The sequence below is a fragment of the Streptomyces griseomycini genome (assembly GCF_014203535.1).
GTDB classification, from domain to species: Bacteria; Actinomycetota; Actinomycetes; order Streptomycetales; family Streptomycetaceae; genus Streptomyces; species Streptomyces griseomycini.
On the sequence record NZ_JACHJI010000003.1, the window covers coordinates 103707 to 219049 of the forward strand.

Annotated in this window: 99 protein-coding genes and 2 tRNA genes (1 of these 101 only partly in view); 58 read left to right on the top strand and 43 right to left on the bottom strand. The window is 70.8% G+C overall.

Features of this window, described 5'->3' with window-relative positions:
• Positions 1-1753, top strand: a 1753-nt coding sequence (locus tag FHS37_RS09375) for a response regulator (RefSeq protein ID WP_375372295.1), incomplete at its 5' end; no start/stop codon positions are given.
• An 85-nt stretch (positions 1754-1838) separates the two neighbouring features.
• On the opposite strand, the gene FHS37_RS09380 is transcribed toward FHS37_RS09375, so the two are convergent.
• From FHS37_RS09380 to FHS37_RS09390, 3 genes are all read right to left on the bottom strand, one after another.
• Positions 1839-3482 carry a long-chain fatty acid--CoA ligase gene (locus FHS37_RS09380; protein WP_184819966.1) on the bottom strand — a complete coding sequence of 548 codons (1644 nt, stop codon included), beginning with the start codon at positions 3480-3482 and terminating at the stop codon, positions 1839-1841.
• A 135-nt stretch (positions 3483-3617) separates the two neighbouring features.
• Positions 3618-4178 carry a SigE family RNA polymerase sigma factor gene (locus FHS37_RS09385; protein ID WP_184819021.1) on the bottom strand — a complete coding sequence of 187 codons (561 nt, stop codon included), beginning with the start codon at positions 4176-4178 and terminating at the stop codon, positions 3618-3620.
• A 309-nt stretch (positions 4179-4487) separates the two neighbouring features.
• Positions 4488-4823, bottom strand: coding sequence for a hypothetical protein (locus FHS37_RS09390; RefSeq protein ID WP_184819023.1), 336 nt, complete (start codon positions 4821-4823; stop codon positions 4488-4490).
• Between the two features lie 358 nt (positions 4824-5181).
• On the opposite strand from FHS37_RS09390, the gene FHS37_RS09395 reads away from it, so the two are divergent.
• The 4 genes from FHS37_RS09395 to FHS37_RS09410 all read left to right on the top strand — a co-directional run bounded on the left by FHS37_RS09395 (position 5182) and on the right by FHS37_RS09410 (position 8783).
• Positions 5182-6048, top strand: a complete 867-nt coding sequence (locus FHS37_RS09395; RefSeq protein WP_184819025.1) for a bifunctional DNA primase/polymerase — start codon at positions 5182-5184, stop codon at positions 6046-6048.
• Between the two features lie 71 nt (positions 6049-6119).
• On the top strand, positions 6120-6551 hold the full coding sequence (locus FHS37_RS09400; protein WP_184819027.1) for a hypothetical protein: 432 nt from the start codon (positions 6120-6122) through the stop codon (positions 6549-6551).
• Between the two features lie 34 nt (positions 6552-6585).
• On the top strand, positions 6586-7125 hold the full coding sequence (locus FHS37_RS09405; protein ID WP_184819029.1) for a DinB family protein: 540 nt from the start codon (positions 6586-6588) through the stop codon (positions 7123-7125).
• A 368-nt stretch (positions 7126-7493) separates the two neighbouring features.
• Positions 7494-8783: a hypothetical protein gene (locus FHS37_RS09410; RefSeq protein WP_184819031.1), complete on the top strand. Its 1290-nt coding sequence runs from the start codon at positions 7494-7496 to the stop codon at positions 8781-8783.
• Between the two features lie 601 nt (positions 8784-9384).
• Here FHS37_RS09410 and FHS37_RS09415 read toward each other — a convergent pair.
• Positions 9385-9471 (bottom strand) — tRNA-Ser (locus tag FHS37_RS09415).
• A 64-nt stretch (positions 9472-9535) separates the two neighbouring features.
• Positions 9536-11071 (bottom strand): S1C family serine protease, encoded by a 1536-nt coding sequence (locus tag FHS37_RS09420; RefSeq protein ID WP_184819033.1) that lies wholly within the window; start codon positions 11069-11071, stop codon positions 9536-9538.
• Between the two features lie 330 nt (positions 11072-11401).
• Between FHS37_RS09420 and FHS37_RS09425 the strand changes: the two genes are divergently transcribed.
• From FHS37_RS09425 to FHS37_RS09435, 3 genes are all read left to right on the top strand, one after another.
• On the top strand, positions 11402-12232 hold the full coding sequence (locus tag FHS37_RS09425) for a glycerophosphodiester phosphodiesterase (protein ID WP_184819035.1): 831 nt from the start codon (positions 11402-11404) through the stop codon (positions 12230-12232).
• 143 nt (positions 12233-12375) lie between these two features.
• Positions 12376-13014 (top strand): ATP-binding protein, encoded by a 639-nt coding sequence (locus FHS37_RS09430; RefSeq protein ID WP_184819037.1) that lies wholly within the window; start codon positions 12376-12378, stop codon positions 13012-13014.
• A 198-nt stretch (positions 13015-13212) separates the two neighbouring features.
• Complete coding sequence (locus tag FHS37_RS09435) at positions 13213-14178, top strand: DUF5926 family protein (protein WP_184819039.1); 966 nt, start codon at positions 13213-13215, stop codon at positions 14176-14178.
• 269 nt (positions 14179-14447) lie between these two features.
• Here FHS37_RS09435 and FHS37_RS09440 read toward each other — a convergent pair whose 3' ends face one another.
• A complete protein-coding gene (locus FHS37_RS09440; RefSeq protein WP_184819041.1) occupies positions 14448-15116 on the bottom strand; it encodes a bifunctional DNA primase/polymerase in 669 nt (222 codons plus the stop codon).
• Positions 15117-15622: 506 nt separating this feature from the next.
• Here FHS37_RS09440 and FHS37_RS09445 point away from each other — a divergent pair.
• Positions 15623-17134, top strand: a complete 1512-nt coding sequence (locus FHS37_RS09445; RefSeq protein WP_184819043.1) for a PP2C family protein-serine/threonine phosphatase — start codon at positions 15623-15625, stop codon at positions 17132-17134.
• A 159-nt stretch (positions 17135-17293) separates the two neighbouring features.
• Positions 17294-18751, top strand: coding sequence for an aminopeptidase P family protein (locus tag FHS37_RS09450; protein ID WP_184819045.1), 1458 nt, complete (start codon positions 17294-17296; stop codon positions 18749-18751).
• 82 nt (positions 18752-18833) lie between these two features.
• Here FHS37_RS09450 and FHS37_RS09455 read toward each other — a convergent pair whose 3' ends face one another.
• Positions 18834-19325 (bottom strand): ATP-binding protein, encoded by a 492-nt coding sequence (locus FHS37_RS09455; RefSeq protein ID WP_184819047.1) that lies wholly within the window; start codon positions 19323-19325, stop codon positions 18834-18836.
• Between the two features lie 220 nt (positions 19326-19545).
• Here FHS37_RS09455 and FHS37_RS09460 point away from each other — a divergent pair, with 220 nt between their 5' ends.
• The 9 genes from FHS37_RS09460 (at position 19546) to FHS37_RS09500 (ending at position 29817) form a co-directional block, all read left to right on the top strand.
• Positions 19546-20358: a hypothetical protein gene (locus FHS37_RS09460; RefSeq protein ID WP_184819049.1), complete on the top strand. Its 813-nt coding sequence runs from the start codon at positions 19546-19548 to the stop codon at positions 20356-20358.
• A gap of 225 nt (positions 20359-20583) precedes the next feature.
• Positions 20584-21333 carry a YcnI family copper-binding membrane protein gene (locus FHS37_RS09465; protein ID WP_184819052.1) on the top strand — a complete coding sequence of 250 codons (750 nt, stop codon included), beginning with the start codon at positions 20584-20586 and terminating at the stop codon, positions 21331-21333.
• 95 nt (positions 21334-21428) lie between these two features.
• Positions 21429-22085, top strand: coding sequence for an SCO family protein (locus FHS37_RS09470; RefSeq protein WP_184819053.1), 657 nt, complete (start codon positions 21429-21431; stop codon positions 22083-22085).
• Positions 22082-22606: a copper chaperone PCu(A)C gene (locus FHS37_RS09475; protein WP_184819055.1), complete on the top strand. Its 525-nt coding sequence runs from the start codon at positions 22082-22084 to the stop codon at positions 22604-22606. The genes FHS37_RS09470 and FHS37_RS09475 overlap by 4 nt, the downstream gene beginning before the upstream one ends.
• Before the next feature lie 13 nt (positions 22607-22619).
• The gene (locus FHS37_RS09480) at positions 22620-24818 is read left to right on the top strand and encodes a copper resistance CopC/CopD family protein (protein ID WP_184819057.1); all 2199 of its coding nucleotides are present in this window, start codon (positions 22620-22622) and stop codon (positions 24816-24818) included.
• Positions 24819-24824: 6 nt separating this feature from the next.
• Positions 24825-26123, top strand: a complete 1299-nt coding sequence (efeB, locus tag FHS37_RS09485; protein WP_184819059.1) for an iron uptake transporter deferrochelatase/peroxidase subunit — start codon at positions 24825-24827, stop codon at positions 26121-26123.
• Between the two features lie 81 nt (positions 26124-26204).
• Positions 26205-27137 carry a prephenate dehydratase gene (gene pheA / locus FHS37_RS09490; protein ID WP_184819061.1) on the top strand — a complete coding sequence of 311 codons (933 nt, stop codon included), beginning with the start codon at positions 26205-26207 and terminating at the stop codon, positions 27135-27137.
• A 593-nt stretch (positions 27138-27730) separates the two neighbouring features.
• The gene (serS, locus tag FHS37_RS09495; protein ID WP_184819063.1) at positions 27731-29008 is read left to right on the top strand and encodes a serine--tRNA ligase; all 1278 of its coding nucleotides are present in this window, start codon (positions 27731-27733) and stop codon (positions 29006-29008) included.
• On the top strand, positions 29005-29817 hold the full coding sequence (locus tag FHS37_RS09500) for an HAD family hydrolase (RefSeq protein WP_184819065.1): 813 nt from the start codon (positions 29005-29007) through the stop codon (positions 29815-29817). Before serS ends, FHS37_RS09500 begins: the two co-directional genes overlap by 4 nt.
• A gap of 14 nt (positions 29818-29831) precedes the next feature.
• Here FHS37_RS09500 and FHS37_RS09505 read toward each other — a convergent pair.
• From FHS37_RS09505 to FHS37_RS09525, 5 genes are all read right to left on the bottom strand, one after another.
• Positions 29832-29920, bottom strand: a tRNA-Ala gene (locus tag FHS37_RS09505).
• A 328-nt stretch (positions 29921-30248) separates the two neighbouring features.
• On the bottom strand, positions 30249-30968 hold the full coding sequence (locus FHS37_RS09510; RefSeq protein WP_184819067.1) for an ABC transporter permease subunit: 720 nt from the start codon (positions 30966-30968) through the stop codon (positions 30249-30251).
• Between the two features lie 10 nt (positions 30969-30978).
• Complete coding sequence (locus tag FHS37_RS09515; protein WP_184819069.1) at positions 30979-31890, bottom strand: ABC transporter ATP-binding protein; 912 nt, start codon at positions 31888-31890, stop codon at positions 30979-30981.
• The gene (locus tag FHS37_RS09520; protein ID WP_184819071.1) at positions 31887-32801 is read right to left on the bottom strand and encodes an ABC transporter permease subunit; all 915 of its coding nucleotides are present in this window, start codon (positions 32799-32801) and stop codon (positions 31887-31889) included. The genes FHS37_RS09515 and FHS37_RS09520 overlap by 4 nt, the downstream gene beginning before the upstream one ends.
• A complete protein-coding gene (locus FHS37_RS09525; RefSeq protein WP_184819968.1) occupies positions 32791-33807 on the bottom strand; it encodes an ABC transporter ATP-binding protein in 1017 nt (338 codons plus the stop codon). The genes FHS37_RS09520 and FHS37_RS09525 overlap by 11 nt, the downstream gene beginning before the upstream one ends.
• A 151-nt stretch (positions 33808-33958) precedes the next feature.
• Between FHS37_RS09525 and FHS37_RS09530 the strand changes: the two genes are divergently transcribed.
• The 5 genes from FHS37_RS09530 (at position 33959) to FHS37_RS09550 (ending at position 38827) form a co-directional block, all read left to right on the top strand.
• The gene (locus FHS37_RS09530) at positions 33959-35716 is read left to right on the top strand and encodes an SDR family oxidoreductase (RefSeq protein ID WP_184819073.1); all 1758 of its coding nucleotides are present in this window, start codon (positions 33959-33961) and stop codon (positions 35714-35716) included.
• 126 nt (positions 35717-35842) lie between these two features.
• On the top strand, positions 35843-36391 hold the full coding sequence (locus FHS37_RS09535) for an RNA 2'-phosphotransferase (RefSeq protein WP_184819075.1): 549 nt from the start codon (positions 35843-35845) through the stop codon (positions 36389-36391).
• A gap of 6 nt (positions 36392-36397) precedes the next feature.
• The gene (locus FHS37_RS09540) at positions 36398-36856 is read left to right on the top strand and encodes a hypothetical protein (RefSeq protein ID WP_184819077.1); all 459 of its coding nucleotides are present in this window, start codon (positions 36398-36400) and stop codon (positions 36854-36856) included.
• A 74-nt stretch (positions 36857-36930) separates the two neighbouring features.
• Positions 36931-37833: an LLM class flavin-dependent oxidoreductase gene (locus FHS37_RS09545; protein ID WP_184819079.1), complete on the top strand. Its 903-nt coding sequence runs from the start codon at positions 36931-36933 to the stop codon at positions 37831-37833.
• Positions 37834-37939: 106 nt separating this feature from the next.
• Positions 37940-38827, top strand: coding sequence for a Cof-type HAD-IIB family hydrolase (locus FHS37_RS09550; RefSeq protein WP_184819081.1), 888 nt, complete (start codon positions 37940-37942; stop codon positions 38825-38827).
• Positions 38828-38847: 20 nt separating this feature from the next.
• Here the strand turns inward: FHS37_RS09550 and FHS37_RS09555 are convergent, their stop codons facing one another.
• The 5 genes from FHS37_RS09555 to hisC form a co-directional block, all read right to left on the bottom strand.
• The gene (locus tag FHS37_RS09555) at positions 38848-39900 is read right to left on the bottom strand and encodes a M23 family metallopeptidase (RefSeq protein ID WP_184819083.1); all 1053 of its coding nucleotides are present in this window, start codon (positions 39898-39900) and stop codon (positions 38848-38850) included.
• 134 nt (positions 39901-40034) lie between these two features.
• Positions 40035-43613, bottom strand: a complete 3579-nt coding sequence (gene cydD, locus FHS37_RS09560) for a thiol reductant ABC exporter subunit CydD (RefSeq protein WP_184819085.1) — start codon at positions 43611-43613, stop codon at positions 40035-40037.
• A gap of 12 nt (positions 43614-43625) precedes the next feature.
• A complete protein-coding gene (gene cydB / locus FHS37_RS09565) occupies positions 43626-44630 on the bottom strand; it encodes a cytochrome d ubiquinol oxidase subunit II (protein ID WP_184819087.1) in 1005 nt (334 codons plus the stop codon).
• A 20-nt stretch (positions 44631-44650) separates the two neighbouring features.
• A complete protein-coding gene (locus FHS37_RS09570; RefSeq protein WP_184819089.1) occupies positions 44651-46156 on the bottom strand; it encodes a cytochrome ubiquinol oxidase subunit I in 1506 nt (501 codons plus the stop codon).
• Between the two features lie 237 nt (positions 46157-46393).
• A complete protein-coding gene (gene hisC, locus FHS37_RS09575; RefSeq protein ID WP_184819091.1) occupies positions 46394-47473 on the bottom strand; it encodes a histidinol-phosphate transaminase in 1080 nt (359 codons plus the stop codon).
• Between the two features lie 439 nt (positions 47474-47912).
• On the opposite strand from hisC, the gene FHS37_RS09580 reads away from it, so the two are divergent.
• The 3 genes from FHS37_RS09580 to FHS37_RS09590 all read left to right on the top strand — a co-directional run bounded on the left by FHS37_RS09580 (position 47913) and on the right by FHS37_RS09590 (position 51395).
• Entirely contained in the window at positions 47913-49025 is a 1113-nt protein-coding gene (locus tag FHS37_RS09580; RefSeq protein WP_184819093.1) for a LacI family DNA-binding transcriptional regulator, read from the top strand.
• A 225-nt stretch (positions 49026-49250) separates the two neighbouring features.
• Positions 49251-50342 carry a metallophosphoesterase gene (locus tag FHS37_RS09585; RefSeq protein WP_245005453.1) on the top strand — a complete coding sequence of 364 codons (1092 nt, stop codon included), beginning with the start codon at positions 49251-49253 and terminating at the stop codon, positions 50340-50342.
• Positions 50343-50525: 183 nt separating this feature from the next.
• Positions 50526-51395 (top strand): hypothetical protein, encoded by an 870-nt coding sequence (locus tag FHS37_RS09590; RefSeq protein ID WP_184819097.1) that lies wholly within the window; start codon positions 50526-50528, stop codon positions 51393-51395.
• A 202-nt stretch (positions 51396-51597) separates the two neighbouring features.
• Here FHS37_RS09590 and FHS37_RS09595 read toward each other — a convergent pair whose 3' ends face one another.
• The gene (locus FHS37_RS09595) at positions 51598-53043 is read right to left on the bottom strand and encodes a VWA domain-containing protein (protein WP_184819098.1); all 1446 of its coding nucleotides are present in this window, start codon (positions 53041-53043) and stop codon (positions 51598-51600) included.
• A gap of 122 nt (positions 53044-53165) precedes the next feature.
• Complete coding sequence (gene thiC / locus FHS37_RS09600) at positions 53166-54962, bottom strand: phosphomethylpyrimidine synthase ThiC (protein ID WP_221499579.1); 1797 nt, start codon at positions 54960-54962, stop codon at positions 53166-53168.
• A 255-nt stretch (positions 54963-55217) separates the two neighbouring features.
• Here thiC and FHS37_RS09605 point away from each other — a divergent pair, with 255 nt between their 5' ends.
• Positions 55218-56642, top strand: coding sequence for a YibE/F family protein (locus FHS37_RS09605; protein ID WP_184819100.1), 1425 nt, complete (start codon positions 55218-55220; stop codon positions 56640-56642).
• A gap of 121 nt (positions 56643-56763) precedes the next feature.
• Here FHS37_RS09605 and FHS37_RS09610 read toward each other — a convergent pair whose 3' ends face one another.
• The 4 genes from FHS37_RS09610 to FHS37_RS09625 all read right to left on the bottom strand — a co-directional run bounded on the left by FHS37_RS09610 (position 56764) and on the right by FHS37_RS09625 (position 59002).
• Entirely contained in the window at positions 56764-57198 is a 435-nt protein-coding gene (locus FHS37_RS09610) for an SsgA family sporulation/cell division regulator (protein WP_184819102.1), read from the bottom strand.
• 98 nt (positions 57199-57296) lie between these two features.
• Positions 57297-58022, bottom strand: coding sequence for an IclR family transcriptional regulator (locus FHS37_RS09615; RefSeq protein ID WP_308436705.1), 726 nt, complete (start codon positions 58020-58022; stop codon positions 57297-57299).
• A 299-nt stretch (positions 58023-58321) separates the two neighbouring features.
• Positions 58322-58534 (bottom strand): DUF5326 family protein, encoded by a 213-nt coding sequence (locus FHS37_RS09620; RefSeq protein WP_184819103.1) that lies wholly within the window; start codon positions 58532-58534, stop codon positions 58322-58324.
• Positions 58535-58684: 150 nt separating this feature from the next.
• Entirely contained in the window at positions 58685-59002 is a 318-nt protein-coding gene (locus FHS37_RS09625) for a cupin domain-containing protein (RefSeq protein ID WP_184819105.1), read from the bottom strand.
• Positions 59003-59063: 61 nt separating this feature from the next.
• On the opposite strand from FHS37_RS09625, the gene FHS37_RS09630 reads away from it, so the two are divergent.
• From FHS37_RS09630 to FHS37_RS09655, 6 genes are all read left to right on the top strand, one after another.
• Entirely contained in the window at positions 59064-59441 is a 378-nt protein-coding gene (locus tag FHS37_RS09630) for a phage holin family protein (RefSeq protein WP_184819107.1), read from the top strand.
• A 5-nt stretch (positions 59442-59446) separates the two neighbouring features.
• Positions 59447-59938 carry a low molecular weight protein-tyrosine-phosphatase gene (locus FHS37_RS09635; RefSeq protein ID WP_184819109.1) on the top strand — a complete coding sequence of 164 codons (492 nt, stop codon included), beginning with the start codon at positions 59447-59449 and terminating at the stop codon, positions 59936-59938.
• Complete coding sequence (locus FHS37_RS09640; RefSeq protein ID WP_184819111.1) at positions 59935-61176, top strand: cystathionine gamma-lyase; 1242 nt, start codon at positions 59935-59937, stop codon at positions 61174-61176. The genes FHS37_RS09635 and FHS37_RS09640 overlap by 4 nt, the downstream gene beginning before the upstream one ends.
• Before the next feature lie 229 nt (positions 61177-61405).
• Positions 61406-62311, top strand: coding sequence for a LysR family transcriptional regulator (locus FHS37_RS09645; protein ID WP_184819113.1), 906 nt, complete (start codon positions 61406-61408; stop codon positions 62309-62311).
• 87 nt (positions 62312-62398) lie between these two features.
• The gene (locus FHS37_RS09650; RefSeq protein ID WP_184819115.1) at positions 62399-62881 is read left to right on the top strand and encodes an NUDIX domain-containing protein; all 483 of its coding nucleotides are present in this window, start codon (positions 62399-62401) and stop codon (positions 62879-62881) included.
• A 110-nt stretch (positions 62882-62991) separates the two neighbouring features.
• Entirely contained in the window at positions 62992-63858 is an 867-nt protein-coding gene (locus FHS37_RS09655) for a GNAT family N-acetyltransferase (protein WP_184819117.1), read from the top strand.
• A 12-nt stretch (positions 63859-63870) separates the two neighbouring features.
• Here FHS37_RS09655 and FHS37_RS09660 read toward each other — a convergent pair whose 3' ends face one another.
• Both FHS37_RS09660 and FHS37_RS09665 read right to left on the bottom strand, forming a co-directional pair.
• Entirely contained in the window at positions 63871-64293 is a 423-nt protein-coding gene (locus FHS37_RS09660) for a GlcG/HbpS family heme-binding protein (RefSeq protein WP_184819119.1), read from the bottom strand.
• Between the two features lie 135 nt (positions 64294-64428).
• The gene (locus tag FHS37_RS09665; protein ID WP_184819121.1) at positions 64429-65637 is read right to left on the bottom strand and encodes an MFS transporter; all 1209 of its coding nucleotides are present in this window, start codon (positions 65635-65637) and stop codon (positions 64429-64431) included.
• A gap of 141 nt (positions 65638-65778) precedes the next feature.
• On the opposite strand from FHS37_RS09665, the gene FHS37_RS09670 reads away from it, so the two are divergent.
• Both FHS37_RS09670 and FHS37_RS09675 read left to right on the top strand, forming a co-directional pair.
• Positions 65779-66243, top strand: a complete 465-nt coding sequence (locus FHS37_RS09670) for a MarR family winged helix-turn-helix transcriptional regulator (protein WP_184819124.1) — start codon at positions 65779-65781, stop codon at positions 66241-66243.
• A 68-nt stretch (positions 66244-66311) separates the two neighbouring features.
• Positions 66312-66764 carry a GNAT family N-acetyltransferase gene (locus FHS37_RS09675; protein WP_184819126.1) on the top strand — a complete coding sequence of 151 codons (453 nt, stop codon included), beginning with the start codon at positions 66312-66314 and terminating at the stop codon, positions 66762-66764.
• A gap of 64 nt (positions 66765-66828) precedes the next feature.
• Here the strand turns inward: FHS37_RS09675 and FHS37_RS09680 are convergent, their stop codons facing one another.
• Positions 66829-68214, bottom strand: a complete 1386-nt coding sequence (locus FHS37_RS09680) for a serine hydrolase domain-containing protein (protein ID WP_184819128.1) — start codon at positions 68212-68214, stop codon at positions 66829-66831.
• A gap of 24 nt (positions 68215-68238) precedes the next feature.
• Positions 68239-69717, bottom strand: coding sequence for a replicative DNA helicase (dnaB, locus tag FHS37_RS09685; protein ID WP_184819130.1), 1479 nt, complete (start codon positions 69715-69717; stop codon positions 68239-68241).
• A gap of 459 nt (positions 69718-70176) precedes the next feature.
• Here dnaB and FHS37_RS09690 point away from each other — a divergent pair, with 459 nt between their 5' ends.
• Entirely contained in the window at positions 70177-71514 is a 1338-nt protein-coding gene (locus tag FHS37_RS09690) for an MATE family efflux transporter (RefSeq protein ID WP_184819132.1), read from the top strand.
• 166 nt (positions 71515-71680) lie between these two features.
• Here FHS37_RS09690 and rplI read toward each other — a convergent pair whose 3' ends face one another.
• The 4 genes from rplI to rpsF form a co-directional block, all read right to left on the bottom strand.
• Positions 71681-72127: a 50S ribosomal protein L9 gene (gene rplI, locus FHS37_RS09695; RefSeq protein WP_184819134.1), complete on the bottom strand. Its 447-nt coding sequence runs from the start codon at positions 72125-72127 to the stop codon at positions 71681-71683.
• Between the two features lie 18 nt (positions 72128-72145).
• Positions 72146-72382, bottom strand: a complete 237-nt coding sequence (rpsR, locus tag FHS37_RS09700) for a 30S ribosomal protein S18 (protein WP_003949403.1) — start codon at positions 72380-72382, stop codon at positions 72146-72148.
• A gap of 42 nt (positions 72383-72424) precedes the next feature.
• On the bottom strand, positions 72425-72991 hold the full coding sequence (locus FHS37_RS09705) for a single-stranded DNA-binding protein (RefSeq protein WP_184819136.1): 567 nt from the start codon (positions 72989-72991) through the stop codon (positions 72425-72427).
• Positions 72992-73068: 77 nt separating this feature from the next.
• On the bottom strand, positions 73069-73359 hold the full coding sequence (rpsF, locus tag FHS37_RS09710) for a 30S ribosomal protein S6 (RefSeq protein WP_004985983.1): 291 nt from the start codon (positions 73357-73359) through the stop codon (positions 73069-73071).
• Positions 73360-73678: 319 nt separating this feature from the next.
• Here rpsF and FHS37_RS09715 point away from each other — a divergent pair, with 319 nt between their 5' ends.
• The 3 genes from FHS37_RS09715 (at position 73679) to FHS37_RS09725 (ending at position 76396) form a co-directional block, all read left to right on the top strand.
• Positions 73679-73993 carry a hypothetical protein gene (locus FHS37_RS09715; RefSeq protein WP_184819138.1) on the top strand — a complete coding sequence of 105 codons (315 nt, stop codon included), beginning with the start codon at positions 73679-73681 and terminating at the stop codon, positions 73991-73993.
• Positions 73994-74159: 166 nt separating this feature from the next.
• Positions 74160-75281, top strand: coding sequence for a peptidoglycan bridge formation glycyltransferase FemX (femX, locus tag FHS37_RS09720; protein WP_184819140.1), 1122 nt, complete (start codon positions 74160-74162; stop codon positions 75279-75281).
• An 83-nt stretch (positions 75282-75364) separates the two neighbouring features.
• Positions 75365-76396, top strand: a complete 1032-nt coding sequence (locus FHS37_RS09725; protein WP_184819143.1) for an alanine racemase — start codon at positions 75365-75367, stop codon at positions 76394-76396.
• A 118-nt stretch (positions 76397-76514) separates the two neighbouring features.
• On the opposite strand, the gene FHS37_RS09730 is transcribed toward FHS37_RS09725, so the two are convergent.
• Together FHS37_RS09730 and FHS37_RS09735 are read right to left on the bottom strand one after the other, a co-directional pair.
• Entirely contained in the window at positions 76515-78023 is a 1509-nt protein-coding gene (locus FHS37_RS09730; RefSeq protein ID WP_184819974.1) for a glycosyltransferase family 87 protein, read from the bottom strand.
• Positions 78024-78122: 99 nt separating this feature from the next.
• Positions 78123-80852 (bottom strand): transglycosylase domain-containing protein, encoded by a 2730-nt coding sequence (locus FHS37_RS09735; protein ID WP_184819145.1) that lies wholly within the window; start codon positions 80850-80852, stop codon positions 78123-78125.
• A 407-nt stretch (positions 80853-81259) separates the two neighbouring features.
• Here FHS37_RS09735 and FHS37_RS09740 point away from each other — a divergent pair, with 407 nt between their 5' ends.
• The 4 genes from FHS37_RS09740 (at position 81260) to FHS37_RS09755 (ending at position 85008) form a co-directional block, all read left to right on the top strand.
• On the top strand, positions 81260-81943 hold the full coding sequence (locus FHS37_RS09740; protein WP_184819146.1) for a PadR family transcriptional regulator: 684 nt from the start codon (positions 81260-81262) through the stop codon (positions 81941-81943).
• A gap of 44 nt (positions 81944-81987) precedes the next feature.
• The gene (locus FHS37_RS09745) at positions 81988-83070 is read left to right on the top strand and encodes an inositol-3-phosphate synthase (protein WP_184819149.1); all 1083 of its coding nucleotides are present in this window, start codon (positions 81988-81990) and stop codon (positions 83068-83070) included.
• Between the two features lie 79 nt (positions 83071-83149).
• Positions 83150-84412 (top strand): MFS transporter, encoded by a 1263-nt coding sequence (locus tag FHS37_RS09750; RefSeq protein ID WP_184819151.1) that lies wholly within the window; start codon positions 83150-83152, stop codon positions 84410-84412.
• A 122-nt stretch (positions 84413-84534) separates the two neighbouring features.
• Complete coding sequence (locus FHS37_RS09755; RefSeq protein ID WP_184819153.1) at positions 84535-85008, top strand: LppU/SCO3897 family protein; 474 nt, start codon at positions 84535-84537, stop codon at positions 85006-85008.
• A 99-nt stretch (positions 85009-85107) separates the two neighbouring features.
• Here FHS37_RS09755 and FHS37_RS09760 read toward each other — a convergent pair whose 3' ends face one another.
• Entirely contained in the window at positions 85108-86550 is a 1443-nt protein-coding gene (locus tag FHS37_RS09760) for a CCA tRNA nucleotidyltransferase (RefSeq protein WP_184819155.1), read from the bottom strand.
• 254 nt (positions 86551-86804) lie between these two features.
• On the opposite strand from FHS37_RS09760, the gene FHS37_RS09765 reads away from it, so the two are divergent.
• The 7 genes from FHS37_RS09765 (at position 86805) to trxA (ending at position 96631) form a co-directional block, all read left to right on the top strand.
• A complete protein-coding gene (locus FHS37_RS09765) occupies positions 86805-89192 on the top strand; it encodes a DUF6049 family protein (protein WP_184819157.1) in 2388 nt (795 codons plus the stop codon).
• Between the two features lie 44 nt (positions 89193-89236).
• Positions 89237-91558 carry a murein biosynthesis integral membrane protein MurJ gene (murJ, locus tag FHS37_RS09770; RefSeq protein ID WP_184819159.1) on the top strand — a complete coding sequence of 774 codons (2322 nt, stop codon included), beginning with the start codon at positions 89237-89239 and terminating at the stop codon, positions 91556-91558.
• 141 nt (positions 91559-91699) lie between these two features.
• Entirely contained in the window at positions 91700-93421 is a 1722-nt protein-coding gene (locus FHS37_RS09775) for a protein kinase family protein (RefSeq protein ID WP_184819161.1), read from the top strand.
• A 26-nt stretch (positions 93422-93447) separates the two neighbouring features.
• A complete protein-coding gene (gene sigM / locus FHS37_RS09780) occupies positions 93448-94173 on the top strand; it encodes an RNA polymerase sigma factor SigM (protein ID WP_184819163.1) in 726 nt (241 codons plus the stop codon).
• Positions 94170-95090 carry an anti-sigma factor family protein gene (locus FHS37_RS09785; RefSeq protein WP_184819165.1) on the top strand — a complete coding sequence of 307 codons (921 nt, stop codon included), beginning with the start codon at positions 94170-94172 and terminating at the stop codon, positions 95088-95090. The genes sigM and FHS37_RS09785 overlap by 4 nt, the downstream gene beginning before the upstream one ends.
• 194 nt (positions 95091-95284) lie before the next feature.
• The gene (gene trxB, locus FHS37_RS09790) at positions 95285-96256 is read left to right on the top strand and encodes a thioredoxin-disulfide reductase (protein ID WP_184819167.1); all 972 of its coding nucleotides are present in this window, start codon (positions 95285-95287) and stop codon (positions 96254-96256) included.
• Positions 96257-96298: 42 nt separating this feature from the next.
• A complete protein-coding gene (gene trxA / locus FHS37_RS09795; RefSeq protein WP_010032728.1) occupies positions 96299-96631 on the top strand; it encodes a thioredoxin in 333 nt (110 codons plus the stop codon).
• Positions 96632-96732: 101 nt separating this feature from the next.
• Here the strand turns inward: trxA and FHS37_RS09800 are convergent, their stop codons facing one another.
• The 9 genes from FHS37_RS09800 to rpmH all read right to left on the bottom strand — a co-directional run bounded on the left by FHS37_RS09800 (position 96733) and on the right by rpmH (position 103740).
• Positions 96733-97350 (bottom strand): GNAT family N-acetyltransferase, encoded by a 618-nt coding sequence (locus FHS37_RS09800; protein WP_184819169.1) that lies wholly within the window; start codon positions 97348-97350, stop codon positions 96733-96735.
• Positions 97351-97668: 318 nt separating this feature from the next.
• On the bottom strand, positions 97669-98766 hold the full coding sequence (locus tag FHS37_RS09805; RefSeq protein WP_184819171.1) for a ParB/RepB/Spo0J family partition protein: 1098 nt from the start codon (positions 98764-98766) through the stop codon (positions 97669-97671).
• Positions 98763-99839, bottom strand: a complete 1077-nt coding sequence (locus FHS37_RS09810; RefSeq protein ID WP_184819976.1) for a ParA family protein — start codon at positions 99837-99839, stop codon at positions 98763-98765. The genes FHS37_RS09805 and FHS37_RS09810 overlap by 4 nt, the downstream gene beginning before the upstream one ends.
• Positions 99840-100191: 352 nt before the next feature.
• Complete coding sequence (gene rsmG, locus FHS37_RS09815) at positions 100192-100911, bottom strand: 16S rRNA (guanine(527)-N(7))-methyltransferase RsmG (RefSeq protein ID WP_184819173.1); 720 nt, start codon at positions 100909-100911, stop codon at positions 100192-100194.
• Positions 100912-101033: 122 nt separating this feature from the next.
• Positions 101034-101546: a Jag family protein gene (locus FHS37_RS09820; RefSeq protein ID WP_004985933.1), complete on the bottom strand. Its 513-nt coding sequence runs from the start codon at positions 101544-101546 to the stop codon at positions 101034-101036.
• A 14-nt stretch (positions 101547-101560) separates the two neighbouring features.
• Positions 101561-102835 (bottom strand): membrane protein insertase YidC, encoded by a 1275-nt coding sequence (gene yidC, locus FHS37_RS09825; RefSeq protein WP_184819175.1) that lies wholly within the window; start codon positions 102833-102835, stop codon positions 101561-101563.
• Positions 102836-102838: 3 nt separating this feature from the next.
• Positions 102839-103213 carry a membrane protein insertion efficiency factor YidD gene (gene yidD / locus FHS37_RS09830; protein ID WP_184819177.1) on the bottom strand — a complete coding sequence of 125 codons (375 nt, stop codon included), beginning with the start codon at positions 103211-103213 and terminating at the stop codon, positions 102839-102841.
• Positions 103210-103581, bottom strand: coding sequence for a ribonuclease P protein component (gene rnpA / locus FHS37_RS09835; protein ID WP_184819179.1), 372 nt, complete (start codon positions 103579-103581; stop codon positions 103210-103212). Before rnpA ends, yidD begins: the two co-directional genes overlap by 4 nt.
• 21 nt (positions 103582-103602) lie before the next feature.
• Complete coding sequence (rpmH, locus tag FHS37_RS09840) at positions 103603-103740, bottom strand: 50S ribosomal protein L34 (protein WP_003956500.1); 138 nt, start codon at positions 103738-103740, stop codon at positions 103603-103605.
• Positions 103741-104115: 375 nt separating this feature from the next.
• Here rpmH and dnaA point away from each other — a divergent pair, with 375 nt between their 5' ends.
• The 7 genes from dnaA to gyrA form a co-directional block, all read left to right on the top strand.
• Entirely contained in the window at positions 104116-106089 is a 1974-nt protein-coding gene (gene dnaA, locus FHS37_RS09845) for a chromosomal replication initiator protein DnaA (protein ID WP_184819181.1), read from the top strand.
• 915 nt (positions 106090-107004) lie between these two features.
• Positions 107005-108135, top strand: coding sequence for a DNA polymerase III subunit beta (gene dnaN, locus FHS37_RS09850; RefSeq protein ID WP_081236176.1), 1131 nt, complete (start codon positions 107005-107007; stop codon positions 108133-108135).
• Positions 108136-108367: 232 nt separating this feature from the next.
• The gene (gene gnd, locus FHS37_RS09855; RefSeq protein ID WP_184819183.1) at positions 108368-109243 is read left to right on the top strand and encodes a phosphogluconate dehydrogenase (NAD(+)-dependent, decarboxylating); all 876 of its coding nucleotides are present in this window, start codon (positions 108368-108370) and stop codon (positions 109241-109243) included.
• A gap of 37 nt (positions 109244-109280) precedes the next feature.
• Positions 109281-110402 (top strand): DNA replication/repair protein RecF, encoded by a 1122-nt coding sequence (recF, locus tag FHS37_RS09860; RefSeq protein WP_184819185.1) that lies wholly within the window; start codon positions 109281-109283, stop codon positions 110400-110402.
• Positions 110399-110953 (top strand): DciA family protein, encoded by a 555-nt coding sequence (locus FHS37_RS09865; protein WP_184819187.1) that lies wholly within the window; start codon positions 110399-110401, stop codon positions 110951-110953. Before recF ends, FHS37_RS09865 begins: the two co-directional genes overlap by 4 nt.
• Before the next feature lie 433 nt (positions 110954-111386).
• A complete protein-coding gene (gene gyrB / locus FHS37_RS09870) occupies positions 111387-113456 on the top strand; it encodes a DNA topoisomerase (ATP-hydrolyzing) subunit B (RefSeq protein ID WP_184819189.1) in 2070 nt (689 codons plus the stop codon).
• A gap of 42 nt (positions 113457-113498) precedes the next feature.
• Positions 113499-115343, top strand: partial view of a DNA gyrase subunit A gene (gene gyrA, locus FHS37_RS09875; protein ID WP_184819191.1) — the 5' portion only. It continues 753 nt past the right edge of the window; the window shows 1845 of its 2598 coding nt (coding positions 1-1845); the start codon lies at positions 113499-113501; its stop codon lies beyond the right edge, outside the window.

Here is a 115343-nt window from a genome sequence, read left to right on the forward strand (position 1 = left end):
GGGCACTCCCGTTCCGGCACCGGGCGCACCGGTGCCTCCGCAGAACCTCGCCGTCCCCCCGAACGGGACGACCGTCCCCCCGCAGGGCACTCCCGTTCCGGCACCGGGCGCACCGGTGCCTCCGCAGAACCTCGCCGTCCCCCCGAACGGGACGACCGTCCCCCCGCAGGGCACTCCCGTGTCCGGTCAGGCGCCGCAGGCGCAGGCCGTGCAGCCGCCCGCCCAGGCACAGGTGCCGGCGCAGGCCCCGGCACCTGCACCGACGCAGCCCCAGGCCGACACCGCCGCCGGGCAGTCGGCCGCCGCCCAGCCGCTCCCCGCCGAGGCGCCCCCGGTCCAGGCGACCCCGCCGGAAGGCACCCCCGCCCCGCAGCAGTGGCCCGCCGCCGGGGACACCTCCGGCGCCGGTGCCCCCGTACCCCCGGCCCCGGTTCCGGCCCCGCAGCAGCCGACGCCCTCCGCGGGCACGCCGCTGCCCCCGGAGGGCGCGCCGGCACCGGCGCGGCGGGCCGCCCAGCCGTTGCCCGCCGAGGCCGCGGCACCGGTGGATCCGAACTCCACCCAGGGGCGGGCGATCAGCGTGCGGACGCTGGGACAGGGTGTGCCGTTCAACCGGCAGCCCGCCCAGGTCCAGCAGCCGCTGCCGTCGGCCACGCCGCCCCCGCAGCAGCCGGGCGGCTCGGGCCGCCGCCGCAAGCTCGGTACGCGTCCCGACCCGGCCGCGGGCGCCGAGCAGGGCGCACGCCCGCATCCGCCGGCCGAGTCCGCCCCCGCCCGGACGCCGGAGCAGGTCCCGTCGCAGGCCCCGGCACCCGCGCCGGCGCAGGTGCCGGTCCAGCCGCAACCCCAGCACTCGCTCGCCGGTCAGACCCGGCTCGCGCCGGCCACCGAGGGCACCGGGCGTTCCTACGCCATAGGCGCGCCGGACGCGGACGCCGCCGAGGGGCCCGAGCCGCTGGACGGTCCGGGCGGTGCCGTCGAGGTGGCGGACACCCCGCGTCCGCAGCCGATGGACGACGAACTGCCGCCGGAGCCGCTGGACAACCCGCGCCGGCTGCTCGTGTGGCCCGCCCCGGACGTCTCCACGCAGCAGGCGCTGAGCGACCGCGGTTACCGGCCGGTGATCGTGCACTCGCGCGAGGAGGTCGACGCGCAGATCGCGGCGTTCCCCGCCGCACTGTTCGTGGACCCGCTGACCGGGCCGATCACCCGCACGGCCCTGCAGTCGCTGCGGCAGGCCGCGGTGGCCGCCGAGGTGCCGGTGCTCGTCACCGCCGGGCTCGGACAGGCCTCGCGCGACGCCGCGTACGGCGCCGACCCCGCCGTCCTGCTGAAGGCGCTCGCGCCGCGGGACAGCGAGCAGCATCCGCCGCGGGTGCTGCTGGTCGAGGAGCACGCGGAGATCGCGCTGGCGCTGACCGCGACGCTGGAGCGGCGCGGCATGCAGGTGGCGCGGGCCGCGAGCGACGCCGACGCGGTGGCGCTGGCGGGGCAGTTCCGGCCGAACCTGGTGGTGATGGACCTGATGCAGGTGGAGCGGCGCCAGGACGGGTCCGCCGGGATCGTCGACTGGCTGCGGGCGAACGGGCAGCTCAACCGCACCCCGCTCGTCGTCTACACCGCCGCCGTCGACCAGGCCGACCTGCCGCGGCTGGCGTCCGGCGAGACGGTGCTGTTCCTCGCCGAGCGGTCCACCAGCGGTGAGGTGCAGGCCAGGATCGTCGACCTGCTCGCACGGATCGGCACCAACTGACACCGGGCGGTGAGCGGGTCTCCCCGCTCACCGCCCGGCTCGTCCGGTACGGCTCGTTGTCAGGCCCGGTCGTCAGGCCCGGTCGTCAGATCCGGGTGACGTCCAGCGCGCCCTCGGCGTACTGCCTGCGCAGCACCTTCTTGTCGAACTTGCCCACGCTCGTCTTCGGCACCGACTCGATCACCGTCCAGCGCTCCGGGAGCTGCCACTTGGCGATCTTCCCCTCCTCCTGGAGGAAGGTCCGCAGGGTGGTGAAGTCGGCGGTGGCGCCCTCCTTGAGGACGACCGTGGCCAGCGGGCGCTCGCCCCACTTGTCGTCCGGGACGGCGACGACGGCGGCCTCGGCGACGTCCGGGTGGGACATCAGCGCGTTCTCCAGCTCGACCGAGGAGATCCACTCGCCGCCGGACTTGATGACGTCCTTGGCGCGGTCGGTCAGGGTCAGGAAGCCGTCGGGGCTGATGATGCCGACGTCGCCGGTCTTGAGCCAGCCGTCCTCGCTGAACTTGTCGGCGGGGCGCAGGGGGTCGGCGTCGGGGCCGTTGTAGTAGGCGCCCGCGATCCACGGGCCGCGCACCTCCAGCTCGCCCGCCGACTCGCCGTCCCAGGGGAGGCGTTCGCCGCCGGGGCCGGTGAGACGGGCCTCCACGCCGGCCGGGAAGCGGCCCTGGGTCAGGCGGTAGGCGAACTCCTCGTCGGTGCCGACGGCGTGGGCCGGCGGGCGGGCGATGGTGCCGAGCGGGGAGGTCTCCGTCATGCCCCAGGCGTGGCAGACCCGCATGCCCAGCTTGTCGAACGCCTCCATCAGGGAGGGCGGACAGGCCGAGCCGCCGATGGTGACCTGGGTGAGGGAGGAGACGTCCCGGGGCCTGGCGGTCAGCTCGGCGAGCAGGCCCTGCCAGATGGTGGGGACGGCGGCGGCGTGGCTCGGCTTCTCGCCCTCGATCATCTCGGCGAGCGGCGCGGGCTGCAGGAAGCGGTCGGGCATCAGCATGTTGACGCCGGTCATGAAGGTGGCGTGCGGCAGTCCCCAGGCGTTGACGTGGAACTGCGGGACCACGACCAGCGAGGTGTCCTGGTCGGTCAGACCCATCGACTGGGCCATGTTGACCTGCATGGAGTGCAGGTAGATCGAACGGTGGCTGTAGACCACGCCCTTGGGGTCACCGGTGGTGCCGGAGGTGTAGCACATGGCCGCGGCCGCGCGCTCGTCCAGCTCCGGCCAGTCGTACGCCGTCGGCTTCCCGGCGATCAGGTCCTCGTACTCGTGCACCTGCGCGGAGGCGTCCGCCAGCGCGGAGCGGTCGCCGGGGCCGGAGACGACCACGTGCTCGACGGTCTTCAGGTGCGGCAGCAGCGGGGCGAGCAGCGGGATCAGCGAACCGTTGACCAGGACCACGCGGTCGGCGGCGTGGTTGACGATCCAGCCGAGCTGCTCGGCCGGGAGGCGGAGGTTCAGGGTGTGCAGGACGGCGCCCATGGAGGGGATCGCGAAGTACGCCTCCACGTGCTCGGCGTTGTTCCACATCAGGGTGGCGACCCGGTCGTCGTCGGCGACCCCGAGGTCCTCGCGCAGGGCGTGGGCCAGCTGGGCCGCGCGGGCGCCGATCTCCGCGTAGGTGCGGCGGTGCGGTTCCTCCTCGCCGGTCCAGGTGGTCACCAGTGATGTCCCGTGGATCGTCGACCCGTGCGTCAGGATCCTCGAGATCAGCAGCGGTACGTCCTGCATGGTGCTCAGCACGGCGTCCTCCTGGGCGACATTGCCTACGCGGCGGTAAGGGTTGCGCTGATTCTGCGCACATACCGCGCGGTATGTCACTAGGGGAGCGGTGATCGACCTCGCAGCAGAACGGGACAATTTCGCTCAGGATCGAACAAGGCCCAGCTCGGAGTCCTCGCGCAGCTTGCCCAGCGCCCGCGACACGGCCGACTTCACCGTGCCCACCGACACTCCGAGCACCTCGGCCGTCTGCACCTCGCTCAGGTCCTCGTAGTACCGCAGGACGACCATCGCCCGCTGGCGCGCGGGCAGCCGCATGACCGCCCGCCACATCGCGTCGCGCAGCGCCTGCTGCTCGGCCGGATCGTCGCCGCCGGGCACCGGGTCCGGCTCGGGCAGCTCGTCGCAGGCGAACTCGTCCACCTTGCGCTTGCGCCACTGCGAGGTCCGCGTGTTCAGCAGGGCCCGGCGCACGTAGCCGTCGAGCGCGCGGTGGTCCTCGATGCGCTCCCAGGCGACGTACGTCTTGGTGAGCGCGGTCTGCAGCAGGTCCTCCGCGTCGCTCGGGTTCCCGGTCAGCGACCGGGCGGTCCGCAGCAGCGCCGGCTGACGGGCCCTCATGTACGACGAGAACGACGGGTACGGGAGGGTCTGCGCCGCGGGAGCGGCGGCGTTCGAAGCGCTGGTGCAGACGGGTGTGGTCATGACTCAACGCTATGAGCGGGGCGTGTCCGGCGGATCGGCCGCAGGTCCCGAAGCGGAGTCCCCCTCAGGTTGTAGGGGCGGGGTCCGCCGCACCTCCTGAAGGTGGAGGGGGAGGGGAGGGGCACTGCGGGTTCACCCCTGGGGGGACGGCCCCGCAGGAGGAGACGGGCGCGCGGCACGGCGGCCGGAACGGTGCCGCCCGGCACCCGGAAACGCCTGCGCGGCGGCGCCGAAGCACCGCCGCGCAGACGTCCTGCACCCCACGAAGCACACCCACACGCCGTCAGAGGGCCGGCAGCCCCCTCTCCGTCACCACAGCGGGCTGAAGCTGATGGCCACGTTGCCGTCGCCCTGGTTGAGGGACGTGGCCACGGATCCGTTGACCTGGGCGGTGTTGCTCTGGTTCGAGGCACCGGAGCCGGTGGCCTGCTGCTGCGTGGTGGCCGCGTTGCCGAAGTTGTCGCCGCCGACGCCGCTGCCGAGGACACCCGCTTCGGTCTCGGTCTCGGTGTGGACGGCCGTCGCGATCGATCCGTCGTCCGCGAGGGCGCCGCTGTCCGCCGCCGCGACACCGGTGAGGAGCACGGCCGCGAGCGGAAGGGCGGAGACGGCGGCGATGACACGGGCGGTACGGATGCTTGCCATGTTGTGTTCCCTCCAGAACAAAGGACGCACCGGCTCGTGGCCGTTCGTGCGTGAAGTACGGCTGTCACCCGGGGAGCCGGCCGACCCGCCCCGGCGCTGTGCACGACGTCGCGGGATCAGGGTTGCCCACCGCATCCGGACGAACCACCCCGGAAGCCGCTCTTCGCACGTAAGCGTGAGGACGAGCCGATAAACCCCTTCGCGTCACTTGAGCCGCGTCAAGGCCGTACCGGGACGGCCCACCCCAAGCCCCACAAGAGGTGAAGCGTTCCGGCACCCTTCCCGCCGACTGCACCACCCCGGCGCGCCGCGCCCGCTTCCCCTTTCCTTTTTCGAACGTACGTACGAACATAGAGGTATGGCCACCACCGACCGGCAGGCCACGACGCTGGCCCTCGCGCACGCCCTGTCAGCCGCCGAACGCGGCCTGGCCGTCATCCCCCTGTCCCGGACGAAGCTCCCGGCCCTGCGCTCCCCGCACCGCGACGACCCCGACCCCACGCCCTGCCACGGCGAGTGCGGCCGCTTCGGTCACGGTGTCCACGACGCCTCCACCGACCCCGCCCGCATCCGCGAGCTGTTCGCCGCCGCGCCCCGCGCCACCGGTTACGGCATCGCCTGCGGACTGCCCCCGCACCACCTCATCGGCATCGACCTGGACACGAAGACCGGCACGGACTCCTCCGCCGCCCTGCGCGAACTGGCGCTGCGCCACCTGTTCACGGTCCCCGCCACGGTGGTCGTCCTGACCCCGAGCGGTGGCCGCCACCTGTGGCTGAGCGGCCCGCCGGACGTCGTCGTCCCCAACTCCGCGAGCCGCCTCGCCCCCGGCATCGACGTCCGGGGCGCCGGCGGTTACCTCGTCGGCCCCGGCTCCCGCACCGACCACGGCACGTACACCACCGCCCCGGGCACCGCGCACCTTCCCCCCGCGGCCTGCCCGCCCGCCCTCCTGCGCCTGCTCCTCCCCCCGCCCCGTCCGCACCGCCCGACGCCCCCGTCGGCCGGCGGACACGGCCGGGGGCTGGTCCAGTTCGTCCTCGCGGCGCACGAGGGGCAGCGCAACACCCGGCTGTTCTGGGCGGCTTGCCGCGCCTACGAGGACGGCATCGGGCCCGCCCTGGTGGAGTCCCTGGTCGACGCGGCCGTCGGCACCGGCCTGTCCGCGCGCGAGGCCCGCGCCACGATCGCGTCGGCGGCACGGATGACGGGACACCACCCCTGACCGCTCCCCTCCCCCCTCTCCCGTCCGAAAACCGAAAGACCCCGATGCGCCACCGCCCTAGAGTGCCGACCATGGCACTCGCCCGCGTCGTCCTCACCTCCGGCCGCTCGGTCGACCTCTCCGAGCTGCGGATGTCGTCGACGTACGACGGGCTGCTCGAGGGGTACCCCTGCAAGCCCCTCAACGACCGCAGGATCGACCGGCTGGTCCGGTCCGCCGAGCGCGCCTCCGCCGGAGCTCCCGTCCACCTGGTCCCGCCCCCTCGCGAGTACCCCGACCAGTACGCGGGTGCCTTCGGCCCCGTGGAGGTGCTGCCCGCCGTGACCTGCGTGGGCAGCTTCCACTCCGAGGCGCTCGATCCGGCCCACGACCGTGCGCTGTACCGCTCCCGCCTCACCGTCGTCTGGTTCCAGCCCGCTCCGCGCGTACCGTCGGGCTGCGACGCGGAACCCGCGCTGCGGGACGTGCCCTGGGAACGGCTGGCCGAGGACGAAGAGCTCTGACCACCCTCACCTCACCGCAACAGAAGGCCACCGCATGAGCACCCCTGCCCCCGATCCCGCCACCCGTACCGAACTGCTGCGCTGGCAGTTCGAGTTGACCTGGTCGCTGTTCGAGTACCACCTCGAGCGGCTGGAGCCGGAGGACTTCCTGTGGGAGCCCGCGGCCCGCTGCTGGACGGTGCGCCGGTCCCCGGAGGGGACCTGGGTGCCGGACTGGGCGGACACCGAGCCCGACCCCGTGCCCGTGCCCACCGCCGCCTGGGTGAGCTGGCACCTCGGGTGGTGGTGGAGCGTGACCCTCGACCACGCCCGGGGGCACCGGCCCCGGGAACGGACCGACGTCACCTGGCCCGGTGAAGGGGAACCGACCGTGCGGTGGCTGCGCGGGCTGCGCACGGAGTGGCTCGCGGTCCTGGACGGCCTCACCGACGCCGACCTGGACGCCACGGCCCCGTTCCCCTGGCCGGACGACCCTGCGCGCACCGTGGCCCACATGCTGGCCTGGGTGAACGCCGAACTGATGAAGAACGCCACGGAGATCGGCCAACTGCGCCTGCTGCGGGCTGCGTCGTAGCACCGGCCCGGGAGTCGCCGGGGAGCGCCGGAGGGCACGGGGTGACGGGCGCCCGAGGGGATGCACACGTACGGGGTGAGGGCAGCCCGCACGTCATCACACGTACAGGTGAGTGTCGAACCCGGTCACCTGGGTACGGAGCCGCTGCCGCCGAAGGCGGTGGGAGGCCGGGGCCGGTGCCGGCCCGAGGGCGAAAATTCCTGGTGGCAAAGGGGCCCGCGAAAGGAATCGGTGCCGCGGGGAGCGTTTCCGGTCACCTTCCGTCGGCAGCGTGCGCGTGTCTACACCGCCCCAAACGTCCTGATTGTTCAGAATGTTGCCCACTGCCCCAGTTGAAACTATGAAGTTTCATTGCCGAGGAGCATGACATGCAGGTTCGCAGGTGGCTCCCAGACCAGCCCACCCGTATCGGTCGGCACGACTGGCCGGACGAGGGGGACAACGGAACGCACATGCGACTGCGGGCCGGCTCCATCGTGGTACTGGACCGGCAGGCGTGGCGGATCCTGGAGATCAACGGCTACCCGAGCGACCGGTGGCCGGACTCCTACGAGAAGGCGTGGCGCGACCACGTGGAGCTGTGGTGGCACGCCAACGAACTGCGGCGGGCCAACAACCAGGCGGTCAAACCGGCCCCCGAGCGGGCCGAGTTCTACAAGCGCCCGGTGGTGCTGGTGCTGCGCAACGAGAACCTGCCCCGTTCCACTCCGAAGCACTGGTGCGCTCCCGCCAGCCACGACTGGCGGGTCCTCCCCGAGCACTACGCCGTCTGCCGCGCCTGCGGTGAGCTGCCGCCCTGCCACCACGGGGAGTACCGCTGGGAGGGCGGCCCCCGCTGGCCGGAACAGAACGGCGGCATCCCGCTCATGGTGCCGGAGGGCTGCTGCATGGGATGCGCCGAGCCGATCAGGCCGCGGGTGCGGACCGTGCGCTTCCCGGGCCCGAACCTCTGGTACCCGGACCTGGGCGAGGACACGGCCGTCTTCCACGCCCGCGCCTCCTGCGCCGACCAGGTCGACTGCTACCGCATGCAGTGGCAGACCGAGTACAACCCGCGCTCCGCCACGCGCCCGGCCACCCTCGCGTTCCCGGGCTTCGAGCACTTCGTGCTCCCCCGGACGCGCCACGCGCCGGACGTGCCCGCGCACGAGCGGCAGACCCCCCGGGACCCGCACCCCGCGCTGCCCCCGCCGACCGCGTCGTCGCGGCCGGGAGAGGAGGAATGCTCCTCCGTGACCGGTGACTTCGGCGCCTTCACCACCCCGTTCGACGGACACCGGGGGGAACCGGGGACCGGCGCGCCGCCGGCGGGCCCGTCGTCCCCGGCCGTGCCCGAGCCGACGCGCCGGCCGGCCCCCGAGGTGTCGTCCGCGGCACCCACGGCCCCCGCGGCTCCCACGGTCTCCGGCGCACCCGCGGCGGACCCGGTGGCGGCGGGGTCCCCTCCCGCGGCCGAGACCTCGGCGCCCGCCGCCTCCCCCGCCGCCGAGGGCGTCGGGGCGGCCCTGCAGTCGGCGCAGGACCTGGACCTGGCCCTGGCGGGGGGCCCGGCCTTCCACAACGCGGAGCAGGCGGCCCGGGTGATCGAGGAACTCACCGCCGCGGTCCGCAACATCGCCCTCTGCCTGAACAACCCGGCCGCCCGCGAGCGCCCCTGACCGCGGCACGGGCGACCGGGCGGAGGCGCCCTGCGCGCGGCCGGCGAGGCGGGCGAGCAGTGCGGCTCCGGTTCCCGGCACGACCAGTTGCACGATGCCGGGGATGCGCCGTCCCAGGGCGAGGGGGCCACCGCCTGTCACCACTGCGCCGCCCCTTCCCCAGAAGCCACAGTGCCTGCGACGCCGCCCGCGGCGCACTCGACGGTGCGACGCCGTCGCTCTCGCAGCCGTCGGACCGTCCCGCCGCCGTACACCGACCGAGCGGTGAGCACGAGGTCGATGACGAGCAGCGTCACGCCGACCCCGAGCCGCCGGCCGGTCGACGGCTCGTTCGCCCCTCCCATGCCCCCGCCGCCCCGTCCGCGGGTGACGCTCTCCCGAGCGCATGCGGTCAGCGTGGTGGCGCAGCGGGCACCGCGCACGAGCACGGGTACTCGGACGCGCCGTTCTCATCGGCGCCGGGCCGGGTCCGCCGCCCGTGCCCCGGTCGTGCCCGATCAAGCGGGGAACCAGGGGAACACCGGGCAGGCACGGCAGCCGGGCATGGGAACGGCCCCCGACCGGGCGTCCAGGTCGGGGGCCGTTCTCACTGCTCATCGCGCGGAGGCGGTGGGATTTGAACCCACGGTGACATCGCTGCCACGACGGTTTTCAAGACCGTTCCCTTCGGCCGCTCGGGCACACCTCCCCGCGCCGGCCGGTGATCGGCGGCGCGGGGACAAGGGTAACGGGTCCGGTGCCCGCGGGTGGGGTCAGCTGTCGCCGACGCGTGAGCCCAGGGTGAGTTCCGTGGTGTGCTCCTTGCCGCCGCGTTCGTAGGTGATCGTGACCTCGTCGCCCGGCTTGTGGGTCCAGATCTCGCCGATCAGGGTCGGGCCGGAGTCGATGACCCGGTCGTCGAGCTTGGTGATGACGTCACCGGGCTCCAGGCCCGCCTTGTCCGCGGGGCCGCCGGGCTCGACCGGCTCGGAGCCGCCGGCGCCCTGCTCGGTGATCTTCGCGCCGCCCGACGCCTCCTCCAGGGAGACCGACGCGCCGATCTTGGCGTACACCGGCTTGCCCGTCTTGATCAGTTCCTGGGCGACGAACTTGGCCTGGTTGATCGGGATGGCGAAGCCCAGGCCGATCGAACCGGCCTGCCCCGTGCCGAAGCCGCCGTTGCTGGTGGACTGGATCGCGGAGTTGATGCCGATGACGTTGCCCTGCGCGTCCAGCAGCGGTCCGCCGGAGTTGCCCGGGTTGATGGACGCGTCGGTCTGCAGGGCGCTCATGTACGAGGCCTGGCTGCCGGCGCCGTCGCTGGAGGCCACCGGGCGGTTCTTCGCGCTGATGATGCCCGTCGTCACCGTGTTGGACAGGCCGAAGGGCGCACCGATCGCGATCGTCGAGTCGCCGACGGCCACCTCGTCGGAGTTGCCCAGGGGGAGCGGCTTCAGGTCCGAGGGGGCGTTCTCGAGCTTGATGACCGCGACGTCGTAGCCCTGGGCGTGACCAACCACCTCGGCGTCGTACTTCTCGCCGTTCGGGAAGGTGGCCGTGACCTTGCCGTCGTCGACGGCGTCCGCCACCACGTGGTTGTTGGTGACGATGTGGCCCTGGGTGTCGAAGACGAAGCCGGTGCCCGTGCCGCCCTCACCGCTGCGGCCCTCGGCCTCGATGGTGACCGTGCTGGGCAGCGCCTTGGCGGCCACGGCGGCGACCGTGCCCGGCTCGCGCTTGATGTCCCCGCCGCTGGTCGACGCCGAGACGGTCGTCGACGCGCCGTCGTTCTCCTTGGCCAGGGTGTAGCCGAGGCCGCCGCCCGCGCCGCCCGCGACCAGCGCGGCCGCCAGGACCGCGGCCACCAGACGGCCGCGGCCGCCACCGCTCTTCGGCGCGGGCTGCTGGTGGGAGGAGCCCCAGCCGCCGGTGCCGTGCCCGGCGCCGCCGTCGCCGTAGGCCGAGGGCGGCGCCGGGGGCGGGGGCCAGGAGGCGTCGGGCGGGGACGAGGAACCCGCGGGGGCCCCTGAGCCGGGCACGCCCTGCGCACCGTGGCCGGGACCGTGTTCGGGGAAGCCGTGGCCGGCCGGCGGGCCGTACTGCGGCGCCGGGGCGGCCGGAGCGCCCTGCGGGCCGTGGTCCTGCGCGGTACCGGGAACGCCCGGCGGGACCGGGGGCATGGGGGCCGTCGAGGCGGCCCCGTCCGGAGCGGGACGCTCCTGGTGCGCCGAAGCAGCGGGAGCATCCACCGGCACGGGCGGTGCGGACGGGGCCGGGGGTACCGCGGTGCCCTCGTTCTCGGTGCTCACAGCTTCTCTCCTCGATCCACGGCTGTTGTTCTCGGTCCCACGCGGTCCCGCTCGGTCACGTTCGGCCACATTCGCTCATGTCCGCTCACGCTCGCCGAGGGCCCGACGCGATGCGGCTGCGCCTGTCCCTGCGCACGTCCCTTTGTATGACGTCAGCTTTTCCCACGGGCCGTCAGGGCACTGTAAGCCGTTCCTGTGGGTCCGAGGCCATTCTTTATATAGGGCATTAGCCACCAAAGGAGCGCCACCTCGATGCCTCCGACCGGACCTCCGCACCGGCTGCGTCCCTCCGGCCGCACGTGTACCCCCGCGCAGTGGCACCATGACGCGGTGACCCACGCACGGCAGCACCCGACCCAAGTCGTCGCGCACCGCGGGGCCTCCGAGGACGCCCCCGAGCACACCCTGGCCGCGTATCGCAAAGCGATCGAGGACGGTGCGGACGCGCTCGAATGCGATGTACGCCTGACCGCCGACGGTCACCTGGTCTGCGTTCACGACCGCCGTGTCAACCGTACGTCCAACGGCCGCGGCGCGGTCTCGGCGCTGGAGCTCTCCGACCTGGCCGCCCTGGACTTCGGCTCCTGGAAGACCCGTGACGCCCTCGTCGGCGCGCGCGTCGAGGAGCCCGACTGGGAGCACCGGCCGGAGGACCGGGAGGCCACCTCCGTCCTCACCCTGGAGCGGCTGCTGGAGCTCGTCTCCGACGCGGGGCGCCGGGTGGAGCTGGCGATCGAGACCAAGCACCCCACCCGGTGGGCGGGTCAGGTGGAGGAACGGCTGCTGCTCATGCTCAAGCGGTTCGGACTCGACGCACCCGACACCGCCGAGGAGTCCCCGGTGCGCGTCATGAGCTTCTCCGCACGGTCGCTGCACCGCGTGCGCGCCGCCTCGCCGACGCTGCCGACGGTCCACCTCATGCAGTTCGTCACACCCCGGCTGCGCGACGGACGGCTGCCCGCGGGGGTGCGGATCGCGGGGCCCTCCCTCCGGATCGCGCGCAGCCACCCGGCGTACATCGAGCGGCTCAAGCGGTCGGGCCACCAGGTGCACGTGTGGACCGTGAACGACCCGGAGGACGTGGACCTCTGCGTGGAACTCGGCGTCGACGCCATCATCACCAACCGCCCCCGCGCGGTGCTCGACCGGCTCGGCCGGTGAAACGCCCGCCCCACACGTCCCGCACGCCCCTTGACCCCGCGCTCCGCCCCGGCCATCCTCACCTCTCGGCCACACCGACGAAATCCAGCCATGTGATGACAGGGAGTGCTCCGGCGCGTTCGGTGCGTACTCGATCGTTGCGAGTGCGTCACCGCACAGGAAGGGGACGGTTTCCGGTTCGGGCCGATGGGGCATCCACACCGTGGCGTGGGGCGAAGGAGGTCTCGGGGGTGGCGTTGGTGGTGGCACAGGAGGTGCCCACGTCGTCGAGCATGGCCGTACCCCATGGCCCTGCGGGCGTGGGGGAAGCGAGGCGCCGGATGCGCGCGCAACTGCGCGACGGGGGCGTGGCGGACGCGGTCGTCGACGACGCCGTACTGATCCTTTCCGAGCTGCTGAGCAATGCGTGCAAACACGGCCGGCCCCTCGGGGACGCCCTGGCCGGGGACGGCGACGTCCGTGCCGCCTGGTGGGTGGATCCCCGCGGCCGGCTCGTCGTCGAGGTCACGGACGGCGGCGGCCCGACCCGTCCGGCGCCGGCCACCCCGTCGGTCACCGCGCACGGCGGCCGGGGGCTGAACATCATCACCGCGCTGGCCGACGACTGGGGCGTGCGCGACGAGGTGCCGGGCGAGGTCACCGTGTGGGTCGTCGTCCACAAGGACGTGCACGACCCGGACGCCGGGCACCGGCGCGACGACTTCGCCGCGCGGGTGACGGCCCCCGCGGTGTCCCGGATCCCCGGACTGGACTTCGCGGACGCCTTCGACGACCTCGACTGACGGTCCCGGACGGCGCGACGTCCTCCGGACTACGGCCCCGGACGGCGCGACGCCTTCCGGACGACGCCCCCGCGGCGACCACGGGGGCGAACCGGTGCACGAGAACGGCACGGCGCGCCACCGGATCCCGTCGGCCGCGGTGTGAGCGGCTAGGCTCGGCGCCCGTACGAGACGAGCCGTAACCGGGAGACACCCACGATGGCCAAGAAGCGACCCCAGACGAAGGCCAAGCGCCCGCAGCTCACGGACGGAGAGGTCCCGGTCGTCGGCGCCCGCGAGCCCTGCCCGTGCGGCAGCGGCCGCCGCTACAAGGCCTGCCACGGCCGTGCCGCCGCGCACGCCGTGACCGAGCTGGTGCACCGCCCGTTCGAGGGCCTGCCGGGCGAGTGCGACTGGGTGGCGCTGCGCGAGCTGGTGCCGGCGGCCACCGTCGAGCTGACCCTCAAGGACGGCCTGCCCGAGGGCGTCCCGTCGGTCACGCTGGCCACGGTGCTGCCGATGGCCTGGCCCGCCCTGCGCCGCGACGACGGCTCGGTCCTGCTCGGCCTGCAGAACGACACCTCCTCCGGTGACATCAGCCGCGACCTGGCCGACACCCTCCAGCGCGCGCTCGCCGCCGACCCCGGCACCCCGGTGCAGGGCCGCCGCGCCCCCGCCGACGGTCCCCGGCTGCAGGACCTGCTGGACCCCGAGGGCGCTTTCGAGCCGGTGGTGCACAGCGGGTTCGAGTTCTGGGTCCCGGACCCGGAGAACGCCACGCCGGACGTCACCGCCTCCCTGGAGCGGGCCAACGCCGCGGCCATCCCGACCGTCAAGCTCTCGGGCGTGGACTCCGCGTACTGGTGCGAGACGCCGGAGAAGAACCACCTGCGGTGGGTCATGCCGCACCCCGAGGAGCAACTTCTGGACGCTCTCGCGCGGCTGCACGCGGCCGGGCGGTCCTCCCTCGGCGAGGGGACCCGTCTCGTGGGCTCCTTCCGCGCCCACGGGCTCACCGTGCCGGTCTGGGACCTGCCCAGCGGGGTCAAGGCCGAGGACGTGGAGAAGCCGGCGGCCGAGTTCGCCGAGCGGCTCGCCGAGGCGCTGGCCGCGGACGCGCCGCTGACCGCCGACGAGCGCCGTGCGCGCGGCGGCCTCACCAACCGCCAGGTCACGCTCAACTGAGGCACTTCCGCACGATCGGGTCCTGCTGACCGACCGATCAGCAGGACCGGTCCCGTGCGCACCCCCTGCCTCAGAGGCAACTCCCGGCGCATACAGGCCAGTCGGTGACCGGAAAAGCCGAGATCGAATTTGCGAACCGCCGATCTCTTGTTACCGTTCCAGTAGCCCGGTTGCTGGTGCATCCCCCGTCGCCAGCAACCGGGTCTTTCCGTGCCGGTCGCCGTTCACGGAACGCAATCGCGCGCCGACCGCCCGTCCCGCCGACGCCCCTACATCTCCGGAGCGCTCACACCCGTACGGGTGAGGGCCTCGACCACGGCGTCCACCACGGCCTCGACGTCGGGCACCCAGGGCGCGGCCGAGCCGGGCAGCGGAGCGCGCTCCCAGCGGATCCCGCCCTGCGCGGTGACGGACGGGGGCAGGGCGAGGTAACCGCCCTCGCCGTGGAAGCGGAGGGAGCCGGGGACGAAGTCCTTGGCGTAGAGCAGCTCGCCCAACTGCTCCATGGAGTACGGCTTCACCAGGATCGACCAGCGGGCCGGCGAGGCGACGACCGGGCCGAGCCGCATGCCGCGGCGGTCCAGCGCGTCGAGGGCGCCGGCGGCCGGCAGGGCGGGCAGCGAGACCGCGCAGGGGGCCTTGCCGCCGGTGGCCAGGATGACGGGGGCCGTCGGCCGGTTGCCCCACCACCAGCGCACCATGCGCGCGTCGGTGGTGGCGGCCAGGAGGCCGGGGTCGAAGGGGTGGGCACCCGGCACCGTGCACTCGGGGTCGGGGCAGCCGCAGCGGGACCTGCCGCCGCGCCGGTCCGCCGCCACACCCGGGAGTACGGGCCACTGCCATTCCGTGGCGAACGTCAGGGCCGCGTCGATCAATTCCGGTCCTCCGTCACCGCGCCGGGACAGGAGCCTGCGTCGCCTTCCGAGGATCTCGCGCATGAGCGCTCGTTCCTTTCCGTTGCACGCCTGGCAACACCGTGGTCCACATCACAACATGTGTCGATCACTTCACTGTGCGTACCTGTTGGCGCATCACACCCCCGCGCCGGGCAGGGGGAACCCCCAGGGGCCGAGCATGGGCCGCCTCCGCGGCCGTTCCACCCATACCGCGTCTCTCGGAGGCATGGGCGTGGCACGGGGGTGGCGAAGTCTGGCGTTTGCCGTCGCGCGTGGTTCTCTCCGCCTCCGCCACGGGAGGATGGGGCACGGCCGTCGGTGGTTAAGACGCCCGGGTCCGTCGCCAGGTTCCCGGGTGGCTCTCCCGCCACCCCTGGCCTTTCACCGAGTACGTACCCATCACGACCGTTGTGACGCTCCGTCGAGCAAGCCCAGTCGACCGCAATACACCTCCCCCTGAGGCAGTTTCAAGCCAACTTCATGTTTCGGCAAGGGGTCTGCGGCGAGTTCTCTCCAGCCTCGCAGACACCAGGAATCCCAGCAGGACAATGCTGGACATCTCCTCACGAGTACGTGTACATGTGGAGACACTGCCGGCGACGCAGAACGACATGGGGGTTTGCGATGCTTTGGAGCAGTACGCACCGGTCGGAAAGCCGGACACCATGAACGCCCCGCACCCTCCGAAAGTGGCCGGAATCGATTCGGCGGTTCCGGCGCCCGCACACACTGTCGCGTCCGTCGCCGTGGACACCGCCGCCGCCCCGGCGCACCCCCCGCACGCACCGGGCGCACTGCTCCAGGACCGTCTCGCCGGCTGGGTCTCCGACCTCACGACCCTCCACGAGCTCACCGAGCGCCTCGCCCGCGTGCGCGCGCTCGACGAGGTGCTGCAGGAACTGCTGCGCGCGGGCTCCGTCCTGGTGGGCGCACGGCGCGGCCTCGTCGCCCTGGAACCCGCCGACGGCCTCGGCCCGGACACCACCGTCGGCCTCGGTCTGGCCCGCGCGGACCTCGGCCACATGGAGACGGTGCCGCGCGGCTCCCTGGCCCACGGCAGGATCCTGGACGGACTGCCCGGCGCCGACGACGGCGTCGCCGAGCCCGACCTGTTCGCCGAGAAGGGGCTCGACCCCCGGCACCGCGAGGTCGCCGCGCGCCTCGGCTACGCCGCCAGCTACGCCCTGCCGCTCACCACCGGGACCACCGGCCGCCTGGGCGCCGCGGTGTGGCTCTACGACGAGCCCGCCCGGCCGACGGAGCGGCAGTGCCACCTCGTCGGCCTGTACGCCCGGCACGCCGCCGAGCACCTCGCCCGGATCCTCGAACTCGAGCGCACGCGCGCGCGCATGGCCGCGCTGTCCGAGGAGCTGCTGCCCTCGCGCCTCCCCCGCGTCGCCGGCGTCCAGCTCGCCGCCCGGCACGCCACCTCCCCGCACGGGGGCGGCGACTGGTACGACGCGCTGCCCCTGCCGGACGCCGCGCTCGGCCTCGCCGTGGGGTCCGTCACCGGGTCGGGTCCCAGCGCGGTCGCCGCGATGGGGCGGCTGCGGGCGTCCCTGCGCGCGTACGCCGTGATGGAGGGCGAGGACCCGGTCGCCGTCCTGTCCGACCTGGAGCTGCTGCTGCGGCTCACCGAACCGGCCCGGTCGGCCACCGCGCTGTTCGGCTACTGCGAACCCGCGCTGCACCGGATCACGCTGGCCGGCGCCGGGCACAGTCCGCCGCTGCTGCTCGGCGAGCGCCGCACGGAGTTCGTGGAGACCTCCGTCTCCGCCCCCCTGGGCATGCTCGCCTGCTGGGAGGCGCCGAGCGTGGAGGTCCAGGCGGAGCCGGGGGAGACGGTCCTGCTCTACACCGACGGGCTGCTGCACCGCACCGGCGACCCCACCGACCGCGCCTTCGCCCGGGTGCACGCGGCGGCGGCCGGGGTGCCGAGGGCGCTGCGCCACGACCCCGGCGCGATCGCCGACCACGTCCTGCGCACGGTACTGCCCCCGGGGGCGGACGCGGCGGACTCCGGGGAGGACGTGGTGCTGCTGGCGGCACGGTTCGAGTAGCCGCCGGGGCCGCGGTCCGGTCATCCTCCGTGCGCCCTCGGTAACAGGTCCTTCCGCCCTTCGGCCGTTTCCGTGCGACCGTACGATGATGAGGCCCCCCTGCTCGAGCGAAGCCGGAGAGCTCGGGGGAGGTCCAGTGCCCTATCGAGGAGGATGACCGTGGCGGAGGAGCTCCCGGAGACCCCGGAGACCGCTGAGGAAGAGCCGATCAAGCAGCGCAAGAACGGCCTGTACCCGGGCGTGTCCGACGAGCTGGCCGAGAACATGAAGAGCGGCTGGGCCGACACCGAGCTGCGCGACCTGGAGCCGATCCCCCAGGCCGCCGAGACCGCCGCCCGCCGCGCCGCGCTGTCCGCCCGCTTCCCGGGCGAGCGCCTGGTGATCCCCGCGGGCAACCTGAAGACGCGCTCGAACGACACGGAGTACTCCTTCCGCGCCTCGGTCGAGTACGCCTACCTCACCGGCAACCAGACCGAGGACGGCGTCCTGGTCCTGGAGCCCGAGGGCGAGGGCCACACCGCGACGATCTACCTCCTGCCGCGCTCCGACCGGGAGAACGGCGAGTTCTGGCTGGACGGCCAGGGCGAGCTGTGGGTCGGCCGCCGCCACTCCCTCACCGAGGCCGGGAAGCTGTACGGCATCCCCGCCTCCGACGTGCGCGAACTGGCCGACTCGCTGCGCGAGGCCACCGGCCCGGTGCGCGTCGTGCGCGGCCACGACGCCGGGATCGAGGCGGCACTGACCGACAAGGTCACCGCCGAGCGCGACGAGGAGCTGCGCGTCTTCCTCTCCGAGATGCGGCTGGTCAAGGACGACTTCGAGATCGGCGAGCTGCAGAAGGCCGTCGACTCCACCGTGCGCGGCTTCGAGGACGTCGTGAAGGTCCTCGACAAGGCCGAGGCGACGAGCGAGCGGTACATCGAGGGAACGTTCTTCCTGCGCGCCCGCGTGGAGGGCAACGACGTCGGCTACGGCTCCATCTGCGCCGCCGGCCCGCACGCCACCACCCTGCACTGGGTGCGCAACGACGGCCCGGTCCGCTCCGGCGACCTGCTGCTGCTCGACGCGGGCGTGGAGACGCACACGTACTACACGGCCGACGTCACGCGCACGCTGCCGATCAACGGGACGTACAGCGAGCTGCAGAAGAAGATCTACGACGCCGTGTACGACGCCCAGGAGGCCGGGATCGCGGCGGTGAAGCCGGGTGCCAAGTACCGCGACTTCCACGACGCCGCCCAGCGCGTGCTGGCCGAGCGGCTGGTCGAGTGGGGTCTGGTCGAGGGTCCGGTGGAGCGGGTGCTGGAGCTGGGCCTGCAGCGCCGCTGGACGCTGCACGGCACCGGTCACATGCTCGGCATGGACGTCCACGACTGCGCCGCCGCGCGCACCGAGACCTACGTCGACGGCACGCTGGAGCCCGGCATGGTGCTCACGGTCGAACCGGGCCTGTACTTCCAGGCCGACGACCTGACCGTGCCCGAGGAGTACCGGGGCATCGGCGTCCGCATCGAGGACGACATCCTGGTCACCGAGGACGGCAACCGGAACCTGAGCGCCGCGCTGCCCCGTCGGTCGGACGAGGTCGAGGCGTGGATGGCCTCCCTGAGGGGCTGACGCGCCGGACGGGGACGGCCGGGTGCCCGCGGGTGCCCGGCCGCGGGGGACGGCTGCCGGCGCCGTACCGCCACGAGCGGCGCTACACCGCCACGAGCGGGGCGTCCTCGCGCCACTTCAGGATCTTGTCGAAGCTCACCACCGCGCCGCCCCGGCCCGGCTTGTTGCCGATGTGGACGTGGTCGGCCAGCTCCTGGATGAGGCAGAGGCCCCGGCCGTGCTCCGCGTCGAGCGGTGCGGGACAGGCCGACGGGCGGGAACGGCCCGCGACGCCCGGGGCGCCCGCGGTCTCCGCGGGGCCGGCGGGGAAGCCGGGGCCCGCGTCGGCGACCTCGATGCGGCACTTCTCGCCGTCGAGGTAGGCGGTCACCCGGTACGCCTCCGAGCCGCCGCCCCGCGCGGCGTCCCCGCCGTGCTCGACGGCGTTCGCGCACGCCTCGCTGAGGGCGACGGAGAGGTCGTAGGAGACGTCGGGGTCGACGCCGGCGGTCTCCATGGTGCCGAGCAGCAGGCGTCGGGCGAGCGGCACGCTCGCGGCATCGCGCCGCAGATGGAGTGACCACCAGATGCTCATGCTCCAGCCTCCCGGCCGCGGCTCGACATACCGTTACGTATTGCCCTGCGTACTCACTTGTAAGCGTGAAGTTGACGTGACACCGCCCATATGGCGGGTGTGTCGCGGAGCCGGCCGGTGTATGCGGGACGGCTCGTGACAGAAGTGACCTTCCGGTCGTACCTCATCTTGCGGACCTGCCGTACGGCGACCGGCGGGCCAATGCGATGATGAGCCCGCCATGACTGCCCCCCACGCGCGCATGACACGCTCCGGACGAGCGCTCCGGGTCCTGCGGGCCGCGGTGTTCGCCGCGGTCTGCGTCGTGCTGGCCGGGGCAGGTCACAGCATCGCCTCCTGCGCCACCGTTCCGCTGTGGACACTGGTCGCCGGGTTCCTCGTGGCGGTCGCGGTCGCCGCGCCGCTCGCCGGGCGCCCGCGTTCCCTGCCGGTGATCGCGGCGCTGCTGACGGCCGGCCAGACGGCACTGCACACCTTGTTCGGCCTCGGGCAGCACGGCACCGCCGCACCCCCCGCGGGCGCGTCGTCCGCCCTCTCCGACGCCGCACTGGTCGAGCAGGCCGCGCGGCTGGTGTGCGGACCCTCCGCGGCGGCGCTCAGCCCCGCGCAGGCCCACCGCATCCTCACCGACGCGCGGATCCACCCGGGCACGGCGCACACCCCGGCGGACGCCCTGTCCACCACCGCCGGTGCCCCGGCGTCCCTGCTGCCGTCGCTGCCGATGCTGCTCGGCCACGTCCTCGCGGCGATGGCCGCGGGCTGGCTGCTGCGCCGCGGCGACCTGGCCCTGCTGCGGCTCGCCGAACTGTCGGCGCACGGCGTCGCCGAGGGCGCCCTCGTACGGTCCCTCCGCGCGGCGCTCGCCCTGGTGCGGGCCCTGCGCGCCGGGCTCCCCGCAGCGCCGGGAGCGGGCCCCCGCGCGCCGCGCACCGCGCTGCTCGCGCCGCCCGCGCTCCGCACCACCGCGCTCCAGCACACGGTGATCCGCCGCGGCCCGCCGGCCGCCGCCACCGCACTCGCCCTCGCCGCCTGACGCGCCGCGACCGCCACTCCGCCCTCACCGGTTCCCCGGTCGAGGAGGCCGAGAGGGGGACGCCGGCGTGCGGCACGCGCGCGTGCGTCCGGTTCCACCGCGCCCGAGTCCTCCCGTGCGCATCCCTCCGTGGAGATCCCTCCGGGGAGACCGGGAGATCTCCTCGCCACGGGCGCGTGTCCCTCACCGTCAGCGAACCATCGACCGAAGCGGAGTGCTTCTGCCATGAAGGCTTCCCGTATCGCCGCCGTCGGCGCCGCCGCCGGCGCCGCCGTCCTCGCCGTGTCCACCCCCTGCTTCGCGCACGTCAGCGTGCAGCCCGAGGGGGAGGCCGCCAAGGGCGGTTACGCGGTGGTCAACTTCAAGGTCCCCAACGAGCGGGACAACGCCTCGACCACCAAGCTCGAGGTCACCTTCCCCACGGACCACCCGCTGGCCTCCGTGATGCCGCAGCCGGTCCAGGGCTGGGACATCGAGGTCACCAAGTCCGAGCTGGACAAGCCGCTCGAGATGCACGGCAAGAAGATCAACGAGGCCGTCACCAAGGTCACCTGGACCGCCGACGGCGACGGCATCGAGCCCGGCTTCTTCCAGAAGTTCCCGGTGTCCGTCGGCACGCTGCCCGAGGACGCGGACGAACTCGTCTTCAAGGCCCTGCAGACGTACTCCAACAAGGAGGTCGTCCGCTGGATCGAGGTGCCGCAGGAGGGCCAGGAGGAGCCCGAGCACCCGGCGCCCGTCCTCGCGCTGTCGGCGGCCTCGGAGGACTCCCACGGCGCCTCGGACGACGACGGGGCCGAGGACGGCGCCGGGTCCGCCGAGAACGCCGCCGCCGAGAACACCACGGCGTCCGGCTCCGGCGACTCCGGCGGCACGGACACCACCGCACGCGTCCTGGGCGGCGCCGGCATCGTCATCGGTGCCGCGGGCGTCGCCTACGGCGTACTGGCCGGACGTCGGCGCACCTCCGCCTGACCCCGTCCTCTTCCCCACGGCGCGCACCGGGCCGGCCACGGCCCCCGTGGCCTCCCGGTGCGCGCCGGAGCACCTCACCCTTCAGGACACCTCTCATGCGCAAGAAGACCTTCGCGGCGGCCGCCCTGCTCGCCGCCGCCTCCCTGACCCTCTCGGCCTGCGGCAGCAACGACGGCGGCAGCGGCGACCCCGTCGCCGTGGTCTCCGAGGAGGCCGGCTCCGACAAGGCGGCCACCGTGCTCGACAAGCCGTTCGAGAAGCCGGACCTCGTCCTCACCGACACGAACGGCGAGGAGTACGACTTCCGCGAGGAGACCGCGGGCAGGCCCACGCTGATCTACTTCGGCTACACGCACTGCCCCGACGTCTGCCCGCTGACGATGAACAACATCGCGGTGGCCAAGAAGCAGCTGCCCCAGGACCAGCAGGACGAGCTGCGGATCGTGTTCGTCACCACCGACCCGGAGCGGGACACCCCCGCCGCGCTCGGCAAGTGGCTCAAGGGCATCGACTCCCAGGTCGTCGGGCTGACCGGGGACTTCGCCACCGTCCAGGCCGGCGCCCGCACCCTCGGCATCTCGATCGACCCGCCGCGCAAGGACGACAAGGGCAAGGTCGTCTCCGACCACGGCACCCAGGTCATCGCCTTCTCCCCGAAGACCGACGGCGGTTACGTCCTCTACGGCGAGGACGCCACCGTCGAGGACTACGCCGAGGACCTCCCCAAGATCATCGAGGGTGAGAACCCGTGAGGCTCCGTGCGGCCTCGACCCTGGTCGTCGCCGGAGCGCTGGCCCTGGCCGGGTGCGGCGACCCGGACGGCTCGGGCTCCGGCGGCGGCACCGCGGAGCTGTCCGTCGGCTCGGCCTACATGCCGCAGCCGGTGTCGGACATCGCGGCCGGTTTCCTCACCATCACCAACGAGGGCGACGCGGCGGACCGGCTGACCTCCGTCAGCAGCGACGTCGCCGGCCAGGTCACCGTGCACGAGACCGTCGACGGCGCCATGCAGGAGGTCGACGGACTCGACATCCCGGCCCACGGGAGCCTGGTGCTGGAGAGCGGCGGCAACCACCTGATGTTCGAGCAGCTGAAGCGGAAGCCGAAGCAGGGTCAGAAGGTCTCCGTCGAGCTGCGCTTCGACCGGTCCGACCCCGTCACGGTCGAGATCCCGGTGAAACCCGCCACCTACACGCCGAAGGCCGGACACGGCACCGGGCAGGACACCGGACACGACACCGCGCACAAGACCGGACACGAGACCGGACACTGAGGGAGACACCCCCGTGACCCAGACCATCGCCCCCCGCGTGCGGACCCTGGTGCTGCTGTTCCTGGCCGTCGCCGGCGCGCTCCTGGCCGGAGCCGCTCCCGCCTCCGCGCACGCCGCGCTGACCGGGAGCGATCCGCGGCAGGGGGCAGTGGTGGACCGGGCTCCCACCCGGGTCTCGCTCACCTTCTCCGAACCGATCGCGGTGAGCGACGACGCCGTTCGCGTGCTCGACCCCAAGGGCAAGCGGGTCGACAAGGGCGCCCCGGCCAACCCGAGCGGCACCACGTACTCCGTGCAGTTGCTCAGCGGGCTGCCCGACGGCACGTACACCGTGGCCTACCAGGTGGTGTCGGCGGACAGTCACCCCGTCGCCGGTGCCTTCACCTTCTCCGTCGGCGCCCCCTCCGAGACCTCCGTCCCGGTCTCCGCCCAGGCCGCCGACGACGGGCCGGTCGGATGGCTGTACGGCTTCGGCCGGTACGTGTCGTACGCCGGGTTCGTCGTCATGGTGGGCGGGGCCGCCTTCGTCCTCGCCTGCTGGCCGCGCGGCTCCGGAGTGCGGGCGGTGCAGCGGCTGGTCGTCTCCGGATGGCTCGCGCTCACCGCGGCCACGCTCGCGCTGCTGCTCCTGCGCGGCTCGTACACCAGCTCCGGGAAGGTCGGCGACGTCTTCGACCTGACGCTGCTCGGGGACGTGCTCCAGACCAAGACCGGCGCGTCGCTGGTGTCCCGGCTGCTGCTGCTCGCCGCGGCCGCGCTGTTCATCGCGGTGCTGTTCGGGGCGTACGAGAAGCGGGAGGACGAGGAGAGGCGGGACCTGACCTTCGGGCTGGCGATCGGGGGTGCGGTCGTGGCGGCCGGGATCGCCGCGAGCTGGGCCATGTCCGAGCACGCCTCCCAGGGGCTCCAGGCGGGGATCGCCATGCCGGTCGACGTCGTCCACCTGCTGGCCGTCGCCGCCTGGCTCGGCGGGCTCACCGCCCTGCTCGTCGCGCTCTACCGGGCGCCCGCCGACAGCCCGGTCGACCGGGTCGCCGTGCAGCGGTTCTCGCGGCTCGCGTTCGGCAGCGTGGTCGCGCTCGTCGCCACCGGGACCTACCAGTCCTGGCGGCAGCTCGGCTCCTGGTCGGCGTTCACCGACACCCGGTACGGGCAGCTGCTGCTGGTCAAGATCGGGATCGTCGTGGTGCTGGTCGCGATCGCCTCCGTCTCGCGGCGGTGGACGGCGCGGCTGGCGCAGGCGCCGGCGGTGGCCTCCCGGGACGGGGAGGAGCGGAAGGAGCCCGCGGGTGCCGTGTCCGCGAAGCGGCCCGGCGCGGGGCGGACCGCGGCCGCCGGGCACGGAGCCGCCGGGACCGAGGAGGCCGGGACCGAGGAGGCCGGGACCGGGAAGGCCGGGGCCGGGGAAGGAACCGGTACGGGAGGGAGCGCCGGAACCGGTGAGGAAGCCGGGTCCGGTGGGTCGGCCGGGCACGGCGGGAGCACCGGCGCCGGAGGCCCGGCCGCATCCGGGAAGGAGGCCGGGCACGGAAAGCGGACCGGCCCCGGGGAGGAGACCGGGGCCGAGGACCGGGCCGGGACCGTGAAGTCGGCCGGGACCGGCCGGCAGGGCGGGGCGGGTTCCGCGCGGGCCGCCCAGCTCGCCCGGCAGCGGGCCGCGATGGAGACCGCCCGGCAGAAGCGGCTGCGGGACGCCGACCCGAACCGCTTCGGTCTGCGCCGCTCCGTGCTCGCCGAGACGGGCGTCGCCGTCGTCCTGCTCGCCGTCACCACCGTGCTGACGCAGACCGAGCCGGGGCGCACGGAACAGGAGGCCCAGGCGGCCGCCTCCGTCTCGTCCTCGTCGTCCGCCGCGCCCGGCCGGGCCACCGGTGCGGTGACCCTGAACATGCCGTTCGACACCGGTGGCGAGAACGGCGAGGGCGTCGTCACGATCGACCTCGCCCCCGCGCGGGTGGGCGACAACGACCTGCACGTCTACGTCGAGAGCACGGACGGCGAGGCCTTCGACGTCCCCGAGGTGAAGGTCGCCTTCACCCTCTCCGCCGAGGACATCGGCCCCCTGCCGGTCGTCCCCGACCGCATCACCACCGGACACTGGTCGGCGAGCGGCGTGCAGATCCCCATGGCGGGCGACTGGAAGATCGAGGTGACCGTGCGGACGTCCGACATCGACCAGGTGACCGTCTCCAAGAACGCGAAGATCGGCTGAACCACCATGGCTGACCAGTCCATTCCGCAGGCCCGCACCCCGGAGGCGCCCCGGGAGGGGGCCGTCGCACAGACCACCGGGACCGCGGGGAAGGGCATGTCCCGGCGCCGGCTGCTCGGCACCGTCGGCGCCACCGGGCTCGTGCTCGGCGCGGCGGGCGGGGCGGCCGCGGGACACGCGGCGGCGCCCGCCGGGGCCACTCCGCTGACCTCGGTGGGCACCGGGCGGGTGATGTTCCACGGGAAACACCAGCCCGGCATCACCGAAGGTCTCCAGGCCCGCGGCCATCTGATCGCCTTCGACCTTGCGCCCGGCGCCGGCCGCAAGGAGGCGGCCGCCCTGCTGCGCCGTTGGTCGGACACGGCCCGCCGGCTGATGGCGGGTGAGCCGAGCGGCCAGGACGACACCGGTGTGGCCCGGGACGCCGGCCCGTCCTCGCTGACCCTCACCTTCGGTTTCGGCCACAGCTTCTTCGCGCGCACCGGCCTGGAGAAGCAGCGCCCGGTCGCCCTGGACCCGCTGCCCGACTTCTCCTCCGACCGCCTCGACAAGGCGCGCAGCAACGGCGACCTGTGGGTGCAGATCGGTGCCGACGACGCCCTCGTGGCCTTCCACGCCCTGCGTGCCGTCCAGAAGGACGCGGGGTCGGCCGCCCGGGTGCGCTGGCAGATGAACGGCTTCAACCGTTCACCGGGCGCCACCGCCCACCCCATGACCGCCCGCAACCTGATGGGCCAGGTCGACGGCACCCGCAACCCCAAGCCCGCCGACTCCGACTTCGACCGGCGGATCTTCGTCCCGGAGGAGGGCGAGCCCGCCTGGATGGCGAACGGTTCCTACGTCGTCGTCCGCCGTATCCGCATGCTGCTGGACGACTGGGAGAAGCTCCCGCTCAAGGAGCAGGAGAACGTCATCGGGCGCCGCAAGTCCGACGGAGCGCCGCTGTCCGGGGGCACCGAGACCTCCGAGATGGACCTGGAGAAGACGGACGCCGAGGGAAACCTGGTCGTCCCCTTCAACGCCCACGCCAGGATCACCCGCCCCGACCAGAACGGCGGCGCGGCGATGCTCCGGCGCCCGTTCTCGTACCACGACGGCATCGACGCGGACGGTGTGCCGGACGCGGGTCTGCTGTTCATCTGCTGGCAGGCCGATCCGCTGCGCGGCTTCGTGCCGGTGCAGCGGAAGCTGGACCGGGGCGACGCCCTGACGCCGTTCGTACGGCACGAGGCGAGCGGACTGTTCGCGGTGCCGGGCGGAGCGGCGGAGGGCGAGTATGTGGGGCAGCGGCTGCTCGAGGGGTGAGAACCGTCCCGCGTCACCCTCCGGGGGCCCCGGGAACGCATCCGGGGCCGTCACCGACGCGGGTCGCATTAGGGTGAGGTCATGCCAGCGAGCTATGCGTATCTCGGTCCCGAGGGAACCTTCACCGAAGTCGCCCTGCGCACGCTTCCCGAGGCCGCCACCCGGGAGTTGATCCCGTACGTGTCCGTGCAGTCCGCGCTCGACGCGGTCCGCGCCGGCGAGGCCGAGGCCGCTTTCGTCCCCATCGAGAACTCCGTCGAGGGCGGCATCACCACCACCCTCGACGAACTGGTCGCGGGCACCCCGCTGATGATCTACCGCGAGGTGCTGCTGTCGATCACCTTCGCGCTGCTCGTCCGTCCGGGCACCAAGCTGTCCGACATCAAGACGGTCACCGCCCACCCGGCCGCCCAGCCCCAGGTCCGCAACTGGCTCAAGACCCACCTCCCGGACGCCCACTGGGAATCGGCCGCCTCGAACGCGGACGGTGCGCGTCTGGTCCAGGAGGGCCGGTACGACGCCGCCTTCGCAGGTGAGTTCGCCGCCGCCCGGTACGGCCTGGAGGCCCTGGAGACGAGCATCCACGACGCGGAGAACGCCCAGACCCGGTTCGTGCTGGTCGGCCGGCCCGCCCGGCCCGCGGCACCCACCGGCGCCGACAAGACCTCCGTCGTGCTGTGGCAGCGCGACGACCACCCCGGCGGCCTGCGCGACCTGCTGGGCGAGTTCGCCACGCGGGGCATCAACCTGATGCTGCTCCAGTCCCGGCCGACGGGGGCCGGCATCGGCAACTACTGCTTCTGCATCGACGCCGAGGGTCACATCTCGGACCGCCGGGTGGCCGAGGCGCTGACGGGACTGAAGCGGATCTGCCTGCAGGTGCGTTTCCTCGGTTCGTACCCGCGGGCGGATGTGCGGGCGGGTGAGGTGCGGCCTCCGCTCCCCGGCACCTCGGACGAGGAGTTCGTGGGCGCGGCGGACTGGGTGGCGCGGTGCCAGGACGGCCGGTTCTGACGGAGACCCCGGTCGGTGCGGACGGAGGTCCGGCCGGTGCGGACGGCCCGGGCCGTCCGGGCGGTATCTGTCCCACCTGTTGATCGCCGTTGTCCACAGAAGTTATCCACAGGCGCACTTCTCGACCTGGGGACAAGTCGACAGGTGCGCCCCATTCGGTCGACATATCACCCTGCGAGCCGTGATCACACCTCTCTCCCCGTGGATCACTTTCGTCCACCCTTTTCCCCTGATCAATCCTTTGGGGTGAACTCTTTCCACTCAAAAGTGAGGTCGCGGGGAGTTTGTGCACAGAATCCTGAGGTTCGAGACCCCTTTCGGGGGTCGGTTCCGAAGTCCACAGATCTTCCCCACACCCTGTGGATAACTTTTCAGGGGTGTGGACACCTGTGGACAACCGAGCTCCAAATGTCGTGCGCGCCAAGGAGTTCGGGTCAACCGGCGGCCTGCGGCCCCACCCGCACCAGGGAGAAGCACCCCCTTCCCTTGACGCGACGAACCGCATTGCGCAATTCACCCATAACGGAAAGTGGACCGTTCTGCCGCGACAAGTGAGTCGTGGGCCGCCGCACCGCACCGGTAGCCTTGACCGCGTGATTGACCTTCGCCTGCTTCGTGAGGACCCCGACCGTGTGCGTGCTTCGCAGCGCGCCCGTGGAGAGGACGTCGCGCTCGTCGACGCCCTTCTGTCTGCCGACGAGCGGCGCAGGTCGTCCGGCGTCCGCTTCGACGAGCTGCGCGCCGAGCAGAAGTCGCTCGGCAAGCTCATCCCCAAGGCGGCCGGCGACGAGAAGGCCGAGCTGCTGAAGAAGGCGGAGCAGCTCAAGGCCGACGTGAGGGCCGCCGACGCCGACCGGGACGCCGCCGCGGCCGAGACCCAGGACCTCCTGCTCAAGCTGGGCAACCTGATCCACCCCGACGTCCCCGTGGGCGGCGAGGAGGACTTCGTCACCCTCGAGACGCACGGCACGATCCGCGACTTCGGCGCCGAGGGCTTCGAGCCCAAGGACCACCTGGAGCTCGGCCAGATCCTCGGCGCCATCGACGTCGAGCGCGGCGCCAAGGTCTCCGGCTCCCGCTTCTACTTCCTCACCGGTGTCGGCGCCCTGCTCGAGCTCGCCCTGGTGAACGCGGCGATCGCCCAGGCCACCGCGGCCGGCTTCACGCCGATGCTGACCCCGGCGCTGGTCCGCCCCCAGTCCATGGCGGGCACCGGCTTCCTCGGCCAGGCCGCGCAGGACGTCTACCACCTCGACAAGGACGACCTCTACCTGGTCGGCACGTCCGAGGTGCCGCTCGCCGCGTACCACATGGACGAGATCATCGACGCCGACCGGCTGCCGCTGCGCTACGCCGGCTTCTCGCCCTGCTTCCGCCGCGAGGCCGGCTCGCACGGCAAGGACACCCGGGGCATCTTCCGCGTCCACCAGTTCGACAAGGTGGAGATGTTCTCCTACGTCGCTCCGGAGGACTCGCAGGCGGAGCACCAGCGGCTGCTGGAGTGGGAGAAGCAGTGGCTGACCTCGCTGGAGCTGCCGTTCCGCGTGATCGACGTCGCCTCGGGCGACCTGGGTTCCTCCGCCGCGCGCAAGTACGACTGCGAGGCGTGGATCCCGACCCAGGGCAAGTACCGCGAGCTGACCTCGACCTCGGACTGCACCGAGTTCCAGTCCCGCCGGCTGCAGATCCGCGTCCGGGACGGCAAGCAGGTGCGCCCGCTGGCCACGCTCAACGGCACGCTGTGCGCCGTACCGCGCACGATCGTGGCGGTCCTGGAGAACCACCAGCAGGCCGACGGCTCGGTGCGCGTGCCGGAGGTGCTGCGTCCGTACCTGGGCGGGCGGGAGATCCTGGAACCGGTCGCCAAGTGAGCGCGGCCCCCTCTCCCTTCCCGTACCGGCTCGTCGCCACCGACCTCGACGGCACCCTGCTGCGCGACGACCACTCGGTGTCCCGGCGCACCCGGGACGCGCTCGCCGCGGCCACCGCGGCGGGCGCCGCGCACATCGTCGTCACCGGCCGCGCGGTGCCCTGGACCCGTCCCATACTCGACGACCTCGGCTACCGGGGCCTCGCCGTCTGCGGCCAGGGCGCCCAGGTGTACGACGCCGGCGCGCACCGCCTGCTCACCTCGGTGACGCTGGACCGGCAGCTGGCCGGGGTGGCGCTGGCCAAGATCGAGGCGGAGGTCGGTCCGCTGCACCTGGCCGCGAGCCGCGACGGGCTGGACGGCGAGGTGCTGGTCGGCCCCGGTTACGAGGTCGTGGGCGCGCTGCCCGCGACACCGTTCACGGACGCCTCGGACCTGTGGGCGGCGCCCCTGAACAAGCTGTACATCCAGCACCCGGACCTGTCCTCCGACGAGCTCGCCGAGGCGGCCACCCGCACCGCGGGCGGTTTCGTCACCGTCACCATGGCGGGCGAGGGCATCGTCGAGCTGCTGCCGCTCGGGCTGTCCAAGGCGACGGGGCTGTCGCTGGCGGCGCGCCGGCTGGGCATGAGGGCGGCGGAGACGATCGCCTTCGGCGACATGCCCAACGACATCCCGATGTTCGCCTGGGCCGCGCACGGCGTGGCCATGGCCAACGCCCACCGGGAACTGCGGGCGGTGGCCGACGAGGTGACGGCCTCCAACGAGGAGGACGGGATCGCGGTGGTCCTGGAGCGGTTGCTGGGCTGACGCCCGGCGTCCTGCGGAGGATGCACGGATCGAACGTGCGCGGGCTCTTGCGCCCGACCACGGCTTGAGCCAAGCCAGTGCCTTACCACTCGGCCAATCCTCCGGGTGGGCGGCCCACGCGACGCGAACGCGCGTGCTCGAAGCGGCCGCCCCGGGCGGCTCCCCGTGCGGGGCGGACTCGACGGAGCGGTGGGGATTACTCCGGAGTCCGCCGCGGGCCGCCCTGACGGGAACCGGACGTACTGCCGTGCATGGACATCGTCCCGCTCCCTTCCCGGCACATGGACACCGGACGTTCCCGGCGATGCGGACACCACCACTCTGCCCGGCGGGCGGTTCGGGCGCCACCGAATAAACCGCCGGGCGGCGCCGCTGCCCCGGTCAGCGGCGCCGCCACCCGCGTCGGCGGGCCCCGCCGGAGCGGACGGTTCTCACTCCTCGCCGGCGAGCGTCAGCGCGCGCAGCTTCTGGCCGGCGTACCAGGTGGCCAGGACGGTGACCGCCGCCAGCAGGATCGTCGCGGTCGTCAGGCCCACGTCCGAGGTGATCAGCTCACCGCCGGAGACCTCCTGGGCCACGGCCAGCGACCACTGCTGCACGCTCAGCGTGCGCGCGCCGGGCACCAGGGAGCCGAACAGCGCCTCCCAGACCAACGCGTAGACCAGGCCGAACACCACCGCGTGCCGGGAGACCGTGCCGAGCAGCAGGAAGAGCGCCGCGTACGCGATGGAGGCGACCAGCGCGGCCACGGTGTAGGCGACGGCGACCTGCTGGCCGTTGCCGTTCAGGACGAAGCCCGCGATCAGCGTGGGCACCGCCGAGAACACCATGGTGACGGCGATCGCGACGATCAGCTTGGTGTAGATGATGGTGGGCCGCTTGATCGGCTTGGACAGCAGGTACACCACCGAGCCGTCGTCGATCTCGGGACCGATCGCGCCGGTGCCCGCGATGACACCGATGATCGGCACCATGGTGGCGAGCGCGAGTCCGCCGAGGACGTCGGCGGCGGTCTGGTCGTCGGCCCCGGCGAGGGCGCGCACCGCCAGGGAGATCGCGATCAGCAGCAGGGGCAGCGCGCCCAGGATGAGGGCCCGGCGACGGCCGAGCAGGGCCCGGTAGGTGAGCCGGGCGACGGTGGGGTCGTACATCTTCGGCCTCCTACGCCGCGACCAGATACGAGAAGACGGACTCGAGGGACTCGTCCGACGGCGAGACCGTGAGCAGCCGGATGCCGTGCTCGCGCGCGACCTTCGGCAGCAGGGCCGTGAAGCGGCCGAAGTCGACGGCCTGGATGCGCAGCGCGCCCTCGGCGTGGTCCACCTCGATGCCGGACGTGGACGGGTCGGCGATCAGCGCGGCCGCGAGCGCGCGGTCGTCGCTGGAGCGCACCAGGTAGCGGTGCGGACGGTCCGTCATCAGGCGGCGGATCTTGCGGAAGTCACCGCTGGCCGCGTGCCGCCCGGCGACGACGACCTCGATGTGCCAGGCGAGTTGCTCGACCTCTTCGAGGATGTGGGACGAGAACAGCACGGTGCGGCCCTCGTCTCCCATGCGCCGCAGCAGGTCCATCAGCTGCATGCGCTGGCGCGGGTCCATGCCGTTGAACGGCTCGTCCAGCAGGAGCAGCGACGGCTGGTGGACCAGCGCGGAGGCCATCTTCACGCGCTGCCGCATGCCCTTGGAGTACGTGGCGATCTTCCGGTCCTGCGCGTACTCCATCTCGACCGTGGCCAGCGCCTGCTGGGCGGCCTTGGCGCCCAGGCCGTGCAGTTCGGCGTTGGCGAGGACGAACTCGCGGCCGGTGAGGAAGTCGTACATCGCCTCGCGCTCGGGGACGACGCCGATGTGCCTGTAGATCTGCTCGTTGCGCCACACCTGCTGTCCGTCGAGGGTGACGGTGCCGGTGGAGGGGGCGAGGAAGCCGCCCATCATGTTGATGAGGGTGGACTTCCCCGCGCCGTTGGGGCCGAGCAGGCCGGTGACGCCGGGGCCGATGGTCATGGTGATGTCGTTGACGGCGACCACGTTGCCGAACCAGCGGGAGACGTGGTCGAGGGAGAGCGTGGTCACATTCCCACCTTCTTGTAGCGGCGCACCAGGAGGCCGTAGCTGGCGGCGATCAGGCCGAGGCTGAAGAGGACGTAGACCACGCCCTCGCCGTTGCTCGGCCCCACCCCGCCCGGGAAGGCGGAGCTCGCGCCCAGGAAGGCGGACTGCACGCCGTCGATGAGGGTGATCGGCGAGAACAGGCCGATCCACGCGATGGCGTCGCCGCTGCTCTGGGTCTCCGCGATCGCCTGGAGCGTGGAGACCGCGCCGTAGGAGATGGTCAGGACGGCGATCACGGCCGCGATGCCGAAGCCGCGGCGGGGGGTGACCGACGCGATGACCAGGCCGATGCCGGCGAAGAGCAGCGAGAGCAGTGCCACGGAGACGAGTCCCTGTGCGAATCCCTTGGTCTGGTCGGAGAAGTCGAGCTTGGCCAGCAGGGCGCCGACGTACAGGACCAGCAGGGGGGCGGCGGTGAGGATGAACAGGGCCGAGGCCAGCGCCGCGAACTTGGCGCGCACGTAGTCGGCCGTCTCGATGGGCCGCGAGAAGTACAGCGGCACGGTCTTGAAGCGCAGGTCGCGCGAGACGGACGTCGGCGCCTGCGAGGCGACGTACAGGCTGATCACGGCCTGCATGATGATCGCGTAGCGCGTGTAGTCGACGGGCAGGTCCTTGGCCTTGGTGGCGACGGCGACGGCCACCATGATGGCCGCGGGCACGCACATCACCACGAACAGCAGCATCGGCAGCACCTTGGACTTCACCGAGCGGCCGAGGCCGTAGGAGCCGCGCAGGGACTGCGAGTACAGCGAGAGCCTGGCGTAGGAGCGGCCGAGGCGGGGGCCGTCGTAGGAGCGGTAGCCGATGTTGTGGATGCGGGTGTCACCCGGTGCCGTGGCCGGTGTCTGCATGGGCTGCTCAGTTGCCATGGCCGACCGCCTCCTTCCGCTGCTCGTCGCTGTCGTCGCCGCTCCTGAAGACCTCGGAGATGTGGTGCCGGCGCTGCTCCATGCGCACCAGGCCGAGGCCGAGGTCGGCGATCACGTCGCGGACCAGGTCGTACGTCTCCTCGCCCTGCGCGGTGAGCAGCAGGACGTGTCCGGCGCCCGGCAGTCCGCTGCCGTCCTCGACGGTCACCCCGCGCGCGTGCAGCGCGTCGCGCACCGCGCGGGTGCCGTCCGGGTGCTCGTCGGTGTCGGTGACCTCGATCGCGAGGGTCGTGGTGGTCTGCGTGAAGTCCGTGGTGGAGCTGGAGCGCAGCAGCCTGCCGCCGTCGATGACGACGACGTGGTCGCAGGTGCGCTCCAGTTCGCCCAGGAGGTGCGAGGTGACCAGGACCGAGATGCCGAAGTCGGTGTGGATGCGGCGGATCAGGCCGAGCATCTCGTCGCGGCCGACCGGGTCGAGGCCGTTGGTCGGCTCGTCCAGGAAGACCAGCTGCGGGTCGTGCACCAGGGCCTGCGCCAGCTTCACGCGCTGCTTCATGCCGGTGGAGTAGCCGCCGATGGGGCGGTAGCGCTCCTCGTACAGGCCGACGTGGCGCAGCGTGTCCGCGGTGCGCTCGCGCGCGGCGGTGGGCGGCAGGCCGGACATGCGCGCCATGTGGACGACGAACTCGGTGGCCGAGACGTCCGGCGGCAGGCAGTCGTGCTCCGGCATGTAGCCGACCCGCTCACGGATGGCGGCGCCCTTGGCGGCGACGTCGAGACCGAGCACCTCGGCGCGGCCCTCGGTGGCGGGTGACAGACCCAGCAGGATCTTGATCAGTGTGGACTTGCCGGCTCCATTGGCTCCGACGAGTCCGGTCACACCGGGCCCGACGTCCACGGAGAGCCGGTCAAGCGCGGTCACCCGGGGGAACCGCTTGCTCAGGCTTTCGGTCGCGATCACAGTCACGTCGTCGACGGTAGTGACCCCCGCCACCCCGGTCGTCAGACCGGAGAGCCGTCTTGGGGTCCCCCTGGAGTCGTACGGGCCCGTAGGGGGTCCTGCCTGAGAGGTGTCCACGGGCCGGGGCACGGGCCGCGGGGGCGCCGGCCGTGGGGCGCTATTGACGGGCTCTCTAACGACTGCCACATTCGCCGGTGTGACGGGGATGAGGGGCGCGCGGGAGCGCCGGGTGCGCACGGACGGGGTCGAGCTGTGCGTGGCCGAGCTGGGTGATCCGGACCGGCCGACGGTGGTCCTGGTGCACGGCTACCCCGACAGCAAGGAGGTCTGGTCCGAGGTCGCGCCGCGCCTCGCCGAACGCTTCCACGTCGTGGCGTACGACGTCCGGGGTCACGGCCGCTCCACCGCGCCGCGGCCGCTGCGGGGCGGATTCACCCTGGAGAAGCTGACCGACGACTTCCTGGCGGTCGCGGACGCGGTCAGTCCGGACCGGCCGGTGCACCTGGTGGGGCACGACTGGGGCTCGGTGCAGTCCTGGGAGTTCGTCACCGTCGGGCGGACCGAGGGACGGATCGCCTCCTTCACCTCGATGTCCGGACCGTCCCTGGACCACCTCGGGCACTGGATCGACCGCCGGCTGAAGCGTCCCACCCCGCGCCGGGTCGGCCAGCTGCTCGGCCAGGGCGCCAGGTCCTGGTACGTGTACCTGCTGCACACGCCCGTGCTGCCCGAACTCGCCTGGCGCGGCCCGCTCGGCAGGAGCTGGCCGCGGATCCTGGAGCGCGCCGGGAAGGTGCCCGGCGGCGGCTGTCCGTCCCCGTCCCTGCCGTCGGACGCGGCGCACGGGGCCTGGCTCTACCGGGACAACGTACGGTCCCGGTTGCGCAGCCCGCGCGCGGACGCCTACGCGCACGCGCCGGTGCAGCTCATCACGCCGCTCGGGGACGCGTTCCTGTCGGAGCGGCTCCACGACGAACTGGAGGTCTGGGCACCGCGGTTGACCCGGCGGACGCTGCCGGCCGGGCACTGGGTGCCGCGCACCCGCCCCGACCTGCTGGTGCGCTGGATCACCGAGTTCGTGACGTCCGTGGAGGACGGGCGGCCGGAGGTGGCGGCTCCGGGCCGGTACGCCGACCGCTTCGGCGGGCAGCTCGTCCTGGTCACCGGTGCGGGCAGCGGTATCGGGCGGGCGACCGCGCTCGCGTTCGCGGAGGCGGGCGCCCGCGTGCTCGCCGTCGACCGGGACGCCCCGGCCGCGTCCCGCACCGCCGAGGAGGCCCGCCGCCGCGGCGCGGCGGCGGCCTGGGCGGAGACGGCGGACGTCTCCGACGAGCGGGCCATGGAGGAGCTCGCCGAGCGGGTCACCGCCGAGCACGGCGTGGTGGACGTCCTGGTGAACAACGCCGGTGTCGGCCTGGGCGGCTCCTTCTTCGACACCACCCCGGAGGACTGGAGGAAGGTCCTCGACGTCAACCTGTGGGGGGTGATCCACGGCTGCCGGCTCTTCGGGCGGCGGATGGCCGAGCGCGGGCAGGGCGGCCACATCGTCAACGTCGCCTCGGCGGCGGCGTTCCAGCCGTCCAGGGCGCTGCCCGCCTACAGCACGTCCAAGGCGGCGGTGCTGATGCTGAGCGAGTGCCTGCGCGCGGAGCTGGCGGGGCGGGGGATCGGCGTGACGGCGGTCTGCCCCGGGTTCGTCAACACCGCCATCACCTCCACCGCCCGCTTCGCGGGTGCGGACGCCGAGGAGGAACGGCGCCTGCGGAAACGGGCGGCACGCCTCTACGGGCTGCGCAACTACCCCCCGGAGAAGGTCGCCGCCGCGATCCTGCGCGCGGTGGTGCGCGACGAGGCGGTGGTACCGGTCACCCCGGAGGCGCGGACGGCGTACGCGCTGTCGCGGTGGATGCCGGGTGCGCTGCGGAGGATCGCGCGGGTGAAGCCGCCGATGTGAGCCCGGTCGGACCGGTTGTCCACAGGAGACCCCAACTCTCTTGTGGATAAACGCACTTGTCTGTGGATCAAACCTGGTGGATGAAATTCGTCGCGTGATTCACGTCTCTCCCTGCAGTCTGGTGGGATGAACGAAGGACGCACCGTGAAGGTGTCGAAGTACCTCGCCAGGCATCTGCGCCACCAGCCGGAGGGGATCGGGCTCACGCTCGACGAGGGCGGCTGGGTGGAGATCGACACGCTGATCGCCGCGGCGGCCGCACACGGCTTCCGGTTCACCCGGGAGGAGCTGGACCACGTCGTCGCCGTCAACGACAAGCGGCGCTTCGCCGTCGAGGGCACCCGGATCCGCGCCAGCCAGGGCCACAGTGTCGCGGTCGACCTCGGACTGCCGCCGGCCACGCCGCCGCCGTGCCTGTACCACGGGACCGTCGCCCGCGCCCTGGCCTCGATCCGCGCCGAGGGGCTGCGGCCGATGAGCCGGCACGACGTGCACCTCTCCGCAGATCGCGGGACGGCGACCCGCGTGGGCGCCCGTCGCGGCCGCCCGGTCGTCCTGTCCGTGGACGCTGCCGCCATGCACCGCGACGGCCATGTCTTCCGGGTGAGCGCCAACGGCGTGTGGCTGACCCGGGCCGTGCCCGTTCGGTATCTGAGGTTCTCCGGTGACCGGTGAAGCTGCATGATCGGTGGTATGGACCACTTGCCCACGACCGAGGCCGCCGTCACCGCCCTCCGGGCGCTCGCCGAGACGTACGAGCGCGAGATCGAGGTCACCCACGACATCGGCGCCGACCAGACCTCGCGCCGCACCGCCGCGGGCGTCGGCGTCACCACCGACCCCGACGGCTCCCTCCCCCACGAGGCCTACGTCGAGTTCGGCGGCCTGCCCCGGGTGAGCGTGCGGCTCTATCCCGAGGACGACGCGTTGATCGACGTCGAGGGGGTGGAGTGCCCCGACGTCGCGCGCGACGACGTGCCGGCCTTCCTCCGCTCCGTCTTCGGCGGCCTGGCGTACGTCCGGGCTCGGCGCTTCCCGCCGGGGTACTTCCTGATGGTGCCGCTCCCCGGGGACCGGACGCACAAGGAGCTCATCCCGATGATCGTCCTCACGCCGTGGCTGAGCTCGCGGGTGCGGTGAGCGAGGACCGGCGCGATGCACGAGGGCACTGATCGTTTCACGTGAAACCGGTGGCGGCGCATAGGCTCGGTGACATGAGTCTGCGCCTGAGCACCGTGATCCTCCCGTACCGCCGCTGGCACGAGGGCAGTCGTACGGCCTGGGAGCGCGCCGAGGACCTCGGCTTCCACACGGGGTACACCTACGACCACCTGTCCTGGCGCAGCTTCCGGGACGGCCCCTGGTTCGGTGCCGTCCCGACCCTGACCGCCGCCGCGGTCGTCACCGACCGGATGCGGCTGGGCACCCTCGTGACCTCGCCGAACTTCCGGCATCCGGTGACCCTGGCCAAGGAGCTCATCTCCCTCGACGACATCTCCGGCGGGCGCGTCACGCTCGGGATCGGCGCGGGCGGCACCGGCTTCGACGCCACCGCGCTCGGCCAGGATCCGTGGACCCCGCGCGAGCGCGCCGACCGCTTCGCGGAGTTCCTCCCGCTGCTCGACCGGCTGCTCACCGAGGACGCGGTGTCGTACGAGGGCGACTTCTACGCGGCGCACGAGGCCCGCACCATCCCCGGCTGTGTGCAGCGGCCCCGGCTGCCGTTCGCCGTGGCGGCCACCGGACCGCGCGGACTGCGGCTGGCGGCACGCCACGGGCAGGCGTGGGTGACCACGGGGGACCCCCGGCTGTACGAGAACGGCACCCCCGAACAGTCGATTCAGGCCATCCGCGGCCAGGCGGAGAAGCTGGCCGACGCCTGTGCCGAGCTCGGCCGGGACGTGACCGAGCTGGACAAGATCCTGCTCACCGGATTCACCCCGGACCGGGGTCGGCCGCTGGAGTCCCTGGACGCGTTCGTCGACTTCGCGGGCCGCCACGCCGAGCTGGGATTCACCGAGATCGTGATCCACTGGCCCATCCCCGACTCGGACTTCGCGGCGGACCAGAAGGTCTTCGAGCGCATCGCGATGGAGGCACCGGCGCAGTTGCGGTGAGCCGCCGGGCGGGTCCGGCACCGCCCGCGGCCCCTCTCCCCACATCGGCCCTGGTGAGGTCGTCAATCACTCAGATGTGCGGAGTGCCGCACGGCCGTGCAGGCATATGCGGGACAATGGCCGGGTGACCTCAGCGACCCGACAGCCCGAGACCCCGGCCCGCGTGCTCCCACCGCGGCTCATCGCCACCGACCTGGACGGCACCCTGCTGCGCGACGACAAGTCGGTGTCCCCCCGCACGATCGCCGCGCTGGCCGCCGCCGAGGAGGCGGGCATCGAGGTCTTCTTCGTCACCGGCCGCCCGGCCCGCTGGATGGACGTCGTCAGCGACCACGTCCACGGCCACGGGCTCGCCATCTGCGGCAACGGCGCGGCCGTCGTCGACCTGCACGGCGGCCCCGGTGCCCACCGCTTCGTGAAGGTGCGGGAGCTGGCCCGGAAGAACGCGCTGGACGCCGTACGACTGCTGCGCGACGCCGCGCCGGGCACGGTGTACGCCGTCGAGCAGACCTACGGCTTCAACCAGGAGCCGGCGTACCCGAAGCTGCACATGGAGGTCCCGGACGTCCTCCGGTCCGCCGAGGAGCTGCTGGGGCCGGACGGTCCCGCCGCGGACGAACCGGTGCTCAAGATCCTCGCCTACCACCCCGAGCTCGACCCCGACGCCTTCCTCACCCTGGCCCGGATCGCCGTCGGCGACCGCGCCAACGTCACCCGCTCCAGCCCCAGCGCCCTGCTGGAGATCAGCGGGCCCGGCGTGTCCAAGGCCAGCACGCTCGCCCTGTGCTGCGCCGAGCGCGGCATCTCCCACGAGGAGGTCGTCGCCTTCGGGGACATGCCCAACGACGTCGAGATGCTGACCTGGGCGGGCCGGTCCTTCGCGATGGGCAACGCCCACCCGGACGTCGTCGCCGCCGCGTCGGGGCGCACGGTCGCCAACAACGACGACGGGGTGGCCGTGGTGATCGAGCAGTTGCTGAACGAGCGGTCGTAGCCCCCGGGCGGCCGTGGCCCTCAGAGCGACACCCCGCGCCGGGCCAGCCACGACACCGGGTCCACCGCCGAGCCCGTCTCCGGGGTGACCCGCACCTCGAAGTGCAGGTGCGGCCCGGTGGAGTTGCCGCTGGTGCCGGACTGGCCGATCCACTGCCCGGGCGAGACCCGGTCGCCCTGGTCGACGGCGACGGCGGCGAGGTGGGCGTACTGGGTGTGGTAGCCGTCCGCGTGCTCCAGCACGATCTCGATGCCGAAGGCGCCGCCGCAGGACACCTTCACCACCGTGCCGGCGCCCACGGCCCGGACCGGTGTGCCGATCGGCACCGCGAAGTCCTGCCCGGTGTGCCGGTTCGCCCACATCGCGCCGCCGCTGCCGTAGGACGCGGACAACGCGTACGTCTCCACCGGCGCCACCCAGGAGGTGGTGAACCGGGTCTCCGGCTGTTCGAGCCGGACCGCACCGCGGCAGGCGCCGGCCGCGACCGAGGCGTCGGCCTGGCCCTGGAGTTTCCACCGCGCCGTTTCGAGCTTCCGCTCGATGTCCTGCTTCAGGGCGGCGAGTTCCGCGTTCCGCTTCTGCAGCGCCTTCCACGCCGCCGCGGCCTTGCCCTCGTCCCGGGCGAGCCGCTCCTCGGCCCGCTCGCTCTTCTCGATCGCCCTGTCGAGCGACAGCTCCGCCTGCCACACGGCCCGCTGTCCGCGCATCAGCTCCTCCGGGTCGTCCGCGAGGATCATGTGCGCGGCGAGCGGCAGTCCGCCGCCGCTCCGGTACTGGGAGCTGGCGATCCGCCCCAGCTCCTCGTGCAGGCCCGCCATCTCCCGCCGCTCGCGGTCGAGCCGCTTCTCCAGCCGCCGCACCTCGGCCTTCTGCTTCTCGGCCGCCCGGCGCCCCGCCTCGTACCGCTCGGTCGCCGCCGCCGCCTCCTCGTACAGCCGCGCCACCTGCGCGCTGATGCCGGACGCGGAGCCGTGGCCGGGGGCGTGGTCGCCGTCGGCGGGCCGTGCGGCGAGCACGGCGAGCGCGCACAGCGACACGGCGACGAGCAGCGGATGGCGGCGGGTGAGACGCATGCCTGCGATCCTTGCCCCCGCCCCGGCGCGCGGTCCTGTTCAGGTCGTACGCATGGGGGATCCCTCACCCCGGATGGACCAGCGACACGTCCTGCCGACGAACGGTGCTCCGGGCGGTCCCGGTTGACGTCCCGTCACGCCCGGGAGCCCGGCCAGCGGGCGCCCGCCCGGAGGTCCGACTCCGCCTCCCGCCGCACCATCGACCGCAACGCGCCGTCCACGCCCGCCAGTTCGGCGTACGGCCCGCGCTGCACCACGCGGCCCCCGTCCAGCACGACCACCTCGTCCACCGCCTCCAGGCCCGCCAGCCGGTGGGTGACGAGCAGTGTCGTACGGCCCTCGGTGGCGGCCAGCAGGTCGGCGGTGAGCGCGTCCGCGGTCGGCAGGTCGAGGTGTTCCGCGGGCTCGTCCAGCACCAGCACGGGGAAGTCCGCGAGCAGCGCCCGGGCCAGCGCCAGCCGCTGCCGCTGCCCGCCGGACAGCCGCGCCCCGTGCTCACCGACGAGCGTGTCGAGCCCGTCCGGCAGGCTGTCGGCCCACTCCAGCAGCCGGGCCCGGGCGAGCGCGCCGCGCAGTTCGTCCTCGGTCGCGTCCCTCCTGGCGAGCAGCAGGTTCTCCCGCACCGTGCTGTCGAAGAGGTGCGCGTCCTGCGCGCACAGCCCGACCAACCGCCGTACGTCGTCGCCGTCCAGGGCGTACGCGTCCACCCCGGCCAGCGTGTACGAGCCGGCGCCCGGGTCCAGGAACCGCAGCAGCACCTGCGCGAGCGTCGTCTTGCCGGACCCGGACGGGCCGACCACCGCGATCCGGCGGCCCCGCTCCAGCGTCAGGTCCAGCCCGGCGAGCGCGTCCCGGTCCTGCCCGGCGTACCGGGCGGTCAGCCCCTTGACCACGAGCGGGAACGGCGACGCGGGTGCCTTCCGGGGGCGCTCCGGCTCCCGTACCGGCACCGGGGCGTCCAGCACCTCGTACACGCGCTCGGCGCTGCGGCGCACCCGCTGCCGGTACTGCACGGCGAGCGGCATCCCGAGGACGGCCTCGAACGCGGCCAGCGGGGTGAGGACGACGACGGCCAGCGCCACACCGTCCAACCGGCCGGCGGCCACCGCCTGGACGCCGACGAGCGCGGCGGCCGCGACGGTCAGGCCGGAGACCAGCGCGGTGAGTCCGTCGCCGAGCGCGGTGGCGGTGGCGGCGCGCGAGGCGATCCGGGTGAGCGTGCCGTCGGCCCGCCGCACCTCGGCGCTCCGCGCGGGCAGGGCACCGGCGACGGTCAGCTCCGCGGTGCCGGTGAGCAGATCGGTCACACGGGTCGCGAGCACCCCCCGGGCGGGCGCCAGCCTGCGCTCCGCGCGCCGGGCCACGACGCCGGTGAGCAGGGGCACCCCGGCCCCCGCCGCCAGCAGCCCGGCCGCGAGCACGGCCCCGGCCTCGGGCAGCAGCCAGCCCGTGAAGCCGACCGAGAGGGCGGAGACCGCGACGGCCGCACCGGCCGGCAGCAGCCACCGCAGCCAGTAGTCCTGGAACGCGTCCACGTCGGCGACCAGCCGGGAGAGCAGATCGCCCCGGCGCGCGTCGCGCAGTCCCGCGGGCGCCAGCCGCTCCAGTCGCCGGAACACCGCGACCCTGAGGTCGGCCAGCATGCGCAGGACGGCGTCGTGGGACACCAGCCGCTCGGCGTACCGGAACACGGCGCGCCCGATGCCGAAGGCCCGGGTCGCCGTCACGGCCACCATCAGATACAGCACGGGCGGCTGCTGCGAGGCCCGGGAGATGAGGTACCCGGAGGTGGCCATGAGCCCGACGGCGCTGCCCAGCGCGAGCGTGCCGAACAGCAGTGCGAGCGCGATCCTTCCCCGCCGGGCGCCGGACACGGCACGGACACGGGCGAGGACACCGCCCGAGGCCGGGTCCGTGGCGGACTCGGCGGGACCGGCGGGACCGGTGAAGCCGGCGGGCACGCTCTCCTGCACGGTCTCCGCCTCGGGGGCCGTCGCGGTACCGGCCGCCCGGCGCACGGGCTCCCCGTGCCCTGCGGGAGCCGGTTCCGCGAGCCGCACCACCCGGTCCGCGACGGCCAGCAGTGCCGGCCGGTGCACCACCAGCAGCACCGTCCGGCCGGCCGCCAGCCGTCCCACCGCCGCCACGACCTCGGCCTCGGTCGCACCGTCCAGCGCGGCCGTCGGCTCGTCGAGCAGCAGCACGGGCCGGTCGGCGAGGAAGGCCCGGGCGAGCGCCAGCCGCTGCCGCTGCCCCGCGGACAGTCCCGCCCCGTCCTCGCCGAGCACGGTGCCGGTGCCCTCGGGCAGCGCGTCCACGAACTCCAGCGCGCCGGCGTCCCGTAGGGCGCGCCGCACGGCGTCGTCGTCCGCGTCGGGCCGGGCCAGCCGTACGTTCTCCGCGATCGTCCCGGCGTACAGGTGCGGCCGCTGCGGCACCCAGGCGACGTGACGGTGCCACTCCGCCGGGTCGGTCCCGGCGAGGTCCGCCTCTCCGATCCGCACCCGTCCCCCGGTCGGCCGGACGAACCCCAGCAACACGTTCAGCAGAGTGGACTTGCCCGCCCCGCTCGGCCCGACGAGCGCGACCGTCTCCCCGGGGGCGACGGTGAAGGACACGTCCGACACGGCGTCCGTGGAGCGGCCGGGATAGCGGACGGTCACCCCCTCGAAGGACAGGCCGCCCACCCCGGCGGACGGCCCGCCCGCCGCGGGGGACAGGACGCCCGCCGGCACGGCCCCGGTCCCCGGTGCCGACACGGGTGTCTCCAGCACCGAGAAGATCTCCTCGGCCGCCGCGAGCCCCTCGGCCGCCGCGTGGTACTGCGCCCCGACCTGCCGCAGCGGCAGATACGCCTCGGGCGCGAGGATCAGGATGACCAGACCGATGGAGAGGTCCATGTCGCCGTACACGAGCCGCATGCCGATCGTCACGGCGACCAGTGCCACCGAGAGCGTGGCGAGCAGTTCCAGCGCGAAGGAGGAGATGAAGGCGATCCGCAGCGTCCGCATGGTCGCCCGCCGGTACTCGGCGGTGATCCGCCGGATCGACTCGGCCTGCGCCCTGGCCCGCCCGAACACCTTCAGCGTCGGCAGCCCGGCCACGACGTCGAGGAAGTGCCCGGACAGGCGGGACAGCAGCAGCCACTGACGGTCCATCCGGGACTGGGTGACCCAGCCGATCAGCACCATGAAGATCGGGATGAGCGGCAGGGTGCCGACGATGATCGCCGCCGAGACCCAGTCCTCGGTGACGATGCGCGCCAGCACCGCCACCGGGACGACCACCGCCAGCCCCAGCTGGGGCAGGTAGCGCGAGAAGTAGTCGTCGAGGGCGTCGACCCCGCGGGTGGCCAGGGTCACGAGCGAACCGGTGCGCTGTCCGCTCAGCCAGCCCGGGCCCAGCGCCGTCGCCCGCTCCAGCAGCCGCCCCCGCAGCTCCGACTTCACCGCGGCGCTCGCCCGGTGGGCGGCCAGCTCGGTGAGCCAGCCGACCAGTGCACGACCGACCGCGACGGCGGCGAGGAGCAGCAGGGGAGTGCCGAGCTCGCCGACCGGCATGCCGTGCTGGAACGCTCCCACCACGACCTCGGCGATGAGCGTGGCCTGGGCGACGACCAGCCCCGCGCCGACGGCCCCCAGGCCGACGACCGCCACCAGGAAGAACCGGGTGGCACGGGCGTACCGGAGCAGTCGCGGATCGATCGGTTTCACGTGAAACACACCTCAGTGCACGGGATCGGCGATGTGCTGGGTGCCGATCCGCTTGCGGAACACCCAGTACGTCCAGCCCTGGTAGAGCAGGACGAGCGGCGTGGCGATCACCGCGAGCCAGGTCATGATCTTCAGGGTGTAGGGGCTGGAGGAGGCGTTGGTGACGGTGAGGCTCCAGTCCGCGTCCAGCGTGGACGGCATGACGTTCGGGAAGAGCGTCAGGAAGAGCATCGCCACGGCGGCCACGATGGTGACGCCGGACAGCGTGAACGACCAGCCCTCGCGCCCCGCCCGGTTCGTGAACAGCGCGGCGACCAGCGCGGTGACGGCGACGACCAGCGCGACCAGGCTCGCGCCGTCGCCCTTGTCGGCCTGGGTCCACAGCAGGAAGGCCGACACGAGGACGGCCGTGACGAGGCCCACGCGCAGCGCCAGCCGCCGCGCCCGCTCCCTGATCTCCCCGACCGTCTTGAGCGCGGTGAACACCGTCCCGTGGAAGGTGAACAGCGTGAGGGTGACCAGGCCGCCCAGCAACGCGTACGGGTTGAGCAGGTCCCAGACGTTCCCGACGTACTCGAACTCGGCGTCGATCTTCACGCCGCGCACGATGTTCCCGAAGGCCACGCCCCACAGGAAGGCGGGGATCAGCGAGGTCCAGAAGATCGCCGTCTCCCAGTTGCGCTGCCAGTCCTCCTCGGGCCGCTTGGCCCGGTACTCGAAGGCGACACCGCGGATGATCAGGCAGACCAGGATGAGCAGCAGGGGCAGGTAGAAGCCGGAGAAGAGCGTGGCGTACCACTCGGGGAAGGCGGCGAAGGTCGCACCGCCCGCCGTGAGCAGCCACACCTCGTTGCCGTCCCAGACGGGGCCGATGGTGTTGATCAGCACCCGCTTCTCGGCACGGTCGCGGGCGAGCAGCCGGGTGAGGACGCCGACCCCGAAGTCGAACCCCTCGAGGAAGAAGTAGCCGATCCACAGGATGGCGATCAGGACGAACCAGACGTCGTGCAGTTCCATGACGGTGCAGCTCCCTCGGCCTAGTACGAGAAGGCCATCGGCTTGTCGGCGTCACGGAGGTCGCCGCCGAGCTTCGTGGGCGGGTTGAGGTCGGACTCGGTGAGCTCGGGCGGGCCCGCCTTGACGTACTTGACGAGCAGCTTGACCTCGATGACGGCCAGGACGGCGTAGAGCAGGGTGAAGACGGACATGGAGGTGATGACCTCGGCCGTGGACACACCGGGGGAGACCGCGTCCCGGGTCTGCATCACGCCGTAGACGACCCAGGGCTGACGGCCCATCTCGGTGAAGATCCAGCCCCAGGAGTTGGCGATCAGCGGGAACCCCATCGTCCAGAGGGCCAGGAGCCAGTACAGCCGGGACAGCCTCGCCCCGAGCGGCTTCTTCAGCAGCACCAGATGCGGTACCTCGTCCTCCCCGGTGCGCAGGGCGGGCGGCAGCAGGAACTTCTTCCGCGTGAGCCACAGCCCGAGGAGGCCGAGCGAGAAGGACGCCATACCGAAGCCGATCATCCAGCGGAAGCCCCAGTAGGCGACGGGGACGATGGGCTTGTAGTCGCCGGGGCCGAACTTCTCCCGCAGGGCCTCGTTGGTGTCGTTGATGCCGGGCACGTACGACTCGAAGTCGCTGTGGGCGAGGAAGGACAGCAGGCCGGGGATCTCCAGGGCGACCTTGTTGTGCCCCTCGTCGACGTCCCCGTAGGCGAACACGGAGAAGGGCGCCGGCTCCTCGCCGTCCCACAGGGCCTCGGCGGCGGCCATCTTCATCGGCTGCTGCTCGTACATGACCTTGCCGAGGGTGTCTCCGCTGATCGCCGTGAACAGGCCGCCGACCGCCAGGGTCACCAGGCCGAGCCGCAGCGAGGTCCGCATGACCGGGATGTGCTTCTTGCGCATGAGGTGGAAGGCGGCGATGCCCACCATGAAGGCGCCACCGGTCAGGAAGGCCGCGGAGAAGCTGTGGAAGACCTGGTTGAGCGTGGTGTTCTGGGTGAGCACCAGCCAGAAGTCGGTGAGCTCGGCGCGGCCCTTCTCCTCGTTGATCCGGTAGCCGACCGGGTGCTGCATCCAGGAGTTGGCGGCGAGGATGAAGTACGCCGACAGCAGCGTGCCGATCGAGACCATCCAGATGCAGGCCAGGTGGATCTTCTTGGGCAGCTTGTCCCAGCCGAAGATCCACAGGCCGATGAAGGTGGACTCGAAGAAGAAGGCGATCAGGGCCTCGAAGGCGAGCGGGGCACCGAAGACGTCACCGACGAACCGCGAGTAGTCGGACCAGTTCATGCCGAACTGGAACTCCTGCACGATGCCGGTGACCACGCCCATCGCGATGTTGATCAGGAAGAGCTTGCCCCAGAACTTCGTCGCCCTGAGGTACTTCTCCTTCCCGGTGCGCACCCAGGCGGTCTCCAGTCCGGCGGTGAGGGCGGCCAGCGAGATCGTCAGGGGCACGAAGAGGAAGTGGTAGACGGTGGTGATGCCGAACTGCCATCGCGCCAGGGTCTCCGGCGCCAGAGCCAGATCCACGTCGTCGCTCCTTACTTCGCCGTGGTCAACAGCGGCCGCTTGGTCCCGTTCATCCGCCACAACTCGGGAAAACGGGATGCGCTTGTGAACGCGTTCACATTCACAAGCAATTATGACCTACCGCTTTTCGGACCCGGAAGGGGGGTCCGGTGTGACGTCAACCCCTTGGCGAGCGCCTTCCGCGCACACGAAGGCGGCCGACGGGTCACCCGTCGGCCGCCCGGTCGTCGGCGCCGGTCAGAGCCCCCTGTGGAAGTCCTCCGCCACCTTCAGGAAGATGTCGTTCGCCTCGGCCTCTCCGACCGTCACCCGCACCCCTTCACCGGGGAACGGCCGGATGACCACGCCCGCCTGCTCGCACGCCTGTGCGAACTCCACCGTGCGCTCCCCCAGCCGCAGCCACACGAAGTTGGCCTGGCTCTCGGGCACCGTCCAGCCCTGACCGCGCAGCCCGTCCATCACGCGGTTGCGCTCGCACACCAGTGAACCGACCCGGCCGATCAGTTCGTCCTCGGCCCGCAACGAGGCGATCGCCGCGTCCTGGGCGATCTGGCTCACCCCGAACGGCACCGCCGTCTTGCGCAGCGCCGCGGCCACCGGCTCGTGGGCGATCGCGAAACCGACCCGCAGCCCCGCCAGACCGTACGCCTTGGAGAAGGTCCGCAGGACGCAGACGTTGGGCCGCTTCCGGTAGATCTCGACGCCGTCCGGCACCTCGGGGTCCCGGATGAACTCGCGGTAGGCCTCGTCGAGGACCACCAGGACGTCGTCGGGCACCCGGTCGAGGAAGCGCTCCAGCTCGGCCCGCCGCACCGCCGTGCCGGTGGGGTTGTTAGGGTTGCAGACGAAAATGAGCCGGGTCCGGTCGGTGATCGCGTCGGCCATCGCGTCCAGGTCGTGCACCTCGCCCGCGGTCAGCGGCACCTGGACCGAGGTGGCACCGCTGATCTGGGTGATGATCGGGTACGCCTCGAAGGACCGCCAGGCGTAGATCACCTCGTCGCCGGGGCCCGAGGTGGCCTGCAGCAGCTGCTGGGCGACACCGACCGAGCCGGTGCCGGTGGCCAGGTGGGACGCCGGGACGCCGAAGCGCTCGGACAGCTCGGCCGTCAGGGCCGCGCAGGCCATGTCCGGGTAGCGGTTGAAGGAGGAGGCCGCGGCCGTGACGGTCTCCATCACACCCGGCAGCGGCGGATAGGGGTTCTCGTTGGAGGACAGCTTGTACGCCACCGGTCCGCCGGCCGCCGCCGGCCTGCCCGGCTTGTACGTGGGGATCCCCTCCAGCTCGGCGCGCAGCCTGGGGCTCGTCTCGCTCACCGCAGTCCTCCTCGAGAAGACCGGCGGCCCATGACCGCCGCCGACATCCAATACTGCTCACCTTATGAGGATTCGGCGCCGCTGCGTATAGGGCGGCGAGGACTCCTCCGCAGCCTCGCCCGTCCCACCGTCAACAAGGGCAACATCACCCGAAGGTGCATGAAGGATGCACGGGCCGGGGGCGCGCCGCACATATATCTACGCGCCGGTGGCTTGCGCCGTGGCGCGCATCGCCCGTGCAGGTGAGTTGAGACCTCTTCGCAACATCGCACCCTCGCCAGGCCCACATGCGCCGACACGTCAGGTACTGGCATGGGAGCGTTCAACCTCCTTCGTTTCCAAGGGAGTTAAACTGAACTGATCTTGCAGAAACGTGTCTGTCAATGTGCGCATATGCGTCCGCCCTACCCCACCGCATGAGCCCTACTATCGGCTCGCCATGACAGCAGCAGGGAAGCACCAGGTGAGCCGTGCGGAAACCTCACGCCGAGGCGGCCGGCCGGGCCGAGCGGGTATCAGGGACGTGGCCGCCGCCGCCGGAGTCTCCATCACGACCGTCTCCGACGCCCTCAACGGCAAGGGCCGGCTCCCGGACGCCACCCGGCGCCACGTCCGCGAGGTCGCCGACCGGCTGGGCTACCGCCCCTCGGCTGCCGCCCGCACGCTCCGCACCGGCAAGTCCGGACTCATCGGCCTGACCGTGACGACGTACGGGGATGAACCTTTCACCTTCACGGAGTTCGCGTACTTCGCCGAGATGGCGCGCGCCGCCACCTCCGCCGCGCTCGCCCGCGGCTACGCCCTCGTCATCCTCCCCGCGACGTCCCGCCACGACGTGTGGTCCAACGTCGCCCTGGACGGCACGGTCGTCATCGACCCCTCCGACCAGGACCCGGTCGTCAGCGAACTGGTCCGCCAGGGCTTACCGGTCGTCTCCGACGGCCGGCCCGCCGGCTCGCTGCCGGTCACGGCCTGGGTGGACAACGATCACGAGGCCGCGGTCCTCGGCATCCTCGACCACCTCGCCGACGCCGGCGCCCGCCGCATCGGCCTGCTCACCGGGACGACGACCGACACGTACACCCACCTGTCGACCACCGCGTACCTGCGCTGGTGCGAGCGCGTCGGCCAGGACCCGGTGTACGAGGCCTACCCGGCGCACGACCCGTGCGCGGGCGCCGTCGCCGCCGACCGGCTGCTCGCCCGCCCCGACCGCCCCGACGCCGTCTACGGCCTGTTCGACCCGAACGGCACCGACCTGCTCGCCGCCGCCCGCCGCTACGGCCTGCGCGTCCCGGACGACCTGCTGCTCGTCTGCTGCAGCGAGTCCACCGTCTACGCCAGCACCGAGCCGCCCGTCACCACGCTCTCCCTGAAACCGCGGCGCATCGGCACGGCCGTGGTCCAGCTGCTCATCGACGCCATCGAGGGAGTCGACCCCGACCACCCGGTGGAGCAGGTGATACCGACCGAACTGATCGTGCGCACCTCCTCGCAGCGCCGACCACCCCGCACGACGGTCAGCCCGCCGAGGTCCCCGAAGGGGACCTGACACCGGGGCGCCGGCGGACCGGTCCGGCGCACGGCGGCCGCGGCGGGGAGGTCACAGGGCGGTGGAAGCCCGACCCAAACAGGGCGAAAGCCTCGGTGAACCGGAGTCCTGCTCTGATTCACCACCCCTGGGTCATCACATGGCGCGATCCGCATTCCTATGATGGGCCCACGACACCGCGGGCCGCTGCGACCAGGCAGTCCGACGCGGTGCAGATGCGGCGCGATGGTGGAGGGGTCGATGACTCAGGGGGCCGGTCAGGGACCCGAGGTGGAGCGGACGGCGACGTTGCGCGACTTCCGGGTGCCCGCGTACGTCCACGAGGCCGGTCCGTACGTCCGGAGCACTCACCCGGGTGACGTCGTCCCGCCGTCGGAGGAGGCCCGTCCGGAGGGATACACGCCCACCCAGCGGGACCTCCCCGTCATCAATCGGGGGGACACTGTCCAGGTGACCGTCGACCCCGCGTCCGTGCCCGCTCCGCAGCCCGCCACCGGTCCCGGCCCGCTGTACGTGGTCGGTGACGTCCACGGCTACCTCGACGAACTGGTGGCCGCCCTCCAGGAGCAGGGCCTCATCGACTCCGCGGGCCAGTGGTGCGCCGGCACCGCGCGGCTGTGGTTCCTCGGCGACTTCACCGACCGCGGTCCGGACGGCATCGGCGTCATCGACCTCGTGATGCGCCTGTCCGCCGAGGCCGCCGCGGCCGGCGGCTACTGCAAGGCCCTCATGGGCAACCACGAGCTGCTGCTGATCGGCGCCAAGCGGTTCGGCGACACCCCCGTCAACTCCGGTGCGGGCACCGCCACCTTCCAGGCGGCCTGGCTGCTCAACGGCGGCCAGAAGACCGACATGGACCGCCTCCAGGACCACCACCTGCAGTGGATGGCCCGCCTCGACGCCGTCGAGGAGGTCGACGGCCACCTGCTGCTCCACTCCGACACCACCGCCTACCTCGACTACGGCCGCTCCATCGAGGAGGTCAATGACACCGTCCGCGAAACGCTGACCCGCAACGACGCGGACGAGGTCTGGGACCTGTTCCGCAAGTTCACCAAGCGGTTCTCCTTCCGCGACGAGGGCGGCGCCGACGCGGTGCGCTCCCTGCTGGATACGTACGGCGGCACCCGGGTCGTTCACGGCCACAGCCCGATCCCGTACCTGCTGGGCGAAGTCGGCTCCGAGGACGGCGGGGACGACACCGGCCCCGTGGTCTCGGGACCGCACGTCTACGCCGACGGCCTCGCCATCGCCATGGACGGCGGCGTCACGATGGCCGGAAAACTGCTGGTCCAGCAACTTCCGCTCGACGTCTGACGGTCCACGCGGCCGCCGCCCGGCGGCCCGCGACCGCACCGCACGCGCGGCAATTTCGGTAAATCCTCTGTCACCGCGCGCCGTCACCGCTCTACCATCGGCTTATCCGTAGCAGGCTCCCCTCCGTTTCTGCCCGACGGCTCGTCAGCATGCCGAGCCCCAAGCCCTACGGAGCATCGGGGGATGCACATGAACAGCGTTCCGCAGTACCTGTTGAGCGAGGACCGCAAGGAGTACGAGCGGATTCTCGATGAGGCGCTGCGCTCCGCACCACACCGCCCGGAACTGTCCACGGTCGGTCAGCGGCTCAATCCCGAACAGCTGCGCACGATGGCGCTCAACGCCTCCGCGATCATCACGGCGGCCGCGGCGACCGAGTACCAGCACTACGTGAAGGTCCGCGAGGAACTGCGCCGGCCGCCGGCGCCGTCCGCCCCGTCCGTCCGCGAGTCCGACTCCGCCGAGCCGGGCACGAACGCGGTGGGGCTCGCCACCACCATGGGGGAGGTCGCCGAGGCCGCCGGCGCGGGCGCCGTCGCCGTCGTCGCCGTCCTGGCCCCGGTCCTGGCCGGAACCTCCGCCGCCATATTCCTGCTCGTCGGTTACGTCCTGCGGATGCTCGACCCCGGCGCCGCGTTCGCCCGGACCATGCTCACCACCGGCTGGGTGTTCGGCGCCGTGACGGCGGTCGCCATCCTCGTCGCCGCGGTGGGCCTGCTGCTCACCGCGCTGCGCAACAAGCCCTCGGCCCTCGGTACCGCGTACGAGGAACTCGACGGGGAGCTGGCCCGGGCCAGGGACGCCTGGCGCGAGGCGCTGATGGAACGCGGCATCCTGCCGTTCCTGCGGGACGCGCTCACCGACCCGGCGGCGGCCACCGCACTGCACCACACGGCACCGCCCGCGCCGACCAGCCGTATTCCGCACCTCGGTTACGGCCGGCCGGGTTTCACCAGCCCCGGCGAAGGCCCGGCCCGCGGCTCGCGGCCGAGCTACTCGAGCCCGGACTACTCGAGCCCGGACTTCGGGGGACCGGAACACCAGCCGGAGTAGCCGGACGGCCCGTCCGTCGGCTTGCGCTCCCTTCCGGGCGGAACCTCTCCGGAGCCTCCGCGCCGGGGGCGCGAGCCGGGTGGGTGGGTACCCGGTGGGTGGAAGCCCGGTGGGTGGGCGCCCGCCGTGGCAGCCCACGTCACCGTGTGTCATGTGCCGTGCGTCGTGCGTCGTGCGTCGTGTGCCGTGTGCCGTGTGCCGGTCAGAGGATGCCCGCCCGGCCCGCGGCCGTGATCCACATCGGGAACTCGGACAGCAGCCGGTCGTACAGCTCCGGGTCCGGCACGGTGCTGATGTCGTCGACGGCGAAGAAACCGACGTTGTCGACGCGGCGTCCGGGCAACGTGTCGAACCGCTCCAGCACGCCGTAGTTCGACCGGCCCAACCCCACGAACTGCCAGAAGACCGGTTCCTCGACGGCCTCGCGCAGCTGCCGCTCGATCTCGGCGTTGCGGTAGACACCGCCGTCGGAGAAGAACAGCACGAGGGTCGGCACGGAGACGGGGTTCTCCCGGACGTACGCGCGCACCTCGGCGATGACCTTCTGCTCCTCGTTCTGGATGCCGACCTCCCGCATGTCGACCTGGCGCGGGTCCAGCCCCTTCTTCCGTCCGCGCCGGAAGAGGCTCATCTCCCCCACGCGCACGTGCAGCCGCAGCCACTCGGGAAGCTCACCGAGCCGCAGGTCGGGCAACCTGGCCGGGTTCGAGGCGAACGTCCAGGCCTGCATCTCACCGTCGTCGTCCAGCTGTGCGGCGACGGCGGCCATGCGCTCGACGACATCGGCCACGACCCCCTTGGAGTACAGGAAGGACATGGACCCGGAGGCGTCCAGGACGAGGATGACGCGTGCGGTGACCCCGGTGGCCCCGTGCTTGCGCAGGCTGACCGCCACCTGCTCCTTGCGCAGGGACAACCGCTTGCGCATGTCCACGGGCAACCGCTCCTCGCCCTTGGTGAGCCGCGGGGCGTCCGTCCGGGGGTGGGAGGGCTGTGCGGCCGCCGGGGCCGTGGGCACCGCGGGCGGAGTCGACGGGGCCGCAGCGGCGGGCGGGACCGGTGTGACCGGAGGCGCCGAGGCGGTGGCCACCGGGGAGCCGCCGTCCGCCGGAGGGGCGTCGTCCACGGTGATGCCGAAGTCGGTGGCCAGTCCGGCGAGCCCGGAGGCGTACCCCTGCCCCACCGCACGGAACTTCCACTTCCCCTGTCGCCGGTACAACTCGCCGCCGATGAACGCGGTCTCCGTACCGGCCACCATGTCGAACCGCGCGACCTCGGTCCCCGTCCCGGCGTCCAGCAGCCGGAGCACCAGTCCCGGCACCTGGCCGAAGGTCCCGCCGTCGGCCGACGCGCACAGCACGATCCGCTCGACGACCGGCTCCAGCGAGCGCAGGTCCACCTCCACGGTGTCGGTCGCGGCACCGGCGGCGCTCCGCTTCCCCAGGTGCGTCACGGCGCCCGACGTGTGCCGCGGCTGGTTGTAGAAGACGAAGTCACCGTCGTCCCGCACCCGACCGGCCTCCGTGAGGAGCAGAGCCGAGGCGTCGATCTCGGGCACACCGGGCCCGGCCGCCCAAGCGAGCTCGACGCGCACCACGGGGGCCTCGACGGGAAGGTTGGATCCCTTGCTCATGGAACTCGCTGTCATGGGATCAGTCTGCCGACCCGGGACCGCGAAGGGGAGGGGAGGTCCGACCCGCCCCCCGTGGGAGTGACGCCCCGGCCGGCCGCCGCGAGCACCACTCCCACGAACGGTGGTCCCCCGACCGATCAGTCCGCGATCGGCAGGTACACGCGGTTGCCCGCCGCCGCGAACTCCTTCGACTTCTGCGCCATGCCCTCCTCGATCTCGGCCCGGCTGCCGCCGTGTTCCCGGCGGATGTCCTGCGAGATCTTCATCGAGCAGAACTTCGGTCCGCACATCGAGCAGAAGTGCGCCGTCTTGGCCGGTTCGGCCGGCAGGGTCTCGTCGTGGAACTCGCGCGCCGTGTCCGGGTCGAGGGCGAGGTTGAACTGGTCCTCCCACCGGAACTCGAAGCGGGCGTCCGACAACGCGTCGTCCCACTCCTGTGCCCCCGGGTGTCCCTTGGCGAGATCGGCGGCGTGCGCGGCGATCTTGTAGGTGATGACACCGGTCTTGACGTCGTCGCGGTTGGGCAGACCCAGGTGCTCCTTGGGCGTGACGTAGCAGAGCATGGCCGTGCCCCACCAGGCGATCATCGCGGCGCCGATGCCGGAGGTGATGTGGTCGTACGCCGGCGCGACGTCCGTCGTCAGCGGGCCGAGCGTGTAGAACGGGGCTTCATCGCAGATCTCCTGCTGAAGGTCGATGTTCTCCTTGATCTTGTGCATCGGGACGTGACCCGGGCCCTCGATCATGGTCTGCACGTTGAAGCGCTTGGCGATCGTGTTGAGTTCCCCGAGCGTGCGCAACTCCGCGAACTGCGCCTCGTCGTTGGCGTCCGCGATCGAGCCGGGCCGCAGTCCGTCGCCGAGCGAGTAGGTCACGTCGTACGCGGCGAGGATCTCGCAGAGCTCCTCGAAGTTCTCGTACAGGAACGACTCCTTGTGGTGCGCCAGGCACCACGCCGCCATGATCGAGCCGCCGCGCGAGACGATGCCGGTCTTGCGGTTCGCGGTGAGCGGTACGTACGCGAGCCGCACGCCGGCGTGGACCGTCATGTAGTCCACGCCCTGCTCGGCCTGTTCGATGACCGTGTCCTTGTAGATCTCCCAGGTCAGTTCCTCGGCCCGGCCGTCGACCTTCTCCAGCGCCTGGTAGAGCGGCACGGTGCCGATGGGAACGGGGGAGTTGCGCAGCACCCACTCCCGGGTGGTGTGGATGTTGCGGCCGGTGGAGAGGTCCATGACCGTGTCGGCGCCCCAGCGGGTCGCCCAGGTCATCTTCTCCACCTCCTCCTCGATGGAGGAGGTCACCGCCGAGTTGCCGATGTTGGCGTTGACCTTCACCAGGAACCGCTTGCCGATGATCATCGGCTCGATCTCCGGGTGGTTGACGTTGGCCGGCAGCACCGCCCGGCCCGCCGCGATCTCCTCGCGGACCACCTCGGGGGAGACGTTCTCCCGGATCGCCACGAACTCCATCTCGGGCGTGATCTCTCCGCGGCGCGCGTACGCCAACTGCGTGACCGCCCGCCCCTCGCGCCCCCGGCGCGGCTGACGCGGCCGGCCGGGGAAGACCGCGTCGAGGTTGCGCAGGCCACCGCGCGGTGAGGTGTGCTTGATCCCGTCGTCCTCGGGGCGGACGGGACGGCCCGCGTACTCCTCCGTGTCGCCGCGGGCGATGATCCAGTTCTCGCGCAGCGGGGCCAGGCCCCTGCGGACGTCGGTTTCGACGAGCGGATCGGTGTACGGGCCCGACGTGTCGTACAGCGTGACCGACTGCCCGTTGGTGAGGTGCACCTGGCGGACCGGCACCCGCAGGTCGGGGCGGGGGCCCTCGACGTACGCCTTGTGCCAGCCGATGGACTTCCCGGCCTCTCCGTCCGCCGACGTCTCCGTCGGGTTCTGCGTGGAGGCAGGCGTGCGTGCGTCCTTGTTGGTCATGAGACCTACTCCCTACGCCGGCATTACCCGGTAACAGGTTCGGCGGTCGACGCAGCGGTTTCCGTCTGCCGACGTTCCGTGGGAAACATCACTCGCACATCGGTGATGTTTCATGTGAAACGTCGCTGGGACGGAGGTCAGCGCCCTCTCAGCCCGGTGCTCCGAGCTCCCGCGTGTACAAAAGGTGCCCCCACGCTAGCGTCCTTTCTGGCGCGGTGAACAGAGGGCCCCCCTCGTTCTTGCGATGATCGGTCGGTGACCTCGACGCAGCCTCCCCCGTACCCACCGCCCGAACCACCCCGCGGCTCCGGCGCCGGAAGCGGCGGCGGCCACGGAGGTGGCGGCGGGGGCGGGCACGGAGGTGGCTCCGGGGGCGGGCACGGCCACTCGCACGGACACAGTCACGGCCCGGCGGCCCCCGTCTCCCAGCACCTGCGCAAGATCATCGCGGCGATCCTGATTCCGTTCGCCGCGGCGGTACTGATCGGCCTCGCCGTGCTGTGGCCGGGCGGCGCCCCGGGGCACGAGCGCACGGGCGTCGGTTTCGACCGGCAGACGCAGCACGCCACGGTCACCGAGGTGGTCGAGGTGAGCTGCCAGTCCGTCAACGCCTCCGGGAGCGTCCCGACCGGCGACACCTCCACCGCCGAGGGCTCCTCCGCCCAGCAACAGGCGGAGGGCACCTGCAAGAAGGCGACCATCCGGGTCGACACCGGCAAGGACGAGGGCCGTACGTTCACCGAGATCGTGCAGCCGGACCAGTCACGGCAGTTGAGCGAGGGCCAGGAGGTCATCGTCGCCTACGAGCCCTCCGCACCGGAGGACCTGCAGTACTCGGTCACCGACGTGAACCGGCGCGTTCCCCTGGCCCTGCTCGCCGGTGTCTTCGCGCTCGCCGTCGTGGCCGTGGGGCGGCTGCGCGGCGTGATGGCGCTGGTCTCGTTGGCGATCAGTTTCCTGGTGCTGAACTTCTTCATCCTGCCCGCGATCCTGCAGGGCTCGAACCCGCTCATCGTGGCGGTGGTGGGGGCCAGCGCGATCATGCTGGTCGCGCTCTACCTGTGCCACGGGCTGTCGGCGCGTACGTCGGTGGCGGTGCTCGGCACGCTGATCTCCCTGCTGCTGATCGGCGTCCTCGGTTCGGTGTTCATCGGCTGGGCCGCGCTGACCGGCAACACGGACGACAACACCGGTCTGATCCACGGGCTGTACCCGGAGATCGACATGAGCGGTCTGCTGCTGGCCGGTGTCATCATCGGGTCGCTCGGTGTCCTCGACGACGTGACGGTGACACAGACCTCGGCGGTCTGGGAACTGCACGAGGCCAACCCGTCGATGGGCTGGCGCGGGCTGTACCGCGCGGGCATCCGCATCGGCCGCGACCACATCGCGTCCGTGGTCAACACGCTCGTCCTCGCCTACGCCGGCGCCGCGTTGCCGCTGCTGCTGCTGTTCTCCATCGCGCAGAGCAGCGTGGGGACGGTCGCGAACAGCGAGCTGGTCGCGGAGGAGATCGTGCGGACCCTGATCGGTTCGATCGGCCTGGTCGCCTCGGTGCCGGTCACCACGGCCCTGGCCGCCCTGGTGGTCTCGGCCGACCGGCCGGCGGTTCAGGCAGCGGCACAGGAAACCCGACCGGTTCCGGCACGCGGCGGGAGGGGCAGGCGCCGCAAGCGCTGACGCCGGCCGTCCGACGACGTGACCGGCTTCATCGGGGGCCGGCTCCACGGAAGCGTTCCTGCGGAGCGCGACGGAACACGGTGAAGCGTTCCGCCCACTGCCACCCGACCGGCGTAACGCTTCACCCGGCGCCCTGCTCCGCCAGGATCCGGTCGAGCGCGTCGTCGAGGTGGGCGTCGAAGTCGGCGAGCGCCCCCTCCTGGCCCAGCGGCACCAGCTTGTCGGTGCGGTCGAGGAACGCCACGAGCGGTGCGGTCGACGAACGGAACAGGGCCTGGTCGCTGCCGACCTGAAGCCTGATCAGCACCTCGCCCAGCGTCTCCGGATCGACCGGTGCGACGCGCACGTCGCCCTCGCCGCACGGCCGGCCGACGCCGTCGATCAGCAGCTCCCGGCCGAACGCCCAGGTCACGGGGGCGTCCCCGGGCAAGTGGAAGGTCAGTCGCACGGCGTAGGGATCACAGGTGTCGTAGCGCAGCTCCACCGGGATGCGGAAGGACAGCTCCTCCGACACGAGAAAGCTCATCATGACCTCTGCCTGTACGGATTCGCGCATCGCCTACCCCGTCATTCGCCGCGGACTGGCCGGGCATGGACCCTGACACCTGGTGGAATCTTGCTGAACGTACACATCAGATCACAAGGAGTGAGTTTTCAGATACTGATAGAGAGCGTCAACGACCCCGCCAGGCGCCCCATCTCGGCCTGCAGTCTCCGTGCCGCGGGGAGTAGCCGGTCGACCTGGTGTACGGGCAGGGAGATGGCCACCGTCGCGGCCGTGGTGCCGACGGTGACCGGGATCGCCGCACAGACCGTGCCCAGGGCGTACTCCTGGCGCTCGATCACCGGCTCCGTGCGCCGCGTCCCCTCCAGGCGCCTCAGCAGGCTCTGCGCGTCGCGCACGGTGTACGGCGTGACGGAGTGCACGGGGTAGCGGTCGAGGTGGTCGCGGCGGGCCTCCTCGTCGAGCTGGGAGAGCAGACACTGCCCGACCGCGTGCGCGTGGCCGGTCTCGCGGAAGTCGGCCCACTCCTGTACCGCGGGATTGACGGGGGCGTCGGAGGCGCACACGACGTCGATCTCGCCCTCCCGGTACACGGCGTAGTAGACGGGCGCGCCGATCGCGTCGCGCCAGCGGGCCAGCATGCCGACGACCGTGCTGCGACGTTTCTGCTGTGCTCCACTGCCGGCCAGCCGCTCGGTCGCCTCACCGAGGAAGAACAGCCCCTTGTCACGGCGTAGGTAGCCCTCGTGCACGAGGGTGCGCAACAGGTGGTACGTGGTGGGAAGCGCCAGTCCGGCCTCGCGGGCCAGTTGCTTGGCGGGGGCGCCGTACGGGTGCCCGGCGACGGTCTCCAGCAGGCGCATGGCCCGCTGCACGGAGCCGATGAGGGTGGTGGGCGCCGGTGCGGAGGACGCCGACCCGCGGGGCTGCGGGGGGACGGCAGCAGTCAGGTGTGCAGGGGCGGTGCCAGTCGTGGCCAAGGGTCACTCCCGAAACGCGAGGGGGCAGCCCGTGCGGGGGAACACGGGTGGGGGTCGCCGCTCGCGGGGATCGTCCCCGCGTCGAGTTCCGGACTCTAACCGGCTGTCACCGCACGCAGACGGCCCGCCGGAGAAACTTCCCCCGCCCGAGGGAACCGGTGATTCCCATTACCGCCTCACCGGTCCCCCTGGCTTCACCAGTCGTTGCGCGAAGAGGAACTCGACGTGAACTTCCGTACGACGTAGATCAGTCCGCCGACCAGGGCCACGAAGACCAGCACCTTGAAGAGCAGCCCGATCACGAAGCCGACCACGTTCGCTATCAGTCCGCCGAACACGACCAGGGCGATGACCGGCACCGCGATCCACTTCACCCACCACGGCAGTCCCGTGAAGATCTCTCGCATCGCCTCGTCCTCTACCTCTCCGCCCGTCGAGTGCCGGGTCGCGTCGATGATGTCCTGCACTCGATGCTAGGGCCGGGGGGTGGTCCGGCGGGGGCCTCGCACCCCTTGTCCTCCCCTGACCCGTCCCCTAGGGAACCCCGGGGCCACGGCTCAGCTCTCCGGGGGAGAGAACACCACCAGGACCCGCAGGTCCTCGCTGATGTGGTGGAACTTGTGCGGCACGCCGGCCGGTACGTACACGACGCTGCCGCGTGCCACCTGGGTGGTCTCCACACCGACGGTGATCGCCGCCCGGCCGCTGACGACGAAGTACACCTCGTCCTGGTGGTGCGGCTGCTGCGGGTCCTGCTCACCCGCGTTCAGCGCGTAGAGGCCGACCGACATGTTCCGCTCCCGCAGGAACTGGAGGTACGCACCGTCGTTGGCGGCGCGCTCCGCCTCCAGTTCGTCCAGCCGGAATGCCTTCATCGCCTCGTCCCGCCCCCTGGCTCACTGCTCACGCCCGATCCTGTCTGCCACGATCAGACACATGAAGAATTTCCTAGTCAAGACGATCGCCAACGCGGGCGCCCTCGCGGTCGCGGTGTGGCTGCTCGACAAGATCACCCTGACAGGTGACAGCACGGGCAAGGAGATCGGCACCCTGATACTGGTCGCTCTGCTCTTCGGCCTGGTGAACTTCCTGGTCAAGCCGATCGTGAACCTCCTGAGCCTGCCCCTGCTCGTCCTGACGCTCGGCCTGTTCACCCTCGTGGTGAACGCGTTGATGCTGTTGCTGACCTCCTGGCTCGCCGACCAGCTCGACCTGAGCTTCCACGTGGAGGGCTTCTGGACGGCCGTACTGGGCGGTCTGATCGTCTCGGTCGTCTCCTGGGCGCTCAACGTCGTCCTGCCCGACGGGGACTGAGCGCGATGACCTACCGCGTCTGCTTCGTCTGCACCGGCAACATCTGCCGCTCCCCGATGGCCGAGTCCGTCTTCCGGGCGCGCGTGGCCGAGGCCGGTCTGGACGGCCTGGTCGAGGTCGACAGCGCCGGCACCGGGGGCTGGCACGAGGGCGACGGCGCCGACCCCCGCACGGTGGCCGTCCTGCGGGAGAACGGCTACGGCACCGGCCACACGGCCCGGCAGTTCGCCCCGTCCTGGTTCGCCCGCCTCGATCTCGTCATCGCGCTCGATTCCGGCCATCTCGCGGCGCTGCGCCGCCTGGCCCCCACGGAGCGGGACGCGGACAAGGTGCGCCTGCTGCGTTCCTACGATCCCGCCGCCGGCGACGATCTCGACGTACCGGACCCTTACTACGGGGGCGCGGACGGCTTCGACGCGTGTCTTGAGATGGTGGAGGCGGCGAGCACCGGTCTGCTCGCCGCGGTACGCGAGCAGCTGGAAGGACGAGCGGCATGAACGATTCGGCGACAGAAGGCGGCCCCGGGGCCGCCGCGGACGGCTCCTCCTCCGGCGCCGCCACGGGCGCGGCGGGTCCCCTTCCCGGGCCCGGTGCGCAGCCGGGGCTCCCGGACGGTGCGGGTGACGGCACCCGCGCGGTGCGGGCAGGGCTGCCCGAGCCGGTCAAGCACGAGCCGACCCTGCCCGGGCCCGTGTTCGCCGCCCACTTCCACCTGCCGGGCGACCCCACCGGCCCGTACACCTACGGCCGGGACGAGAACCCGACCTGGACGCTGCTGGAGCGGGCCGTCGCCGAGCTGGAGGCACCCGGGCAGGAGGGGGTCGAGGCCCTGGTGTTCGCCTCCGGCATGGCCGCGATCTCCTCGGTGCTCTTCTCCCAGCTCCGCGCCGGGGACGCCGTCGTCCTGCCGAACGACGGCTATCAGGCGCTGCCTCTCGTACGCGCCCAGCTGGAGACGTACGGCATCGAGGTGCGCACCGCGCCGACGGGCGGCGACGCCCAGCTGGAGGTCCTCGACGGCGCGAAGCTGCTGTGGATCGAGACGCCGTCGAACCCCGGGCTGGACGTGTGCGACGTGCGGCGGCTCGCCGAGGCGGCACACGCGCGGGGTGCCCTGGTCGCCGTCGACAACACCCTGGCGACGCCGCTCGGCCAGCGCCCGCTGGAGCTCGGTGCCGACTTCGCGGTGGCCAGCGGCACCAAGCAGCTCACCGGGCACGGGGACGTCCTCCTGGGATACGTCACCGGCCGCGACGCCGAGACCATGGCCGCCGTCCGCCGCTGGCGCAAGATCGTCGGTGCCATCCCCGGGCCCATGGAGGCCTGGCTGGCGCACCGCTCCATCGCCACGCTCCAGCTGCGGGTCGACCGGCAGGACGCCACCGCCCTGGCACTCGCCCAGGCGCTGCGGGAGCGGCCCGAGGTGACGGGGCTCCGCTATCCGGGACTGCCGGACGATCCCTCGCACGAGATCGCCTCGCAGCAGATGCGGCGCTACGGGTGCGTGGTGTCCTTCACCCTGCCCACGCGCGCGCGTGCCGACCGTTTCCTCGACCGGCTGCGGCTCGTGGACGACGCGACGAGCTTCGGCGGTGTGCGCTCCACCGCGGAGCGGCGCGGCCGGTGGGGCGGGGACGCGGTGCCGGAGGGCTTCATCCGCTTCTCCGTGGGCGCCGAGGATCCCGGGGACCTGGTGGCGGACGTGCTGCGCGCACTGGACGAATCCGCCGTCTGACCTCCTGCGTCGTCGGTCCGGCAGGCGCCCCGTCCACCATGACGGACGGTCCGAGCCTCCCCCCTCGTGGCTCGGACCGTCCTCGGTTCCGCGCGCGAAGAACCGCGCGAACCAGGCTAGTTGACTCAGTGTCAGTGTCCAATCACAGTAGCGACAGCGGCCTATCGACTTATTTATAGTTGGGCCCGTCCTGGGTCGGCAGCGGGGATCGACAAGGGGAGGACATGCGGTGGATCTGGCCTTGCTGCGGACCTTCGTGACCGTGCACCGGGCCGGCTCCTTCACGCGCGCCGCCGCCCTGCTCGGCCTGTCCCAGCCGGCCGTCACCTCCCAGATACGGACGCTGGAGCGCCAGCTGGGGCGGCCCTTGTTCCTGCGGCAGGCCCGCGGCGTGACGCCGACGACCATCGGGGACGAGCTCGCGCACAAGGCGGCACCGCACCTCGACGCGCTCGTGGAGATAGCCGAGGCCGGCCTCGAGGAGGACTCCTCGTTACGCACCCTCCATCTCGCCGGTCCCCCGGAGTTCACCGCCGAACGGGCGCTGCCCGCGCTCACGGAGCTGACCGGCGAGGACGGTCAGGGCTTCGCCCTGCGGGCCTCCTTCGGCACCGCCGAGGAGACCCTGGAGGGGCTGGCCGCCGGGCATCACGATCTGGCCATCAGCACGGTCCGGCCCCGCGGCGCGCTGCTCTCGGCGACCGCGCTCTGCGACGAGGAGCACGTGCTGGTCGCCACTCCGCGCTGGGCCGAGCGGATCGGCTCCGGCACGGTCCGCCGCACCGGAGCGTCCGCCCTGGAGCAGGCGCCGGTGATCGAGGTGCACGAGTCGCTGCCGTTCGTCTCGCGCTACTGGGCCTCGGTGTTCGACTCCCGTCCCGTCACCCCGGGAACCGTGATCGTCCCGGATCTACGCGCGGTGCTGGCCTGCGCCGTGGCAGGTGCGGGACTGGCGGTGCTGCCCCGCTACCTGTGCGCGGCGGCGCTCGAGCGGGGAGATGTGATCACCCTGCACGAACCGACGGTGCCCCCGTTGCGGACGTACTTCCTGGTGGTCCGCACCGGCACGCTGGCGATGCCGCACATCGCCCGCGCATACGAGCGGTTGCAGCAGGCGGCCACCGACTGGTGCTGACCCTTCGAACGGACCGGCCGCTCCGGGGACCCGGCCGGTGACGTCGTGCGATGTTTCACGTGGAACCAGCCGGGCCACATTTCCCCCATGACCGTCCGACCCGTGGTCAAGCGCACCGCCCGTGCCGTTCTGCTGGACGGTGACGACCTGATCCTGATCAAGCGCACCAAGCCCGGCGTGGATCCCTACTGGCTCACTCCCGGCGGCGGGGTCGAGCCGGGGGACCCGACCGTCGTCGACGCCCTGCACCGAGAGGTGCACGAGGAGCTCGGTGCCAAGATCACCGATGTGGTGCCCTGCTTCGTCGACACCGTGGAGCACGTCGGCGAGGACGGCGGCGCCACCGGTGTGAAGGTGCAGCACTTCTTCGTGTGCCGCCTGGAGTCCATGGACCCGTCCCTACGGCACGGCCCGGAGGTCGACGATCCCATCGGCGAATACGAGATCGTCCGTGTGCCGTTCACCCGCGTCGGCATCGCCTCGGTCCACCTCGTACCGCTCTCGCTACGGCACTACCTGGACGGCAACATCGAGGGTGTGCGCGCGATGCACGCCCCCGACCTCGGCTGACGTACGGCCGGTCACGCGACCTGTGCCGTCGGCCGCCGCATGGCCGAAAGCGGGCCGATTCTCCGGAAACAGGTGGACGCCGGCCCCCCCGGTCGGACAGCCTGACCTGCGTGTCGACACCTTCCCTCGCCTCTCTGCCCGTCCGCCGTCTGACGCTCCGCGATCTCACCGCCTGCGCCGACTTGTCCGAGGACCGGGGGTGGCCACGGGAGGAGCACAAGTGGGGGCTCCTCCTCTCGGCCGGGAAGGGCTACGGCATCGACGACCCCGACGGTGGCCTGGTGACCGCCTGCGTCGTCACCGAGTACGGACCGCAGGAGCGTCCCACCCTGGGAGCCGTCGGCATGGTGCTGGTCGCCGAACGGCATGCTCGCCAGGGCGTGGGACGCCGGCTGATGCGCCACGTCGTCTCCTCGATGGGCACCACGCCGCTCACCCTGCACGCGACCCCCTACGGCCGCCCCCTCTACGAGGAACTGGGCTTCAAGGTCACCGGCCGGGCGGAGATGCTGCGAGGTCGCTTCGTCCCCGCGGGGGAACGGCACGAGGCCGCCACCCGTGCCGCGACCGCCGAGGACCTCCCCGCGATCCTCCGCCTGGACGAGGAGGTGTTCGGGGCCGACCGCACCCACATCATCGCCCGTCTGCCCGCCTTCGCCGACCAGTTGCGGGTCGCCGAGGAGGACGGGCGGCTCATCGGATACGCGGCCGCCTGGCCCAACATGGACACCCATGTCGTCGGCCCGCTGATCGCCCGCGACACCCCGACGGCGCGGGCGCTCCTCGCTTCCCTCGCCGCCCGCACGGACCGGCCGCTGCGCACCGACATCGACGTGCGGCACGAGGAGCTGCTGGGCTGGGCGAAGGAGCACGGGCTGGCGTCCGTCGCGTTCAACGCCGTCATGACGTACGGGATCACGGAACTGCCCGGAGACTGGGCCCGCCGGTTCGCCCCGGTGACGGTCGCGGCGGGCTGACCCCGTCCGCCGTCAGGCGAGGTTCTCCACGGCGGCCGTGGCAAAGGCGTGGTCCTGCTCCGGGGCCCCGCCGCCGACGCCGATCGCACCGATCAGCCGGCCGTCGCGCCGGACGGGCACGCCTCCGGCGATGAACAGCAGCGGCCGGTCGAGTGCGGTGGGCAGGGTGTGGAAGAGGCCTCCGGGCTGCACGGCGTCCACGAGGTCGGCGGTGGGCGCGTTCAGCTGGAGAGCGGTGTACGCCTTGCGGGTGCTGGTCTCACCGGAGATCAGCACGGCTCGGTCGTCCCTCCGGAACGCGAGCAGATGCCCGCCGGCGTCGAGGACGGTGACGCTGACCGTGACACCGGCGGCCTCGGCGGCCTGGCGTGCGGTGGTGATGAGGGCTTCGGCGTCCGCGAGGGTGAGCGGGACGACGGCGGTGGTGGTGCTCATGAAGGGTTCTCCTTGACGTACGGGTGACGTCGGTTGTGCGGTGACGTCGGCTGTGCGGTGGATCGGTTGTGCGGTGGGGAAGGGGGCACGTGGGTGCGGGGGCGGCCCTGGCCCCGCACCCGGCGGTCCCTGGGGTCAGGAGGAGACGGCGGTCCGCTGCTCGGCGGTGACCGAGCCGGCGAGCACGGTGCCGGTGACCTTGTCGCGGCGTTCGAGGGCGGCCGAGACGAAGGCCAGCAGCAGGGCACCGGCGGCGAGGGCGGCCCCGACCCAGTTGGGTGCGGTGTAACCGAGGCCCGCGGCGATCACGAGACCGCCGAGCCAGGCGGCCAGCGCGTTGCCGAGGTTGAAGGCGCCGATGTTCACGGCCGAGGCCAGGGTGGGGGCGCCGTGCGCCTGGTCCAGAACGCGCTTCTGCAGCGGCGGGACCGTGGCGAAGCCCAGGGCACCGATCAGGGCGATGGTGACGGCCGCGACGATCTTGTTGTGCGCGGTCAGGGTGAAGAGCGCGAGGACGACGGCGAGTGCGCCCAGTGACACGTACAGCATCGGCATCAGGGCGCGGTCGGCGTACCTGCCGCCGACGAGGTTGCCGCCGACCATGCCGAGGCCGAAGAGGACCAGCAGCCAGGTGACGGAGCCGTCGGCGAAGCCGGCTACGTGGGTCATCATCGGCGCGATGTAGGTGATGGCCGCGAAGACGCCGCCGAACCCGAGGACGGTCATCGCCATGGCGAGCAGGACCTGGACGTTCTTGAAGGCGGCCAGCTCGTGCCGCAGCCGCACGCCCTCGGGCTTGGGCATGTCGGGCACGAGCCGGGCGATGCCGGCCAGACCGACGAGGCCGAGGGCGGCGACGATGCCGAAGGTGACGCGCCAGCCGATGGACTGGCCGATGAGCGTGCCCAGCGGGACGCCGACGACATTGGCGACGGTCAGCCCGGTGAACATCATGGCGATGGCTCCGGCCTTCTTGTCCGGGGCGACCAGGTCGGCCGCGACCACCGAGCCGATGCCGAAGAAGGCACCGTGGGCCAGCGAGGCGACCACCCGCCCGAGCAGCATGACGCCGAAGGCCGGGGCCAGCGCCGAGAGCAGGTTCCCGGCGATGAACAGGCCCATGAGCAGCATCAGCATGCGCTTGCGGGAGACCTTGGTGCCGAGCACGGTCATCAGCGGTGCGCCGAACATGACGCCCAGTGCGTAGCCGGTCACCAGATGGCCGGCCGTGGGGATGGAGACACCGAAGTCACCCGCGACCTCGGGCAGCAAGCCCATGATCACGAACTCCGTCGTTCCGATCCCGAAGGCCCCGATCGCGAGGGCCAGAAGCGCGAGAGGCATGGGGAGATTGACCTTCCAAATGATTGCAGAGGCGCTTTAGCTTTCTCCACAATAGTTGCATGCGCGGGATAGTTGCAAGCGCCGTATATTGCGGCCTTGCTCTACCCTGGTGTCAGCAGCTCCTGGACGGAGGAAACGCCCATGACAGCCACGGACCCCGCGCTCACCGCCCTCTCCCAGGGCTGGTGCGCCCTTTCCCTGCTGCACGGGAGGATCGAGGCCCACATCGAGCGCGTCCTTCAGGCCCGGCACGACCTGAGCGTGCGGGAGTACTCCCTGCTCGACGTACTGAGCCGACAGCACGACGGCGACGGGGGCCATCTGCAGATGAAGCAGGTCGCCGACGCGGTCGTCCTCAGTCAGAGCGCCACCACCCGACTGGTCACACGGCTCGAGGACCGCGGCCTGCTGGAGCGCTACCTGTGCCCCACCGACCGGCGCGGCATCTACACCAACGTGACGGAGGCCGGCCTCGAGCTCCTGGAGGAGGCGCGGCCGACCAATGACACCGCCCTGCGCGAGGCCCTCGACGAGGCGGCGAAGAACCCCGAACTGGCCCCTCTGGTCAGGGCGGTGGAGACACTGAAGGCACCGGTTCCGGCCTAGGGCCTCTCGTTTGGATCATGCCGGAACCGAGGTCGCCCGTCCCGGCCGCGCCTCCGTAGGGTGCCGGTATGGGAAATCTCGAGATACGTGCCGCAGTGGCCGCCGACGTCCCCGCGATCGTCGGCATGCTCGCGGACGACCCCTTGGGCGCACAGCGCGAGTCGCCGGATGACCTCGCTCCGTACCTGGCCGCGCTGGAGCGGCTCAGCGCGGACCCGAACCAGAACCTGGTCGTCGCCGTCCGCGACGGCCGTGTCGTCGGCACGCTCCAGCTCACGATCGTTCCCGGGCTGTCCCGCCGCGGTGCCACCAGGTCGATCATCGAGGGAGTCCGCATCCACGCCGGCGAACGCGGCAGCGGCCTGGGAACCCGGCTCATCGAGTGGGCGGTCGACGCCTCCCGCCACCACGGTTGTCACTTGGTCCAGCTGACCTCGGACAACACCCGCACCGATGCCCACCGCTTCTACGAGCGACTCGGCTTCACCGCTTCACACGTGGGTTTCAAACTGCAGCTGTGACCGACACGCGAGGGCCCCGTTCCACGTGAAACAGGGCCCTCACGGGCTCCCCTGCGGCCGGGACCTAGCCGATCCCCCGCCACCCCTCCGGATCCACTCCACCCGGAACAGGCGCCCCCTCGTCGTACGGCTGACGGGTGAACACGAACGACCCGAGGTCGAGGTGGCTCACCGATCCGTCCGGCCGCCGTACGGGCTTCAGGAGTTCTCCGGCGTAGTAGCCCTCCAGCCCCGTCCAGGTTCCGTCTCCGTTCGCGCGGAAGCGCGAGCGCCGACCGGTGCCGGACAGCGGCTCCAGTGAGACCGCACCATCGGCCGACCACCGCAGCGCGAAGGCCTGGGTCCCCCAGTACCACGGTCCCACCAGCTCCAGTACCGCCGGTTCGGCCTCCCTCAGCGGCTGCCAGGGAGCCGGGATGCACGGTTCCGCCTCCGCGACGATCCGGACGAGATCGGCGGCGACCGTGAACGGTGCCGGCCCCGAGGTGCAGTTGGCCAGGACCACCGCGGCGACGTCGTCCGCCGTGCTGATCACCAGGCAGGCGAGGAAGCCCGGCAGCGACCCGGTGTGCCCGACGAGGGTCCGCCCTTCCTGGTGACGGATCTCCAAGCCCAGGCAGTAGGCATAGCCGCTCGCCACGTCCGCCGCCTCGACCGGCACCGCCGGTGTCCTCATCTCCCGCAACGACTCGGCGCTCAGCACCCTTTCGTCGCCCTCGACCAGGAAGGCCGCGAAACGCGCCAGGTCACCGGTGGTGGACCACAGTTGCCCGGCGGGAGCCATCCTCCCGAGGTCCTCCACCGGCTCGGGCAGCATCACGTCGGCCCACGGATGCACCGCCCAACCCCCCGCGTGCGGCGCCTCGGGGTGAACGCTCGTGCGGCGCAGGCCCAGGGGTTCGAGCACTTCACGTCGGAGCACCTCCTCCCACGGGGCACCGCGCAGCTTCTCGACCAGCGCGCCGAGCAGCGCGTAACCGGGGTTGGAGTAGTGGAACCGTCGGCCCACGGGGTGTACGAGGGGCCGCTCACCCAGCACGTCGGCGAGGTCGGGCCGCAGGGTACCGGGCGTCCGCTCCCACCAGGGACCGGGCGTCTCGGCAGCCAACCCGCCGCCGTGGGCGAGCAGTTCGGCGATGGTCGCCTCGCCCACGCCCGTACCCGGCAGGTGCTTCTCCAAGGGATCGCCGAGGTCGAGCACCCCCTCGTCGCGGAGTCGGAGGACCAGGACGGCGGTGAAGGTCTTGGTGATCGAACCGATCCGGTACTGGACGTTCCCGTCCGGGGCGTGCCCCTCCACCGAGGTCCGTGCCCCCGTCCACACGGTCTCCCCGCCCCGCACCACGGCCGCGACGAGGGACGGTGCACGCCCTTCCGTCTGGGCGACGGCGATCCGGTGCAGCAGCGCGCGACGCGTCCCGGGCAGCAGTTCTTCCTGAGGTGTCGTCATGCCCTCAGTTCACCAGGAACGCGATCAGGTCTGCGCCATGTCCACGAAGCGCGAGTAGTGGCCCTGGAAGGCGACCGTGATCGTGGCGGTCGGACCGTTTCGGTGCTTGGCCACGATGAGGTCGGCCTCGCCCGCGCGCGGGGACTCCTTCTCGTAGGCGTCCTCGCGGTGCAGCAGGATGACCATGTCGGCGTCCTGCTCGATGGAACCGGACTCACGCAGGTCGGAGACCATCGGCTTCTTGTCGGTGCGCTGCTCGGGGCCACGGTTGAGCTGGGAGAGCGCGATGACCGGGATCTCCAGCTCCTTGGCGAGCAGCTTGAGGTTACGGGACATGTCCGAGACCTCCTGCTGGCGGCTCTCGGCGCGCTTGGAGCCGCCGGACTGCATCAGCTGGAGGTAGTCGATGACGACCAGCTTCAGGTCGTTGCGCTGCTTCAGACGGCGGCACTTCGCACGGATCTCCATCATCGACAGGTTCGGGGAGTCGTCGATGTAGAGCGGCGCCGCCGAGACGTCCGGCATGCGGCGGGCCAGGCGCGTCCAGTCCTCGTCGGTCATCGTGCCGGACCGCATGTGGTGCAGGGCGACCCTGGCCTCGGCGGACAGCAGGCGCATCGCGATCTCGTTGCGCCCCATCTCGAGCGAGAAGATGACGCTCGGCAGGTTGTGCTTGATCGACGCGGCCCGCGCGAAGTCCAGTGCGAGCGTCGACTTGCCCATCGCGGGACGCGCGGCGATGACGATCATCTGTCCCGGGTGCAGGCCGTTGGTCAGCGAGTCGAAGTCGGTGAACCCGGTCGGCACACCGGTCATCTCGCCGCTGCGCGACCCGATCGCCTCGATCTCGTCGAGCGCGCCCTCCATGATGTCGCCGAGCGGCAGGTAGTCCTCGCTGGTGCGCTGTTCGGTGACCGCGTAGATCTCGGCCTGGGCCCGGTTGACGATCTCGTCGACGTCGTCGTCGGCCGCGTATCCCATCTGTGTGATGCGCGTACCGGCCTCGACCAGGCGGCGCAGCACGGCGCGCTCGTGCACGATCTCCGCGTAGTACGCCGCGTTGGCCGCCGTGGGCACCGTCTGGACGAGGGTGTGCAGGTACGAGGCCCCGCCGACCTTGTTGATCTCGCCGCGCTTGGTCAGCTCCGAGGCGATCGTGATGGGGTCGGCCGGCTCGCCCTTGGCGTAGACGTCGAGGATGGCCGTGTAGATGGTTTCGTGGGCCGGCTTGTAGAAGTCGTGGCCCTTGAGGATCTCGACGACGTCGGCGATGGCGTCCTTGGACAGCAGCATGCCGCCCAGGACGGACTGCTCGGCCTCGAGGTCCTGCGGCGGCATCCGCTCGAACGCGGAGCCGCCGGCGTCCCACACGCCGTTGTCCCGGCCGCGGTCGTGCTGCTCGTCGCGGCCCCGGCCACCGTCGTCGCGGCGACGGGAGGCGGGCAGACGATCACTGGGACCGCTGTCGGCCCACGGATCGTCCAAGGGCTCGGAAATGCTCACCGAGCCACCTCCTCCCGTCCGCCGAGCGGACCTCGCCGTGCCCCTCTGTTCTACGGCACGGCACTGACAGATAAGAGGCCCAACTCCGGTTGTCGCACGCCGGTTTTGCGGCGTTTGTGAAACCAGCGGACGGAGCGAGCGCCGGACCACCGTAGGCCCGTCGACAGCGTCAGCCAATCTGGTTATCCACAGGCCATGTGGACGACCGCCCCAATGCTGTGGAGAACTTCGCCAAACCTGTGCACGACCCGGTGGACAGCCCTGTGAACAAGACCGCAAGGCGGACAACATCAAGGCGTTGACCTGCAGATTTACCGTCCACGGCCTGTGCAGAAGAAAAACTTCCCCAGTCGGATCAAGATCAGTTCAGGCGGTGTACGCAAGCCCACACCTCGAGCCGCCAAGTAAGGGGCGCAAAAGCTTTGCATCTCTTACCTGTGGACGATTAGATTGGTGCACATGACACAGGCCCCCGTGCGCCCCCGAGCCGACCGACGACAGCACGACAGAGAGATCGTCATGCTGGCCGTACCGGCCTTCGGCGCCCTCGTCGCCGAGCCGCTCTTCGTCATGGCCGACAGCGCGATCGTCGGCCACCTCGGCACGGCACAGCTCGCCGGTCTCGGCGTCGCCTCGGCCCTGCTGATGACCGCCGTCAGCGTGTTCGTCTTCCTGGCCTACGCCACGACCGCCGCCGTCGCCCGGCGTGTCGGGGCGGGCGACCTCCAGGCGGCCATCCGTCAGGGCATGGACGGGATCTGGCTGGCCCTGCTGCTCGGTGCCGTCGTCATCGCCGTCGTCCTGCCCACGGCACCGGGCCTTGTCGATCTCTTCGGCGCCTCGGACACAGCGGCCCCCTACGCGACCACGTACCTGCGCATCTCCGCGCTCGGCATACCGGCCATGCTGGTCGTCCTCGCCGCGACCGGCGTCCTGCGGGGCCTGCAGGACACCCGGACCCCGCTCTACGTAGCCATCGCCGGCTTCGTCGCGAACGCCGTGCTCAACGTCGGACTGGTCTACGGCGCCGATCTCGGCATCGCGGGCTCCGCCTGGGGCACCGTCATCGCCCAGTGCGGTATGGCCGCAGTCTATCTGGCCGTGGTACTGCGCGGGGCGCGCAAGCACGGGGCCTCCCTGCGCCCGGACTCCGCCGGGATCAGGGCATCGGCCCAGGCCGGTGTGCCTCTGTTGGTGCGCACTCTCTCCCTCAGGGCCATCCTGATGATCGCGACAGCCGTCGCCGCCCGCCTCGGCGACTCCGATATCGCGGCCCACCAGATCATCCTCTCCCTGTGGAGCCTGCTCGCCTTCGCGCTGGACGCCATCGCCATCGCCGGTCAGGCCATCATCGGGCGCTATCTGGGAGCCGGTGACGCCCAGGGCGCCCGTGAGGCATGCCGCCGCATGGTGGAGTGGGGTATCGCGGTCGGAATCGTGCTCGGCGTGCTGGTGGTGCTCGCCCGACCGGTGTTCCTGCCCCTGTTCACCAGCGACTCCGCCGTCAAGGACGCGGCGTTGCCCGCTCTGGTGCTGGTGGCTCTGTCCCAGCCGATCTGCGGCATCGTCTTCGTCCTGGACGGTGTTCTGATGGGCGCGGGTGACGGACCGTACCTGGCATGGGCGATGCTGCTGACCCTGGTGGTCTTCACACCGGCCGCCCTGCTGGTCCCCGTGCTCGGGGGTGGTCTCACCGCGCTGTGGGCCACGATGACGCTCATGATGACCGTGCGGATGCTGACTCTGTGGCTCCGCAGTCGCTCGGGCCGCTGGGTCGTCACGGGCGCGACGCGCTGACCGTTTCACGTGAAACAGCGTGCTTCCCCTGCGAGCTGCACCGTTTCCCCTACGACGGAGCGCCGTCAGGCGGTCCGTCCCGCTCCGTGGCCGTGAGTACGACGATGGGGGGCCGCACCCCGAAGGGTGCGGCCCCCCATGCTCACTGCCTCAGCGAGCGCAGCACTCAGGCCGCGACGACCTCGATGCTGACCTTGGCGGCAACCTCGGGGTGCAGACGCACGGACGTCTCGTGAGCGCCCAGCGTCTTGATCGGCGCGCCCAGCTCGATGCGGCGCTTGTCGACCTCGGGACCACCGGCGGCCTTGATCGCGGAAGCGATGTCGGCCGGGGTGACGGAACCGAAGAGACGACCGGCGTCGCCGGAGCGGACGGCCAGACGGACCTGGACACCCTCGAGCTGGGCCTTCACCTGGTTGGCCTGCTCGATGGTCTGGATCTCGTGGATCTTGCGAGCACGACGGATCTGCTCGACGTCCTTCTCGCCGCCCTTGGTCCAGCGGATCGCGAGCTTGCGCGGGACCAGGTAGTTGCGAGCGTAACCGTCCTTGACGTCGACGACGTCGCCCGCGGCACCGAGGCCGGAGACCTCGTGGGTGAGGATGATCTTCATGAGTCGGTCACCCTTCCCTTATCGCGCGGTGGAGGTGTAGGGCAGCAGCGCCATCTCACGGCTGTTCTTGACGGCCGTGGCGACGTCACGCTGGTGCTGCGTGCAGTTGCCGGTCACGCGGCGGGCACGGATCTTGCCGCGGTCGGAAATGAACTTCCGCAGCATGTTCGTGTCCTTGTAGTCCACGTACGTGACCTTGTCCTTGCAGAACGCGCAGACCTTCTTCTTCGGCTTGCGCACAGGCGGCTTCGCCATGATGTTTCTCCTGTGTGATCAAGAAGTGCGGATACGGCCCGCCTAGAAGGGGGGCTCGTCCGAGTAGCCGCCACCGCCGCCGGAGCCGCCGCCCCAGCCGCCGCCCTGCTGGCCGCCGGCGGGAGCGCCGGTCGCCCACGGGTCCTCGGCGGGAGCGCCGCCCTGCTGGCCGCCACCGGGGCCGCCGCCCCAGCCGCCGCCCTGCTGGCCGCCACCGCCGCCGTATCCACCCTGGCCACCGCGGCCGGTGGTCTTGGTGACCTTGGCCGTGGCGTTGCGCAGGCTGGCGCCGACTTCCTCGACGTCCAGCTCGTAGACCGTGCGCTTGACGCCCTCACGGTCCTCGTAGGACCGCTGCTTCAGCCGGCCCTGCACGATGACGCGCATGCCTCGCTGGAGCGACTCGGCGACGTTCTCCGCCGCCTGACGCCAGACCGAGCAGGTCAGGAACAGGCTCTCGCCGTCCTTCCACTCGTTCGTCTGACGGTCGAAGGTGCGGGGAGTCGACGCGACACGGAACTTCGCGACGGCCGCACCAGACGGGGTGAAGCGCAGCTCGGGGTCATCGACAAGGTTGCCGACGACCGTGATGACGGTCTCGCCTGCCATGGGGGAACCTCTCGGCGGGTTTGCTGCTGGCTGCTTGTGGCTGCTACTCGGGTCCCGAGATCAGCTGAGCGGAAGGCTCAGTGGGTCTCGGGGCGGAGGACCTTGGTCCGGAGGACCGACTCGTTCAGGTTCATCTGGCGGTCGAGCTCCTTGACGACCGCAGGCTCGGCCTGCAGGTCGATGACCGAGTAGATGCCCTCGGGCTTCTTCTTGATCTCGTACGAGAGACGACGACGGCCCCAGGTGTCGACCTTCTCGACCTTTCCGCCACCGTCACGGACGACGGAAAGGAAGTTCTCGATCAGCGGGGAGACAGCACGCTCCTCGAGATCGGGGTCGAGGATGACCATCACCTCGTAGTGACGCATGTGGAACCCACCTCCTTTGGACTCAGCGGCCACGGTCGTTCCGTGGCAGGAGGGTCGTGATGCGTTGCGCAACGATGCCTGTCAGTAAAACAGCCGCCACTGACAATCGAGGTCGGGCGGCGGTCTCCCAGGCCGGCCGGGACGGACCGAGGCCCTGCCCTGACCCTCGCCTGGCTCTGTCCGGACAGACACCGGTGCGGACGGTACAGAGTACCCGCACAGCTGCTTCCGGTTGAAATCCGGCCGGGGTGCCCGTCAATCTGTACACATCGGGTGTGTATGGCGCTACGATGCGCCGCCTTTCGCAGGAGGTGCCCCCATGGCACAGGCAATGCGATCCAACACCGTCGGAGGCCTCTTCGCCACGGACGGCAAACCCCATCCGCTCCAGAAGGCCCTGCTCGCGGTGACCCTGGTGCTGGGAATCACGTCCTTCATCACGGCGATGTTCCACCACCTGCACCTGCTCAGCTCCTGGACCGGCCTGGTGGGAATCCTCACCGGCGCGTACGGGCAGTGGATCTCGGTGACCACGCGTGAGCGCTTCGGCCTCATCCTGGGTCTCGGTGCCGCGGCGATCGGGTTCTTCCTGGGCATGGCGCACGGCGGCCTCTTCGGCGGGCTCTTCGACTGACGTCAGGCACCCTCTCTTCCGAACATCGTCGAACGCCTCGGCCGACGGCAGGCCGGGGCGAAGGTCCCGTGCGCCCAACCGGGGCGCTCCCCGGGCGCAGTAGGCTTCGCGCGAGAGCCGGAGCCCCTGAACCCATGGGGACACACCAGCCCGAGGAGCGCCCCGAATGAGCCTGACCCTGAGGACCATCAGTCGAGAGCAGCATCTGGCGTACATCCAGAGCCTGCCGTCGGCGAGTCACATGCAGGTCCCGGCCTGGGCGGACGTCAAGGCGGAATGGCGCTCGGAGAACCTCGGCTGGTTCGACGACCGGACCGGTGAACTGGTCGGCGCCGGGCTCGTCCTCTACCGGCAGCTGCCCAAGATCAAGCGTTACCTCGCCTACTTGCCCGAGGGCCCGGTCATCAACTGGTTCGCGCCGAATCTCCAGGAGTGGATCGAGCCGATGCTCGCGCACCTGAAGCAGCAGGGCGCGTTCTCGGTGAAGATGGGCCCGCCGGTGATCATCCGGCGCTGGGAGGCCTCGACCATCAAGAAGGGCATCCAGGACCCGGACGTGAAGCGTCTGCGCGACCTGGAGGCCGACTTCATCGAGCCCCGTGCCTTCGAGGTCGCGGACAAGCTGCGCCGCATGGGCTGGCAGCAGGGCGAGGACGGCGGCGCCGGCTTCGGCGACGTCCAGCCCCGCTACGTCTACCAGGTACCGCTGGCGAACCGCTCCCTGGAAGAGGTCCACAAGAACTTCAACCAGCTGTGGCGCCGCAACATCAAGAAGGCCGAGAAGGCCGGCGTCGAGGTCGTCCAGGGCGGTTACCACGACCTGGAGGAGTGGCAGCGGCTGTACGAGATCACCGCCGTGCGCGACCGCTTCCGGCCCCGCCCGCTATCGTACTTCCAGCGCATGTGGACGGCCCTCAACACCGAGGACCCCAACCGTATGCGGCTGTACTTCGCCCGGCACAACGGCGTGAACCTGTCCGCGGCGACGATGCTGATCGTCGGCGGGCACGTCTGGTACTCCTACGGCGCCTCCGACAACATCGGCCGTGAGGTCCGGCCCTCGAACGCGATGCAGTGGCGGATGCTGCGCGACGCCTACGCGCTCGGCGCCACCGTCTACGACCTGCGCGGCATCTCGGACTCGCTGGACGAGACCGACCACCTCTTCGGCCTGATCCAGTTCAAGGTCGGCACGGGCGGCCAGGCGGCCGAGTATCTCGGCGAGTGGGACTTCCCGCTGAACAAGCTGCTCCACAAGGCGCTCGACATCTACATGTCGCGCCGCTGACCCCTGCTTCGCCGCTCCGACGGTTTCAACGTCTCCCCTACCTCTGATACACCGCAGCCACGAGAAAGGTTCCAGGTCCGGCCATGGCGCTCACGCTCTACGTCGACACCGCGCGCTGGCGGGCGCATCACAAGCACGTGCAGGAGCAGTTCCCGGGGCTCGTTCCGGTCTGCAAGGGCAACGGCTACGGCTTCGGCCACGAACGGCTGGCCGAGGAGGCCACCCGGCTGGGCGCGGACGTCCTCGCCGTCGGCACGACGTACGAGGCCGCCCGGATCAAGGACTGGTTCGGCGGTGACCTGCTGGTGCTGACGCCGTACCGGCGCGGTGAGGAACCCGTACCGCTGCCCGACCGGGTCATCCGCTCGGTGTCGTCGGTCGACGGCGTGTACGGCCTCGTCGGCGCCCGGGTGGTCATCGAGGTGATGTCCTCGATGAAGCGGCACGGCATCAGCGAGCAGGACCTGCCCCAGCTGCACGCCGCCATAGAGAACGTCCGGCTGGAGGGCTTCGCCATCCACCTGCCGCTGGACCGCACCGACGGCTCGGACGCCGTCGAGGAGGTCATCGGCTGGATGGACCGCCTGCGGGCGGCCCGGCTCCCGCTGCACACGATGTTCGTCAGCCACCTGAAGGCCGAGGAACTCGCCCGGCTGCAGCAGCAGTTCCCGCAGACCCGCTTCCGCGCCCGGATCGGCACGCGGCTGTGGCTGGGGGACCACGAGGCCACCGAGTACCGCGGCGCGGTCCTGGACGTCACACGCGTCTCCAAGGGGGAGCGGTTCGGCTACCGGCAGCAGAAGGCCGCCTCCGACGGCTTCCTGGTGGTCGTGGCGGGCGGCACGTCGCACGGGGTGGGCCTGGAGGCCCCCAAGGCCATGCACGGCGTCATGCCGCGCGCCAAGGGCGTCGCCCGTGCCGGCCTCGCCACCGTGAACCGGAATCTCTCCCCGTTCGTCTGGGGCGGCAAGCAGCGCTGGTTCGCCGAGCCGCCGCACATGCAGGTGTCGATCCTGTTCGTGCCGGCGGACGCGCCGGAGCCGAAGGTCGGCGAGGAGCTCGTGGCCCATCTCCGGCACACCACCACGCAGTTCGACCGCCTCGTCGACCGCTGAGCGGCACCGGGAGCGGCTGGGGAGCCCGCCCTCCCGCGGACAGCGAGAAGGCCGTACACGGTCGGCCCGTGTACGGCCTTTCACCTGCCCCGGCGGGGGCGCACCCTGACCTGTTCGCTCAGAGCGAACCCCCTGTGGCCCCGGTCGTGCCCCACTCGATCTGTGGCCCCTCGAAGTGGGTCGCGTGCCGTGCGGGGCGGGCCGCGGGACCGAGCACGAACACGTCCTCGGTTCCGTCGAGCACCCCGCCCGAGGGGTCGTCCTCACCCGACCGCCGCACCGGGTCCCGCTCCGGCATCAGGATGTCGCGCACGACCATGGCGCACAGGTACAGCGTTCCCAGCAGGTGCAGACCGATGGCCCAGTGGTAGCCGTCGGTGGGCAGTCCCTTGTGCGCGTCCCCGCTGGTCGTGTACGCGAGGTACATCCAGATGCCCAGGAAGTACGCCACCTCGCAGGCCTGCCAGACGAGGAAGTCCCGCCACTTCGGCCGGGCGAGGGCCGCCAGGGGCACCAGCCACAGGACGTACTGCGGCGAGTAGACCTTGTTGGTGAGGATGAACGCCGCGACGACCAGGAAGGCGAGCTGCGCGAAGCGCGGCCGGCGCGGAGCCGTGAGCGCGAGCGCCGCGATGCCCGCGCAGCAGAGCAGCATCAGGAGCGTGGCGAGCGTGTTGACGGTGTCGGTGCTGAGCGGGTCGCTCGAGTTCTGGGCCATGATCAGCCAGAAGGAGCCGAAGTCGACTCCCCGCTCCTGGCTGAACGTGTAGAACTTCGACCAGCCGTCGAAGGCGAAGAGCATGACGGGGACGTTGACGACGGCCCAGGCGACGACCGCACCGCCGAGAGCCCTTCCGTACTCCCGCCAGCGGCCCGCACGCCAGCACAGCACCAGCAGCGGACCGAGGAGCAGCATGGGGTAGAGCTTGGCGGCCGTGGCGAGCCCGAGGAGGACACCGAAGGCGAGGGAACGGCCCCGCGCCCACATCAGCATCGCGGCGGCCGTCAGGGCGACCGCCAGCAGGTCCCAGTTGATGGTCGCGGTCAGCGCGGAGGCGGGCGCCAGTGCCACCAGCAGAGCGTCCCAGGGCCGCCGGGTGTGCGTACGGGTCACGCAGACGGCGATGACGGCCGCACACACCATGAGCATCCCGGCGTTGGCCATCCAGTACCACTGCGCCTGGTCCTGGATGCTGCCGCTGCCGGGCGTGAGCCAGGCGGCGACCTCCATGAACACGCCGGTCAGCACCGGGTACTCGAGGTACTGCATGTCCCCGGGGATCTTGTCGAAGTACGGCACCAGTCCGTCGGCGAAGCCGCGCCCCTGGTAGAGGTGCGGAATGTCCGAGTAGCAGGCGTGCGTGTACTGGGAGCTGGCACCGAAGAACCAGGCGCCGTTGTAGCAGGGCGCCTTCTGCACCAGGCCGAGGGCGAACATCCCGATCGCCACGAGCGCGATGATCCGGACCGGGGTCCACCAGGACGTCCCGGTCAGGGCACGCCGCCCGAGCGGACCGCCGATCAGCTCGCTGCCGGCAGCGGCGACCCGGTCCTCTTCGGTCGGCCGCACCGGCTCGGGCTCGTGGACGCTCGCCTGCTTCGATTCTCCACTGGGCATGCCGCACATCCTGCCGTACGTGGCTGGGAACACGCCGCGGGCCGCCGTACCCGAGGGGTACGGCGGCCCGCGTTTCACGTGAAACACCCGAGCCGGGCGGCGGGCCGACTAACCGGCCGGGCCTCCGAAGAGACCGTCACCCCCGTTGCCGTTGCCTCGGTTGTTCCCGGGATCACCGCTTTCCGTGGCGGTCGGTGGGGAGGTCACCCCGCCGTCCGTCCCACCGTCCGTCCCGCCGTCCGCGCCCCCCGGACCGTTGCCGCCGGTGTTCTCACCGTCGTCGCAGTTGAAGTCGAACGGCCCGCAGGTGGGCGTCTCCGTGGGCGGCGGAGTGGTCACGGTCTCCGTGGGCGTCGGAGGCGCCGACGGGGTCGTCTCCTCCTCGGTCTCGGTGGGAGTGGCACTGGGGCTCTGCGTCGGAATGTCGTTGACGATTTCCCCGATGGGCTCTGGGGTCGGGAACTTCTCCGGCGCCTTGCCTTCCAGGGCGTCCTCCATGTAGTCCGCCCAGATCTCGGACGGGAACGAGGCACCGTGGATCTTCTTCTGACCGCCGGTTCCGAACATCTCCAGGAACTGGCGGTTCTTGATGCTCTCGTCGTCGGGGTACCGGAACATGCTGATCGCGGTCGACAGCTGCGGTGTGTACCCGACGAACCAGGCGGACTTGTTGCCGTCCGTCGTGCCGGTCTTTCCGGCCACCTCGCGGCCGGGAAGCCGGGCGTTCTTACCGGTTCCCTCTTCGACGACGGTCTTGAGGACATCGGTGACGTTGTCGGCGACCTGGGAGGTGAACGCCTGCTCGGTCTCGGTCTTGTGGGTGTAGATCGTGCCGTCCTTGCTCGACACCTTCTTCACCGAGAACGGATCACGCTGCTTGCCGCTCGCCGCGAACGTGGCGTACGCGCCCGCCATGCGGATTGCGCTGGGGTTGGAGGTACCGATGGAGAACGAGGGGTAGCTGGTACCGGCGAGGCTGCTCTCCAGGACACCGGCATCGACCGCCGCCTCCTTCACCTTGTCCAGGCCGACATCCATGCCGAGCTGCACGAAGGAGGAGTTGACCGACTCACGCATCGCTTCACGGAGGTCGATCTTGTAGTCGGGCGGTGTGCCGTACGACACGTCACCGTCATTGACCTGTTCCCACTGCTCGCCCTCCTCGTTCTGCCAGATCGTCCCGTCGTACTCCTTGATCTTGAGCTTGTTCTTGCCGTTGTAGAGGCTCTTGGGCGAGACGATGGTGCGTTCGTCCTGTGCCTGCTCCGGATCCAGGTCCGGGTCCCGGACGCCCCACTTCATGGCCGCCGCCAGGACGAAGGGCTTGAACGTCGAACCGACCTGGGCACCGGTCGCGTCGGCGTTGTTGGTGAAGTGCTTGGTCGCGTCCTGACCGCCGTAGATGGCCTTGATCGCGCCGGTCGCGGGGTCCACCGAGGCCCCGCCGAACTGGACGTGGGTGTCCTTGTCCGGGCGCTCCTCGGGCTTGATGTTCTCCTTGTAGACCTTCTTGACCGACTTCTCGAGCTCGTTGACCATCTTCTTGTCGAAGGTCGTGTAGATCGAGTAGCCGCCCTTCGCCAGGTCGTCCTCGGTGATGCCGGTCTCTTCGCTGTTGTTGACGATGTACGCCTTGGCCAGGTCGACGAGATAACCGATCTGGCCGCTCAGCGCCGTGTTCGACCGGGGGTTCTGCCACTTGGGCAGCTTGGTGTGCCTGGCCCGGTCCTCGGCGCTCAGGTAGCCGTACTCGACCATCTTGTCCAGCGTGTCCTGCATCTGCAGCAGAACGCGCTCGCGGTTCTTCTCGGGAGTGGCACCGACCGGGTCGACGGACGTCGCGCCGGCCGGGTCGTAGTAGGTGGCTCCCTTGAGCACCGCCGCCAGGAAGGCGCACTCGCCCGGGTTCAGGTCGATGGCGTCCTTGTTGAAGTACGCGCGGGCGGCGGCCTGGATCCCGTAGGCCCCACGACCGTAGTACGCCGAGTTCAGGTAGCCCGCGAGGATGTCGTCCTTGTCAACGGTGGTACCGACCTTGACCGAGATGAAGATCTCCTTGAACTTGCGGGAGATCGTCTGCGACTGGTCGTCCAGCCGGGCGTTCTTGACGTACTGCTGGGTGATCGTGGAGCCACCCTGCGTCTCTCCGCCGCGGACCATGTTGAACACGGCCCGGGCGATGCCCTTGGGGTCGATGCCGCTGTCGTCGTAGAAGGTCTTGTTCTCCTGGGAGATGACAGCGTGCTGCATCTCCTTGGGAATCTGCGAGAGGTTGATGATCTGGCGGTTGCGCTCACCGCCCGTGGCGACCATCTGTGAGCCGTCGGACCAGTAGTAGACGTTGTTCTGCGCCGTGGCCGTCAGGGCGACGTTGGGTACCTCCACCATCGCGTATCCGATCCCGGCGACGGCCACCATGCTGCCGAAGAAGGCGATGCACAACCCGGAGACGAGCTTCCAGGACGGCATCCAGCGGCGCCAGTCGTCCCTGTCGTGGCGGGGGTAGTCGATGATCCGCTTCTTGCCGGGGGGTGCCGCGCGGCCCCTGCCGCGTCCGGGCCCGGCGGAACCGGCACGCCGGCCCCCGGGCGCCGGCTCGGAGCCCCGGCGGCGGCCGCCCCCGCCTCTCTGTGCCGCGCGTCGTGCTTCCGCGCGGCTGCCGTACGTACGGTCCTCACCCCCCGAGCCGCGGACGCCCGATCCATAGGAATCGGACGGGGACCCGGTGGCGCCTCGCGGTGCCGCGCGGCGGCCGGAGGACGAGCCGGACTGGCCGCGTCGGGCCGCGGCACGTCCGCCTCCCTGCGGCTGCGGCGGTTTGCGACGGTGCTCGCTCATCGAACGACTACTCCTCGGGCAGGCGCACCCTTGCGCGCCTGGAAACGGCGGCTGGTTTCCGGTCCCCCCGAAGTACGGATGCGGTGGTTTCCGCATTCACCCGTACTGCACCGGGGACAGGGACGCCCCCGGGCGTCACTCGGTTCCCGGTGGTGTGCATGGCGCACAGACTACGCACCGCCAAAACCCTCCGAGCACAGAAGTTCACCTCAAATCAGGCAACTTGCTCTCCATGAATCGGCGATGTGATCCCGTTCACCACGATCCCCCTTGTCGCATGCGGAAGGCCGTTCTATCGTCGTGATGTATCGAGTCGATACATCAGCTCGGCATAAGGACGGTGCGAGGACGGCGACGAGCCGGACCCGAGCCCGTCACGGCAGGACCGCGGCAGAGGGGAGGCGACGATGAGCCGGCGTTCCGGGATCCTCGAGTTCGCCGTACTCGGCCTGCTCCGCGAATCTCCGATGCACGGCTATGAGCTGCGCAAACGACTCAACACGTCACTGGGTGTGTTCCGTGCGTTCAGCTACGGGACGCTCTACCCCTGCCTCAAGACGCTGGTCGCCAACGGCTGGTTGATCGAGGAGCCGGGGAACACCACCGAGGACGCCCTCGCCGCTCCGCTCACGGGGCGCCGCGCCAAGATCGTCTACCGGTTGACGGCGGAGGGCAAGGAACACTTCGAGCAGCTGCTCTCGCAGACGGGGCCGGACGCGTACGAGGACGAGACCTTCGCCGCGCGGTTCGCCTTCTTCGGGCAGACCTCGCGCGATGTGCGGATGCGCGTCCTCGAGGGCCGCCGCAGCCGGCTGGAGGAGCGCCTGGAGAAGATGCGCGCCTCCTTGGCCCGCACCCGGGAGCGCCTCGACGACTACACGCTTGAGCTCCAGCGCCACGGGATGGAGTCCGTGGAGCGCGAAGTGCGCTGGCTGAACGAGCTCATCGAGAGCGAGCGCGCCGGACGGGACCTGAAGGGTTCCGCCACCGGGGGGGCCGCTCAGCAGGACACCACATCTGGAGCGACGGGCGGCCTGCCCCGGTCCGGGGACGACCCCCGGCCGGATACGCCCGACGACACCGCCACGTGAGACCCGCCCAAGGGCCTCACTCGTACACACAGGGAGCAACCGGAATGGGTTCGGTTCGCGTAGCCATCGTCGGCGTGGGCAACTGCGCCGCATCGCTGGTGCAGGGAGTCGAGTACTACAAGGACGCCGACCCGGCGTCCAAGGTGCCGGGCCTGATGCACGTCCAGTTCGGCGACTACCACGTCCGCGACGTCGAGTTCGTCGCCGCCTTCGACGTGGACGCCAAGAAGGTCGGGCTCGACCTCGCGGACGCCATCGGCGCCTCGGAGAACAACACCATCAAGATCTGCGACGTCCCCCGCACCGGTGTGACGGTCCAGCGCGGCCACACCCTCGACGGTCTCGGCAAGTACTACCGCGAGACCATCGAGGAGTCCGCCGAGGAGCCGGTCGACGTCGTCCAGGTCCTCAAGGACAAGCAGGTCGACGTCCTGGTCTGCTACCTGCCCGTCGGCTCCGAGGACGCGGCGAAGTTCTACGCCCAGTGCGCCATCGACGCCAAGGTCGCCTTCGTCAACGCCCTCCCGGTCTTCATCGCCGGCACCAAGGAGTGGGCGGACAAGTTCACCGAGGCGGGCGTCCCGATCGTCGGTGACGACATCAAGTCCCAGGTCGGCGCCACCATCACGCACCGCGTCATGGCGAAGCTGTTCGAGGACCGCGGTGTCGTCCTGGACCGCACGATGCAGCTGAACGTCGGCGGCAACATGGACTTCAAGAACATGCTCGAGCGTGACCGCCTCGAGTCGAAGAAGATCTCCAAGACGCAGGCCGTCACCTCGCAGATCCCCGACCGGGAGCTCGGCGAGAAGAACGTCCACATCGGCCCGTCCGACTACGTCGCCTGGCTGGACGACCGCAAGTGGGCCTACGTCCGCCTCGAGGGCCGTGCCTTCGGTGACGTCCCGCTGAACCTGGAGTACAAGCTCGAGGTCTGGGACTCCCCGAACTCCGCCGGTGTCATCATCGACGCCCTGCGCGCCGCGAAGATCGCCAAGGACCGGGGCATCGGCGGCCCCATCCTGTCCGCGTCCTCGTACTTCATGAAGTCCCCGCCGGTGCAGTACTTCGACGACGAGGCCCGCGAGAACGTCGAGAAGTTCATCAAGGGCGAGGTCGAGCGCTAGGACCCGCTCGCCACGGGCAGTCGAGGGTCTCCGGGGTCGCATGCCCCGGAGACCCTCCCCGTATGTGAGGCTGAGCCCCATGGCCGTCGTCCGTGACCTGCGCGTCCTGCTGCGCTTCCAGGGCTTCAGGCGCCTGCTCGCCGTGCGGCTGCTGTCCCAGGGCGCCGACGGCGTCTTCCAGGTCGCGCTCGCCGCCTACGTGGTCTTCTCGCCGGAGAAGCAGACGTCGGCCGCGGCGATCGCCTCCGCGATGGCGGTCCTGCTCCTCCCGTACTCCGTGGTCGGCCCCTTCGCCGGAGTGCTGCTGGACCGCTGGCGCCGCCGCCAGGTGTTCCTGTACGGCAACCTGCTGCGCGCCCTGATGGCGTCGGTGACCGCCGTCCTCATTCTCGGCCGGGTCCCCGACTGGCTCCTCTTCGTCTCCGCTCTGTGCGTCACCGCCGTCAACCGGTTCGTCCTCGCCGGGTTGTCCGCCGCGCTCCCGCGCGTGGTCGACGCCGAGCGGCTGGTCATCGCCAACTCCCTCTCCCCGACCGCCGGGACACTCGCCGCTACGGCGGGCGGCGGTCTGGCCTTCCTCGTCCGGCTGGTCATCGCCGACTCCGACGCGGCCGTGGTGCTCGTGGGCGCGGCCCTGTACCTGTGCGCGGCCGTGGCCTCGTTGAGCATCGCGAAGGAGCTGCTCGGTCCCGACCCGGCCTTGGTGCGCACACGGCTGACCACGGCGCTCACCGGAACCGCTCGCGACCTGATGGCGGGCGTACGCCACCTCGCCGCGCCGCCGCGCAGGGAGGCCGCCTGGGCGCTCACGGCGATGTCGCTGATGCGGTTCTGCTACGGCGCCATGCTCGTCATGGTGCTGATGCTGTGCCGGTACGCCCTGGCCTCGACCACGGACGGGGGACTCGCCCTGCTGGGGCTGGCGTTGGGCGTCTCCGGTGCCGGCTTCTTCGTCGCGGCCGTCATGACGCCCTGGGCCGCGGGGCGGCTCGGCCCCGGCCGCTGGATCATGGTGTGTGCCGGGTCAGCCGCCGTCCTGGAACCCGCGCTCGGACTGCCCTTCGCGTCGGGCCCCCTGCTGGCAGGGGCGTTCGTCCTGGGCCTGACCACCCAGGGCGCGAAGATCGCCACGGACACGATCGTCCAGTCCTCCGTCGACGACGGCTTCCGTGGCCGGATCTTCTCCGTCTACGACGTCCTCTTCAACGTGGCCTTCGTCGGCGCCGCCGCCGTGGCCGCCCTGATGCTGCCGCCTGACGGCCGGTCGGTCCCACTGGTGGTAACGATCGCCGTTATCTACGGAGCAGTAGCAGTGGCTATGGCCCGTTTTGAGCGTCAGTAAGTGTCACATCAATGCCACAGAGTCTCATGGGGCTACAGAGTTGTCAGTGGCGGCCGGTAGCTTACGTGCGTCTTATCAGCGCACCGTTCGCGCCACGCACCCAAGTTCCAGGGGGACCCCAAGTGACCACTCCGCCGCCCCAGGGCAACCCGTTCGCGCAGGGCCAGCAGCCCCAGGGCCAGGCCCCCTACCCGCCCCAGGGTGGTTTCCCGCAGCAGGCCGGTCAGCCTGGTTTCCCCCCGCCGGGTGCTCCCGTTCCGCCGCAGCAGCCGCGCCGCAAGCCGAGCTTCAAGACGATCAAGAACATCGTCGTCGCCGTGATCGTCGTGAGTGTGGCCGTCGGCGGCTACATCGCCAGCCGGGACGACGCCAACACCGCGAAGGTCGGCGACTGCATGAGCATCTCCGACCCGAACAGCACCACCGACCCGGGGCTTGAGGTCGTTGACTGCAGCGACTCCAAGGCGAAGTACAAGGTCGCCGAGAAGAAGGACGGCACCCTGGACGGATGCGACCGCACCAAGTACAGCGAGTACACCGAGACGGGCGGAAGTGACGACTTCACCCTCTGCCTGGAGGACTACTCGGCCAAGTAAGACCTCAGACATGGCGGAGGGCGGCGTTTCACGTGAAACACCGCCCTCCGCCATGTCGCGGGTCATGTTTCACGTGAAACATGACCCCGCTCCACACGTTCAGCCCTGTTGCTCGGCCCACCACTCCTTGAGCGCCGCCACCGCCGCGTCATGCCCCATCGGGCCGTTCTCCAAGCGGAGCTCCAGCATGTGCTTGTACGCCTGCCCGACGGCCGGTCCCGGCCTGATCCCCAGAATCTCCATGATCTGGTTGCCGTCGAGGTCCGGGCGGATGGCGTCCAGCTCCTCCTGCTCCTGGAGCTTGGCGATCCGCTCCTCCAGGCCGTCGTAGGCACGCGAGAGGGCGGCGGCCTTGCGCCGGTTCCGCGTGGTGCAGTCCGAGCGCGTCAGCTTGTGGAGCCGGTCGAGGAGCGGCCCGGCATCGCGGACGTAGCGGCGGACGGCGGAGTCCGTCCACTCTCCCGTGCCGTAGCCGTGGAAGCGCAGGTGGAGCTCGACGAGACGCGAGACGTCCTTCACGAGCTCGTTGGAGTACTTGAGCGCCGTCATGCGCTTCTTCGTCATCTTCGCCCCGACCACTTCGTGGTGGTGGAACGAGACGCGACCGTCCTTCTCGAAGCGCCGCGTGCGGGGCTTGCCGATGTCGTGCAGCAGAGCTGCCAGTCGAAGGGCCAGGTCGGGACCGTCGTCCTCCAGGGCCATCGCCTGCTCCAGGACGATCAGCGTGTGGTCGTAGACGTCCTTGTGCCGGTGGTGCTCGTCACGCTCCAGACGCAGGGCCGGCAGCTCGGGCAGCACGTACCGGGCGAGCCCGGTGTCCACGAGCAGCGTCAGTCCCTTGCGGGGGTGGGCGGACAGGATCAGCTTGTTCAGTTCGTCCCGCACGCGCTCGGCGGAGACGATCTCGATACGTCCGGCCATCTCCTTCATCGCCACCACGACCTCGGGCGCCACCTCGAAATCGAGCTGGGCGGCGAAGCGTGCGGCCCGCATCATCCGCAGCGGATCGTCCGAGAAGGATTCCTCGGGCGTACCGGGAGTGCGCAGCACACGCGCGGCAAGGTCGTCGAGGCCACCGTGCGGATCGATGAACCGCTTCTGCGGGAGCGCGACGGCCATCGCGTTCACGGTGAAGTCGCGGCGGACCAGATCCTCCTCGATGGAGTCGCCGTACGACACCTCCGGCTTGCGCGAGGTGCGGTCGTACGCCTCCGACCGGTAGGTGGTCACCTCGATCTGGTAGCCGCTCTTCTGCGCCCCGACCGTCCCGAAGGCGATGCCGACCTCCCAGACGGCGTCCGCCCAGGGACGCACGATCTTCAGCACGTCCTGCGGGCGGGCATCGGTCGTGAAGTCCAGATCGTTGCCGAGGCGGCCGAGCAGTGCGTCCCGCACCGAACCGCCGACCAGGGCGAGTGAGAACCCGGCCTCCTGGAAGCGGCGGGCGAGGTCGTCGGCGACCGGGGCGACCCGCAGCAGCTCACTCACGGCGCGGTTCTGCACCTGGCTCAGGGCACTGGTTTCTTCGTTGGCGTTCGGCACAACAGAAGAGGGTACGTGGCGCGGGCGGCCGGAAGCTCCCCCATTCCGTGCCCGCGGTCACCCGTCGATACCTGCACAAGGCCTGCCTTCGTGACCTGGAGCGCTCTCCCTTCCATACGGCCACATACAGGGCGGGCCGACTCCGCCTCCGATCTTGCGGAACGATCCGCGGCACTTCCCCTCGACGAGCATCGTTACCATGCGTGGACGCACATTCCGACGACCACTGACGACGACGAGGGACGGGCGAGCGCGTGGCCGAGGCGGCAGACTTCCAGGGGACCCGTCCCTCACCTGCCCTCCGGCGGCTGCGGCGCACCGGGGCCCTGCTCGCCGGAGTGCCCCTGCTGACCGGGCTCCTCCAGCTCCCCGCCGCGCCCCCCGCGGACGCCGCCGGACAGGACGCACCGCGGGCCGCCTCCGACGCGGGCTCGGTCTCCGTCTCCGTGAACTCGCTCACTCCCAGCGTCCCCACCGAAGGGGACACCGTCACCGTGTCCGGCACGGTGACCAACAAGGGGAAGCAGACGGTCACCGACGCCCACGTCGGCCTGCGGGTGGGTCCGCTGCTGAACACCCGCTCGCGGATCGACAGCGTCGCCCGGAACAGCGACGACGTCCAGGGCGTCGTCAACCCGGAGGTCGGTGACAAGTACACCGAGAAGTTCTCCAAGCTCACACCGGGCGTCTCCCAGCCCTTCAACATCTCGGTCCCGGTCGACGAGCTGAACCTCGGGCAGGACGGCGTCTACCAGCTGGCCGTGTCGCTCGCCGGGGAGACCTCCGCGCAGCCCTGGGAGCAGATCCTCGGCGTCCAGCGGACCTTCCTGCCGTGGCAGCCCGAGGAAGCCGGCACGCGGACGAAGACGACGTTCCTGTGGCCGCTGGTCTCCACGACCCACATGACGGCGGAGACCGGTTCGAACGAGGAGCAGACGCCGGTCTTCCGCGACGACGAACTCGCCGAGGAGATCGCCCCGGGCGGCCGATTGGACCGCATGGTGGCCCTGGGCAGGGATCTCGACGTCACCTGGGTGATCGATCCGGACCTGCTGGCGTCCGTCGACGCGATGACCCACAGCTACGAGGTCCAGGGCGAGGGCGACGACAACACGGCCGGCACCCACCAGAAGGTCGCCAAGCGCTGGCTCACCGAGGTACAGCGGGCGGTGGCGGACAAGGAGATCGTCGCGCTGCCGTTCGGCGACCCCGACCTGGCCTCCCTCGCCCACAACGGCACCGCTGTCACCGGCTCCCTGAGCCACCTCAAGGAGGCCACCGACGTCGCCGCGGACACGGTCGATTCGATCCTCCACGTGAAACCCACCACAGACTTCGCCTGGCCCGTCGACGGCGCGGTCGACCCCTCCATCGTCAAGGTCGCCACGTCCGCCGGCGCCGACAAGGTGATCGCCCGCAGCGACACCTTCAAGGAGACCGGCGACCTGTCGTACACGCCCTCCGCGCCCCGTCCCATCGGTGGCGGCACCACGGCCGTCGTGGCGGATGCCCGGCTGTCCACGGCGTTCCAGGGCGACATGACCAAGGCGTCCACGTCCACGCAGGCGGTGCAGCGTTTCCTGGCCCAGAGCCTGACGCTCGGCCTCCAGACGAACAAGCAGCGCAGCGTCGTCGTCGCCCCGCAGCGCACGCCGTCCGTGAGCCAGGCCCAGACGATGGCCGAGGCGCTGACCGCCCTCCAGGACGGGACCTGGTCCGATTCCCAGAGCCTCACGGCGGCCGCGAGGACCAAGCCGGACCCCGCCGCCACCACCAAGGCCCCCTCGGCCTCCGCCTACCCCTCCTCACTGCGCAAGCACGAACTGCCGCGGTCGACGTTCGAGCAGATCGCACGGACGCAGGACAAGCTCGACAAGTTCAAGGTCATCCTCTCCGACCAGTCCCGGGTGGTGACCCCGTTCGGACGCGCCCTGAACCGGGCGATGTCCGTGTCCTGGCGGGACCGGGAAACCGAGGCGGCGATCTACCGGAGCGGTGTCGAGTCGTACCTCGACACGCTCATCGACCAGGTGAAGCTCATCGACAAGTCGGAGACGAAGCTCTCCGGCCGCAGCGCCACGATCCCCGTGACGGTCCAGAACAACCTGGTGCAGGGCGTCGAGCACCTGGTGCTGCGGCTCACCTCGACCAACCCGACCCGTCTCGAGATCGACGGGGACGCCTACGAGGAGCAGCCCATCGCCGTCTCCGGCGGGCACAGCCAGTCGGTGAAGTTCACCACGTCCGCCCACGCCAACGGCCGGGCGACGGTGATCGCCCAGCTGTACACCCAGGACGGCCAGAAGTACGGCGAACCCGTCACCTTCGACGTGAAGGTCACCGAGATCACCGCCACGGTGATGCTGGTCATCGGCGGCGGTGTCCTGCTGCTCGTCCTCGCCGGCTTCCGGATGTACACGCAGCGCAAGCGTGCCACGGCCCGCGAGGCCGAGGAGCAGAACGACGAGGCGGGCGAGGACGCCGACGCCCCGCAGAACCCGGGGGCCCCCGCCACGCGTCTCACCGAGGAGTCCGGGGCCGGCACGCGGTCGGAGGCCCCGGAGCAGCCGAGTGACCCGGCACCGGACACCGCACCGGAAAACGCCGACCCGTCCGGCACGGGTGAGAGAGTGGACCGTTGAGGATGTCGTGGCCGGTGGGCCGGGGACGATGAGGTGGGGTAACCATGAACGCGCCGTACGACGGTGACCGCGGCCGTGCCGCGGGCAACTCGGGCTATCCCGAGTCGGACCTCCCCGAGGGTCCGCCGCCCGGGCACGACCAGGTGCCGCAGCCTCCTTCCGACCCGTACCTCCAGGACGCCTACGACCAGGACCCCTACCGGGCGCAGGACATCGCCGCCCAGGATCCCGTCGCGGAGGCGCTCTACGACCGCGCCGCGCATCCTCCGCCCCCTCCGGGCGCGTACCCCCCTCAACAGCCGCTCTACGGGCAGCCGCCCCAGTCGCCGTACGCCCCCGATCCGCGGGTGTGGGCCCAGACCCCCGCACCGGAGCCGGACGGACCGACGCAGTACCTGCCGTACGGCGACGATCCGCGCACGACGCAGTACGTGGGCGTGGACGACCTGGTCGGCCAGGCCGGAGACCAACACCACGAGCCGGACGCCTTCGCCCACCTCTTCCGCGATCAGCAGCAGAGCGGCGCCTTCCCCGACCGGCAGCAGGGCGTCGGGTACTCCCAGCAGTACGGCGGTGGGCACCCCGGTCACCCTCCGACCGGTGACCGGCAGCCCTACGCGCCCCCGTCGGTGCCCGGTCCGTCCGCGGCACCCGGCCACTACGCGGGGGCCACACCGCCTCCCGCCGCCGAGGCTCCGGTCCCGGAACCGGCTCCCGCGCCCGCCCCGAAGAAGGGCGGCCGGGCCGGAAGCCTGCTGAAGTCGAGCGCCGTCATGGCGGCGGGCACGATGGTGTCCCGGCTCACGGGGTTCATCCGGTCCGCACTGATCGTTTCGGCCCTGGGCCTCGGCCTCCTCGGCGACTCGTTCCAGGTCGCCTACCAGCTGCCGACCATGATCTACATCCTGACCGTCGGTGGCGGCCTCAACTCCGTCTTCGTTCCGCAGCTCGTACGGGCGATGAAGGACGACGAGGACGGGGGCGAGGCGTACGCGAACCGCCTGCTGACGCTCGTCATGGTGGCCCTGGCCGCGCTCACCGCCCTCGCGTGGCTGGCCGCCCCGCTCCTCGTGCGCGCGTTGTCGAACCCGGTCGCCACCGACTCCGCGGCCAACGACGTCGCCGTCACCTTCACCCGCTACTTCCTGCCCTCGATCTTCTTCATGGGCATCCACGTGGTGATGGGTCAGATCCTCAACGCGCGCGGCCGGTTCGGCGCGATGATGTGGACCCCGGTCCTGAACAACATCGTCATCATCGTCACGCTCGGCGTGTTCATCTGGGTCTACGGCACCGCCGCCGACTCCGGCATGACCGTCGAGAACATCCCGCCGGAGGGCGAGCGACTGCTCGGCGTGGGTGTCCTTCTCGGCCTCGTCGTGCAGGCCCTGGCGATGATCCCGTACCTCCGTGAGACCGGGTTCCGTATCCGTCTGCGCTTCGACTGGAAGGGGCACGGGCTGGGCAAGGCGGCGATGCTCGCCAAGTGGACCATCCTGTTCGTCCTCGCCAACCAGGCGGGCGCTCTGGTGGTGACCCAGCTCTCCACCGCCGCGGGCCTGGACTCCCCCGTGGAGGGCACGGGCTTCGCCGCCTACGCCAACGCCCAGCTGATCTGGGGCCTGCCCCAGGCCATCATCACCGTCTCCCTGATGGCCGCCCTGCTGCCGCGCATCTCCCGCTCGGCGGCCGAGGACGACGGCGGCGCCGTCCGGGACGACATCTCCCAGGGCCTGCGCACCACGGCCGTCGCGATCGTGCCGATCGCCTTCGGCTTCGTCTCGCTCGGCATCCCGATGTGCACGTTGATCTTCGGGTCCTCGGGCACCAGTGAAGCGACCAACATGGGCTACATGCTGATGGCCTTCGGCCTCGGCCTGATCCCGTACTCCGTGCAGTACGTCGTCCTGCGCGCCTTCTACGCCTACGAGGACACCCGAACCCCCTTCTACAACACGGTCATCGTGGCCGCGGGCAACGCGATCGCCTCGGCGATCTGCTTCTTCGTGCTCCCGGCCCGCTGGGCGGTGGTCGGCATGGCCGCCTCGTACGGCGTCGCCTACGCGATCGGCGTCGGCGTCGCCTGGCGCCGCCTGCGCAAGCGGCTGGGCGGGGACCTGGACGGCGCGCGGGTGCTGCGGACGTACGCCCGGCTGTGCATCGCGTCGGTGCCGGCCGCGCTGCTCAGTGGTGCGGCCTGCTACGGCATCAGCCAGGCGCTCGGCCAGGGCGTCCTGGGCTCGTTCGCCGCGATCCTGGGCGGTGGGGCCGTTCTGCTCGGCGTCTTCTTCGTCGCCGCCCGCCGGATGCGCATCGAGGAGCTCAACTCCCTGGTCGGTATGGTCCGCGGACGCCTGGGACGCTGAGGCAGGGGGTAGGCGCACAACCATCGTCCGCCACCGTGTGTCGTGCATAGCGGCGGACTGTGGGCACAATTGGTTTCTGCGTGGGACGGCGCGCAACGGACGCCGTCCGACGCGCAATGGATGGGGAGGCAGGGAACGACGGTGGCGGAACGGAGCACAGCTGCCGTCGACGTGGCAGACAACAGCGGCGCGCAGTCGCTGACCGCACAGGCGGACCAGTCCACGGCCGACGGGGTGGCCAAGAACCGGGAGCGGGACACGGACAGCGACGAGGCACAGGAGAACACCGGGACCGACGGTTCCGGGAAGACCTCGTCGCCCGAACTGCACAGCGGCCACAAGCTGGCCAGACGCTACCGCCTCGAGGAGTGCGTCACCCGTCTGGACGGATTCAGCAGTTGGCGTGCCGTGGACGAGAAGCTCCGCCGCGCCGTCGGCGTGCACATCCTGCCCGCGGATCACTCACGTGCCCGGTCCGTCCTGGCCGCCGCCCGCTCCTCCGCCCTGCTGGGCGACCCCCGCTTCGTCCAGGTCCTGGACGCCGTCGAGGAGAACGACGTCGTCTACGTCGTGCACGAGTGGCTCCCCGACGCCACCGAACTGACCACGCTCCTGGCAGCCGGCCCGCTGGAGGCGTACGACGCCTACCAGATGGTCAGTCAGGTCTCCTCCGCCATGGCCGCGGCCCACCGCGAGGGCCTCGCTCACCTGCGCCTGAACCCCAACGCCGTACTGCGCACGTCGACCGGCCAGTGGCGCATCCGCGGCCTCGCCGTGAACGCGGCGCTGCGCGGCATCAGCTCCGACACCCCGCAGCGCACCGACACCGAATCCATCGGTGCCCTCCTCTACGCAGCCCTCACTCAGCGCTGGCCGTACGAGAACGACGCCTACGGCATGTCCGGCCTGCCGAAGGACATCGGCCTGATCCCGCCCGACCAGGTGCGGGCCGGTGTCCACCGCGGCCTGTCCGAGCTCGCGATGCGGGCGCTCGCCAACGACGGGGCCACCGCCTCGCGTCACGAGTCGCCGTGCACCACGCCGGAGGAGCTGGTGAAGGCGATCGGTGAGATGCCCCGCATCCGCCCGCCGGAGCCGGCGTTCACCACTCCGCCGGAGTACCAGCGCACGACGTACCAGCAGGGCACGTACGGCCGCCCGGCGCCGCATCCCGGCGTCACCCAGCCGGTGCAGGCTCCGCCTCCCCCACTGCAGAGCCGCACGGGCAAGGCACTGAAGTGGGCCGTCTCGGCCCTGCTGATCGCCGCGCTCGGCCTGGGCAGCTGGCAGCTCGCGGACGCCCTCATGGAGCAGGGCGGCAAGGCCGACGACACGAACAAGACCCAGACGACGGACGGCGAAGACAACAGCGGCAAGAAGCCCGAAGCGCCCAAGCCGCTCGCGATCCAGGGTGCTCAGGAGTACGTCGCGAAGGGTGACGCCCAGGCGCCCGAGGACGTGGCCAAGACGTACGACGGCGACAGCTCGACCTACTGGCGCACCAAGAGCTTCGTGGACGGGCCGGACATGAACCCGGCCTTCAAGCCCGGTGTGGGCATCGTCTACGACCTCGGTTCCGAGCAGACGGTGAAGTCGTCGACCATAGGGCTGCGCTACACGGGCGACCGCACCACGGTCACCTTGTACGCGACGGACTCGACCGGCTCCTCGACCCCGATCGACTCCATGGAGAAGCTCGGTACCGTGACGACGACCGGGGACCAGGCCACGGTGAAGGTCGGCAAGCCGGTCAAGACCCGGTACGTGCTGGTCTGGTTCACCGCCCTGCCGTCGGCGCCCGGTGATGCCTACAGCAACGCCGGCTTCAAACAAGCCATCACCGACCTGAAGTTCACAGGTTGACGACGCACCAAGGGGATGGGGGTCCGATGGCGGACGGCAGCGCATACCGCGACGCAAGCGACCAGGACCTCCTCGCCCGCCACGTCGACGGCGACCCCGATGCCTTCGGCGAGCTCGTGCGCCGTCATCGCGACCGGCTCTGGGCCGTGGCCCTGCGGACGCTGGGGGACCGGGAGGAAGCCGCCGACGCGGTCCAGGACGCCCTCGTCTCCGCCTACCGGGCCGCCCACACCTTCCGCGGCCAGTCGGCCGTCACCACGTGGCTGCACCGGATCACGGTGAACGCCTGCCTGGACCGTGCGCGCAAGGCGGCTTCCCGGAAGACCGCCCCGGTCGACGACACCGAGCGCCTCGAGCAGCTGCTGGAGCCCCACGAGTCCGCCTCGGCGCCCGCGGAGCGCAACGATCTGCACCGCCAGCTCATCGAGGCGATGGGCACCCTTCCGCCCGATCAGCGAGCGGCCCTCGTCCTCGTGGACATGCAGGGCTATCCGGTCGCCGAAGCCGCCCGCATCCTCGACGTGCCCATCGGCACGGTGAAGAGCCGCTGCGCCCGGGGCAGAGCCAGACTCCTTCCCCTGCTCACCCATCTGAGACCGGACGGCACCGGTGAGGGAAGGAAACAGGGTGGGGAACGGAACCAGGCGCAGGAGGCATCCGTCCCACCCGCAGCGGGGCCGCGTCGAGCGGACTCCCCGGACACAGGACCGAGTGACCCGGCAGCACTGAAGGGCGGAGGTGGGCGAGCGTGACGTCGACGACAGACAGGACGGAGCACCCGGACGTCGCGGAGATCTCCGACCTCACCGAAGGGCTTCTGCCACCGGCTCGGAGCTCCGATGTGCGCCGGCACCTGGACGAGTGCGAGCTCTGCGCGGACGTCCGTGCCTCACTCGAGGAGATCCGGGGCCTGCTCGGCACGATGCCGGGTCCGCCCCGCATGCCCGCCGAGGTCGCGAGCCGCATCGACGCCGCGCTCGCGGCGGAGGCGCTGCTCCACGCCACAGCGCCGGACACCGGGGAAGATCCCGACGCTCCTCCTGTGACGCTCGACGTCGAGCAGAGGGACGGGCAGACGCATGTTTCACGTGAAACATCGGCGTCTCCGGTCCGACCGGCCGGGCGTCCTCGCTCCTCCACGACCGGACCGGGCCGCAAGAGCCGCCTGCGAGGAGGCCGTCGGAGGATCGCCGTCCTGGGAACCGTGTTCACGGTCGCCGCGCTCGGACTGGGGTCCGTGCTGCTGTCGCCCTGGAACGACGGCAAGGAGCCGGATGGGGAGCAGCAGACCACCGCCGCGGACACCTTCTCCGAAGAAAAGCTGGAGAAGCAGGTCACCGATCTCCTCGCGCACAGTCAGCAGGAGGGCACCGGCTCCCGCACCCCACACACGTTCGGAATGCAGTCGGAATCCGGCGCCGCCAGCCCCAAGGTCCTCAAGCAGCCCGCGGTCCCGGAATGCGTCCGTGAAGGCATCGGCCGCAATGACGCCGCACTCGCCACCGAGCAGGGCACCTACGGAGGGAAGAAAGCACTCCTCGTCGTCCTTCCCGACGTGTCCGACGACACCCGGGTGACCGCGTACATCGTCGAAGCGATCTGCGTGGACACCCCCTCCCCGGACGCCACCGCGAAGGTACTGCTGAAGCGCTCCTACACGCGTTCCTGACGATCGACGCTTCGCCTGCCCCCTGCGTGGTTACCCGCATGGCGGGAGCCCGCCGTGCGTCCGCCCGTCACCGCCTCCGTGTGCCCGGGCACGGCGGGAATGCGCGCCCCTTAGGATCCGTTGGGTGTGGTGAGAGTTCCGACAAGAAGCTCCCACCGGTCGAACGACGCAGACCAGAGACGAGGAATCAAGCCGTGAGCGACGTCCGTAACGTGATCATCATCGGCTCGGGGCCCGCCGGCTACACGGCGGCGCTCTACACCGCCCGTGCGTCGCTGAAGCCCCTGGTGTTCGAGGGCGCTGTCACCGCCGGCGGTGCGCTGATGAACACCACCGAGGTCGAGAACTTCCCCGGCTTCCAGGACGGCATCATGGGCCCCGAGCTCATGGACAACATGCGCGCCCAGGCGGAGCGCTTCGGCGCCGAGCTCCTTCCGGACGACGTGGTCGCCGTCGACCTGACCGGTGAGATCAAGACCGTCACGGACACCGCGGGCACGGTGCACCGGGCGAAGGCCGTCATCGTCGCGACGGGCTCGCAGCACCGCAAGCTCGGCCTGCCGAACGAGGACGCCCTCTCCGGTCGTGGTGTCTCGTGGTGTGCCACCTGTGACGGCTTCTTCTTCAAGGACCAGGACATCGCCGTGATCGGCGGTGGCGACACCGCGATGGAGGAGGCCACCTTCCTCTCGCGCTTCGCCAAGTCCGTGACGATCGTCCACCGCCGCGACACCCTGCGCGCCTCCAAGGCGATGCAGGAGCGCGCCTTCGCCGACCCGAAGATCTCGTTCGTCTGGGACAGCGAGGTTGCCGAGGTCCAGGGCGACCAGAAGCTCTCGGGCCTGAAGCTGCGCAACGTCAAGACCGGTGAACTCTCGGACCTGGCGGTGACCGGCCTGTTCATCGCGATCGGCCACGACCCGCGGACCGAGCTCTTCAAGGGTCAGCTGGAGCTGGACGAGGAGGGCTACCTGAAGGTCGACGCCCCCTCGACGCGCACGAACGTCACCGGTGTCTTCGGCGCCGGCGACGTGGTCGACCACACCTACCGCCAGGCGATCACCGCGGCCGGCACGGGCTGTGCCGCCGCTCTCGACGCCGAGCGCTTCCTCGCCGCCCTCTCGGACGGGGAGAAGGCCGAACCCGAGAAGACCGCCTCTGTCTGATCCCACCCACCGCCCGCGCACCAACCCATTAAGGAGCCCGCCGTGGCCGGCACCCTGAAGAATGTGACCGACGATTCCTTCGAGCAGGACGTCCTCAAGAGCGACAAGCCCGTCCTGGTGGACTTCTGGGCCGCCTGGTGCGGTCCCTGCCGCCAGATCGCTCCCTCTCTCGAGGCGATCGCCTCGGAATACGGGGACAAGATCGAGGTCGTCAAGCTGAACATCGATGAGAACCCGGGTACGGCCGCCAAGTACGGCGTCATGTCCATCCCGACCCTGAACGTCTACCAGGGCGGAGAGGTCGCCAAGACCATCGTCGGCGCCAAGCCGAAGGCCGCGATCGTTCGCGACCTCGAGGAGTTCATCGCCGAGTGAGGCAGACCGCCTCACTGGCGGCGCGTGTTTCACGTGAAACACGAATGGGCCGACCCGTCCGGGTCGGCCCATTCGTGTGAGGTACCTCAGCATGATGCGTTTCAGAGAGGACGCAGCGCCGGTTCCTTCTGTACGGCTCCGAGCAGCCGGTCCAGCGCCATCTCGACGTCTTCCTTCCAGGAGAGGGTCGTCCTCAGCTCCAGCCTCAACCGGGGATGTACAGGGTGCTGGCGGACCGTCTTGAAGCCCACGGCCAGCAGATGATCGGCCGGAAGAACGCAGGCGGGTTCCTTCCAACGGGCATCGCCGAATGCCTCGATCGCCTTGAAGCCCCGGCGCAGCAAATCCTTCGCCACCGTCTGCACCATCACTCGGCCCAGTCCTTGCCCTTGATAGCCCGGCACGATGAACGCGGTCATCAGTTGCACCGCATCGGGCGACACAGGGCTGGTGGGGAACGCCGCGGAGCGCGGCACATAGGCGGGAGGAGCGTAGAGAACGAAGCCCACAGGGACCTCATCGACATAGACGACTCTCCCGCAGGACCCCCAGTCCAGGAGAACGGCCGAGATCCACGACTCCTTCTCGAACGCGGATGTGCCTTCCTTTACCGCTGCCTCGCCACTGACGGGGTCGAGCTCCCAGAAGACGCACGAGCGACAGCGCTGGGGGAGGTCCTGAAGGTTGTCCAGCGTGAGCGGTACAAGCCGACGCCCCATGAAGGCTGTTCCTCGCTTCCTTCGCCCGCTGCCTCACGGGCTGCTGTCAGAGCGCTCCGTTCCCTGAGCAGGCTGCCGATGAACCCACCGACGGCGCCTACCCCCAGTCCCGCGCTCACCAGTCCGGTGCGGCTTGTCATTCGCATGGCCCCTGCCTTGGTCTCAGAGGTACTACCGGGTAGGTGCGCCGTATCCGATCGCATCGTATCCATGAAGCGATTCCATCGATACCGCCAAAAAACAAAGAGCGGGCCGTGTTCCGGTACACACCGGACACGGCCCACCCCGACCGACTGATCATCTGGACCAGTCGAGCGATCAGGACTCGGTCTCCTCGGAGTCGTCGTCCACCAGACTCTTCTGCAGGACGGGTCCCTCACCGGGAGCAAGTGTGCCGAGGATGCGCTCGAGATCCTCCATGGAGGCGAACTCCACGGTGATCTTGCCCTTCTTCTGGCCCAGGTCGACCTTCACCCGTGTCTCGAAGCGATCCGAAAGGCGCGTGGCCAGATCCGTCAGCGCCGGAGAGACTCGCGCCCCCGCCCGCGGTCCCTTGGAGCGCTGGGCCTTCTGGGGCCGTGAACCCATCAGAGTCACGATCTCCTCGACAGCCCGCACCGACAGCCCTTCGGCCACGATCCGGTGAGCCAGCCGGTCCTGCTCCTCCGAGTCATCGACGGACAACAGCGCCCGTGCGTGTCCGGCGGAGAGTACCCCGGCGGCGACCCGGCGCTGGACGGCCGGCGAGAGCTTCAGCAGACGAAGCGTGTTGGACACCTGGGGACGGGACCGGCCGATGCGGTCCGCCAGCTGGTCGTGCGTGCAGTTGAAGTCCACCAGGAGCTGTTCGTAGGCTGCGGCCTCTTCCAGTGGGTTCAGCTGAGCACGGTGCAGGTTCTCCAGCAGTGCGTCCAGGAGAAGCTTCTCGTCGTCCGTGGCTCGCACGATCGCCGGGATGGCCTCCAGCCCCGCCTCGCGGCAGGCCCGCCAGCGACGCTCACCCATGATGAGCTCATAGCGCGTGGGACCTACCTGCCGCACGACGACCGGCTGGAGGAGACCGACCTCCTTGATGGAGGTGATCAGTTCGGACAGCGCATCCTCGTCGAACACTTCACGCGGCTGCCGGGGGTTCGGGGTGATGGCGTCGAGGGGGATCTCCGCGAAGTGAGCCCCGATGGGAGACACGGACGCGGCCGAGACACCGTTCGCCGACGGCTCCTCTGTTTCACGTGAAACAGGCGGCAGCGTGGTCACCTTCGCGGCCGCCACCCCTCGTTCGTTCGGCAGCACCGGTACCGCCGAAGGAGACGTCGAAGCGCCTCCCACCGCAGTCGGTGCCACCGCCTTCTCTGTTGGGGCAGCAGGGATCAGTGCGCCGAGACCACGGCCCAGCCCCCTCCGTCGATCGCTCACTGGACGCCCTCCACCATGCTCGGATCGTTCTGCTGTGCGCCGATGTGCGCCCGTGATGCGTCATAGCTGACGCCGACGCCCTTCAACGCGATCTCTCGTGCCGCCTCAAGATAAGAGAGGGCACCGCTCGATCCAGGATCGTAAGTCAGCACCGTCTGCCCATAGCTCGGCGCCTCCGAGATACGGACGGAGCGGGGAATGCTCGTGCGCAGCACCTCGTCGCCGAAGTGGGTGCGCACCTCTTCCGCTACCTGCGACGCAAGCCGTGTCCGGCCGTCGTACATGGTGAGCAGGATCGTGGATACGTGCAGCGTCGGATTGAGGTGCCCCCGCACCAGGTCGACATTGCGCAGCAGCTGTCCCAGACCCTCCAGTGCGTAGTACTCGCACTGGATGGGGATCAGGACCTCCTGGCCCGCCACCAAGGCGTTGACCGTCAGCAGGCCGAGGGAGGGCGGGCAGTCGATGAGGATGTAGTCCAGCGGCTGCTCATAGGCCTGGATCGCCCGCTGCAGCCGGCTTTCCCGTGCCACCAGCGACACGAGTTCGATCTCCGCACCGGCGAGATCGATCGTGGCGGGCGCGCAGAAGAGCCCTTCGACATCGGGAACCGGCTGGACGACCTCCGCCAGCGGCTTGCTCTCCACCAGCACGTCATAGATCGAGGGGACCTCGGCATGGTGATCGATTCCCAGGGCGGTGGACGCATTGCCCTGAGGATCGAGGTCGATCACCAGGACACGGCCGCCGTGCAGAGCGAGCGAAGCGGCCAGGTTGACGGTGGTCGTTGTCTTACCGACCCCGCCCTTCTGGTTGGCGACCACGATGACGCGGGTCTGCTCGGGCCGCGGGAGGCCCTCACCGGCCCGGCCCAAAGCCTCCACCGCCAGCTGGGCAGCACGACCGATGGGAGTGTCGTCCATCGGAGGCGGTGTTTCACGTGAAACATCCGCCCCCATCGACTCGGTACGGGGACCGGGGACCGGATCGGTCATCGGTCCCGCGATGTTGGCGTCGGACCGCAAGGATTCACTCTCCTCGACTTCAGGCTCGCAATGAACAGAGCCTCCCATGCCTTTGGGGTCACGAACCAGTGAGGCCTGACGTTCTGTGGAGAAATCCACCTCTGTGGACAACTCCATGCCTCGGGAGGAGGCCGATGTCTCGTCGGGTACCGGACCCTTTCCGAGCGAACCGAGAGGCTTACGGTCCCGGGGTTCGGCCACAGCGCGGCCCCGATTGATGATGCCGTGCAGCAGTGAGCGACGTTTCACGTGAAACACGATGCACAGCAGCCGAGGCCGCGCTGCCGCGACACTCCGGCATGCATAGGTTTGGCAGCTTGTGTGGAGTACGTCTGGTTCTCAGGACGGATCGACTGCTCTCCGTATACGGATCGTGGTCCGCGGGCGGACGGATCGTGCTCTAGCCACGTCGTCGGCGCGCCCGCCCCGTACGGGCGGCCTTCGCGCGCTTCGCAGCGAACCGCACACCACCGGGGCTCTCCCCGACCTCGACCCGCACCACGGTGGACATCGGGTCCACGACACCCTCGCCCACATGGACGATCGATGTCGCCACGGCACCGAGCTTGCTCAGTGCCGTCGCCGCGCTCTTCAGCTCCTCCTCGGCGGTGTCGCCCTTGAGCGCGAGCATCTCCCCGTACGGGCGAAGGAGGGGGATGCCCCAGGTGGCGAGGCGGTCGAGCGGCGCTACGGCCCGCGCCGTCACGACGTGCACCGGAGGAAGCTTCCCCATGACCTCCTCGGCCCGGCCCCGCATGACCGTCACATGGTCCAGGCCCAGCAGTTCGACGACCTCGGTCAGGAAAGTGGTACGACGCAGCAGCGGTTCCAGCAGAGTGATCTTGAGGTCCTGACGGACCAGCGCCAGTGGAATGCCCGGCAGCCCGGCTCCCGAGCCGACATCGCACACCGTCACCCCCTCCGGCACGACCTCAGAGAGCACCGCACAGTTCAGCAGATGCCGCTCCCACAAGCGGGGCACCTCGCGCGGACCGATCAGGCCGCGCTGCACGCCCGCCTCGGCGAGCAGCTCCGCGTACCGGACCGCGTCCGTGAAGCGATCACCGAACACCTCACGTGCCTGCTCGGGCGCGGGGGGAAGCTCCGCTGCCTCCGTCACGGGGGACCGTCCTTCCGTACCGTGCCGGCACAGGGCGCCGACACCAGAACCACAGAACTATCAGGCTGACAAAGTTCGGCCCCGTCTGCGCTACAGACGGGGCCGGTGGAACGTAGAACCGATCAGGCAGGAAGGACGACGACGAAGCGCTGCGGCTCCTCGCCCTCGGACTCGCTGCGCAGGCCGGCCGCCTTGACCGCGTCGTGCACGACCTTGCGCTCGAACGGGGTCATCGGGTCGAGCTTCACGGGCTCGCCACTGCTCTTGGCCTCGGCGGCGGCCTTCGCGCCCAGTTCGGACAGCTCCGTGCGCTTCTTGGCGCGGTAGCCGGCGATGTCGAGCATGAGGCGGCTGCGGTCCCCGGTCTCCCGGTGCACGGCCAGACGCGTGAGCTCCTGGAGCGCCTCCAGCACCTCGCCGTCACGACCGACCAGCTTCTGCAGGTCACGGCTGCCCGTGTCGCTGATGATCGAGACGGAGGCACGGTCGGCCTCGACGTCCATGTCGATGTCGCCGTCAAGGTCGGCGATGTCGAGCAGGCCCTCCAGGTAGTCCGCCGCGATCTCGCCTTCCTGCTCCAATCGGGTCAGGGTGTCTGCGCCCTCGGCAGCGGCGGAGGTGGTGCCTTCCGTCACGGATGGACTCCTTCTTACTTCTTGGACGGGGACTTGGGCCGCTGCGGACCCTTGCGCTGCCCGGACTGGGCCTTGCTGCGGGTACTGCCGGCGGGCTTGGCGCTGCCCTTCTTGGCAGCGGCGGCGGGCGTGGCTCCGCTCTGGGACTCGTCGGACTTGGTCAGCGAGGTGGGCTCACCGGCCGCCTTGGTCGGGCCCGACTGGCGCTGGGCCTTCGTCTGCCGCTTGGGCTGCTGCCGCTTGGGGTTGGCGGCCCCGGTGACGGGCGTACCGTCCTCGGTCTGGACGGCGGCCGTGGCCTCGCTCTTGATCACCATGCCGTCGCTCTGGGCCGCGAGGCCCGCCTTGTTCAGACCGTTGATGAACTTGCGCTCGTACTCGTTGCGGTCACGGCCCTTGGCGACGATGGCCTTGACGATGGCCCGCTCACGCCGGTTGCGGGTCCTGCCGTGCTTGGTGACGTGCTTGGTGAGGCGCTCCAGGTACGCGGCCTGGGCCTTGGAACCCGGCGTGGGGTTGTTGTGGATGATGTACATCTGCTGGCCCATGGTCCACACGTTGGTGGTCAGCCAGTAGACGAGGACACCGACCGGGAAGTTGATGCCGAAGACGGCGAAGATGATGGGGAAGACGTACATCAGCATCTTCTGCTGCTGCATGAACGGCGTCTTCACCGTGGTGTCGACGTTCTTCGTCATCAGCTGGCGCTGCGTGTAGAACTGCGACAGCGACATCAGCACGATCATGATCGCCGTGACGACACGCACATCGGTCAGCGACGAGTCGAGGGCCGCGACCTTCTCCGCGCTGTCCGTGAACTTCGCCGCGAGCGGGGCGCCGAAGATGTGGGCCTTCTGCGCGCTCTCCAGCAGGCGCTCGTTGATCACGCCGACGGTGTCGTTCGACGCGATGCTGTTGAGCACGTGGTACAGGGCGAAGAAGAACGGCGACTGCGCCAGGATGGGAAGGCACGAGGAGAGCGGGTTGGTGCCCGTCTCCTTGTACAGCTTCATCATCTCTTCGGACTGGCGCTGCCGGTCGTTCTTGTAGCGCTCCTGGATCTTCTTCATCTCCGGCTGGAGCGTCTGCATCGCGCGCGTCGCCTTGATCTGCTTCACGAAGAGCGGGATCAGGCAGATACGGATCAGAATCACCAGGGACACGATGGACAGGCCCCAGGCCCACCCGGTGTCAGGCCCGAAGATGGCTCCGTACACCTTGTGGAACTGGACGATGACCCAGGAGACGGGTGTCGTGATGAAGCTGAAGAGGCTGGCAATCGTGTCCACTAATCATGCTCCTTGGGCATGGGACGAGGTCTCTGCGGCCGGGCTCGAAGGACCCGTCGGACTTGTGGGAGAAGTCTGTCCTTCGGTGGCCGGTGCGGCGGCGGAGGGCCCGCCCCTGCGTGCACGCCAGGCGTTACGCAGCATTTCGTGCCACCGCGGACGCTTACGCGGCGGGACGTAATCCACACCGCCCAGCGACCACGGGTTGCACCGCAGGATGCGCCAGGCCGTGAGTGCTGTTCCCTTGACGGCACCGTGCCGGTCGACGGCCGTGTAGCCGTAGTGGGAACACGACGGGTAGTACTTGCACACCGGCCCCAGCAGTGGACTGATCGTCCACTGGTAGATCTTGATCAGAGCCAGCAACGGATACTTCATCGCGCGCCCCCTCCCAGCAGCCGCTGCAGGGCGGCATCCAGGTCTCGGGCCAGCTGTGCATGGTCGGCGTCGCCCGCCGGGGGCAGCGCTCGTACGACTACCAGGCTACCGGGGGGCAACCGGTCGACTCGCTCGCGCATCAGATGGCGAAGCCTGCGCTTCACCTTGTTGCGCACCACCGCGCCGCCCACGGCTTTGCTCACGACGAAACCCGCACGCGTCGGGGGAGCGCTCTCCCCAGGCGCATGCGGGTCCGTGGCACCGCTACGAAGGTGGACGACGAGGTACGGGCGTCCGGCCCGACGTCCTCGTCGTACCGCGGTCGCGAAGTCCTCGCGCCGCCTCAGCCGGTTCTCGGTGGGCAGCACGACGTCATGACCTGATCGGGATCAGGCGGACAGGCGGGCGCGACCCTTGCTGCGGCGGGACGCGAGGATCGCGCGGCCGGCACGGGTGCGCATACGCAGCCGGAAGCCGTGGGTCTTCGCGCGACGACGGTTGTTCGGCTGGAAGGTGCGCTTGCTCACTCGGGGGCTCCAGAAGAAATCGGTGTTTGCGGGGTGCCGTCCTGGCTGTCACCGTGCGCCCACGAGTAGCTCGCGTTACGCCCCAGTGCACCGCTGACCGATCATCTTGCGCGATCTGTGCCCATCGGAGGCAGGCGGCAGCAGCCATCGACAACTCGACTTGGTTACGGTACGCGCGGCTGCGCCATTCGGTCAAACCAGTGGTCACCGGGAGACACTTGTCCACAGCCTGGGGACAACAACTTGAACCGTACCGGTCGCCCTGTCTACCGTGGCTGGACTCCGATTCGTTCCCTTGACCCTCCACCACCCGATTTACATCCCGACCCGTCCCTCGCATCACACGTTCGAGGGGACTGTGAGAGAGCGTGCCCTGTGGCTGACGTACCTGCCGATCTTGCCGCAGTGTGGCCACGCGTACTGGAGCAACTCCTCGGCGAAGGCCGCGGGCAGGGGGTGGAGAGCAAGGACGAGCACTGGATCCGGCGCTGTCAGCCGCTCGCGCTGGTCGCCGACACCGCACTGCTCGCCGTCCCGAACGAGTTCGCGAAGGGCGTACTCGAGGGCCGCCTCGCACCCGTCGTCAGCGAGAGCCTGAGCCGCGAGTGCGGTCGCCCGATCCGTATCGCGATCACCGTCGACGACACCGCGGGCGAGCCCCCGGCCCCGCCGGCCCCCCGCCCGCAGCCCCGGTACGAGGAGACGGAACTCCCGGCCGTCCGCCAGGACCGCCAGGAACCCCTGGCCCGCCCCGAGCGTCAGGACCGGACGGACCGCGAGCCGTACGAGCCGTACGAGGGCTACGACGGGTACGGCCGCCGCCGTGCCGACCAGCAGCCGGGCCCGTCGGGCGACCAGCTCCCCACCGCCCGCCCCGCCTACCCCTCCGAGTACCAGCGCCCGGAGCCGGGCTCCTGGCCGCGGCCGGCGCAGGACGAGTACGGCTGGCAGCAGCAGCGCCTCGGCTTCCCGGAGCGGGACCCGTACGCCTCACCGTCCCAGGACGCCTACGGCCCGCAGGACTCCTACGGCGGCGCGCCCTCGCAGGACTACCGCCCGCAGCCGGTGGAGCGCCCGTCGTACGACCAGCAGCGCGGCGACTACGACGCCCCACGCTCCGACTACGACGCGCCACGCGGCGACTACGAGCGCGGCGACTACGACCAGCGCGACGCCGTGCGCCGCGAGCTGCCCGAGCCGCCCTCCGGCTCCGGGCAGGTCCACCGCGGCGGCCCCGTCGGACCGAACCTGCCCACCACCGGTGCGCCCGGGCCGCTGGCCGCACAGCCCGCACCGGCCACCGGCCCCGGTGAGCCGACCGCGCGGCTGAACCCGAAGTACCTGTTCGACACGTTCGTCATCGGCGCGTCCAACCGCTTCGCCCACGCGGCCGCGGTCGCCGTGGCCGAGGCGCCGGCGAAGGCCTACAACCCGCTGTTCATCTACGGGGAGTCCGGGCTCGGCAAGACGCACCTGCTGCACGCGATCGGGCACTACGCGCGGAGCCTCTACCCGGGCACGCGCGTGCGGTACGTGAGCTCGGAGGAGTTCACCAACGAGTTCATCAACTCCATCCGCGACGGCAAGGGCGACAGCTTCCGCAAGCGCTACCGCGAGATGGACATCCTGCTCGTCGACGACATCCAGTTCCTGGCGGACAAGGAGTCGACGCAGGAGGAGTTCTTCCACACTTTCAACACGCTCCACAACGCCAACAAGCAGATCGTGCTGTCCAGCGACCGGCCGCCCAAGCAGCTGGTGACGCTGGAGGACCGGCTGCGGAACCGTTTCGAGTGGGGCCTGATCACCGACGTCCAGCCGCCGGAGCTGGAGACGCGCATCGCGATCCTGCGCAAGAAGGCGGTGCAGGAGCAGCTGAACGCCCCCCCGGAGGTGCTGGAGTTCATCGCCTCCCGGATCTCGCGGAACATCCGCGAGCTGGAGGGCGCGCTGATCCGGGTGACGGCGTTCGCCTCGCTCAACCGGCAGCCGGTGGACCTCGGGCTGACCGAGATCGTCCTGAAGGACCTGATCCCCGGGGGCGACGACTCGGCCCCGGAGATCACCTCGACGGCCATCATGAGCGCGACCGCCGACTACTTCGGGCTCACGGTCGAGGACCTGTGCGGCACCTCGCGCGGGCGTGCGCTGGTGACCGCCCGGCAGATCGCCATGTACCTGTGCCGGGAGCTGACGGACCTGTCCCTGCCGAAGATCGGCGCGCTGTTCGGCGGGCGTGACCACACGACGGTGATGCACGCCGACCGGAAGATCCGCAATCTGATGGCCGAGCGGCGCTCCATCTACAACCAGGTCACCGAACTCACCAACCGCATCAAGGCCGGCTGAGCGCGCCGCCGCGCGGACCGCTGAGCCACTCGCGCAGGGACCGGCCGCACCGCCGCACCGACACCGAGGGCGTCCCCGGAGCACATCCGGGGACGCCCTTCTGTTTGCCGTCGGCACGACCGGCAGCCACTCGCTGTTCGATTACGCGGCCGGGTTACGGCCGTCTTCCACAGATTCGGTGACTTTCTCCCGTCCACATGCTGGGGACCGCGAAGTTATCCCGACACTGTCCACAGCGCCCTTGGTCGAGAGATCATCAGGCCAGGTCAGCTTGGTGTGGATTCGTGGACGAACGATATCCACAGGCTGTGGACAGAGCGGCGACCCACAGCCTGTGGATCGGGTTGTCCACGGGGAACCCACAGGTCGGAGCCTGTTTTCCCCAGTGATCGCCATCTTCTCCACATGCCTGTCCACTGTTCGGCAACACGACGCGTGTCCTCACCGCATCGAGTGAAAGGCGTCACATCGAGGTACCGAAGGGGGCTGTGGGAAAGACTGCCAAAGCTGGGGACGGCTCTGGGGAGAACTCGGCCCGGCCTGTGCACGGAGTGTGCAGAACTTTCCGTTCTCCACAGAGACGCCCGGTTGTCCACCGTCCCAGCCCACAGGCCCCGTGGACAAAATCACCGCGCTGAGCTGCGGAAACGAAGTTATCCACGGTATCCACAGGCCCTACTACTACTCCCGACTAGAGAGAGCGAGGAATTCGTTTCGAAGTGGGCCCTGTGCACAACTCGGTGTCCCGCCCCCGGCCGGCCCTCGTCACGACTTGACCCCGAGGGGCACCTACTGTCAGTGCGGTGCGTCAGACTGGTCCCGGTGTCCTTCCCCGCACAGGGGCCGACGACACCGAGTCAGACGACGAAAGCCAGGCAGGGCGAGAAGCGCCGGCAACAGCAGGAGGCGGCAACAGTGAAGATCCGGGTGGAACGCGACGTACTCGCGGAGGCAGTGGCCTGGGCGGCGCGCAGCCTCCCGGCCCGTCCGCCGGCCCCTGTCCTCGCCGGCCTGCTGCTGAAGGCCGAGGACGGCCAGCTGAGCCTGTCCAGCTTCGACTACGAGGTCTCCGCGCGGGTCTCGGTGGAGGCGGAGGTCGAGGAGGAGGGCACCGTCCTCGTCTCCGGCCGCCTGCTCGCCGACATCTCCCGCGCCCTCCCCAACCGGCCGGTGGAGATCTCCACAGACGGTGTACGGGCGACGGTGGTGTGCGGCTCCTCGCGGTTCACCCTCCACACCCTGCCTGTGGAGGAGTACCCGGCCCTGCCCCAGATGCCGAACGCGACGGGCACGGTCCCCGGCGAGGTCTTCGCCTCCGCCGTGCAGCAGGTCGCCATCGCGGCCGGCCGCGACGACACGCTGCCCGTCCTCACCGGTGTGCGCATCGAGATCGAGGGCGACACCGTGACGCTGGCCTCCACCGACCGCTACCGCTTCGCGGTCCGCGAGTTCCTGTGGAAGCCGGAGAACCCGGACGCCTCCGCGGTCGCCCTGGTGCCGGCCAAGACGCTCCTGGACACCGCCAAGGCGCTGACCAGCGGCGACCAGGTGATCCTGGCGCTGTCCGGCTCGGGCGCGGGCGAGGGCCTGATCGGTTTCGAGGGTGCGGGCCGCCGGACCACCACGCGGCTGCTGGAGGGCGACCTCCCGAAGTACCGCACGCTGTTCCCGACCGAGTTCAACAGCGTCGCCGTGATCGAGACCGCCCCCTTCGTGGAGGCCGTCAAGCGCGTGGCCCTGGTGGCCGAGCGCAACACCCCGGTGCGGCTGAGCTTCGAGCAGGGCGTGCTCATCCTGGAGGCAGGTTCCAGCGACGACGCACAGGCTGTGGAAAGGGTCGACGCCCAGCTCGAGGGCGACGACATCTCGATCGCCTTCAACCCGACCTTCCTGCTGGACGGCCTGAGCGCCATCGACTCCCCGGTGGCCCAGCTGTCGTTCACCACGTCCACCAAGCCCGCGCTCCTCAGCGGCAGGCCCGCGGTGGACGCGGAGGCGGACGAGGCCTACAAGTACCTGATCATGCCGGTGCGGCTCAGCGGCTGACGCCGTTCCGTCCGTCCACAGCTGTGCACAGTGCTTCCGGGGTACCCGGGGGACGACCGGTTCGAGCCGGGTCCCGGGGGCGGCTGTGGAGAAAACCGCAGGTGGGGCGTGCGTATGAGCGCGTATGCCCACAGATGTGCGTGAGCGCCCGGGTTTAGGCTCTGGGCGGGTACGTAAGTGCCGCGGCACGCCCGTGCCGCCACGTCACGTCGCAACCTAAGGAACACAACTGATGGAGCTCGGTCTCGTCGGCCTCGGCAAGATGGGCGGCAACATGCGTGAGCGGATCCGCCGCGCGGGCCACACCGTCTTCGGATACGACCGCAACCCGGACCTCGCCGATGTCCACAGTCTGGAAGAGCTTGTGGGCAAGCTCGAGGGCCCGCGCGTGGTGTGGGTGATGGTCCCGGCCGGCGAGCCCACCCAGTCCACCATCGACGCGCTCGCCGAACTGCTCGAGCCCGGCGACGTCGTCGTGGACGGCGGCAACTCCCGCTGGACGGACGACGAGAGGCACGCCGAGGAACTGGCGGCCAAGGGCATCGGCTTCGTCGACTGCGGCGTCTCCGGCGGCGTCTGGGGCCTGGAGAACGGCTACGCGCTGATGTACGGCGGCGACAAGGAGAACGTCGCCAAGGTGCAGCCGATCTTCGACGCCCTCAAGCCCGAGGGGGACTTCGGCTCGGTGCACGCCGGCAAGGTCGGCGCGGGCCACTTCGCGAAGATGGTCCACAACGGCATCGAGTACGCCATGATGCAGGCCTACGCCGAGGGCTGGGAGCTGCTGGAGAAGGTCGACTCGGTGACCGACGTCCGGGAGGTGTTCCGCTCCTGGCAGGAGGGCACCGTCATCCGCTCCTGGCTGCTCGACCTCGCGGTGAACGCCCTCGACGAGGACGAGCACCTGGACGGGCTCCGGGGTTATGCACAGGACTCCGGTGAGGGACGCTGGACGGTGGAGGCCGCCATCGACCACGCGGTCCCGCTGCCGGCGATCACCGCCTCGCTGTTCGCGCGGTTCGCCTCCCGTCAGGAGGACTCGCCGCAGATGAAGATGATCGCGGCGCTGCGCAACCAGTTCGGCGGCCACGCGGTCGAGAAGAAGTAAGCACCACCCGAAGGCTGGAGAGGTCGGCGAAACGACCATGCACGTCACGCATCTGTCGCTGGCCGACTTCCGCTCCTACCCCCGGGTCGAGGTCCCGCTCGACCCGGGGGTGACGGCCTTCGTCGGGCCCAACGGGCAGGGCAAGACCAATCTGGTCGAGGCGGTCGGCTACCTCGCCACCCTGGGCAGTCACCGCGTCTCCTCCGACGCCCCGCTGGTCCGCATGGGCGCCGACCGCGCGATCGTCCGCGCCCAGGTCCGCCAGGGCGAGCGGCAGCAACTGGTCGAACTGGAGCTGAACCCGGGCAAGGCCAACCGCGCCCGCATCAACCGGTCCTCGCAGGTCAGGCCCCGCGACGTGCTCGGCATCGTCCGGACGGTCCTGTTCGCCCCCGAGGACCTCGCCCTGGTGAAGGGTGATCCCGGCGAGCGGCGCCGCTTCCTGGACGAGCTCGTCACCGCGCGCTCCCCGCGCATGGCCGGCGTCCGTTCCGACTACGACCGGGTGCTCAAGCAGCGCAACACCCTGCTGAAGTCGGCCGCGCTGGCCCGCCGGCACGGCGGCCGCACCATGGACCTGTCCACCCTCGACGTGTGGGACCAGCACCTCGCGCGTGCGGGTGCCGAGCTGCTCGCCCAGCGGCTGGACCTGATCACCGCGATCCAGCCGCTGGCCGACAAGGCGTACGAACAGCTCGCCCCCGGCGGCGGACCGGTCGCCCTGGAGTACAAGCCCTCCGCACCCGGCGAGGCCCACACGCGCGAGGACCTGTTCGAACAGCTGATGTCCGCCCTCGCCGAGGCCCGCAGGCAGGAGATCGAGCGGGGCGTCACCCTGGTCGGCCCGCACCGCGACGACCTGCTGCTCAAGCTGGGCCGGCTGCCCGCCAAGGGCTACGCCTCCCACGGGGAGTCCTGGTCCTACGCGCTGGCGTTGCGCCTGGCCTCCTACGACCTGCTGCGGTCCGAGGGCAACGAGCCGGTGCTGGTGCTCGACGACGTCTTCGCCGAGCTGGACGCGCGCCGCCGGGAGCGCCTGGCCGAGCTGGTCGCGCCCGGTGAGCAGGTCCTGGTGACGGCGGCCGTGGACGACGACGTGCCCCCTGTCCTGTCGGGGGCGCGGTTCACGGTGACAGGGGGGACGGTGGAGCGCGTATGAGCGGATCCGACGCGTCCGACCGCACTCCCGGAAGCGGTGGCGGCAAGTCCCCCGAGCCCTCCGGCGTCGACCTCGCGCGCGTGGCGCTGCGGGCGGCCAGGGAGGCGGCGCGCGCGCGTGGCGACGCGGCGCAGCAGAAGAAGCAGGCCCGGCGCGGCGGCCTGCGCTCAGGTGCGCGCGCCGACCGGCGCGATCCCATGGCGCTCGGCGCGGCGATCAACCGCCTGCTGTCCGAGCGCGGCTGGGAGGCCCCGGCCGCGGTGGGCGGGGTGATGGGGCGCTGGCCCGAGATCGTCGGCGAGGACGTGGCCAAGCACTGTGAGCCGGAGCGGTACGACGAGGACGAGCGGGTGCTGGTCGTGCGCTGCGACTCCACGGCCTGGGCGACGAACCTGCGGCTGCTCGCCCCGACCCTGGTGGCCCGCCTCAACGAGGACCTCGGCCACGGCACCGTGAGGCTGATCAAGGTCAACGGCCCCGGTGGTCCCGCCCGCCGCTACGGCCCGCTGCGCGCCCCCGGGAGCACGGGCCCCGGGGACACGTACGGGTGAGCGGAGGCCGTTTTCCGGCCTCGTGACCCCGCGTGACTGACATCACACCAGAACTTCTCCGTGGCCGGTGCGCGCCGTCAGGACCCGTCTCGTCGCGCAACCGCACAAGGGGACGAATCGCCACCTGACTCCAAAGTAGCCAAGGGTTGACGCCCCGAAGCGCTGAGTGCCCTCGTGAGCGTCTTGGGGCCCCCATCCGCATATCGGGAGTCGGGGGAGACCGATTGAGGGCGGCACATGCGAACCCAGGTACCGGCAAACCCCCATCGATGTCAGTGCTACCGGTAGAATGGAAGACAATCCCGCCCCGACCGTGGGGACCGCCCGGGAAAAGCTGAGCAACGCTGATCAAGGCTTACCAACGCAACATGCCGCAGCCGCTCCGGCAACCCGCCGACGAGCCTGGCTCGTGCTGTGCCAGAAAGGGCGCTTCGTGGCCGATTCCGGCAACCCCAACGAGAACATCCCGTCCACCGACACCGGCGTGAACAGCGAGGACGCCGCCTCGGGCAGCGAGGTCACCGCCTCGTACGACGCCAGTGCCATCACCGTCCTCGAGGGCCTGGACGCGGTCCGCAAGCGACCCGGCATGTACATCGGTTCGACCGGTGAGCGAGGACTGCACCACCTCGTCTACGAGGTCGTCGACAACTCCGTCGACGAGGCGCTGGCCGGCCACGCGGACACCATCGACGTGACGATCCTCGCCGACGGCGGCGTGCGCGTCGTCGACAACGGCCGTGGCATCCCGGTGGGCATCGTCCCCTCCGAGGGCAAGCCGGCCGTCGAGGTCGTGCTGACGGTGCTGCACGCGGGCGGCAAGTTCGGCGGCGGCGGCTACGCGGTCTCCGGCGGTCTGCACGGTGTCGGTGTCTCGGTCGTCAACGCCCTGTCGACCAAGGTGTCCGTCGAGGTGAAGACCGACGGCCACCGCTGGACGCAGGACTACAAGATGGGCGTGCCGACGGCCCCGCTCGCCCAGCACGAGGCGACGGAGGTGACGGGCACCTCGGTCACCTTCTGGGCCGACCCGGACATCTTCGAGACCACCGAGTACTCCTTCGAGACGCTCTCGCGGCGCTTCCAGGAGATGGCGTTCCTCAACAAGGGCCTGACGATCAGGCTCACCGACGAGCGCGAGTCGGCGAAGGCCACGGCGGGCGCCGACGAGGCGGGTGCGGACGAGCTGGCCGAGGAGCAGAAGGTCAAGTCCGTCACGTACCACTACGAGGGCGGCATCGTCGACTTCGTGAAGTACCTCAACTCCCGCAAGGGAGAGCTGGTGCACCCCTCCGTGATCGACATCGAGGCCGAGGACAAGGAGCGGCTGCTGTCGCTCGAGGTCGCGATGCAGTGGAACAACGGGTACAGCGAGGGCGTGTACTCCTTCGCCAACACCATCCACACCCACGAGGGCGGTACGCACGAGGAGGGCTTCCGCGCGGCGCTCACCGCCCTGATCAACAAGTACGCGCGTGAGAAGAAGCTGCTGCGCGAGAAGGACGACAACCTCACGGGTGACGACATCCGCGAGGGCCTGACGGCGATCATCTCGGTCAAGCTGGGCGAGCCGCAGTTCGAGGGCCAGACCAAGACCAAGCTGGGCAACACCGAGGCGAAGACCTTCGTGCAGAAGGTCGTCTACGAGCACCTCAACGACTGGCTGGACCGCAACCCCAACGAGGCCGCGGACATCGTCCGCAAGGGCATCGCGGCGGCCACCGCGCGCGTGGCGGCGCGCAAGGCCCGCGACCTGACCCGTCGCAAGGGCCTGCTGGAGTCGGCGTCCCTGCCGGGCAAGCTCTCCGACTGCCAGTCGAACGACCCCACCAAGTGCGAGATCTTCATCGTCGAGGGTGACTCCGCCGGCGGCTCGGCCAAGTCCGGCCGCAACCCGCAGTACCAGGCGATCCTCCCGATCCGCGGCAAGATCCTCAACGTCGAGAAGGCGCGCATCGACCGGATCCTGCAGAACCAGGAGATCCAGGCGATGATCTCCGCGTTCGGCACCGGTGTGCACGAGGACTTCGACATCGAGAAGCTCCGCTACCACAAGATCATCCTGATGGCGGACGCCGACGTCGACGGCCAGCACATCAACACCCTGCTGCTGACGTTCCTGTTCCGCTTCATGCGGCCGCTGGTCGAGGCGGGGCACGTGTTCCTCTCCCGTCCGCCGCTCTACAAGATCAAGTGGGGCAAGGACGACTTCGAGTACGCGTACTCCGACCGGGAGCGCGACGCGCTGATCGAGATGGGCCGCAACGCCGGCAAGCGCATCCGTGAGGACTCCGTGCAGCGCTTCAAGGGCCTCGGCGAGATGAACGCCGAGGAGCTTCGCATCACCACGATGGACCAGGAGCACCGCGTGCTCGGCCAGGTCACCCTGGACGACGCCGCCCAGGCCGACGACCTGTTCTCGGTCCTGATGGGCGAGGACGTCGAGGCCCGCCGCGCGTTCATCCAGCGCAACGCCAAGGACGTCCGCTTCCTCGACATCTGAGTCGGTCTCAGCTGACCGCACCAGGAAGGACCTTCACCAGCAATGACCGACGAGAACACCCCCGTCACGCCCGTAGAGGACGCCGACGCCGCCGGAATGCGCATCGAGCCCGTCGGGCTCGAGACGGAGATGCAGCGCTCGTACCTCGACTACGCGATGTCCGTCATCGTCTCGCGTGCGCTGCCGGACGTGAGGGACGGCCTCAAGCCCGTCCACCGCCGCGTGCTGTACGCGATGTACGACGGGGGCTACCGCCCCGAGCGCGGTTTCTACAAGTGCGCCCGCGTCGTCGGCGACGTCATGGGCAACTACCACCCGCACGGCGACACCTCCATCTACGACGCGCTGGTCCGCCTCGCGCAGCCGTGGTCGATGCGGATGCCGCTGGTGGACTCCAACGGCAACTTCGGCTCGCCGGGCAACGACCCGGCGGCGGCCATGCGCTACACCGAGTGCAAGATGGCGCCGCTGTCGATGGAGATGGTCCGCGACATCGACGAGGAGACCGTCGACTTCACGGACAACTACGACGGCCGCTCCCAGGAGCCGACCGTCCTGCCCGCCCGCTTCCCGAACCTGCTGATCAACGGCTCGGCCGGCATCGCGGTCGGCATGGCGACCAACATCCCGCCGCACAACCTGCGCGAGGTCGCGGCCGGTGCCCAGTGGTACCTGGAGAACCCCGAGGCGTCCCACGAGGAGCTGCTCGACGCGCTGATCGAGCGCATCAAGGGCCCCGACTTCCCGACCGGCGCGCTCGTCGTGGGCCGCAAGGGCATCGAGGAGGCGTACCGGACCGGCCGCGGCTCGATCACCATGCGCGCGGTGGTCGAGGTCGAGGAGATCCAGAACCGCCAGTGCCTGGTGGTCACGGAGCTGCCCTACCAGGTCAACCCGGACAACCTCGCGCAGAAGATCGCCGACCTGGTGAAGGACGGCAAGATCGGCGGCATCGCGGACGTCCGCGACGAGACCTCCTCGCGCACCGGCCAGCGCCTGGTCATCGTGCTCAAGCGGGACGCGGTCGCCAAGGTCGTCCTGAACAACCTCTACAAGCACACCGACCTGCAGACCAACTTCGGCGCCAACATGCTGGCGCTGGTCGACGGCGTGCCGCGGACCCTCTCCCTGGACGCGTTCATCCGCCACTGGGTGACGCACCAGATCGAGGTCATCGTCCGCCGTACGCGCTTCCGGCTGCGCAAGGCCGAGGAGCGGGCGCACATCCTGCGCGGCCTGCTGAAGGCCCTGGACTCCATCGACGAGGTCATCGCGCTGATCCGGCGCAGCGAGACCGTCGAGATCGCGCGCGGGGGCCTGATGGACCTCCTGCGGATCGACGACATCCAGGCCAACGCGATCCTGGAGATGCAGCTCCGCCGTCTGGCCGCCCTGGAGCGCCAGAAGATCGTCCAGGAGCACGACGAACTCCAGGAGAAGATCAACGAGTACAACGAGATCCTCGCCTCCCCGGTCCGCCAGCGCGGGATCGTCAGCCAGGAACTGGCCGCGATCGTGGAGAAGTACGGCGACGACCGCAAGACGAAGCTGATCCCCTACGAGGGCGACATGTCCATCGAGGACCTGATCGCCGAGGAGGACATCGTCGTCACGGTCACGCGCGGCGGCTACATCAAGCGCACCAAGACCGACGACTACCGGGCCCAGAAGCGCGGCGGCAAGGGCGTGCGCGGCACGAAGCTGAAGGAAGACGACATCGTCGACCACTTCTTCGTCTCCACCACGCACCACTGGCTGCTGTTCTTCACCAACAAGGGCCGCGTGTACCGCGTGAAGGCGTACGAGCTCCCCGACGCCGGCCGGGACGCGCGCGGGCAGCACGTGGCGAACCTGCTGGCCTTCCAGCCGGACGAGGCGATCGCGCAG

Coding starts and splice junctions, on each gene's coding strand:
- FHS37_RS09380 (WP_184819966.1), bottom strand. CDS start 3,482: ATGCAGGACGTACCGCTGCTGATCTCGAGGATCCTGACGCACGGGTCG.
- FHS37_RS09385 (WP_184819021.1), bottom strand. CDS start 4,178: ATGACCACACCCGTCTGCACCAGCGCTTCGAACGCCGCCGCTCCCGCG.
- FHS37_RS09390 (WP_184819023.1), bottom strand. CDS start 4,823: ATGGCAAGCATCCGTACCGCCCGTGTCATCGCCGCCGTCTCCGCCCTT.
- FHS37_RS09395 (WP_184819025.1), top strand. CDS start 5,182: ATGGCCACCACCGACCGGCAGGCCACGACGCTGGCCCTCGCGCACGCC.
- FHS37_RS09400 (WP_184819027.1), top strand. CDS start 6,120: ATGGCACTCGCCCGCGTCGTCCTCACCTCCGGCCGCTCGGTCGACCTC.
- FHS37_RS09405 (WP_184819029.1), top strand. CDS start 6,586: ATGAGCACCCCTGCCCCCGATCCCGCCACCCGTACCGAACTGCTGCGC.
- FHS37_RS09410 (WP_184819031.1), top strand. CDS start 7,494: ATGCAGGTTCGCAGGTGGCTCCCAGACCAGCCCACCCGTATCGGTCGG.
- FHS37_RS09435 (WP_184819039.1), top strand. CDS start 13,213: ATGGCCAAGAAGCGACCCCAGACGAAGGCCAAGCGCCCGCAGCTCACG.
- FHS37_RS09440 (WP_184819041.1), bottom strand. CDS start 15,116: ATGCGCGAGATCCTCGGAAGGCGACGCAGGCTCCTGTCCCGGCGCGGT.
- FHS37_RS09445 (WP_184819043.1), top strand. CDS start 15,623: ATGCTGGACATCTCCTCACGAGTACGTGTACATGTGGAGACACTGCCG.
- FHS37_RS09455 (WP_184819047.1), bottom strand. CDS start 19,325: ATGAGCATCTGGTGGTCACTCCATCTGCGGCGCGATGCCGCGAGCGTG.
- FHS37_RS09460 (WP_184819049.1), top strand. CDS start 19,546: ATGACTGCCCCCCACGCGCGCATGACACGCTCCGGACGAGCGCTCCGG.
- FHS37_RS09465 (WP_184819052.1), top strand. CDS start 20,584: ATGAAGGCTTCCCGTATCGCCGCCGTCGGCGCCGCCGCCGGCGCCGCC.
- FHS37_RS09470 (WP_184819053.1), top strand. CDS start 21,429: ATGCGCAAGAAGACCTTCGCGGCGGCCGCCCTGCTCGCCGCCGCCTCC.
- efeB (WP_184819059.1), top strand. CDS start 24,825: ATGGCTGACCAGTCCATTCCGCAGGCCCGCACCCCGGAGGCGCCCCGG.
- pheA (WP_184819061.1), top strand. CDS start 26,205: ATGCCAGCGAGCTATGCGTATCTCGGTCCCGAGGGAACCTTCACCGAA.
- FHS37_RS09510 (WP_184819067.1), bottom strand. CDS start 30,968: ATGTACGACCCCACCGTCGCCCGGCTCACCTACCGGGCCCTGCTCGGC.
- FHS37_RS09520 (WP_184819071.1), bottom strand. CDS start 32,801: ATGGCAACTGAGCAGCCCATGCAGACACCGGCCACGGCACCGGGTGAC.
- FHS37_RS09535 (WP_184819075.1), top strand. CDS start 35,843: ATGAACGAAGGACGCACCGTGAAGGTGTCGAAGTACCTCGCCAGGCAT.
- FHS37_RS09540 (WP_184819077.1), top strand. CDS start 36,398: ATGATCGGTGGTATGGACCACTTGCCCACGACCGAGGCCGCCGTCACC.
- FHS37_RS09545 (WP_184819079.1), top strand. CDS start 36,931: ATGAGTCTGCGCCTGAGCACCGTGATCCTCCCGTACCGCCGCTGGCAC.
- FHS37_RS09550 (WP_184819081.1), top strand. CDS start 37,940: ATGCGGGACAATGGCCGGGTGACCTCAGCGACCCGACAGCCCGAGACC.
- FHS37_RS09555 (WP_184819083.1), bottom strand. CDS start 39,900: ATGCGTCTCACCCGCCGCCATCCGCTGCTCGTCGCCGTGTCGCTGTGC.
- cydB (WP_184819087.1), bottom strand. CDS start 44,630: ATGGAACTGCACGACGTCTGGTTCGTCCTGATCGCCATCCTGTGGATC.
- FHS37_RS09580 (WP_184819093.1), top strand. CDS start 47,913: ATGACAGCAGCAGGGAAGCACCAGGTGAGCCGTGCGGAAACCTCACGC.
- FHS37_RS09585 (WP_245005453.1), top strand. CDS start 49,251: ATGGTGGAGGGGTCGATGACTCAGGGGGCCGGTCAGGGACCCGAGGTG.
- FHS37_RS09590 (WP_184819097.1), top strand. CDS start 50,526: ATGCACATGAACAGCGTTCCGCAGTACCTGTTGAGCGAGGACCGCAAG.
- FHS37_RS09595 (WP_184819098.1), bottom strand. CDS start 53,043: ATGACAGCGAGTTCCATGAGCAAGGGATCCAACCTTCCCGTCGAGGCC.
- thiC (WP_221499579.1), bottom strand. CDS start 54,962: ATGACCAACAAGGACGCACGCACGCCTGCCTCCACGCAGAACCCGACG.
- FHS37_RS09610 (WP_184819102.1), bottom strand. CDS start 57,198: ATGCGCGAATCCGTACAGGCAGAGGTCATGATGAGCTTTCTCGTGTCG.
- FHS37_RS09620 (WP_184819103.1), bottom strand. CDS start 58,534: ATGCGAGAGATCTTCACGGGACTGCCGTGGTGGGTGAAGTGGATCGCG.
- FHS37_RS09625 (WP_184819105.1), bottom strand. CDS start 59,002: ATGAAGGCATTCCGGCTGGACGAACTGGAGGCGGAGCGCGCCGCCAAC.
- FHS37_RS09630 (WP_184819107.1), top strand. CDS start 59,064: ATGAAGAATTTCCTAGTCAAGACGATCGCCAACGCGGGCGCCCTCGCG.
- FHS37_RS09635 (WP_184819109.1), top strand. CDS start 59,447: ATGACCTACCGCGTCTGCTTCGTCTGCACCGGCAACATCTGCCGCTCC.
- FHS37_RS09640 (WP_184819111.1), top strand. CDS start 59,935: ATGAACGATTCGGCGACAGAAGGCGGCCCCGGGGCCGCCGCGGACGGC.
- FHS37_RS09650 (WP_184819115.1), top strand. CDS start 62,399: ATGACCGTCCGACCCGTGGTCAAGCGCACCGCCCGTGCCGTTCTGCTG.
- FHS37_RS09660 (WP_184819119.1), bottom strand. CDS start 64,293: ATGAGCACCACCACCGCCGTCGTCCCGCTCACCCTCGCGGACGCCGAA.
- FHS37_RS09665 (WP_184819121.1), bottom strand. CDS start 65,637: ATGCCTCTCGCGCTTCTGGCCCTCGCGATCGGGGCCTTCGGGATCGGA.
- FHS37_RS09670 (WP_184819124.1), top strand. CDS start 65,779: ATGACAGCCACGGACCCCGCGCTCACCGCCCTCTCCCAGGGCTGGTGC.
- FHS37_RS09675 (WP_184819126.1), top strand. CDS start 66,312: ATGGGAAATCTCGAGATACGTGCCGCAGTGGCCGCCGACGTCCCCGCG.
- FHS37_RS09680 (WP_184819128.1), bottom strand. CDS start 68,214: ATGACGACACCTCAGGAAGAACTGCTGCCCGGGACGCGTCGCGCGCTG.
- FHS37_RS09690 (WP_184819132.1), top strand. CDS start 70,177: ATGACACAGGCCCCCGTGCGCCCCCGAGCCGACCGACGACAGCACGAC.
- rplI (WP_184819134.1), bottom strand. CDS start 72,127: ATGAAGATCATCCTCACCCACGAGGTCTCCGGCCTCGGTGCCGCGGGC.
- rpsR (WP_003949403.1), bottom strand. CDS start 72,382: ATGGCGAAGCCGCCTGTGCGCAAGCCGAAGAAGAAGGTCTGCGCGTTC.
- FHS37_RS09705 (WP_184819136.1), bottom strand. CDS start 72,991: ATGGCAGGCGAGACCGTCATCACGGTCGTCGGCAACCTTGTCGATGAC.
- rpsF (WP_004985983.1), bottom strand. CDS start 73,359: ATGCGTCACTACGAGGTGATGGTCATCCTCGACCCCGATCTCGAGGAG.
- FHS37_RS09715 (WP_184819138.1), top strand. CDS start 73,679: ATGGCACAGGCAATGCGATCCAACACCGTCGGAGGCCTCTTCGCCACG.
- femX (WP_184819140.1), top strand. CDS start 74,160: ATGAGCCTGACCCTGAGGACCATCAGTCGAGAGCAGCATCTGGCGTAC.
- FHS37_RS09725 (WP_184819143.1), top strand. CDS start 75,365: ATGGCGCTCACGCTCTACGTCGACACCGCGCGCTGGCGGGCGCATCAC.
- FHS37_RS09730 (WP_184819974.1), bottom strand. CDS start 78,023: ATGTGCGGCATGCCCAGTGGAGAATCGAAGCAGGCGAGCGTCCACGAG.
- FHS37_RS09735 (WP_184819145.1), bottom strand. CDS start 80,852: ATGAGCGAGCACCGTCGCAAACCGCCGCAGCCGCAGGGAGGCGGACGT.
- FHS37_RS09740 (WP_184819146.1), top strand. CDS start 81,260: ATGAGCCGGCGTTCCGGGATCCTCGAGTTCGCCGTACTCGGCCTGCTC.
- FHS37_RS09745 (WP_184819149.1), top strand. CDS start 81,988: ATGGGTTCGGTTCGCGTAGCCATCGTCGGCGTGGGCAACTGCGCCGCA.
- FHS37_RS09750 (WP_184819151.1), top strand. CDS start 83,150: ATGGCCGTCGTCCGTGACCTGCGCGTCCTGCTGCGCTTCCAGGGCTTC.
- murJ (WP_184819159.1), top strand. CDS start 89,237: ATGAACGCGCCGTACGACGGTGACCGCGGCCGTGCCGCGGGCAACTCG.
- sigM (WP_184819163.1), top strand. CDS start 93,448: ATGGCGGACGGCAGCGCATACCGCGACGCAAGCGACCAGGACCTCCTC.
- FHS37_RS09800 (WP_184819169.1), bottom strand. CDS start 97,350: ATGGGGCGTCGGCTTGTACCGCTCACGCTGGACAACCTTCAGGACCTC.
- FHS37_RS09810 (WP_184819976.1), bottom strand. CDS start 99,839: ATGGGAGGCTCTGTTCATTGCGAGCCTGAAGTCGAGGAGAGTGAATCC.
- yidD (WP_184819177.1), bottom strand. CDS start 103,213: ATGAAGTATCCGTTGCTGGCTCTGATCAAGATCTACCAGTGGACGATC.
- gnd (WP_184819183.1), top strand. CDS start 108,368: ATGGAGCTCGGTCTCGTCGGCCTCGGCAAGATGGGCGGCAACATGCGT.
- recF (WP_184819185.1), top strand. CDS start 109,281: ATGCACGTCACGCATCTGTCGCTGGCCGACTTCCGCTCCTACCCCCGG.
- FHS37_RS09865 (WP_184819187.1), top strand. CDS start 110,399: ATGAGCGGATCCGACGCGTCCGACCGCACTCCCGGAAGCGGTGGCGGC.